Origin of the sequence: Bacteroides sp. AF39-11AC (assembly GCF_003474285.1) — a bacterium.
Classification (GTDB): Bacteria; Bacteroidota; Bacteroidia; order Bacteroidales; family Bacteroidaceae; genus Bacteroides.
In genome coordinates, this window is sequence record NZ_QROH01000001.1 from 230,686 (window position 1) to 346,028 (window position 115,343).

Here is a 115,343-nt window from a genome sequence, read left to right on the forward strand (position 1 = left end):
CTGTGGCCAGTCTGTATGATACACATTGTAGTGAGCTTGCTTCGGTGACAGATAAACGGTTACTTATGCGTTATTCCACCAACCATGATATGGCTTCCGAGAAATCTCCCGTGCAGGCTTATCAAACCAAAGAAGGTGCTTTCTCAGCCTTTGTGGCCTCTATTTCTATGGGGGGCTGCCCAATGATTTATAGTTCGCAGGAACTGGCTTATGACAAGGCCCTCTCTTTCTTTGGCTATCAGGCGATGGACTGGAATTCTAATGCCGATTATCAGGCGGATTATACCAAACTGATGCAGTTGTATCGCAACTCTCCCGCTTTACAGAATGGAGAGATCAAACTTTATCAGACGAGTAAAGCGATATGCTCTTATCGTATTTCCAGTACGGAAAAGATACTGGTACTGATAAACACCAGCGGCAATCAGGAAAGATTGAATCTACCTATGGAGCGGGTAGGGGATAGTGCGAAGAATCTTTGGACCGGAGAAAGCACCGTGTTGCCAAGAACGGTTACGTTGGAACCCTATCAATATTACATCTGGAAAATAGAAGGATAATATGAAGAAATATATATTTATTGTAAGCCTGCTGTGTCTGCTTGCTGCCTGTACAGGTAAGCGGCAGGGCGAAGCGGCGGCGGAAGTTGCGGCATTGCCTGCTGTGGAAGATGTGGTGATGTATCAGGTCAATCCGCGTGTGTTTGCTCCTGAGAAGTCATTCAAGGCGGTGGAACGTCGCTTAGATTCCATTCAGGCATTGGGAATCAACGTGGTGTGGTTTATGCCGATCAATGAAGTGGGGCAGGAGAAATCTGTAAATTCCCCTTATTGTGTGAAGGACTATAAAGGAGTGAATCCGGAGTTCGGTACACTGGATGAGTTTAAGGCCTTGGTTGCCACTTGCCATCAGAAGGGGATGAATGTGATTATCGACTGGGTAGCCAATCATACTTCCTGGGATAATGTCTGGATTGCCAACAAAGAATGGTATACGCAGGATGAGGCCGGAAACATAATCTTTCCTGCCGGAACCGGTTGGAAGGATGTGGCTGACTTAAACTTTGATAATCAGGAGATGCGCCTGGCAATGATTGAAGCCATGAAGTTTTGGGTTACTGAAATCGGTATCGATGGTTTCCGTTGTGATGCGGCGGACTTTGTTCCCTTCGACTTTTGGAAACAGGCGCTCGACTCTTTGCGTGCCATCCCCGACCGCTCGTTGCTGATGCTGGCTGAAGGGAAAAGACGCGACCACTTTGATGCGGGTTTCGATATGAATTATTCCTGGGACTTTCTGGAAACGCTCCGTGATGTATTTATAAAAGATGCTCCGGCTCCGGAACTGTTTGCTACGGATAAGGCGGAGTATGACACTATCCCCGTAGGAAAAGTGAAACTGCGCTTTACCACCAATCATGATGAGTCGGCAAAAATGTCGCCTACTAAAGAATTCGGAGATGTGCGCGGTTCTATGGCAGCTTTCGTGCTGACTACTTATCTGCATGGAGGAGCGTTGATTTATGGTTCACAAGAGGCGGGTTATCCCGAAGCTATCAACTTCTTTACGTATGTTCCGGTGGATTGGACGGGGAACAGTGAACTGTATCAGGAATACTGTCGTCTGATGGCTCTTTACAACGAGTATCCGGCTATCCGTAAAGGGGGATTGAAGACATATCCGCAACCCGATGTGCTACTCTTTGAAAAACAGGATGGTAAAGACCGTGTGTTGGTTGCTGTAAATGTACGTAATCGTGAAGTAAATGTGACGCTTCCGCAAGAGTGGAACGGACATCCAAGTAAAGATATGTATAGCGGAACAGAAGAGAAGCTGGAAGCAGAACTGAGCCTGTGCCCTTATCAGTATCGAATCTTTAAGTATTGATGAGATGATATTAGTGTTTAAAAGTATCATATTAAAACCATAATAGAATATGAAACATTCTCTTTTTATTGCCTTTTTCCTTTGCCTCGGTTCGTTCGCCTCGGCCCAGCAACTCACTTCTCCTGACGGTAACCTGTCACTGGAGTTTATGGAGCAGGCAGACGGCGTTCCGGCATACCGGCTGGACTATAAAGGCAAACCCGTTTTAACTTCCGGTCGTTTAGGTCTCCTGACGGAAGAAGCTGACCTGACCCGTGGATTCAAACAGACAAACCTTGAACGTGCTTCTGTTGATAACTACTGGAATCCCGTCTGGGGTGAGTACAACCGTGTACGGAATCATTATAATGAAATGACCGTCACCTTGGAACAACCGGAAACAGGACGGATCCTGAATATCCGTTTCCGTCTGTTCGATGATGGCCTGGGTTTTCGCTACGAACTGCCTTTGCAACGCAAGATGAACTACCTCACCGTAAAAGATGAAGTAACCGAATTCAATCTCACGGGAAATCATAAAGCCTTTTGCATCCCCGGCGACTACGATACCAACGAGTTTGCCTATACCACCGCCCCTCTATCGGAAATAGCAGTGGGTATGGAGAAAAGAATTGCCAAGAAATCTTATGAATCTAAAGCTGAAGGCGGCCTGACAGTGCAAACCCCGTTAATGATGAAAAGCGAAGACGGCATCTACCTGAATATCCATGAAGCCGCTTTAGTAGATTATGCCGGTATGTTGCTGAATGTAGATGATAAGCAGTTTAAACTGAGTGCCCACCTGACTCCCGATAAATTGGGTAAGAAAGGTTACTTGCAACTGCCCGTACAGTCCCCCTGGCGTACCGTTATTGTTAGCGATGATGCCCGCGACATTCTTGCTTCTCAATTGATTTATAATCTGAACGAACCTTGCCAATATGAAGATACCTCTTGGATTCGTCCGATGAAATTCGTCGGTGTGTGGTGGGAAATGTTCACAGGCGAAGGAAAGACCTGGGCATATAGTGATTTCTATCAGGCCAAACCCGGCATTACGGATTATGCCAAACTGAAACCCAATGGTCATCACCCCGCCAATACCGCCCATGTGAAGGAATATATCGACTTCGCCTCCGCCCATGGCATCGACGGAATACTGGTAGAAGGCTGGAATGAAGGTTGGGAAGACTGGGCTTCCTATCGGAAAGACCGTCAGTTCCTCTTCAACAAAGCCTATCCCGACTTCGACGTCAAAGAACTGCAACGTTATGCCAAAGAAAAAGGCGTGCAAATGGTAATGCATCACGAAACAGCCGCCAACGCTGCCGACTACGAACGCCAATTGGATGAGGCCTTCCAGTTCATGGTAGACAATGGCTATCATGCCGTGAAAACCGGCTACGTAGGCTATATCATTCCCCGCAATGAATATCACTCTTCCCAATGGATGAACAACCATTACATCCATGTAGCCCGTCGCGCTGCTGATTATAAAGTAATGGTTAATAGTCACGAGGCAGTACGCCCCACCGGTTTGTGCCGTACTTATCCCAACTGGCTGGCTCAGGAATCTGCCCGTGGCGGAGAGTTCGAGACAATGGGCGGCAATGATCCCGATCATACCTGTATCCTGCCTTTTACCCGCCTGAAAGGTGGTCCGATGGACTATACCCCGGGTATTTTCGAGACAAGACTGTCTTATTACAACGGTGAGAAACCCGACGAACGCGTGCATACCACTTTAGTGAAGCAAATGGCACTCTACATGACTATGCCTTCTCCTATCCAGATGGTAGCCGACCTGCCTTCCAATTACGCCCGTTTCCCGGATGCCTTCCGCTTTATTGAAGACGTTGCGGTAGACTGGGACAACAGCTGGTATCTGGAAGCCGAACCGGGAGATTACATCACCGTAGCCCGCAAGGCAAAAGGTAAAAACGAATGGTTTGTTGGCGGCATTACCGATGAGAACAGTCGTACGGCAACGATTCCTTTCTCCTGGCTTCCGGAAGGAAAACAATATATCGCTACCATTTACGAAGATGGCAAGGATGCAGATTGGGACACCAATCCCCAGAGCTATCGTATACGTAAGGTAGTAGTGACGCCTAAGAGTGTACTGAAACAGAAATTAGCCGCCAGTGGTGGCGTTGCCATCAGCATCAAAGAGGCTGATAAAGCGGAGATGAAAGGTTTGAAAACCATCCGCTAAGGCATAAAGGCATTAAATGGAGATATACTCTGCATTTAATATTAAAGTTAACAATACGAATAGGGAGGCCGGGAGGTTCCCCTATTTTTTTGTGCCTTTGGGAACTATTCATCTCCCTTTATACAGGATTACTCTCTCCGATAGTGGGGATACCGGAAGAGGCGGGATAGGAGGAGAGGCTTAAAAACAACGAAGGGCTTCCTCACGGAAACCCTTGCGTTTAGTGTGTTAGAAAAAACTTTTTTTTCCTATAGTAGTTGTAAGAGAGAATTTTAAAGTTTGTACAAGCTCTTCTTCGGGTAATCCAATTCAGGATTGCCTTTGTAACCTACCTTGCCACTACCACTGGTGCGTACTTTCAGGAATTCGGTAGCAAAGCATTTGATACTGCCCGAACCTGCTACACTGGCGGAAACGCGCTGGGCTTCATAACCTGCTGTAAGGAGGTCGCCCGAACCGGCTACACTGTAAGAGGCGGTTTGAGTAGTTCCGGTAATGGTAGCTGAACCTGATCCGGCAACGCTTGCTTCCGTGCCTGCGGCGGTTACATTCTTCAATATCATGTCACCCGATCCGGCTACAGAAACTTTCAGATTGTTGCAAGTGATGTTATTTGCATTGATATCACCTGAACCGGCTACGGATACCTTCATGTCATTACATTTAATGCCACTACCCTTGATATCTCCGGAACCTGCAACATTGATTGTCAGATTATCATCGGTTTGAAGTCCATTCTTCAGGAAAATATCTCCTGAACCTGCAACTGAAATACCATTCAGAGTTTCAGCAGATACGCGTACCTCCAATTTTTTATAAGAAACGTTGACGTTCTTCTTGAAACCTATATATAAGGTGTTGTCTTTTACCTTGATATCCAGTAAGTCAATAATATTGTCTGAAGTATAGACTTCCACTTCTGGACGTCCCGATTTCTGGGTAAACGTAACATCCGGACTGCCGGCTACGCTGATTTTCTTGAAGTTGTCTACCTTGATGTCCTTGGTTACGTAAGTATTGCTGGCTACTACTTTCTTATTGCTCCAGTTACCGGAACTGTAGTTCTTGCTTTGTGAACATGCTGTTGTACTGAGGACTAAACAGATACATGTGATAAGACTTGCTAACTTTCTCATAACTTCTTTAGTTTTATAATTATTTATATATATTATTCCTGTTTACCTATTAGACGTAACTTACTTAAAAAAGGTTGCATGTTTCTTTCTCTTTTTTTTCAGAAACTTTTTAGTGAACGTCCGGTCATGTTATATAAGTCAATATTCATGCCAAATCTATAAAGTGCTGATACATAGGATGTCTTCTTTTGAAGCATGTGTTCATTTTCGGACACTTGTCCGTTTTTGGTTGCCCGATTACTTGTATATTCGGATGATATTTCGTTCATTTGTCTGTTTATTCATTGGGAGATTTTATTGTTTTGGAAAATGTATTGGAAGATAATGAACTTGGGCGTTTCCTTATAAAGGTGAATACCCGTGCCCGGCGCCTGACTTTCCGTACGCGGGAAGATGCCGTCTATGTAACCGTTCCGCCCGGAACTACGATGAAAGAGGTGAAGAATGCAATAGAACAGTTGCGTCCCCGTTTGCGGATAGCCCGTAAAAAGCATACCTGTCTTTTGATAGACTTGAACTTCCGGATAGATACGGAGTTCTTCAAGCTAAGTCTTGTAAGCGGACAGCGTGAACGTTTTCTTTCGCGTTCCGAACTGGGCGAGATGCAGATCATTTGTCCTCCGGGAGCCGATTTCTCGGATGAAGGATTACAGGCATGGTTGCGTAAAGTCATTGAAGAAGCCTTGCGGCGTAATGCGAAGATTATTCTTCCACCCCGTCTGTATATGCTTTCGCAAAAGCATAACCTGCCTTATCAAAGTGTAAAAATCAATTCCAGCAGTGGACGTTGGGGCAGCTGCTCGGCACGGCGTAACATAAATCTTTCTTTCTATCTGGTCTTACTTCCGAAGCATCTGATAGACTATGTGCTCTTACATGAATTGTCTCATACCCGCGAAATGAACCATGGAGAGCGTTTCTGGGCACTTCTCGACGAACTGACGGAAGGAAAAGCCCAGGCATTGCGGAAAGAATTGAAGCAATACCGTACAGAAATATAAGAATCGTTTAAATTCCCTTCTTTCTCCTTACCTTCTCCCTACCTACTCCTTATCTACTCCCTACCTTCTCCTTGCTATAGGACAGGGAGAAGGTGGGGAGTGGATGAGAAGTAAATCTGATTCAGTTGTGAAGAAGGTATGGTTTACCTATTTCTGTGACAACTGTTTTACTTCTTCGTTTTCTTTCTCAAAACGATAGGTTCCTCCTCTTTCGCTTAGTTCGAACAAGGAAAGTTTTTCGGTTTTATTATCCACAATAAACAGTGCACTCTGTTCAGCAAAACGTTTCACATCAATGCTGAATGGTTCTTCTGTTATTTTTTTGTTCACCAGTACGCTGTCATTAATCATTAGCGATAAGGAATCTCCTACAAATCCTTTCGTTAATGTAATGGTATATGTTTCAATGAAATTCCGGTCTTCATCTTTCTTTTTATCCAGACGCAGACTCATGTAAACGAAGATGACGACTACAAAAATAACAGCAAAAGCCAGGATGCCGTTGCCTACCATAAACTGTTTGTTAGTATTCAGATGGTGTGCCATAAAATTTGAAGTTTTAAGAAAGGTACAAATGTAACGAATAGATGCTATATTTCAGTACCTGAAGAGTAACTTTCTGGGATAAATTGCCTAATATTGCAGTTGCAAAACTTTAAATGAAGATGCCATGAAAAGGAAAGTGACTCTCCTGTTGCTATTATTCTGTATATTTACCCTGCATGCACAAGGAGTGTATAAAACGGATAAAGACCTTTCTTATGTTTCCGGTGAGGAAACTGATGCTTATCGAAAAGAACGTTGTAAACTGGATGTCTACTATCCGGTGGACAAGAAAGATTTCCCTACCATTGTATGGTTTCATGGTGGCGGACTGGAAGGTGGTGGTAAGCATATTCCACAAGAATTGATGGATAGAGGCTTTGCTGTAGTGGCGGTGAATTATCGCTTGAGCCCCAAAGCCCAAAATCCTGCTTATATTGAAGATGCTGCCGCGGCGGTGGCGTGGACATTCAGCCATATAGAAGAATTCGGTGGTAGTAAAGATAAGATATTTGTTTCCGGTCATTCGGCAGGAGGTTACCTTTCATTAATGCTGGCTATGGATAAAAAGTATATGGAAGCTTATGGTGCGGATGCCGATAAAGTAGCCGCTTATCTTCCTGTTAGCGGGCAGACCGTAACCCATTTCACTATTCGCAAAGAACGGGGATTGCCGAATGGCATTCCTGTTATTGATGAGTATGCCCCTGTGAACCGTGTACGCAAAGATACCCCTCCCGTAATACTGATTACCGGTGACCGTAACCTGGAAATGGCAGATCGTTGGGAAGAAAATGCATTGCTTGCTTCGGTGCTAAAGAATATCGGAAACAAGAAGTCTGCTTTGTACGAACTGCAGGGCTTCAATCACGGCACAGTGCTCGAACCGGCTTGTTTCCTGATTATAAACTATATCCGTGACTACTGTCGAAACATGGCGGACCAGAAATAAGTAAGATAATACCTCTAAACATATTTTATAATGAAAAGATTAACGACTTTGTTAACTGCCTTTTTGTTGTGCACCATTACTTTTGCACAGCAAGCTCTCTGGGGGAATATTCCGGTTGTTTCTCCCGAAATTCATGATAATAATACCGTTACTTTCCGCCTGCAAGCACCCAAAGCGGTGAAAGTACAAGTTACAGGCGATTTCCTTCCCAAGCAAAAGATAAAAACGGCGAATGGGGAGTTTGAAATCCCTGGGATTGCCGAACTTACGGAGGGGAAAACAGGAGTATGGGAATATACAACTCCCGAGCCTTTGCAGCCGGAGCTTTATAGTTACTCTTTCATAGTAGATGGTTTGCGGATGAATGATCCTGCTAATATCTATCTGATTCGTGATGTATCTACCCTGACCAATGTATTTATCATTGGCGGTGATCGCGCTGATCTTTATAAAGTGAACCCGATACCCCACGGAACCGTATCCCGGACATGGTACAATAGTCCGACGCTTGGCATGGAACGCCGTATGACGGTTTATACTCCTGCCGGTTATGAAACCAGCGGAAAACGTTATCCGGTGCTCTACCTCCTTCATGGAATGGGTGGTGACGAAGAAGCATGGATTTCACTTGGCCGCACTGCGCAGATTCTGGATAATCTGATTGCACAAGGCAAGGCAAAACCTATGATTGTAGTTATGCCGAATGGTAATGCTTCACAGGAAGCTGCTCCGGGTGAGACTTCACGTGGATTGCTGCCTCCCACTACGCAGTTGCCCAAAACCATGGAGGGCTCTTACGAACAGGCGTTTCCCGACATCGTGAAGTTTGTAGATAAAAACTATCGTACGATTAAGAGTAAGTCCGGTCGTGCCATTGCCGGCTTGTCTATGGGTGGTTTCCACTCTATGCACATTTCCAAGCAATACCCCGATATGTTCAACTATGTCGGTCTGTTTTCTGCTGCCATTATGCCTAATAAGGATGTATCTTCACCGATTTATGAAGATATTGAAGGTAAATTGAAGGTGCAGTTTGCTAAGAATCCCGCCCTTTACTGGATTGCCATCGGTAAGACGGATTTCCTTTATAAAGCCAATGTGGATTACCGTAAACTGCTGGATGAAAAAGGATATAAATATACTTATTATGAGACGGACGAAGGACATATCTGGAAGAACTGGCGTATTTATCTGACGGAATTTGTCCCGATGTTATTTAAATAAAAAAACAAAACCATGAGTAGAAAATTGATCTTATCTGTAGCCCTTTCAGGGCTAGTGTCAACTGCTATGGCGCAAACCACAGTAGCGCCCGCTATCCCAAGAGACGAGAATATTGAGAAAAAGGTGGAGACACTGCTCAAGAAGATGACCCTCGAAGAGAAAATTGGTCAAATGACGGAACTTACCATTGACGTCATTACCAAACGTGATAACCCGACTAAAGAGTTCCAGATAGATGATGCATTGCTGGATACTGTTATCGGTAAGTATAAAGTAGGCTCTATCCTGAATGTTCCCCAAGGCATTGCCCAATCCAAAGAGAAATGGGAGGAAATTATTAAGAAGATACAGGATAAATCCATGAAAACCATGGGTATTCCTTGTATTTATGGAGTAGACCAGATACATGGAACCACCTATACGTTGGGAGGTACTTTCTTCCCCCAAGGCATCAATATGGCGGCTACTTTCAACCGGGAACTGGTTCGTGAAGGGGCCCGCATTTCCGCTTACGAAACTAAAGCCGGAAGTATTCCCTGGACATATGCTCCCGTGCTCGATCTGGCTCGCGATGCCCGCTGGCCCCGTCATTGGGAAAATTATGGCGAGGATTGCTATGTGAATGCAGAGATGGGACGCGAAGCTGTCCTCGGTTTTCAGGGCAGTGATCCTAATAATATAGGAAAGCAACAGGTAGCAGCTTGTATCAAGCATTATATGGGATACGGTGTTCCGGTATCGGGCAAAGATCGTACACCTTCGTCTATTACTGTGCAGGACATGCGCGAGAAGCATTTTGCTCCGTTCCTCGAAGGTATCAAGGCGGGTGCTTTGTCTGTCATGGTGAACTCTGCCATGAATAATGGACTTCCTTTCCATGCCAACTATGAGCTGTTGACGCAGTGGCTGAAAGAAGACCTGAACTGGGATGGTATGATTGTGACTGACTGGGCGGATATCAACAACCTCTATACCCGCGATAAGATTGTCGGAAGCAAGAAAGAAGCTATTAAAGTGGCTATTAATGCCGGTATAGATATGTCTATGGTTCCTTATGAATGGAGTTTCTGTATCTATCTGAAAGAACTGGTGGAAGAAGGTGAAGTTCCTATGAGCCGTATTGATGATGCTGTGCGCCGCGTGCTGCGTATGAAATATCGTTTGGGCTTGTTCGATACGCCTGCTTACAGGCATCAGGACTTTCCGTTGTTCGGTGGCAAGGAACATGCAACTGCTGCTTTGCGGGCTGCAGAAGAGTCTGTGGTATTGTTGAAAAATACAGAAGGCATCTTACCTTTGGTTTCCGGTAAGAAAATACTGTTGACAGGACCTAATGCGAACTCTATGCGTACGCTCAATGGTGGCTGGTCTTACACCTGGCAAGGTGATAGAGCTGACGAATGTGCTACTGATTACAATACTATTCTTGAATCGTTTACTAACAAGTTCGGTGCTTCCAATATCATCTACGAACCGGGTGTTACTTACAAACAAGGCGGTGCCTGGTGGGAAGAAAACGCTCCTGAGATAGATAAGGCTGTGACTGCTGCGACTAATGCTGATTATATCGTTGCCTGTATCGGTGAGAACTCCTATTGTGAAACTCCGGGTAACCTGTCGAATCTTTTCCTTTCCAAGAACCAGCTTGACTTGGTGAAAGCGTTAGCTACCACTGGAAAGCCGATTATCCTTGTTCTGAATGAAGGCCGTCCACGTATTATCAACGAAATAGAGCCATTGGCAAAAGCTGTAATCAACGCTATGCTTCCGGGTAACTATGGTGGTGACGCTTTGGCAAACCTTGTGGCGGGTGATGCTAATTTCAGTGCTAAGATGCCTTATACCTATCCGAGAGAGATCAACTCATTATTCACTTACGATTATAAACCGTGTGAGGATCTTGAAAAGATGCAGGGGGCTTATGATTATGATGCCGTGATGTCTGTGCAGTGGGCTTTCGGTTATGGTTTGAGTTATACCACCTATGCTTATAGTAACCTCAAAGTAGATAAGCCTTACTTTACAGCTGATGATATACTTACTTTTACGGTTGATGTAAAGAATACAGGTAACCGTATTGGTAAAGAGAGTGTCCTGCTATTCAGCAGTGACCTGATAGCTTCGTTGACTCCCGATGTTCGCCGTCTGCGTGCTTTTGAGAAAGTGGAATTGAGGCCGGGTGAAGTTAAGACCGTAACGCTGAAAGTTAAAGGTTCCGATCTCGCCTTCGTAGGTTATGACGGTAAATGGATTTTGGAAAAAGGTGATTTTTGCATCCAGACGGGTAATCAAACTTTGAATATTACTTGTACGGATACCAGGAAATGGGATACGCCGAATAAATAAAAATATATAAAAGTTCAGGTACGTTTTACCTTCTATGGATAGAGCCAATAGTTCCCTTATTTCGAACTATTGGCTTTTCTTGTATGCAAAAAGATAGTAAAATGCCCGTATCACTTACGCTCCGTTTTTCTAAAAGAGCGGAAATAGTATCTTGCTCTGTCTTTTAAAAGAATATAAATACGGAATATTGAATAATATACATTTGTTATACAGACTTTATACAAGATAACTATGCATCTTATACCTCAAAACTATATATCTAATGCTTGCTATCTATATATCTGACGCTTAAGATCTATATATCTAATACTTGTAATCTGTATATGGAACGCTTGTGATCCATATACAGATTGTAAACCAATAATTTATGGTTGCCGAACTGCATCTGTTTTATTTTTCAGCATTGTCCGTATTTATGTATCCCTCTGTCAGCCTGCCGGATACACTTTTTTACTTGCGTATTTTCGTCCGAATCGCCGGAAGGATGGATATACGGCATTCTCCTTATGCATAAAATACAAAATGTCAGAATCCGCCTTGCCGTTTCGAAGCGGTTTTACAGAAGTCATTTGCATTACTTTCTTCTTTCAGGAGCGTTAAAACATTCTTTTTTTCTCTAATATTTTGTAGTCGAATAGATTATTTATATCTTTGCAACCGCAATGGATGAAAGGTGGAGGGGCAATTAAGCTCCTTTTTTTGTTCTTATATAGTTAATCAATGATAGAAAAGAAAACTGTTTGTCAAATTGTTGACGAGTGGCTGGAGGGAAAAGAGTACTTTCTGGTGGAAGTAACTATCAGCCCGGACGACAAGATTGTGGTGGAAATTGACCACAAAGAAGGGGTTTGGATTGAAGATTGTGTAGAGCTGAGCCGATACATCGAATCCAAGTTGAACCGTGAGGATGAAGATTATGAGTTGGAGGTAGGTTCTGCCGGTATCGGACAGCCATTTAAAGTGTTGCAACAGTACATCAACCACATCGGAAAGGAAGTGGAAGTACTGAGAAAAGACGGACGTAAGCTGTGCGGCGTACTGAAAACAGCCGATGAACAGCATTTCACGGTAACCGTAGAAAAGAAGGTAAAGCCCGAAGGCGCTAAACGCCCCACATTGGTGGAAGAGGACGAAACCCTTGCGTATGATGAAATAAAATATACTAAATACTTAATCAGTTTTAAATAAGACTATGGCCAAAAAAGTAGAAACTGTCAGTTTGATAGATACATTTTCGGAATTTAAGGAACTGAAAAATATCGATAGAACCACGATGGTGAGCGTGCTCGAAGAGTCGTTCCGTAGTGTGATTGCGAAGATGTTCGGCACCGATGAGAATTACGACGTTATCGTGAACCCGGACAAGGGGGACTTCGAAATATGGCGTAACCGTGAAGTGGTGGCGGATGAAGACTTGGAAAATCCGAACTTGCAGATTGCATTATCGGAAGCACAGAAGATTGATGCTTCTTATGAAGTAGGCGAGGAAGTGACGGATGAGGTAATCTTTGCAAACTTTGGACGCCGTGCTATCCTGAACCTTCGTCAGACATTGGCTTCTAAGATTCTGGAACTGGAAAAAGACAGTATCTATAATAAATATATTGATAAGGTGGGCAACATCATTAATGCAGAAGTATACCAGATATGGAAGAAAGAAATGCTGCTGCTGGATGATGAAGGTAACGAGTTGTTGCTGCCTAAGACGGAACAGATTCCGAGCGATTTCTATCGCAAGGGAGAAACGGCACGTGCCGTTGTAGCCCGTGTGGACAACAAGAATAACAACCCGAAGATCATTCTTTCGCGTACGTCGCCGGTATTCCTGCAACGTCTGTTCGAAATGGAAGTGCCCGAAATCAATGATGGACTGATCACCATCAAGAAGATTGCCCGTATCCCTGGTGAGCGCGCCAAGATTGCCGTTGAGTCATACGATGACCGTATTGACCCGGTAGGTGCCTGTGTAGGTGTGAAGGGTAGCCGTATTCATGGTATCGTTCGTGAGTTACGCAACGAGAATATTGATGTAATCAATTACACGTCCAATATTCAGTTGTTTATTCAGCGTGCTCTCAGTCCTGCGAAGATTTCTTCTATTCGTTTGAACGAAGAAGAACGTAAGGCGGAAGTCTTCCTGAGACCGGAAGAAGTATCGCTGGCTATTGGTAAAGGCGGTTTGAATATCAAACTTGCCAGTATGTTGACTGAGTACACTATTGACGTATTCCGTGAGTTGGATCAGGCTGTTGAAGACGAAGACATCTACTTGGATGAGTTTAGGGATGAAATTGACGGTTGGGTGATTGATGCCATCAAAGCGATTGGTATTGATACTGCAAAAGCCGTGCTGAACGCTCCGCGTGAGATGTTGATTGAGAAGACCGACCTGGAAGAAGAAACAGTGGACGAAGTATTGCACATTTTAAGTTCGGAGTTTGAGGAAAGCGAAGGCGAGCCTGAATTTGAGGCTGAAGCTGAGCCTGAGTCTGAGACAGAATAAGTGTCTGTTGACATTCGTTTCTGTTTGCACTAACTTCTTTCTCCACATTATTCATTAATTTTTTAGTATGACGATTAGGTTAAATAAAGTAACAAGAGATTTGAATGTAGGAATTTCGACGGTAGTTGAGTTCTTGCAGAAGAAAGGCTTTGCCGTTGAGGCAAACCCCAACACAAAGATTAACGAGGAGCAATACGCCTTGCTCGTGAAAGAGTTCAGTACAGATAAGAATCTTAGACTTGAATCGGAACGTTTTATTCAGGAACGACAGAATAAAGACCGTAACAAAGCATCGGTATCCATCGATGGCTACGAAACTGAAACTACGGAGAAACCGAAAGTAGAAGAAATTAAAACTGTTGTCCCCGAAGATGCACGTCCGAAGTTTAAACCTGTCGGAAAAATAGACTTGGATAAGTTGAACCGGAAACCGGTAGTAGAGAAAGTGGAAGAAAAGAAAGTAGAAGAACCAGTATCTGTGGTAAAGGAAGAACCGAAACCGCAGCCTAAGCCGGAAGTCAAACCGGAACCGAAGCCCGAACCCAAACCAGAGCCCAGGCCTGAACCCAAACCGGAACCGAAACCGGAACTCAAGCCCGAACCGGCTCCTGTGGTGAAGGAAACACCGAAACCGGAAGTTGTAGAAAAACCAGCTCCCGCTCCAGTAGTGGCAAAAGAAGAAGTGAAAAAGGAAACGCCTGCTCCCGTAGCACCTGCTAAGGAAGAAGTGAAACCTGCAGTTGCAGAAGAAACACCAGCAAAGGAGGAAGATGAAATCTTCACGATCCATAAGCCGGAGTTTGTTTCCAAAATCAATATCATCGGTCAGATTGACTTGGCTACGCTGAACCAGTCTACACGCCCCAAGAAGAAGACCAAAGAGGAGAAACGGAAGGAGCGCGAAGAGAAGGAGAAAATCCGTCAGGATCAGAAGAAGCAGATGAAAGAGGCGATTATCAAAGAAATTCGCCGCGAAGACAATAAAGCGAAGGATGGTAAGGAAAAAGAAGCCGATGCCAATGCCAACAAGAAGAAACGTCTTCGTATTAATAATAATAAGGAGAAGGTTGACATCAACAATGCATCCAACTTCCAGCGTGGAAATGACAATCGTGGTGGTGGAGGCAAAGGCCCTCATGCCGGCGGTGGTCAGCAAGGTGGCGGTGGTGGTAACAATCACCAGGGTGGCAACAAGAACAACAACCGTAACAACAATAACAAGGATCGCTTCAAGAAACCGATCATCAAGCAGGAGGTTAGCGAGGAAGATGTAGCCAAGCAGGTAAAAGAAACGTTGGCACGCCTCACCTCCAAAGGTAAGAGCAAGACTTCAAAATACCGTAAGGACAAGCGCGATATGGCAAACAGCCGTATGCAGGAGCAGGAAGACCGCGAAATGGCGGACAGCAAAGTACTGAAGATAACGGAATTCGTAACCGCCAACGAACTGGCAAGCATGATGGACGTTTCCGTAACGCAGGTCATCGCTACTTGTATGAGTATCGGTATCATGGTGTCTATCAACCAGCGTCTGGATGCTGAAACCATCAATCTGGTGGCGGAAGAGTTCGGTTACAAGACTGAATACGTCAGTGCGGAAGTGGCGCAGGCTATTGTAGAGGAAGAAGATTCTGAAGAGGATCTGGAACCGCGCGCACCGATTGTCACCGTCATGGGTCACGTAGACCACGGTAAGACGTCATTGCTCGACTATATCCGTAAGGCGAACGTTATTGCCGGTGAAGCCGGTGGTATCACGCAGCACATCGGCGCTTACAACGTGAAACTGGAAGACGGACGTGAGATTACGTTCCTCGATACTCCGGGTCACGAGGCATTTACCGCTATGCGTGCCCGTGGTGCGAAGGTGACGGACGTGGTTATCATTATTGTCGCTGCCGATGATAATGTGATGCCGCAGACGAAGGAAGCCATCAACCATGCTATGGCTGCCGGTGTACCTATCGTATTTGCCATTAATAAGATTGATAAGCCGACTGCCAACGCTGACAAGATTAAGGAAGAACTGGCAGCTATGAATTACCTCGTTGAAGAATGGGGCGGTAAATATCAGTCACAAGATATTTCAGCAAAGAAAGGCTTAGGTGTGAACGATTTGCTGGAGAAGGTATTGCTGGAAGCAGAAATGCTTGATTTGAAAGCAAACCCGAACCGCAAGGCTACAGGTTCCATCATTGAGTCTTCATTGGATAAAGGACGTGGTTATGTAGCTACCATGCTGGTATCGAACGGTACATTGCACGTTGGTGACATCGTATTGGCGGGTACAGCGTATGGTAAGGTAAAAGCTATGTTCAACGAGCGTAACCAGCGCCTGAAAGAGGCCGGACCGTCTGAACCGGTATTGATTCTGGGATTGAACGGTGCACCTGCCGCGGGTGACACGTTCCACGTAATCGATACGGAACAGGAAGCACGTGAAATCGCTAACAAGCGCGAACAGTTGCAACGTGAACAGGGGCTGCGTACTCAGAAGATGCTTACTTTGGATGAAGTTGGCCGCCGTCTGGCACTGGGTGACTTCCACGAACTGAATATTATCGTTAAGGGTGACGTGGACGGTTCTGTTGAGGCGTTGAGCGACTCACTGATCAAGTTGTCTACCGAACAGGTACAGGTGAATGTAATCCACAAAGGCGTTGGAGCTATCTCCGAGTCCGATGTTTCACTGGCTGCCGCTTCGGATGCCATCATCATCGGCTTCCAGGTGCGTCCGTCGAATGCCGCTGCAAAGATGGCGGAGAACGAAGGGGTGGATATCCGCAAGTATTCCGTGATCTACGACGCTATCGAAGAGGTGAAGGCCGCTATGGAAGGCATGTTGGCACCGCAGGTGAAGGAGCAGGTAACTGCAACCATCGAGGTACGCGAGGTGTTCAATATCACCAAGGTAGGTCTCGTAGCCGGTGCGTTAGTCAAGACCGGAAAGGTGAAACGCAGCGACAAGGCTCGTTTGATCCGCGACGGTATCGTAATCTTTACCGGTTCTATCAATGCTTTGAAACGTTTCAAGGACGATGTGAAGGAAGTCGGTACCAACTTCGAGTGCGGTATCAGCCTGACGAACTGCAACGATATCAAGGTAGGCGATATAATCGAATCTTACGAAGAAATAGAAGTAAAACAGACTCTGTAATTAAATAAATTGAGAGCTGAGAATTGAGAGTTGAGAGTTATTTGCAGCATAATCGCGCAGCCAACTCTCAACTCTCAATTCTCAGCTCTCAATTTTTTCAACTATGACAATAATAGATATCATCCTGTTGGTGGTGATTGGCGCAGGAGCGGTCATCGGTTTTATAAAAGGCTTCATCAAGCAACTGGCATCTATCCTCGGATTGATTGTCGGATTGCTGGCTGCAAAAGCACTGTATGTGTCGGTAGCGGAGAGAGTCTTTTCTAAGATAACGGACTCCATGACGTTTGCCCAGATATTGGCGTTTGTTGTTATTTGGGTAGTGGTGCCATTGTTGTTCCTGCTGGTGGCGGCTTTGCTGACGAAGGCGATGGAAGCAGTCTCGCTCGGTTGGCTGAATCGATGGCTGGGTGCCGGACTGGGCGCATTGAAGTTTCTGCTGCTGGTGAGTCTGCTTATCTGTGTTGTCGAGTTTATCGACTCGGATAATACGATGATTGATAGAACAATGAAGGAGGAATCCGTGTTATATTATCCTATAGAGTCGTTTGCGGGAATGTTTTTCCCGGCTGCAAAAGAAGTTACAGAACAATATATACTTAATACATAATGCAACCCGAAGAACCCAATAAATATGTAAAGGAACTAACGCAGGAGAAGTACAAGTATGGCTTCACCACCGACGTGCATACGGAAGTCATTGAGCGTGGGCTGAATGAAGATGTTGTACGGCTGATCTCTGCGAAGAAGAACGAGCCGGAATGGCTGTTGGAGTTCCGTCTGAAAGCATATCGTCATTGGTTGACGATGGAGATGCCTACATGGGCGCATCTCCGTATTCCTGAGATAGATTACCAGGCTATTTCCTACTATGCCGACCCGTTGGCAAAGAAGAAAGATGCGCCGAAGAGTATGGACGAAGTAGACCCTGAGTTGATAAAAACCTTCAATAAGCTGGGTATTCCCTTGGAAGAACAGATGGCATTGAGTGGCATGGCAGTGGATGCTGTGATGGACTCCGTATCTGTGAAGACTACGTTCAAGGAAACGTTGATGGAGAAAGGAATCATTTTCTGTTCCATCAGTGAAGCCGTACGTGAACATCCGGATTTGGTGCAGAAGTATCTTGGTTCCGTTGTAGGATACCGTGATAATTTCTTTGCCGCACTGAACTCGGCGGTATTCTCCGACGGTTCGTTTGTATATATTCCGAAAGGGGTACGCTGCCCGATGGAGCTGTCCACGTATTTCCGTATCAATGCGCGTAATACAGGCCAGTTTGAGCGGACGCTGATTGTGGCGGATGATGATTCGTATGTTTCCTATCTGGAAGGTTGTACGGCTCCGATGCGCGATGAGAACCAGTTGCATGCCGCTATCGTGGAGATTGTGGTGCACGAGCGTGCGGAAGTGAAGTACAGTACCGTACAGAACTGGTATCCGGGTGATGCCGAAGGTAAAGGCGGTGTCTATAATTTCGTTACGAAACGTGGTAACTGCAAAGGTGCGAACAGTAAACTTTCCTGGACACAGGTGGAGACAGGTTCGGCTATTACGTGGAAATACCCTTCCTGTATTTTGACGGGAGATAACTCTTCGGCTGAATTCTACAGTGTGGCGGTGACGAATAACTACCAACAGGCAGATACGGGTACGAAGATGATTCATCTGGGTAAGAATACCAGCAGTACCATTGTCAGCAAAGGTATCTCTGCCGGACATAGTGAGAACTCTTACCGTGGTCTGGTGCGTGTAGCTCAAAAGGCGGATAATGCACGTAACTATAGCCAGTGCGACTCTCTGTTGCTGGGTGATAAGTGCGGTGCGCATACCTTCCCGTATATGGATATCCATAATGAGACGGCGGTTGTGGAGCATGAGGCGACTACCAGCAAGATCAATGAAGACCAGATCTTCTATTGCAACCAGCGTGGTATTTCTACGGAGGATGCAGTAGGGCTGATAGTGAACGGTTATGCAAAGGAAGTGCTTAATAAGCTGCCTATGGAGTTTGCGGTAGAGGCCCAGAAGTTGTTGGCTATTTCGCTGGAAGGCAGCGTAGGATAGGAATTGTAATTAGTCATTTGTAATTAGTAATTATAGAAATGTTAGAGATAAAAGACCTGCATGCCAGTGTAAATGGCAAAGAGATATTGAAGGGCATCAACCTGTCGGTAAAAGCAGGTGAGGTGCATGCTATTATGGGGCCGAACGGTTCCGGTAAGAGTACTCTTTCGGCTGTATTGGTAGGTAATCCTGCCTTTGAAGTGACAAAGGGAAGCGTGACTTTCTGCGGTAAGAACCTTTTGGACTTTTCACCGGAAGACCGTAGTCATGAGGGCATCTTCCTCAGTTTCCAATATCCGGTAGAAATTCCGGGTGTGAGTATGGTCAACTTTATGCGTGCAGCGGTGAATGAGCAACGTAAATACAATCATCTGCCTGCTCTCAGTGCAAGCGAGTTCCTGAAGTTGATGCGTGAAAAGCGTGCTATTGTGGAACTGGACAATAAACTGGCTAACCGTTCGGTGAACGAAGGTTTCTCCGGTGGTGAGAAGAAGCGGAATGAAATCTTCCAGATGGCGATGCTGGAACCGAAATTGAGTATTCTGGATGAAACGGATTCCGGGCTGGATATCGATGCTTTGCGTATCGTGGCCGAAGGTGTGAACAAACTAAAAACACCGGAGAACAGCACCATTGTCATCACTCACTACCAACGCTTACTGGATTATATCAAACCTGACGTCGTACATGTGCTTTACAAAGGTCGTATCGTGAAGACTGCGGGACCGGAATTGGCTCTGGAACTGGAAGAGAAGGGGTATGACTGGATTAAGAAGGAACTAGGAGAGTAATTACATTTTTTAGACGCGGATGGCACGGATGACGCGGATTTTTTATTAGTGCATTATGAGTTTGACACAGGCGGATAAAACTGATGCTATTATAAATGCATTTTATGATGTGTATAATGAGCTTGGGTATGGGTTTATTGAAAATGTATATCAGAATGCATTATATAGGGAGCTGTTGAGACGTGATATTCCCTGTGTAGCACATCCGAAAATAAATGTTTATTATAAGGATGAAGTAGTCGGTTATTATGAAGCTGATATAATTGTATATAATTCTGTTATTTTAGAATTAAAAGCGGTCACCCGACTATCTAAAGAACATGAATTGCAATTGGTCAATTATTTGAAAGCAACAGATATAGAAGTGGGATTATTATTAAACTTTGGTCCCAAACCAGAAATTAGTAGAAAGGTTTTTTCCCATTACTATAGAGAACGTCTACAGAATAATAGTGAATCCGCGTCATCCGCGTTATCCGTGTCTAAGAAATAAAATATAAACGTATATGAATGCAGAACAACAATACATAGATCTTTTCTCCCAGACGGAAGCGATGATATGCCAGCACAGCACCGAGGTGATGAATACCCCTCGCGCGACTGCGTTTGCCGACTTTGAACGGCTTGGCTTTCCTACCCGTAAACAGGAGAAATATAAATATACCGATGTCAGCAAGTTCTTTGAACCGGACTATGGGTTGAACCTGAACCGTCTGGATATTCCGGTAAATCCCTATGAAGTATTCAAATGTGACGTACCCAATATGAGTACCTCTCTGTACTTTGTAGTGAATGATGCTTTTTACAATAAAGCATTACCTGCCCCACATCTGCCCGATGGAGTCATCTTTGGTAGTTTGAAGGAGATGGCAGAGAAGCATCCGGAACTGGTAAAGAAGTACTATGGCAAGCTGGCGGACACTTCAAAAGATGGAGTAACAGCATTCAATACCACTTTTGCGCAAGACGGTGTGCTGCTATATGTACCTAAGAACGTTGCTTTGGAACGTCCCATTCAGTTGGTAAACATCCTGCGTGGTGACGTGAACTTCCTGGTGAACCGCCGGGTATTGATTGTATTGGAAGATGGCGCACAGGCACGTATGCTGGTGTGTGATCATGCCATGGATGCCGTGAACTTCCTGGCAACCCAGGTGATAGAAGTATTTGTAGGTGAGAATGCTGTCTTTGACCTTTACGAACTGGAAGAAACGCATACAAGTACCGTACGTATCAGCAATATGTATGTGAGACAGGAAGCCAACAGCAATGTATTGCTGAATGGCATGACCTTGCATAACGGCACTTCCCGCAACACCACCGAAGTATTGCTGGCAGGTGAAGGCGCCGAAATCAACCTTTGCGGTATGGCCATTGCAGATAAGAATCAGCATGTAGACAACAATACAAGCATAGACCATGCCGTGCCTAACTGTACGAGTAATGAACTCTTCAAGTATGTGCTCGATGACCAGTCAGTCGGTGCATTTGCCGGTCTGGTGTTAGTACGTCCGGATGCGCAACATACCAGTTCGCAACAAACGAACCGGAACCTTTGCGCCACACGTGAGGCACGTATGTATACGCAGCCGCAACTGGAAATTTATGCCGATGATGTAAAGTGTAGCCATGGCGCTACCGTTGGCCAGTTGGATGAGAATGCACTTTTCTATATGCGTCAGCGCGGTATTCCGGCACGTGAAGCCCGCTTATTGCTGATGTTTGCCTTCGTGAACGAAGTAATCGATACCATCCGTCTGGATGCATTGAAAGATCGCTTACATCTCTTGGTAGAGAAACGTTTCCGTGGTGAACTGAATAAGTGCCAAGGCTGTGCGATATGCAAGTGAGAATATATTAATACCTAAACAACATGTATGATATTCAAAAGATAAGAGCCGATTTCCCGATACTTTCCCGTGAAGTGTACGGCAAACCATTAGTCTATTTGGATAATGGGGCGACGACACAGAAGCCGCGTTGTGTGGTGGATGCCATAACGGATGAATATTATTCTGTCAATGCCAATGTGCACCGTGGCGTACACTTCCTGTCGCAACAGGCAACGGAACTGCACGAGGCAAGCCGAGAGACGGTGCGGAAGTTCATCAATGCCGGTTCTATAAATGAAATCGTATTTACACGGGGAACCACGGAAAGCATCAATCTGTTAGCCTCCAGTTTCGGTGAGGCATTTCTGCATCCGGGTGACGAAGTGATTGTTTCCGTAATGGAACATCATAGTAATATCGTTCCCTGGCAACTGCTGGCCGAACGGAAGCGTATCAATCTGAAGGTTATTCCGATGAACGACCGCGGTGAACTTCTGATGGATGAATACGAGAAGCTTTTCACTGACCGAACGAAGATTGTGAGCGTAGTACATGTGTCCAATGTTTTGGGTACGGTCAATCCTATCAAGGAAATGATTAAGATTGCCCATAATCATGATGTACCTTTCCTGGTAGATGCGGCACAATCCATTCCTCACATGGCAGTGGACGTGAAAGATCTGGACGCTGATTTCCTTGTATTCTCCGGTCATAAAGTGTATGGGCCTACCGGTGTGGGCGTGCTCTATGGTAAGGAAGAATGGCTGAATAAGTTACCTCCTTATCAAGGCGGCGGTGAGATGATAAAGCATGTATCTTTTGAACGTACTACCTTCAATGAATTGCCGTTTAAGTTCGAAGCCGGTACTCCTGACTATATCGGTACTACGGGACTGGCGAAAGCTCTCGATTATGTTTCTGCCATTGGCATGGATAAGATTGCCGCTTATGAGCATGAATTGACGGAATATGCCACGCAGCGATTGAAAACAATCCCCGGTATGCGTATCTTTGGTGAAGCTGCTGAGAAAGGAAGTGTCATCTCCTTCCTTGTGGGGGATATTCATCACTTCGATATGGGCACATTGCTCGATCGTCTCGGCATTGCCGTACGTACAGGACACCATTGTGCCCAACCGTTGATGCAACGCCTCGGCATAGAAGGAACAGTGCGTGCTTCTTTTGGAATCTATAATACGAAAGAAGAAATAGATGTCTTGGTGGCAGGTATCGAACGCGTCAGCAAGATGTTCTAAGCATAAATATAAAATTTAGGTTTCGTAAGCCTTATCAAAGCTTGCGAAACTTGAGTATAAAATATAAAAAGAAGGTCACTGCAACTTTCCGTCCTGTCTGTGCGTCTAATAGAATGCAAATAACTTAAATAAACAGAGAAAGATCATGTTAGTAACAACAACCCCAATTATCGAGGGTGGACGTATCACCCGCTATTACGGTATAGTTTCAGGCGAGACGATTATCGGTGCCAATGTATTCCGTGACTTTTTTGCCAGTATTCGTGATGTAGTGGGCGGACGCAGCGGCTCTTACGAGGAAGTGCTGCGTGAAGCGAAAGATATTGCCCTTCGTGAAATGCAGGAGCATGCCAAGGCACTTGGAGCCAATGCTGTGATTGGCGTGGATTTGGACTATGAAACAGTAGGTGGAAGCGGCAGTATGCTGATGGTAACTGCTTGCGGCACGGCTGTGACCGTAGAATAATCAATACAGAGGGAGAACCGGAAAGCTCTTCCCCTGCATATCAATGCTTGGGAGAATAATCGCTGATGATTACTTTTCCCTTTTTTTGTTCCAGTTTGGCTATTCCCAGATCATTGAGCGCTTGCAGTACCTCTTCCAAGGAAGTTGTTCGCGGGAAGCGGAAATGAATGCGTTGTTTCAGCAAGTCGGGCGAATGAAAGATGATACTGGTATTATACCATGTGCCGACAGACTTCATTATCTCCGCCAGTTCGGCATCATCGAAGCTGAACTCTCCTTTGGTCCATCCTTCCGTTGCGGTGAGTTGTGCTTCGGATATGGTGAAACCATTATCTTCAGACAATATAGCTTGCTGTCCGGGCAATATGTCTTTCTGCCGTGTTTGTTTCTCGTCGCTGACGCGGACGCGCCCCTGAAATAAAGTGACTGCCGCTACTTTTCCCGGATAGGCATTTACATCGAATACCGTGCCCAATACCTGTGTCTGCATCTTACCGGAAGAAACAATGAAAGGACGTGCACTATCTTTTGCCACTTCGAAACGTGCTTCTCCTGTCAGATGGACTTCACGGGTCCCCTCTGCCGGGAATTGTTTAGGATATTCCAGGCGGGAATTGGCGCTGAGCGTAACCTGTGTACCATCGTCCAAAGTGATTTGCATGGTAGTGGCTGGGGGAGTTGAAAGAGTAATCCTGCCATTGCTCTCTGAGGTGATGATTGCTTCGGGAACATCCAGGGCCGCAAAGATTTCGATATCTTGAATCGTGTCTTTGTTGGTAATACGGGGCACGATAAGCACTACCAGCACTACGATGGCAGCTGCAATGCCGGAAGTCCACATCTGTATGATGCGTCTGCGTTTTTGGGCGTCTTGCCGGGAGGCAAAAGCATTCCATGCCGCGCGGGTTTCTTCTTCCGAAGGTAAGTCTCCGAGCGCTTCTCCGAAGGCATTCAGTAATCTGAGGTCTTCAGTATCCATCTTGAAATCATTTTCTTTTTTCTCTTCCATCATCGGTTTCCTCCTTTCAGGGTCATAGCTTCGCGCAAGGTACGCAAAGCTTTGGATATATGTTTCTTTACAGTGTCGGGACTGATGCCAAGCTGTTCGGCTACTTCCCGATAGGTTTTATGTTCATAATAGCAGAGCCGCAATACCGTGCAGGTTGGTTCCGGTAGGTTGCGGGCAATGCTTTCCGCTTGTTGCAGTAGTCGTTCATGTTCCCGGTAGTCGGTCGCTACATCCATGCGGGTGGCTTCGCGCAATGCTTCCAGGTTGGTAGCTTCTACTTGCAGATGCTTCAGACGGTTAAGGCAGGCGTTACGTGCCGCAGTGTAAAGCCAGGCTCCCCGGTTTTCCGGTTCCAGCTTTTCGAATTGTTTCCACGCCTGCTCCATCACACTACCCACAATATCACGGGCTTCTTCTCCGTCGCCCAATAGTTGGGTGGCGTAGCGCACCAGACGGGGATATAGCTCCGTGAACATCTGTCCGAAAACTTCTCTTTTTGTGTCTTTTTTATGAAACAAGGACATTCTCTGATTCTTTATTTAGTCTGCAAAGGTAAGGATTATCCTTTATTTCCTTTATCAATCTCCTTAAACTGTCGTTGCACCGTTGTGGGAAGGACATTGTACAATTGTACATATTGGGAAAGAGAGATACAGGAAATGGTTAGTGCTCTAGCAATCAGTTGGTTGTATTTACAAACCATTTACATCACACGGTAAAAGCATTTACCGCCATATGTAACGCTCTTTACCCCTTATTGTAACGCTCTTTACCTCGGTATGTAACGCTCTTTACCTCGGCGTGTAAACGGAGTTATCATTTGAGGTAAACAGAATCATCCTTTGGGGTAAACGGAATTTAAAGACGTCCTTTTTCACTTTCTCCGGCACCTTTACCTTTATATTTATTCTTAGTGGCATTGAACTGATAGTTGAGGCGTATGCCGAAACGTTGTTTGTCGGCATAATTTTCAAACTCGTTGTAGGTACGGTCGCCATATACACGAAAGTGATAGGTACCTGTACGAAATATATCATTCGCTACCAACGAGATGCGCAACGCACGGTCTTTCAGGAAAGATTTGGTAAGTTGCGCATCTACAGTTCCTTCTGTTTTTCTGATGGCATAGCTTTGCTTTGCACCCAATGCCAGTCTTCCTTTTATATTGAGAAACCAGCCACGAGGCAAAGTAAAGCTGTTGTTCAGAATGAAATCCGGTTGCGCCTCATTCCAGAGGGGCTGAATATTCAGTGAACGGGCATTGGACTGGAACCAGGACACACTGACCGTAAATTGCGGTTGCCACCAGCCGAACTTCGGGGAGAGTACCACAGCGCCTCCGTATGCATAGGAGTTGGGAATGCTTGCCATCGTCCACAATACTACGCCGGGATGCTTTGCATCGTCGTATGGTTTTGCATAAGTGGTGTACATGTTTCGTACATGGTTGAAGTATAAACTGGTATTGATCCATTTCCAGCCCCCTTCCAATGAGAAGAGGTTATGCTTTTGTGGTTCCAGTTCAGGATTTCCGTTGTGGTATTGGTACTTGCTTTGGTAACTGATGGTACTGGACAGCATACTGTAACTGGGACTAAATTTCTTCATGCGATAAGACAGGCCGATATTCCAGTCCTCCTTTTTATAGAAAATGCCGGCTACGGGAATCAAGTCATGATAGGCAGGACTTTTCTCTACTTTATAGACATCTGATTCGTAGTAATCCGTCTTTTGATATTCGTAGCGTAGTCCTGCCGTAAGGTCGAACTGTCCCAATTCTATGGAATAATCGGCAAAGGCAGAGGCGATGGACTGTTTGATGCGGTTGTCGGCATCGTTGGAGAAACCGCTTTGCTTGAAGATGTCGTGGCGCTCGGTGAAAGTTTCTTCAGTACCGAAAGAGAGTTTGCCTTGCCCAAGCGGTGCTGTAATCACCAGTTTAGCGGCATACAGGCGGTTTTTCACTTCACTGTCGGATGTGGCATCTGTTTCACCATTGTTGTCCACCTTCTGCCCGCCTCCCGAACGACCGTAGAGGTAGTCGGCATTGAAGTCGATGTTCCATTTTCCGAAAGTACCGTTATAATAGCCATTCACGGTATGATTCCAGTTGGTATGCTTGCGACCGTGTGAGTCGGATGTGAGACGATCCACCTCTTCTCCGTCCCGCAGCATCACGGTTTCACCTTGTGCATAAAGTTCCTGATTGCCCAGTCCGGTTTTGGGTACATAGCGTATACCGAAAGACTGATGGTCATCCGGTTCGTAGTTGAAACCTACTTCGCCATTGAAGTTTGCATCATGTGCACGATTGACGTTGTCAGATATACTTTTCCATTCGGAGGAAGTGCTCAGTTGCAGTTGGGTATGACTGGTGGAGTATGTGTCCGACTCATTGAAATGCCCTTTGACAAAGATGTCCAGTCCGCCGGTACGATAATTCAGTGAGGCGCCTTGTTTGCCTTTTGCCGAGTGTCCCTGGGTATAGTCTGCGTAGGCATTGGCACTTAAACCTTGACCGCGCTTGCGGATGGTACGTAGTCGGATAACAGATGATACGTTGGAGGAATAACGTGCTCCGGGTGTGGTTACAATTTCGGCGGAGAGTATTTCGTTAGCCTGAAGTTGATCCAGTTCGGAGGAGTCGCGCACTTTCCGACCGTTGATGTAGATGTCCGGTTTGCCTCGTCCGATAACCGTATAGTTACCGTCCGAGCCGGTGACAAAAGGGAGGTGACCGATCATATCGCTTGCCGAACCCAGCATGGAGAGCGGTGTTCCCGCTACGTTGGCAACGAAAGCGCCATTCTTGCGTTCCACCATCGGGCGGGAGGCGGTTACCGTCACTTCCTTCAGCATTTGCGCGTCCGGTTGCAGGCGAATGTCATTTTCCGGTTGGCAGGGAAGCGTCAAGGATTGATAGCCTATGTAGGTTACTTTCAGCAAATGTTTTTTTTCATTGTTGCCGGGTAGGATAAAGCTACCGTCTTCCGCTGTGACGCATCCTGTAATAAAAGAGGAATCGGTTGTTGCCAGCAGGATGACGTTGGCATACGCTAACGGTTCATTCCGCTCTCCGTATATGGTTCCGCGCACTTGGGTAGTCTTGCCATCTTTTCCCTTACGCTGAATCACGAAGTAATCGGTACGTTCAATGCTGTTGAAAGGCTTTCCTTTCAGTACTGTGCGGATGGCTTCGCCTTGTGTCTGTTTACGGATACTTGCTGTTACGTGATAGTTCTCCGTCTCTTCATAGGCAAAAAGGATATTCTTGCCGCCCATCTTCTCTATCTGTTTCAGTGCGGCAGACAGCTTTTCGTTTTTTAGTTCCAGACTGACCAGTCTGGATGTTTGCTGTGCATTTGCGGTTGAGGTAAAGAGTAGAAGAATATATACTGTGTATATCATCCATGCCTTTCTAAAAGTAAAATCTGTGCGTTTCATTATTCCTTTGTTTTTATTGATTTTACTTATACTACAACATGGGTGCTCAATCGGGTACGGTTTTCGCCTGCAAATTTAATAGAATGAGTTGATTTTCTTTCATTCCTTTGCTTATTTCGTTTCAAATCAATACTTTTAGACTTTCAATCAACCTTTTAATACGAATAACACCATGGACAGTTTGCTTTTCTGGCTGATTCCGGCCGCTTCCGTTTTAGCTCTCTGCTTTGCTTACTATTTCCATAAGCAAATGATGAAAGAGAGTGAGGGTACTCCGCAAATGATAAAGATTGCCGCCGCTGTGCGTAAAGGCGCGATGTCTTATCTGAAACAACAGTATAAGATAGTTGGCTGGGTATTTCTGGGACTTGTGATCCTTTTCTCTATTATGGCTTATGGCTTCGATGTGCAAAACCATTGGGTACCGATTGCTTTCCTGACGGGCGGTTTCTTCTCCGGACTTTCCGGCTTCCTCGGCATGAAGACGGCAACGTATGCTTCGGCACGTACGGCAAATGCTGCCCGTAATTCACTGAATGCGGGATTGCGCGTCGCTTTCCGTAGTGGTGCGGTAATGGGACTGGTGGTAGTGGGCTTGGGCTTGCTCGACATCTCTTTCTGGTATCTGTTATTGAATGCGGTTATTCCGGAAGATGTTCTGACTCCGACTCATAAACTCTGTATTATCACTACCACCATGCTTACTTTCGGAATGGGTGCTTCCACACAAGCGCTCTTTGCCCGTGTAGGTGGAGGTATCTATACGAAAGCTGCCGATGTAGGCGCCGACCTGGTAGGTAAGGTTGAGGCCGGCATTCCCGAAGACGATCCGCGTAATCCTGCAACGATTGCCGATAATGTAGGTGACAACGTAGGCGATGTGGCGGGTATGGGTGCCGATCTCTATGAAAGCTATTGTGGCTCCATACTGGCAACTGCCGCTCTGGGTGCTGCCGCCTTTATTCATACGGGAGATACGGCCATGCAGTTCAAAGCCGTTATTGCTCCGATGCTGATTGCTGCCGTAGGTATCCTTCTCTCTATTATCGGTATCTTCGCAGTACGTACCAAGGAGAATGCGAAGATGAAAGACCTGCTTGCTTCGTTGGCTTTCGGTACGAACCTGAGTTCAGTGCTGATTGTAGTGGCTACTTTCTTTATTCTTTGGTTGTTGCAACTTGATAACTGGATGTGGATATCCTGTGCCGTTATAGTCGGTCTGGTAGTCGGTATCATTATCGGACGTTCTACGGAATACTATACCTCACAATCCTATCGTCCTACTCAGAAGTTGAGCGAAAGCGGAAAGACCGGTCCGGCAACGGTAATCATCTCCGGCATCGGTTTGGGTATGCTGTCTACCGCGGTTCCGGTGATTGCTGTGGTAATAGGTATCATTGCTTCCTACCTGTTTGCATCAGGGTTCGATTTCAATAATGTAGGTATGGGACTTTACGGCATCGGTATTGCTGCCGTAGGTATGCTTTCCACCTTGGGTATCACGCTTGCTACAGATGCTTACGGTCCTATTGCCGACAATGCCGGTGGTAATGCCGAAATGTCCGGTCTGGGTGAAGAAGTTCGCAAACGCACCGATGCTCTCGACTCTTTGGGCAACACCACTGCCGCTACCGGAAAAGGCTTCGCCATTGGTTCGGCTGCACTTACGGGACTTGCCCTGCTTGCTTCTTATATTGAAGAAATCCGTATCGGACTGACTCGTTTGGGAACCACGGAATTAACACTTCCCCATGGGGATGCTGTGGGGCTTCAGGATGCCACCTTCTTCGATTTCATGCATCATTATGATGTGACATTGATGAATCCGAAGGTTCTTTCGGGTATGTTCCTGGGTAGTATGATGGCATTCCTTTTCTGCGGATTGACAATGAACGCTGTTGGCCGTGCCGCCGCCCACATGGTGGATGAAGTGCGCCGCCAGTTCCGTGAAATCAAGGGTATCCTTACCGGTGAAACGGAACCGGACTACGAGCGTTGTGTAGAGATTTCTACAAAAGGAGCACAGCGTGAGATGGTAGTTCCCTCATTGATAGCCATTATTGCTCCGATTGCAACGGGACTTATCTTCGGTGTTCCCGGTGTTCTGGGTTTGCTGATCGGTGGATTGAGCAGCGGTTTCGTCCTTGCCATCTTTATGGCGAATGCGGGCGGTGCATGGGATAATGCAAAGAAATATGTGGAAGAAGGTAACTTTGGCGGTAAGGGTAGCGAAGTACATAAAGCTACTGTGGTAGGCGATACGGTAGGTGACCCGTTCAAAGATACTTCCGGTCCGAGTTTGAATATCCTTATCAAGCTGATGAGTATGGTAGCTATCGTGATGGCCGGACTGACGGTTGCGTGGAGTCTCTTCTAAGAACCCTGTTTATTATTCCCTCTAATAGAAATGCCCGTTTTCCTTAATGGAAACGGGCGTTTCATTTTAATGGGAACGGGAATTACTTCCCGTAATCATCGTACATCATCAATAGATGGGATGAACTCCAACTGAAGTGTGGCGCTTTCAGTCGCTCTCCGGTGTGAGTGCCATAGTTCTCGTGGATGGGCGCTCCTTCTTTCAGCCCGTTGAGGCGGTCGAATACCTGCAAGGTATATTCATCGGCGAGCTTATGGTAACCGTAGTTGCGGAGCCCGCGGATGGCAAAGTAAGTCTGATCCAGCCAGATAGGACCACGCCAATAGCCGCGCGGGTTGTACTTGGGATTATCTGCGGCAATGGTGGGGAAGGGGATATACGTTGAGAACTTCGCTGTGTCCTGAAGCATGGGTAACATCTTGTCTACCTGCTCTTGCGTGGCAATCTGTGTCCACAACGGAGTATAGGCTTCGCATCCCGGTTCTTCAATGAATGAACCGTCTTTCAGGCGGCGGTCAAAGAAGAAATTGAGTTTGGGATCAAAGAAATAATCGGCTACTTTATTACTATAGTCGGGAGCATCGAATGAGACATTCAGTAATCCGGCAAACTTCTTCAGTAACTTACATTCCAATGCCAGGTAGGCATTCAGGTCTACACTTTCCTGGTCCATGCTCCAGGCATCCTCGCCCCCGTCGTTCTTCAGCATCACGGCATCGTCAAAACGGATGGCATTGTCCATACCGCTTTCCCAGGCTGCCGCTTCCAGAGTACCGTCTGTGGCACCGTATTCGCACATACCATTATGATTATGGTCGCGTTTCTGATACCACCACTTATAATAAGAAAGCAGTTGCGGATACATCTCGGAAACGAAAGCTGTGTCGCCTGTATGCGTAAAGATCTCATCTACAGCCCAGCATACAAGGGGTGGCTTGCTGTCGCGTGCATTGTTTTCGGATGGATCGGTGTAGATACAGTCGATAACCATACCGTCCGGTTGCTGATAATCGAACATGGCGCGGATGTTATTCTTTGCCAGTTCAGGATCGAACTTGGCAGTTCCGGCGCTGAAACGCCAGCTGTCCCATGCCCAGAAGCCTACAAAGTAACCGACTGCATGGCTCGGAATGATACCCTCGTGCAACAGACCGCCGCGATGGGTACGCCAGTTGGAGATAAGAGTGGTTACGGCTTTCACGGCGATGCGGTCGTATTCGGGTTTCATGTCGGTACGCAGTATCTTCGTCAGGTATCTTTCCCAACGTTCGGCATTGGCTTGCAATGCTTTTTCGGGATTGTTAAGCAGGTTGGGGAGGTTTTGTAATCCGGCTGTCATTTCCTTTTCGGAGGTGAAGAAGGAAATGGCTACGTTTACGGGGTACTTGGAGGTATGGATAAGGGCGGTGTAGTTATTATCCGTTCCGGTAAGTGCCACATCGGGAGTAAACGTTACAGTTACGCTTTCTCCACTGGGATGGCGGGCTATTACGGAATTCTGCTCTATACTTACGGTTACGTTCTTTCCCCATTGGCTGCCGGTCAGCATCAGTTCTTCCGTCTTGTCGGCTTCTATACGAAGCAAAGCGGTAGAGGCACTTATGAAGTTAAGCTGCTGGGTGATGGTTCCGTTGCCCGAATGGGCGGACATATACAGTTCTCCGGGATAGTAGCAGGTGGAGTCGGGCACAAAGGTGTCCGAAGGTTTCTGACTAAAACCTACCGTAACAGCGGATTGAGCCATCCACTGGCGGCGAAACATATCCAGACTGAACGGGCCGCAGAAACCGTTTACCCAGTTCTCTTTCTCGGGAAGGGTGAAGCCCATCCACGAGCCGGCATCTGTGAACCAGCCGTAGCAGCGGTGCAAAGTATCGGGAGTGTAGGCGATATCCAGTATATTATTGAAGGTATACCGCTTCTCCGCAGTGTTTTTGCTGCCGGAAGTGCAGGCGGTGATGCCTGCAACCAGCAGAGTAATACAAATGGTGTGTATAAACTTATGTCGCATATTCGTTATTATTATGAACTTAATAATTGCTTTTTAGGGGTGATAAATGATAATTTGAGAGGGAATGGGTATGCGGACGACACGGATAAGGCGTTCGTCCGCCTTATCCGTGTCGTCCGCGTACCCATATTAGAACCAACATTTGTGAGCCTGTTCCGCTGCATCATCCTTTGCTCCGAGCGGTTGCAGTGTGAAACTGTATTTCCACTCGTGCGGAGTGATGGTGTATTCGGGATGTACTTGTGCTCCCCAGGTATTGTCACCACCCACACCCATCTGCTGATGGTCGATGTTCAGCCAGACCATATCCTTTTTCAGGATACTTCCTCCATGACGGCGTTCTACCTGCGAGGGACGATATTCGATGTCCTCCATCGGGAAGTTCCAGGCACTTACGCTCAGAGGTTCTTCTCCCGTAACCAGTAAACCCTCTCCGGCAGCATTGCGCAGGGCAACCCAACGCACATCACAGTGATTGGCTGTTTCCTGAGCACGTACATACGGATGGAATTGTTCCCAGACCGTAGCATTATACAGGCCTATCAATGCTCCTGTCTTTCGGTCTGCATAGTTTTCCTGCGGACCGCGTCCCAGCCAGGACATCATTTCATATTCTGCCGGAAGTATCATACGCATACCCAGACGGGGCATTTCACTCAGCGCCTGTTTGCCCGGAGTGAAGTGCATGCTCACCCGGACGGCACCGTCAGGATGAATATCATAGATCGTTTGCAATGTAGAGCCTTGCGCCTCCATCTTATAAGTAGCTGTTACGGTGGCAATCTGCTGTTTCTCCGTAACTTCCAGATTCTCCAGTTTGGCATCCTTTCCGGCGGTCTTCCAGGTGGCACAGCGGTAAAGATGTCCGTTAGGAATATCGTTGTCCGTCAGCGGACGCCAGAAGTTGGGCTGTAAACCCTCTTTAATCAGATTCTTTCCATGGTAGGTCAGTTCTGTCATCTCACCGTTTTGGGCGGAGAAAGCTATTTGGAAGTTATTTCCTTTCAGTGTGATCGCTTCGTTATTCCGGTCCATTGCCAGTGTACCGTTGGCGGGCTGAACCTTTCCGGCTGTTTGAGTGGTGGGGAGTAGCCATTGCTCAATGGCCACTTCATGTCCTTTCGGTATCAGCGGAGCTTCATGCTTGGTGAATGCGCGCAGAGTCAGGAAGTATTCCTTACCGTCGGCAGGCAATGCTTTCAAGGGTAATTCTATATTGGCAAAGCTTCCCGGAGTGATTACGGGGAAGTCCATTTCACCTTCTTGTACCGCTTTTCCGTCGCACTCTACTGCCCAACGCAGGGTATATCCTTCCAAGCCGATGAAATCATGCCGATTGCTGATTTTTATCTTGTTCGGAGTAAAAGCTACCGGTTCGAAGTGAACGTATTGCAGTACTTTCTTCACCTCATAGATGTGCGGATGGAGAGAACGGTCGGCAGCTACCAGTCCGTTGGCACAGAAGTTAGAGTCGTTGACGATGCCTACAAAGCCCATGTCGCCTCCGAATGCCCAGATATCACGGTTGTTTTTATCTTTGATGGCGAATGTCTGGTCTACCCAGTCCCAGATAAATCCGCCCTGTAGCTGGTCATACTTATAAATCAAATCCCAGTAATCCTGGAAGTTTCCTACGCTGTTACCCATCGCATGGGCATACTCACACATAATCAAGGGGCGTTTGTCACGCTGATTGATGTGGCGGCGCAATGACCAGATACGTGCATACATCGGACAGTAAATGTCGCTTTTTGCATCGTAGCCGCCTCCTTCGTATTGTACCGGGCGGGTAGGATCTATTTTCTTAGTATAATCGTACAGCGTTTCAAAATGTTTGCCATACCCGGATTCATTACCCATGGACCAGGTGACGATGGCTGAGTAGTTACGGTCGCGTGCAATCATGCGGCTCATGCGCTCCATGAAGGGGCGTTCCCAGTCCGGATAATTAGCCAGCGTGCCATCCTTATGATCCATCATGCCATGACTTTCGATGTTGGCTTCATCCACCATGTACAGACCGAATTCGGTGCAAAGCTCGTACCAGGCAGAGTAGTTTGGATAGTGACAGTTGCGTACACCGTTCAGGTTGAATTGTTTCATCAACTGAATATCATGTATCATGGAAGCGACGCTGATAGTGCGTCCTTTGTGCGGATCGTGCTCGTGACGGTTTACTCCTTTAAACAGTACTGCTTTCCCGTTGATCATCTGCATTCCGTTGCGCATTTCTACCGTGCGGAAACCAAAAAGGTGAGTGAAAGATTCAAGTGGTTTTCCCTGGGCGTCGAAGGTGCTGACTACTAATGTGTAAGTATTCGGCGTTTCAGCATTCCATGCACGTGCATTCGGGAAGATTTGCTGTTGGCTGAACAGGGTATCGGTAGTGGAAGTGATGGACTGCTTCCGGTTGTAAATCTCCTTGCCGTGATCTAATATCTTAACTTCGACGGTTTCTCCGGCTTTCGGCTGGTGAAGTAATACATCGAGGTTTAATTCTCCATCTTTGTAATCATTGACTAACTCGGCAGTCATCCGGAAGTCACGGACACGGCTTTGCGGACGGGCATAGAGATATACATCCCGTTCAATGCCACTGTATTTCCAGTAGTCCTGCCCTTCAAGATAGGAGCCATCGCTGTAACGGAATACTTTCACGGCAAGTTTATTACTGCCTTTTTTCAACAGCTTCGTAACGTTGAAGTGAGACGGCAGACGGCTGTCTTCGGCATATCCGGCAAGCTCACCGTTCACCCATACATAATAAGCGGATTCCACTCCTTCGAAGTCAAGGAAGATATCCATACCTTCCCAACCATTCGGGACGGTAAACTCACGAATGTAGGCTCCTACCGGATTGTAATTGGCAGGCACATACGGAGGATTGGCAGGAAATGGATAGCGGGTATCTGTATAGATAGGAGCATCGAATCCTTGCAGTTCCCAACTTCCGGGAACTTGTATTTTGCTCCACTTCCGGGTATTGTATCCGGGTTTATGGAAATCTTGAGGGCAAAGATCGTTATTCTTTGAGAACAGGAATTTCCAGGTTCCATCCAGAGAAACTCGTCTTTCTGTCGCAGGATTCACGTCGAAACGCACATCGGCGGGGAGAGAGCGTTGTTTCAAAGCGTTGGCTTCATTCGTAAACGGGATGAAGTGCGCATGCATCGGCTCTCTGTTTATCTCGTTGATTTGTGGGTTCTGCCAGGGTTCGTTATCAGCCAGGGCAGAAACACAAAGCAATGAGGAAAAGAGTAAGGTATAAACTTTGGCTTTCATGATAATTTGCTTTAAGTTCAAAACAATATTAAATTGAACAAAACAGTGTCACAAGGAACGGAACGCTGAAATCCACCACAAATCCGTGGAAGATGGAGACAACTACAAATTGTTGTCCGGCCGTTCGTGTAATGATGGGCAGTGTGGTGTCCATCGTAGTTGCCCCTCCGGCAGAGATAGGAGCGAGGTTGCCGAACCAGCGCACCAGTAACGGTGCCGCCAGTAAGGTCAGAATCTCGCGGCTGATGTTGGCGAGCAGGGCAATTGTTCCTAATTCAGCTCCTTTATATTCGGTAATGAAGATACTGGAGAGTGAATAGTAACCGAAGCCCGAACCTACAGCCAGGCAATCTGTCAGGGAACGGTGTGTCAGTATCAGGCTGACTGCGGCAGAACCTGCCAACGTGCCCAGAATGGTCATGATAGGCAGGAATATCAACCGTGGATTGAGTGAACGGAAGTTTTTCAACGTTTGCGGGTCATTGCCTACACTTAGCCCTACACTGAACATCAGTGCGCAAAGTGCATAAAAGCTGACTTTACTATCTACTACGATGTCGATAGGTATCAGGTGAAAGACTCCGCAGAGCGTACCCAGCACAAAAAAGCCGACTATGATAAGACTTCCTTTCATGCCCGGCCTCCTTTCCGTTTGTATAAGGCCCTCCACAGAGCCCAAGCGGCAATCACACTTCCCAGAGTTCCACCTATGGTGAGTATGACGGCTTCAAGGCCAATGGTGTGCAGTCCTTTGATAATCTGCTCGTTTCCTCCCACTTCAATGCCGAGAATGAAGAGCAGTACCCAGATCAACACTGTGATAACTTTATGTATTTTACTTAAATTCCGTTTCCGTAAGAGGTAGCCCAGCAGCATTCCTGTGAGCATCAGTCCGATAATTGTAAACATATCTATGTCGTTTTTGAGGGCAAAGATAAAGCTTTCAGGATAAACAAGACGGTATTCATAGGTACAAATACCGTCTTGTCATTCATATAAGATTAAGAGAGAATTATATTAATTACTTTCCTCAGTTGTTAAACCGCTTAAGGCACTGTTCGCTTTAATTTCAGATTGAGGAATCGGGTAGAATGAATGTTTTTCAGCACTGAATGTTGTGCGTCCTGCAGCGTGTAAAGCGACATCCAGTTTGCCCCAACGGCGTAGATCATAGAAACGCCATGCTTCAAGTGGAAATTCAATCATACGTTCATGCTCAATCTGTGCCTGTACATTTTCTTGTGATGTACCTTTCATTTCCGGCATATCGCCATGTACTTTACGCACTTCATTGATAATTGGAATGGCTTGTTCAGGGTGTCCTTGTAGATTTAGAACTTCAGCTTTCATTAATAATACGTTGGCATATCGCATTAACGGAAGATTAATGGCAGTATAATTTTCAAGAAGTTCATTGATTGTAGGAGGCAGATATTTTCTGAATGCAGGTTTGTTGTAGGCAATGCCATCATCTCCAGAGAATACGTCGTCATAGTCGTATCCATATACTTTACCTGTTCCGTCATTGAAGTAGTCACATTGGAAAAACATGGTCTGATACATACGTGTATCATATAATCCGGTAGTAGCAATCTCACCTTCTTTCTTGAACTCGTTGATTAGCTGGTCGCTTGGGTACATTTCTTCCCATCCACTTAACTCATAAGTTGCTATAAACTTATGAACTTGGTGTTTATAATAAGCGCCACCATCACTGTTCATTGTAAATTGAAGTTCGAAGACAGATTCTTTGCAGTTCTTGTTACTTCCGTCGAACATGCTGATAAATTTTTTCTCCAGTTCATATCCTTTGACTTCACTGAATGCTGCTAAAGCCTCGCGAAGGTATTCATCTTTTTTAGCTGTTTCCTCATAGGCTCTTGTAAGGTAAGCAAATCCCAGATAGGCATAGGCAGCCCCACAAGTAGCACGTCCAGCATTCTCGCTGGGGTGGCTTGAAGGTAATTTCGTTGCTCTTTTCAAGTCTTCGATAATGAAATCCCAAGCAGCTTCACGGGAAGAAAGTGGCTTATTTAGATTGCTGGCATCTACATACTTATCACTGATGATGATTTCTTTCCAGTTCAGAATGAGTTTCAAATGATAATAAGCACGAAGGAAATAGGCCTCATTGAGGATTTGTTGACGCATATCTTCTGTGATTTTTCCTTCTGGAACTTCCGGAACCTTAGTAATAACCTGGTTTGCATAGTTAGCTCCTTTGTAGTTGTTACTCCAGTAAAGCGAAATCTGCGAACTGCCTTGGTTAAAGGTAAAGTTATAATATTCCAGCATATAAGCCCAGTTGTAAACATCAGGACCAACTTTCAGAATATCTTCCCGGAATGATTCAACTGGAAACTTAACTTCAGACATCTGCCAACTGCTTATGGAGTATTCGAGTTGTGAGTAGGCTGCACTCAGTCCGGATAAAGCGTCTGCCTCATCTCTCCAAAATTTGTCGGAGGTCAATTGGTCGGGAGACTCTACCGACAAGAAATCATCGCATGCACTGAATAAAGTTGTGAATGCCAATGCTGCTATATATATATATTTCTTCATAATGATCTGTTTTTAAGAATTTAGAATGTTAATTGTAATCCTATTACATAAGATTTGGTGAATGGATATGTTAGATTATCCACACCGGTATTCAATACGGAAGAACGTGAGAATTCAGGGTCAATGCCGCTATAATCGGTAATAGTAAATAAGTTTTCACCACTAACATATATTCTCAACTTCTCTATCTGTATCTTTTTCAACAGAGATGTGGGTAGATTGTAACCCAGTTGTAATTGACGACAACGAACAAAGTTTCCGTTTTCCAGGAAGCGGGTTGATTCGCGTGAATTTCTATTCGGGTCTCCTAACACTGCGCGCGGCATAGAAGTACTGTGATTGCTATCTGTCCATGCATTCAATGTTGTTTTGAAGAAGTTGGATGGACTGCTCATTCCTTCAAAATAGAAACGATTGGCATTGTACAATTTATGTCCCCATCCACTACCCAAAAGCATAGAGAAATCAAATCCTTTGTAGCTGATTCCAAGGTTTAAATTAGCTTCTAATTTGGGGATACCGGAACCGCTGTAGATTTTATCATCTTCATCAATTTCTCCATTGCCATCTATATCTCTGAAGCGTACATCACCTGGTACAGCATCTGGCTGAATAACTTTTCCTTCAGCATTTTTATAGTTATTAATTTCATCTTGACTTTGGAAAATACCATCCATTTGGTAGAGATAGTAGGCTCCGATAGGTTTACCAACCGTTGCTTTAGTTACATAGTGATCGTCATAGTTGACACCATCTCCATTGATTTCCTGATTGGCATCAGCCAGTGAAACCACGCGATTGCGAGTTGTGGAAAGGTTTAGTCCTACGTTATATTCAACTTCTTTACCGATTTTGTCGTTCCAGTTCAATTCCAACTCAAAACCGGTATTTTTGATTTTGCCTACATTCATTGTTGGGCTCCATAAACCAGAGGAAGGGGGCAGCACTTTAGTGATAAGTAGGTCACTGGTTTGGTTGTGGTAATAATTCAAAGCACCGGTCAGTTTGTTGCTGAACATACCAAAATCAACGCCGATATTTTTTGTGTCAGTGGTTTCCCATTGTAATTCATTATTGGCTAACTCCGGTGCAATACTGCCTGCCCATGGGCTGGCACCGGTTCCTTGCACATATCCGTAAGCCATCCAGTTTTCTGTATAGATTAGAGATTGGAAGCCATAGTATCCTAAAGCGTTTTCATTACCAAGGCGTCCCCAACTGGCACGTAGTTTAAGATTATTGATGAACGAATCTTTTGGAAAAAATTCCTCTTCACTGATTCTCCACCCCAAAGCAACAGAAGGGAAACATCCCCAACGGTTGTCTTTACCGAATTTGGAAGAACCGTCATAACGCATGGTTGCCTGCAGTAAATACTTGCCTGCGTAAGAATAGTTTATACGACCAAAGAAAGAGGCACGGTTATAAGTGTATTTGGTACCACTACCATCGAATGTTCCTCCGATTCCACCGTTGATTGTAGTAAATGAAGGATCCAGGAAACCAGCTGCTTCTTCACGCGTAATCAATTGGCCGTCTTTAACTTCATAGACCGTTTTCTTTCCTTCAATGATAATTTTATTCCAAGTCTGCTTTTCAGTGGTGATAGAACTACCCACCATTGCGTTGACACTGTGCTTACCAAACTCTTTATTAAAACTCAATACGTTATCGATCACCTGCTGTTCCCAATAGGAAGAATATTCGCTGTTGATAGGGTATTTAGTTGGCATCTTAGGATCAGCAATGTAATCAGGTTTGTGTGAAGTATTGCGTTCATGTACACCACGATACGAATAGCTGGTTTTGAAGTTCAGCCATGGAGTGAAGTTAATGGTTACTGCAATATTAGCATTGGTATCAAAAGACTTGTTGACTGCATCAATATAATGATTATCAGCAATCACATTGCGATTGTTAGGCAAGGTATTAAAGTTGGTCAGACCAAAACCATATTCATTGTTTTCATCATAGATAGGCACCAATGGAGAAATCATGTACATCTCTTTGAGTGAATACTGAGGCATACGTCCTTTGGTATATTTGAATGCAAAGTTGGCGTCAAAGTCAAAAATACTTTTTGTCATGTATAGTTTGGAACGTGCACTTTCTTGACGATAACTGTTGCCAATAAAAATTCCTTTTTCATCGGAGTGATTGTACGAAATGGAGTAACGCGCATTGTCCGATCCGCCACGTACACTTATCATATAGTTCTGAGCTAATCCATTTTGTAATACTGCATCTTGCCAGTCGGTATCTATAGAACTTGGGGTTGTGATATATGCAGGATAATTAGCTTGTTCCGGCGCATATTTGTTATAGTTGTCATACATCTGTTTGTGTACTTGAATGTATTCGCTACTATTTAAGACATCCATTGTCTTTGCTACTTTCGTAAAGTTCAAATAAGAGGAAAAGTCAATTTTCATATCTCCTTTTTTACCATTCTTTGTAGTAACGATGATAACGCCATTAGCTGCCACGGAGCCATATATAGCTGCTGCCGCACCGTCTTTTAGAACTTCCATTGACTCTATGTCTTGTGGACTTACTGTAGATATATCACCTGGGAATCCGTCAATTACGTACAAAGGTTCGTTGTTGCCAAACGATTTGATACCACGAATTTTTACTTGTACGCCAGCACCTGCATAACCTCCAGCCTTTTGAATGTTTACGCCTGCTATTTTTCCTTGTAAAGCTTCTGCAGGGTTAGTGGTGGCGCGGCTTGACAGCTGGTCTACATCAACAGATGAAATAGCACCTGTCATATCGCTTTTCTTCATTGTACCATAACCTATAACAACCACCTCGTCCAGCATTTCGGCATCATCTTTCAAAGTTACTTTCAATACTTTCTGGCCTTTCAGCAGAACTTCTTGAGCTACATAACCCACATAAGAGATTACCATTGTCGCATTAGGAGCAACAGTCAGTGAAAAATTACCGTCGATGTCGGTAATACAACCATTAGTTGTACCTTTTTCCAAAACACTGGCACCAATGAGGGTTTCTCCTTTGGTATCAGTTACTGTACCGGTTAATTGGATAGTTTGCGCTAAAGAATATAGCGGTACCAAACATGTGATGAGCAAAGTGAGTAAGAAAACTCTTTGCAATTGGACATACTTTTTACTCATGTGTGTAATAATTTAAAGTTAATATATGTATCGTTGTTATTAATAGTTTGTTACTGTATATGAGATATCTCCATACAATTCTTTATTAAATTTGAAATCTTGTGGATTCCACTCTAATTTGGGCGCAAAAGTTTTTGTAAGTACAATAGTATCATTTACGCTATTGTTGACATATAATGTTGTAGTGGCTTTAATTAAAGTATTATAATGTATTCCAACACTCCCATATAAACTTACATGTTTAGCATTGGGTATAAATAATATACGTGGAACAGTGACAGGCTCTGGACCTATTTGTTTAGGCTTTTCTATCTGAAATTTATCATAAAAATTAGTGATTTCATAATAATTCTCATAAATGAGATTACCTTTTCCACTTGTGATAGAAAATTTAAATCCTTCAGCAAGGCTGCCATGCGGGTAATTTTCAACTTCTTCAGGCAATGGATTTGTTGAATAACATTTTAGATTGCAATTATATGAGCTTAAATAATCTATAATGTCGGGATTCATTATATAGTCATATTTATAATTTGTTCCTTGTAATTGATCTCCTTGCATTTTCCATAGATGAAATATTGTAGGTTTATATTCTCCCCATGAAAGTAATTTTGCTGTTGTCATAAAATATATTGTAGGCTGTTCACTCAAATTCCATACCCCTAATGTAATACCCAATGCAGATTTAGAGAGGTTAAGATTAGCTGGGACAAGCCCGCCTGTAACTTCAGTGTTGATTGTTCCTGATATTTCTGCTGTTCCATTGGTTGTGAACTGCAAGTCGTAATTTAGAGCCTGTTCTTTGTTGAAACGTCCAATAAATGAACTAAATAGCTGATTTATTCCTCCTTTAACAATAGCCGATACTCCTCCTTTTACAATGTCACCAGCGGCATTTAAAACTTTTGTTGCGAATTTCTTATCTTGAGCTTCTTTTTTCAGAAAGGATAGTGCTTCATCTCCAGCGGCTTTTGCCAAGCCCTTTATTGGTCCGCTGGTAGGATTGGACGATGTTGTGGTAACAATTGTTCCTTTAGAAGAAGAACCAAAACTTCCGGTTAATTTAATGTCTGAGCTTGTTCGACTTACAGGATTAACTGTTAATTCTCCATTAGTAAACTGAGGATCATAGGCTAACTCTACTTGAAAACAGTTCCAACCTTGTACAAACCCTTTGGCATCAGTTGATGTTATGTTAGTACAATATAGATCTTGCGTTTGATAAATTCCATTGATAGGGTCAGCAATTTCTCCTGTAAAAGCAAATAATCTTTGAGGTACATCTATGTGTAGATGCCAAATACCATAGTTGGATTGCGCAGCACCATTACTTAAATAGTAAAAGACTTTGAGTACTCCTGTGTATTTGTTATAGAAAAACATATAATTATTATTGCTTCCCCAATTACCATTAACTGTATATTTTAATAGCATCCATCCATTTTCGGCTTTAATGTCGTGTCTAACTTGTGCAGGAATATTGGATGATACTATCGTATTGGCCCACGGTACTGCAACAGAATCTTGTCCTATTACTCCGGAAGATAGTCTCACTTTTTCCCATTTTTCCCAATTAGGGATAGTAGTACTTCTTGTTTTAGCGAAAAGAGAATAAGGATAGATTCCATCTGTGATGGGTTCTATCACTTCGAAAACATGAGTGGATGTCTCAGCTGTTTTCAGGACTTCATCATTGCAACTATAGAATAAGACTGCAATGACAAGCATCAATAAAATTTTAGTGTTCATTTGAATTGGTTTTAAGGTTAATGAAAATGTTTTTCAGCTGCAAATAAATGATTATAAACAGTGAAAAAACAATTATTTAACCCTACAAATGACCTACAATAACCTTTTCTTGTGGATTATTTAATCTACAGTTGGAATCATAAAGTGTTGTTGAATAGTATTTTAGCTTATTTGCGGCTATCTACAAATAGCTATATGGAGAATATGGTTAGAAAATCTTTAAATATCTTGTAAATATTCGGTTAAATCCATTTTAGATGGAAGATTCAAAGCTTTGCGCAATCGGTAACGATTCATGTTGATGGTCTTGGGATTGGTGCCAGTGATCATGGAGATCTCTTTGGTAGATAAGTTCACGCGCAATAAGGTTGCCAGGTATTTTTCACCTTGCGTTAGTTCGGGGTGTTTTAGAATAAGTCTTTCAATGAATTCTTTATTCTTTTCCTCAATATTTAGCAGTAATGTATTATTGGTTTTATCTCCGCTTTGATATTGACTGATAAAAGCATTTACTTTCTTTAAGTGGGGAACAAGCGCTTGATTATCCATTCTATATCCTTCCTTAATCATCTCTCGTATTTTATCCAGCAATTCATTACGGCTTCTGAGGAATACGGCAAAGCTGGTTACTTCCTGTTGACTGTTGTCCAAGGCACTCTGTACATTTTGCAATTCCAATTCCTGTTGGTGCAGTTTCAATTCGGATATTTCTCGTTGTGACAGTTCCAACTGATAACGGGCTTCTACCAGCTGAAGACCTTTTCTGCGTTTATACCATTTATATAAGAATATACTGAAGGCTAAGCCAAGAACAAGTATACTGCCCAAAAGCCATAGGTTGCGCTTTAGTAGTTCTATCTTATAAGTTTGCTCTTGCATTTCGGTAGCATATTTCTGATCCTGATATCTTTTATAAGAGATTTCCTGCTCGATATTGCGTAGTTTGTTGCTACTTTGTAGCTCCTTGCTTAAAGCATACATTTGACTGAGCCGTTTATAGGCTTGGTCATAATCACCTATGGCAGCATATACCCAGGATGAATATTCGTAATAATCACAAATCAATTCCTTGGCACCAATGTTGCGGGCGTACTCATAGGCCTTTTGCAGAGCTTCCAGAGCTTTGGAGTATTGCTCACCAAAATAATATTGTTTGCCCATATTGTTGTAATTCTCTCCCAACGACCATTGTGCATCCAGATTTTTATTGATAGCTATGGCTTCCTGGATGAGAGATAGTTTCTTTTCCGTATCTCCCTGATATAGACATAAATTATTCAGGTTGGTAGCAATTTCTTTTAAGTTTCGTTGGGCGCGGTTGATAGTCAGTGCCCGTTGAAGGAATCTTTCAGCTACCAGAAATTCATCGAGTAGGTAATGCATGACTCCACGCTCATTATAACATCCTGCCACCGAAGCCGAATCTCCTAAAGACTTGAAAATAGAGGTTGCTTTATCATTCAGTTCTATTCCTTTGTTATAATCGCCCAACTTGCTATATACACGTCCCATGAGTGAATAGAGCTGGGCCGTTTGTCGTTTGTTTGCCGGATTGATATATCTCTGTGTATCATATAAATTTTTGATACTTAAATCGAAGTTTCCCAGCAGTTGTTCTGCCTGGCAATGGAGTATCATAGCTTGCGCACGGGTTTCATTGGGTGCATCTTCAGGAAATAAGGCAGCAGCCTGGGCTGCATAGTATGATGCTTGCTTGGGATTACTGAACAGGGCATTTTGAGCTTGCTCCAGTAAAGTCTGGGCTTGTTTGTTATCTTGAGCCTGTAAGGGGATCGTGGTTAATAGGAAAACTGTAGATAGTAGATACAGTGCTTGCTTCATAGTATATTGTTGTTTCTGCAAATGTAATTATTTTCCTTTAAAAGTCCGGTTTGCTTTCAAAAAGATTTATCTTTGTGGCTCTAAATTAATGCTATATGCTATTGCCTTATTTGAATGAAGATCTGATTGAAGCCGGTTGTGATGAAGCCGGTCGTGGTTGCCTGGCAGGTGCTGTGTATGCTGCTGCTGTGATTCTTCCCAAAGATTTCAAGAATGAACTACTGAATGATTCCAAACAGTTGACGGAACACCAGCGTTATGCTTTGCGCGAAGTGATTGAGAAAGAAGCACTGGCGTGGGCGGTAGGTATCGTATCTCCCGAAGAAATCGATAAGATTAATATTCTGAACGCTTCTTTCCTTGCCATGCATCGTGCCGTAGATCAATTGCAGATGCGTCCGCAGCATCTGCTTATAGATGGCAACCGTTTCAAGAAATATCAGGATCTTCCGCATACCACGGTGATTAAAGGCGACGGCAAATACCTTTCCATTGCAGCGGCTTCTGTGCTTGCCAAAACCTATCGTGATGATTATATGAACCGTCTTCACGAAGAATTTCCATATTATGACTGGGACCATAACAAAGGCTACCCCACGAAGAAACATCGTGCGGCCATCTCTGAACGTGGAACTACGCCTTATCACCGCATGACATTCAATCTGTTGGGTGACGGGCAGTTAGCGCTTGATTTCAAGTGATTATTCTATCGCTTCATCCAGATCGATAAACAGGAATTGGTTTTTATCGTTAAGTAACAGCAACTTATTACCAATCACCTGTCCCTTCTTGAAATCTGTTTGAAGATGGGCTACAGGCATTCCCATTTCATGGATGAACCAATAGTCTCCACGATTGCCGATACATAAATAATCTTTTAGTTGGATACTGGGACTGTAAATCCGTTCCCGTTCGTAGGTTTTGCCAATATTCAAGTCCTTGTCTACTTCATAGATGGCTCCCTGATCATTATATACCAGGCAATGTTCCCCATTGTAGGCGAGCGACTGGAAAGCTGTTGTATCTTTGTTGGCTGCATAGAATGTACCGGGCAGCATCGCTTCCAGCTTTCCGTATTGCTTGGTGTCCCAAGGTACAATATTTACGACGGAATCCATCAGTTCCTGATAAGCCATTCCATCATCGAATAGCATATAGAGTGCATCATCAGTTCGCAGGGCATCTTCAATCATATCTTTCTTTACGCTTAGTTGGTTGAAGAAGATTTCTTCTCCGTTTAGCAAGTTATAACAAGCTATAAATGGACGTCCGTATTTCCTGCGAGTTGTGCCTTCGCGTAATCCGTAGCCGTAATTCAACATGAATAACTTGCCATCTTGTACGAAAAGCCGGGAGCGGGAAGCTTTCACATCAGGAAACTCTGTTTGCCACACTACGTTGAAAGCTGTGTCCATACAGGAGATGTGTTGACGGTCTGCCCAGTAATAAAGTGAATCTTGGGACAGTATATTGGAAGTCAACCCCGTGATTGTATTATTGGCAATGGGAACATAGCTGTAATAATAGGCACCACCGGTTGCTACGCCACTGGCTACTCCGACTGCTACAGCGGCTAATCCTTGCAACAATGCCGCCTTTGTATCATGAGCTCCCGGTTTTCCCGGATAGGTCAGTAACTCTCCGGTCATGAAATCCAGCTTATGCAATGCATCCGCTACAATCAGGCGTTTATTTTGTTCCAGATCAAGAACTTCGTTCCAACCGTATTGATGAGGTATTTTGTTTTCCCACAAATCGTTACCGAATTTCAAGTTGACAGCGCGGAGTTTGTTGGAGGTAGGGGAGTTATAACCTAAGACCAATCCCAATGAATCGTCCACATATACCGGAAATAAATTAGCTTCCCATCTCTTTGCCCCTGTTTCTCTACTGAGCAATGATATCTTGCTGCCGATTTCAGTTATCAAGACCCCTTCCGAAAGACAGGTTATCCGTGATTTGCTGAAGTCAATCGGCTGTTTCCATAGGAGCTGACTGCTCTTTGTGTCATAGAAACCTATTTCTCCTTTATTCTTCAGATACTTGCCGCTTTTAGTGGTTTCCCTGAAACTGACGCAGAGATAATCGCCTTTATCACTCATGGAGAAAGTTTCCACCCGCTGCGGAAAAGTGTAGCACTGTGCTTTTAAGTCCGTTCCGTCCGCTTTTTTTCCTACAATGATGGTTTCGGATTGAGCATAAGAGATTGATGCCATGAGGAGCAGGCATACAAGCATTAGGTTCCTGTGTATTTTCATGTTCATTGACTTATTTGGCGCAAACATACATATTATTTGCGAAATCTGACCAAAAAGAGGAAAGTATTATTCTTATATTGAAGAATGGTTATATCTGATTCCAATTGATACGCAAGTGAAGTGAAGGAAATATACGAAGCTGAAAGACAAAACTGACGTTGCATTAGGTAAAGTGTCTTTCTTAGTACACAAAGAAAGACACTGCTATGAATTGTTGCAAACATTTTGAAGAATGTTGATGATGCTGACGACTTCTGGATGGACAGCTTCATGAAACTTAGAACCACTTAATCTTCCTGAACCAGATAAATGTTCCTGCCGATAATATTACGGATATCAGGATAATGAATATGAAGGCATAGGGGAAACCTTCCAGGTGAATATCCACATTCATGCCGTAGAAACTGGCTATCAATGTTGGTATCATGAGCGTGATGGAAAGGCTTGTCATACGTTTCATGATGGCATTGACGTTGTTGGAGATAATAGAAGCAAAAGCATCCATTGTTCCCGTAAGGATGTCACTGTAGATATTTACAGTATTATATGCCTGCTTTAGTTCAATGATTACATCTTCCAATAGCTCCATATCCAGATAATCAGTGTCCTGAAAGATATTTTTCAGGCGGCCGATCATCACTTCGTTCCCACGAATGGAGGTATTGAAGTAGACAAGAGTCTTCTGTAACTTCATCAGACGGAGCAAGTCTTCATTGCGGATACTCTTTTCCAGTTCTTTTTCCGCATTGGCTACATCATTGTTTATCTGTTTCAGATACTTCAGAAACCAGACGGCGGAAGAGTAAATCATCCGCAGAATCAAGTCCAGCTTATTGTTCACTACGATACCTTTGCGACGTGTATGTTGGATAAAATCTGAGATGAGTTCAGTCTTGTGGTAACATACCGATACGATAATTTCATTATTGGTAATGATACCTATTGGCACGGTGATAAAGGGAATGCCATGCTGACTGCTCTGCATCGGGATACGCAGGATGGTGAGCAACCAGTTGCCTTCTGTTTCCGTACGCGGGCGTTCGTCCGCATCGGCGATATCTTCCAAAAAAGATTCCGGAACTTTCAACTCTTGGGTGAGGAAATCAAAATCATTGTCATCGGGGCATTCAACGTTTACCCAGCTATTGGGCATCCATTGCTGCTTTTCTATAAAGCCGGCTTCAGAATAAAGATACGTTCTCATCGTAATGGCCTCCTTTCTTTTAGGTACGAACAGAAGCATTGCGAGCAACGTCTTCCGGTTCGCTTTAATTATAAATACTGTTGCACGTTCCTGGGTTTGAATCGTCCATATTTCTTGTTTTTTGTTTTTTAAAGCGCGACAAAAGTACATAAATCATTTGAAACAGTACGCTTTAACCGTGCTTTTTTGTACCTTTGCAGCCGGAAAAATCGTTCTCTCTGATAAAGAACGTTTTTGCTGAGGTGAAAGATTGTACATTTAAAATCAATTAATATTATGAGTAAGAAAGCCCTTTTAATGATTCTTGATGGCTGGGGTATCGGCGATCAGGGTAAAGATGACGTGATTTTCAATACACCTACTCCGTACTGGGACAGTCTGCTGGCAACATATCCTCACTCACAGCTTCAGGCAAGCGGTGAAAATGTAGGTTTGCCCGACGGTCAGATGGGTAACTCGGAAGTAGGACACCTTAATATTGGCGCCGGACGTATCGTATACCAGGATCTGGTAAAGATCAACCGTGCATGTGCCGACAATAGCATTCTGAAGAATCCGGGAATCGTCTCCGCCTTTACTTATGCCAAAGAAAACGGCAAGAATGTTCACTTCATGGGATTGACTTCCAACGGTGGTGTGCACAGCTCCTTCGACCACTTATTCAAACTTTGCGATATTGCCAAAGAATATGGTGTGGATAATACTTTTGTTCACTGCTTCATGGATGGCCGTGATACCGACCCGAAGAGCGGCAAGGGCTTTATTGAACAACTGACCGCTCATTGTGAAAAGTCGGCAGGCAAGATTGCTTCTATTGTTGGTCGTTTCTATGCAATGGACCGTGACAAGCGTTGGGAACGTGTGAAAGTGGCTTATGACTTGCTGGTAAACGGCGAAGGTAAAGTTGCCACCGATATGGTTCAGGCTATGCAGGAATCTTATGACGAAGGTGTGACGGACGAATTCATCAAGCCGATTGTAAATGGTAACTTCGACGGAACCATTAAGGAAGGTGATGTAGTTATCTTCTTCAACTATCGTAACGACCGTGCGAAAGAGTTGACCGTAGTGCTGACTCAACAAGATATGCCGGAACAGGGCATGCACATCATTCCGGGCTTGCAATACTACTGCATGACTCCGTATGATGCATCTTTCAAAGGCGTACATGTTCTTTTCGATAAGGAAAATGTTCAGAATACATTGGGAGAATATCTGGCAGCTCAAGGCAAGACTCAATTGCACATTGCTGAAACGGAAAAGTATGCTCACGTAACTTTCTTCTTCAACGGTGGTCGTGAAACTCCGTATGACGCTGAAGAACGCATCCTGGTTCCTTCTCCGAAAGTAGCTACTTATGATCTGAAACCGGAAATGAGTGCTTACGAAGTAAAGGATAAATTGGTGGAAGCTATCAACACTCAGAAGTTCGATTTCATTGTTGTGAACTATGCTAACGGTGATATGGTAGGACATACCGGTATTTATGGCGCTATCGAGAAAGCTGTAAAAGCTATCGACGAATGTGTGAAAGATACGGTAGAGGCTGCTAAAGCCAACGATTATGAAGTAATCATCATCGCTGACCACGGCAATGCGGATCATGCACTGAACGAAGACGGCACTCCGAATACGGCTCATTCATTGAATCCGGTTCCTTTTGTTTATGTAACAGAGAATAAAGGTGCTAAGGTTGAGAATGGTGTTTTAGCGGATGTTGCTCCTTCTATTTTGCACATTCTGGGTATGGCACAGCCGGTTGAAATGAATGGTAAAGTACTGATCAAGTAAATAGTTATAACTATATAAGTAAAGGCGGGGGGGGACTCCGCCTTTATCTTTTCTAATCTTAGATTGAAGATGATACAGATAGGTGATGTAGTGGTGAGTTTTGATGTGCTACGTGAGAAGTTCCTTTGTGATCTGAGTGCTTGTAAGGGTGCCTGTTGCATTGAAGGCGATGCTGGTGCTCCCGTAGAATTGGATGAGATTGAAAAACTGGAAGAAGTACTTCCGGTAATTTGGGATGAACTCTCGCCTGAAGCGCGTGTTGTATTAGAGAAGCAAGGAGTTGCTTATACCGATTGCGAAGGTGATCTGGTTACTTCTATTGTTAATAATAAAGATTGTGTCTTTACTTGCTATGATGAGAAAGGATGTTGTTATTGTGCCATAGAAAAGGCTTACCGGGACGGAAAGACAGACTTCTACAAACCAGTTTCCTGCCATTTGTATCCGATCAGGGTCGGGAATTACGGAGTTTATAAGACAGTGAACTATAATCGTTGGGATGTGTGCAAAGCCGCCGTATTGCTGGGGCAGAAAGAGAATCTGCCGGTATACAAGTTTCTGAAGGAACCATTGATACGTAAGTTCGGTGAAGACTGGTATGCTGAGCTGGAATTGGTGGCAGAAGAGATGAAGAAACAGAATATGTTGTAGATATCATATAGAATCCGCCTCATGAAGCGAAGTAAATCGTCTCGTGAGCTGAAAAAATCCGTCCTGTGAGGTGAAAATATCTATCCCGCGGGACGGATTTTTCTATCTCGTGAGATGAAAAGAAAAACGCCGGGCAACAGGATTTTCCTGTCCGCCCGGCGTTTCTTCGTTGTAAGATGTGAGGTTGGTTAATAAAAACGTGTTATCCAGTGACTAATCACTAATGGTTAATCATTAGTCATTGTTTTTTCTTATGCATCGATATTTGCATACGTTGCATTCTTTTCGATAAATTCACGGCGCGGTCCTACGTCTTCGCCCATCAGCATGGAGAATATGTAATCTGCTTCGGCAGCATTTTCAATGCTTACCTGCTTCAACATACGGTGTTCCGGATTCATAGTCGTACTCCACAACTGTTCCGGGTTCATTTCACCCAAACCTTTGTATCGTTGTGTGTGTACGGCACTTTCTGATCCGCCTCCATAGGTATCGATAAACTTCTGGCGTTGTTGATCCGTCCAGCAATATTCCTCCACTTTACCTTTCTTACAGAGATAGAGGGGTGGGGTAGCAATATACAGATATCCGTTCTGAATAATTTGCGGGAAGTAACGGAAGAAGAGTGTCATGATCAGTGTGTCGATGTGAGAACCATCGACGTCGGCATCGGTCATGATGATAACCTTCTTGTAACGCAACTTATCGATATTTGCTTCCTTGCTGTCTTCAGTGTTTACGCCGAAACGAATACCCAGTGCCTGGATGATATTGTTTACTTCGTCACTTTCGAACGCCTTGTGCCACATGGCCTTTTCCACGTTCAGGATTTTACCACGAAGCGGGAGAATAGCCTGGAACCTACGGTCGCGGCCTTGTTTTGCAGAACCACCTGCCGAGTCACCCTCGACGAGGAACAATTCGCATTCGTCCGCATCCTTGCTTGAACAGTCAGCCAGTTTACCGGGCATACCGCCACCGGACATCGGTGATTTGCGTTGTACGGATTCGCGTGCCTTACGTGCGGCAACACGTGCCTGGGCAGCCAGAATCACTTTGTCTACCACCATCTTCGCTTCTTTCGGATGCTCTTCCAGATAGTAGTTCAGAGCTTCACCTACAGCTTGGTCTACAGCTCCCATCACTTCGCTGTTTCCGAGCTTCGTCTTGGTCTGGCCTTCAAACTGTGGTTCCTGTACCTTGATAGAGATAACAGCCGTCAGACCTTCGCGGAAGTCGTCGCCTGCAATTTCCACTTTAGCTTTCTCCAACATCTTGTTGTCATCGGCATATTTCTTCAGCGTACGGGTCAGTGCGCGGCGGAAACCTGCAAGGTGTGTACCACCTTCGATGGTATTGATGTTGTTTACATAAGAATGGATATTTTCGTTATAAGACGTATTGTACATGATAGCTACTTCCACTGGTGTACCTTGTTTCTCTGTGTTGATGTAGATAACATCATTCACCAGGTGCTCGCGGGAAGAGTCGATGTAGCGAACGAATTCCTTCAGACCTTCTTCTGAATAGAATACTTCCATCTTTGCATTATTCTCTTCATCTTTTACGCGAAGGTCAGTCAAAGTAATCTTGATACCGGCATTCAGGTAAGCTAACTCGCGCATGCGGGTGGCGAGGATTTCGTAATTGTAAACCGTTTCTGTGAAGATAGTATTGTCCGGCCAGAATTGCTGACGCGTACCTGTAATATCACTTGTGCCGATTTCTTTCACCGGATACAACGGATGACCGCATTCATATTCCTGTTGGTAGATCTTTCCGTTACGGAAAACCTGTGTAGTCATGTGTGTAGACAGAGCGTTTACACAGGATACACCTACACCGTGCAAACCGCCGGATACTTTGTAAGAACCCTTATCGAATTTACCACCGGCATGCAGTACGGTCATAACTACTTCCAGGGCTGACTTCTGTTCCTTTTCGTGGAAGTCAACCGGAATACCACGTCCGTTGTCCTGTACAGTGATAGAGTTGTCTTCGTTGATGGTTACTTCAATGTGGTCGCAATAGCCGGCGAGAGCTTCGTCGATAGAGTTATCCACAACTTCATAAACCAGGTGGTGAAGTCCTTTCGTACTAATGTCACCAATATACATTGCAGGGCGCTTTCTAACGGCTTCCAAACCTTCCAGAACCTGGATGTTTTCGGCTGAATAGTTCCCGCTATTGGAGTTAATCTGTTCTTCAGTCATAATCTAATTTCCTTATTCAAATAACAGAGCAAATATAGTGAAAATTCGTGAGATACGAAACTAAACCGAGTGATAAATTTCATTCGTTTACAGCTTTTTAGCTTCTTCCGGAAGGTGTTTGGAGTAGGGGAGATAAATATGTCGTATGCAGAAAAGGTCGGACTAAAAAGTCCGACCTTTCGATATTTCTTTTGTGTAATATTAATTAGCTTATCCTAGCTTATTAATATAAAGAGCCAACTTAGATTTCAAGTTGCTTGCTTTGTTCTTGTGGATTACATTGGTTTTAGCCAATTTGTCCAACATCTTAGTTATACCCGGATACATTGCAGTAGCTTCTGCTTTGTCGGTTGTAGAACGAAGCTTTCTAACAGCATTTCTCATGGTTTTACCATAATATCTGTTATGAAGTCTTCTGGTCTCTTCTTGTCTGATTCTTTTCAGTGATGATTTGTGATTTGCCATCTCGACTAATCTTTTTTTAATTCGTTTATTTTTTTAATTGTAGCCCGTGGGGGAATCGAACCCCCCTTTCAAGAATGAAAATCTTGCGTCCTAACCGATAGACGAACGGGCCATCCTTTGGTGAGCATTTCTGCTCTTGCAGAGAGATTATCTCTCGTTTGCGGTTGCAAATGTAGGGACTATTTTTGAATTGGCAAAATAATCATGAGAAAAAAATAAAGGAATATGTCGGACTTATTCTAGTGTTTGTGGTTTATTGTCTGAATATCAGCAGAATAAAAGCTTTCGTTTTTTTACTTGTCTGCCTGCATTTTTTTATTTATCCGCGTTTTATCCCTGCTGTTTCCGTCTTTTTTCGTAGTTTTGTTACCGGATTGAAACCAAAATAGTAAGTGCGGATGTTACAGAAAACGCTGGGGATTGTGCTGCATACCCTGAAATATAACGATACTTCCCTTATTGCAGACATTTATACAGAGGTGGTCGGGCGTGCTTCGTTCATCGTAAAGATTCCCCGTTCGCGAAAGGCTGCGGTGAAACCGGTATTGTTCCAACCATTGGCTTTGGTGGAATTGGAAGCTGATTTCCGTCCGAATGCCAGTATATATAAGATAACGGAAGCGAAGTCTTTCTATCCGTTTTCTTCTATTCCTTATGATCCGTATAAGTCTTCCATTGCACTTTTCCTGGCGGAATTTCTCTATCGGGCAGTGCGTGAGGAGGCTGAAAACCATCCGTTGTTTGCTTACTTGCAGCATTCTATTATTTGGCTGGATGAATGCCGTGATAATTTTGCGAACTTCCATTTGGTATTTCTGATGCGCTTATCCCGCTTCTTGGGATTGTATCCTAATCTGGAAGATTATCATAAAGGCGATTATTTTGATATGCTGAATGCTTGTTTTACTCCTCTGCGACCGCAACTCCATTCTTCTTATATACTTCCGGAGGAAGCCTCACGGTTGATAATGCTGATGCGCATGAATTATGAAACAATGCATCTCTTTGCCATGAACCGCGCCGAACGTACTCGCTGCCTTACAATAATGAATGAATATTATCGCCTCCACTTGCCTGACTTTCCTGTATTAAAGTCTCTTGAGGTGTTGAAGGAGCTCTTTGATACGGATTAATAAATCCTTTGACGCGGAACAATGAGCCCTTTCCTGCATATCTTACTGACCCTTGATGCAAAAGATGTGTTAGGGATATGGGGAAGCCCCCTGGACATGGTGCGTTTTATCTTCTGTGAAAGGTAGGATACTTGTTATTGAAGCGGAAGCCGATACCCATCATCAGATAATTCGGGTCACTGAAGTTCTTCAGGTTATACCCGATATGCAGATAAGAACTGCGGGTCATCTCCACTTTGAGTGTCAATACCTGGTAGATACCTTTATGGTCACCGCCACCGTGCAGCACATTGGCTCCGATGCCCACACCTACTGTGAAGTAAGGCATTACATATTCTGCACGTCCGGAAATACCTAAAGCTAACTGTTTTTCCAATGAAGGTTTGTAGCATTCATTGCCGTTTCCAGGGATAGTGTAGACATTGGAACTGGCATCATATACGCCATCCAGTGATACACCTGTGCGGAATTTATATCCGATGTTATACATAGGTGCGAAATTGAAACCAAGCACAGTATAGGCATCTGGTGAAGCAATTTGTCCGCTTCCTACCCATACTCCTTTCCGTCTCCATGAACCGAACAGGGTTAAGTCGTAGCTGAGGTATCGTGAGAACTTTGGAATAGGAGCTTTATATAGAGGCTTGGTGAGTGCATCTTTAGGTCTGTTGAAGTTGTAGATAACCCCTACTTTTAGGCCCATTGTATTGAGGCCGGCATTGGGAAATTTAGTATTACCGTTGGAGAAATGGGTACCCGTAACTCCGGCAACCAAGTCGATTTCCCGTGAAACCATCCAGTTGAATTGTATGCCCGCATTGATATAGGCATTTGCTTTTGAACCGATCACACTGTTGTGAGGGTTGGTGTAGTCGTCATAGGGTTTCCATCCCAATGATAAGCCGAAGTTCCATTCGTAATTGAGTGATAGCCGCGAAGTAATACGGGCAATACGTGCTCCCTGATAGAGGTAAATGGCAATCGGATTTCCTAATTCTTCTTTGCTTCCGAAATCGTAATAGCCTAAGCCTATACCTTGGTAGGCACTACCATAAATCCGGTCGGCGCAAGTATTGGGCTTAAATTGGAATGAATATTTCAAGTGGGCTGAATAACCCCATTCGTAAGGCTTCCATTGTGAGTTATCTCCTGCCAGAAAAGAACTGGTCTGGAAAATGTATCCCGGGCGGTATTCTACTCCCAGTCTGTGAATAAAGCGTTTGGCGAAGTAACCTGTATCCGGCTTGTATCCCGGTATGCTATCTTGCGCCCGGTTCTTTGCATGAGCAACGTCAGACAAGAAAAACATTGTCCCCACAAGGACTATTAATTTCCATATCTTTATATTGCTTTTCATGATATTGTGCCAGAATTCTAGTTTTATTATTATGCGGGGATATTCCCTTAAAATGCGTGGCAAATATAACGATAGTATTTGAATTAAAAATTATGATACTCAATAAAATGCAAAAAGAAGCCGTGTTTTTGGGAGATAGAAGTTGATTCGTCTTCTTCTATCTCCCGAAAACACGGCCAATGACGGTGACAAAGCGGGAGATTATCCCAGCAATTCTTTTACTTTGGCGGAGATGGCACGTCCTTCGGCAAGTCCGGCAAGCTTCTTGGAAGCAACCCCCATTACCTTACCCATATCTTTACCACTGGTAGCACCTGTTTCGGCAATAATTTCTTTCAAGGCAGCTTCCAACTCTTCGGCTGACATTTGTTTGGGCAGATAGACCTCAATCACCTTTACCTGTGCCAGTTCTTCGTCTGCCAAGTCCTGGCGACCTTGCTGGATGTATATTTCAGCTGCATCTTTGCCTTGTTTCATGAGCTTCTGCATAATTTTCAATGCAGCATCGTCAGTCAGAGTATCGTTAGCTCCCGGAGCTGTTTTTGCTTCCAGGAATACTTTCTTGATGTTTCTCAGTGTTTCGAGAGCCACTTTGTCTTTGGCTTTCATTGCGGTTTTAATGTCTTCGCTGACTCTTTCAAATAAATCCATAATACTATTTATTATTTTACTATTTACATTTAATCTGTAGCTTAGAAAGTAATCACACCTCCCAAGTCTTCACCTCCCTGTGCTTTTTCCGTAGCTATCTGCCCTTCGGTAGCGGCTTTGGTTTTGATGGTACTCAAAGTACTCTTATCGCGCAGATACGTCGGTGAACTTTCTACCATACTGATAATGTCGGCATTGTCCAGGTCTTCCGGGTTGAAGATATAGATATGGCGACGTTTGCGGATATTTTTGCTACCGATGCCACTGGCACTTTCACCATAGGCTTTGCGGATACGTTCTTTATTCTTTTCTTTTTCTTCTTCAAGCTGAAGCTGGCGTTCTTCCTCTTCCTGGCTGCGCTTTTCGAGTACGCTGTCCATACCGGGAACATCTTCCACACCGAAACCGGTGGCAAGTACGGTAATCTTGACTCTGCCTTCCAGTGTGTTGTCCATAGCTACACCCCAGATCACCTCTACACCTTCGCGGAATTTGCTCATGAACTCGTGAATCTCGTTCATTTCTTCCATCATCAGCTCGGAACTTTCGCAGAAGGATACATTCAGCATCACCTTCTTGGCATTGAAGATGTCATTGTTGTTCAGTAGCGGAGAGTGCAGGGCATCGTCGATAGCTTTGGTCACACGACTTTCACCTTCGCCGAAACCTGTACTCATGATAGCCACACCACCATCTTTGAGGATGGTTTTCACATCTGCAAAGTCAAGGTTCACCGTTCCGCGCATGGTGATAATCTCGGCAATACTTTTGGCGGCGATAGACAATGTATCGTCTGCCTTGCCGAAAGCATTCATGAACGTAAGGTCGGAATATATCTCGCGCAGGCGTTCGTTATTGATAACCAGCAGGGCATCTACATGTTGGGCGATACGCTCCACACCGTCCAGTGCCTGAATAATCTTCTTTTCACCTTCGAAGATGAAAGGTATGGTGACGATACCGACCGTAAGGATGTCCATTTCTTTGGCTATGCGGGCTATGACGGGAGCAGCGCCCGTACCTGTTCCGCCACCCATTCCGGCAGTAATGAATACCATTTTTGTACCGTCGTTCAGTAGCGCTTTGATTTCTTCACTACTTTCTTCGGCAGCTTCGCGGGCACGTTCGGGACGGTTTCCGGCACCTAGTCCCTCGGTGATAGAACGTCCCAGTTGCAATTTCACGGGGACGGGAGACTCTTTCAACGCTTGGTTGTCTGTGTTGCACAGAACGAACGTCACGTCGTGTATGCCTTCCCGGTACATGTGGTTCACAGCGTTACCACCACCACCACCTACACCAATCACTTTGATGATCTTCGGTGAGTCTGTCGGGAAATCGAATTGTACTATATCGTCCATAGTTCCTTATTTTATTAAGTTTATTTCAAATCGTCATCCGAGAAAATTTCATTGGAAAGCTTGTTGAAAGTCTTTTCAAACCAGCTGGGACCTTCTTTCTTCTTTTTCTTTTTCTCTTCTTTCTCTTTACGCTCTTTCTCCTTACGTTCCCGTTCGCGACGTTCTTTCTCTTCCTTGTCACGTTGAGCCTTGGCAGCGCGGGCGGCGGCTTCCTGTTCTTTCAGGGCTTCATCATCGCCGAACATATCGACGGGTTGTTTCGGAACAGCCGTCGTCGTAACAGCGGGTTTCACTTCTTGCAGACAGCAGTTCTCATTTCCTGCAGCAAGCAGTCCGAGCAGGGTATTCTGCATACAGTCTTTCTTCAGCACATCGTTGAAGCCGTGGATGTTGTTATGAACAAATTTGGTGGTCTTCACTTTCTCAACCTTGCTACGTTTACGGAACGCTTCTTCCAGGTTTTTCAGGTTGGCACCTCCACCAGTGAAGATGATACCGGATAATAGCTTATCCTCGTATCCTGACAGTTGAAGTTGGTTCCATACATTGGCAAGGATTTCTTCGGCGCGTGCATCGATGATATCATTTAATACGTTAAGTTCGATGTTGCGACCGTCTTCCAAAGTACAGACTGCGGGTGTTTCTGTTTCCTCTTCTTCGTAGAGCATATCACCGTACTTCTTTTTCAGTTGTTCAGCTTCAGCCTCTTCCATTTGCAGGGCAGTGATGTCACGGGTAATATTGTTTCCACCCAGTGGCAATACACTGAGGAAGCGGAGCATGTTATTTTTATAAACCGATACAGTCGTTGTATCCGCACCGAAATCCACCAATGCACAACCCGAACGCATCTCACTTTCCGTCAGCACGGCATTCGCCAATGCTATCGGAGCGATGAGCAGGTCGGCTATTTCTATCTTAGCCTGTTCAAAGCTGTGCTCCAGATTCTTCTTAAGTGAAGCACGGGCCACAATATTCAGGAAGTTTCCTGTGATACGCTTGCCTGCCACACCTACCGGGTCGGCTTGAAGGTTATTGTCTATTTTATATTCCTGCGGGGCGACATCCAGCACACTCATGTCCATCAGGGGGACTTCGAGGTTTTCGTCGCTGATAGCGTCTACCAACTCTTGTGAGATAATCCCTTCCTCTTCCAGCACACGGCTTACCGCATTCTTTACCGTGCGCAAAGACTGTCCGCCAATGCCTACGTATACTTTGGCAATGGAGTTGTTCAACTGGCTTTCCAGCTTGTTGATGATGGAAGTCAGAGCCTGTGCGGTCTTATCAATGTTGTAGATGACTCCTTTATGGATAAAAGAAGCGGCATCTTCACGCGCATAAGCCAGCACTTGTATGCTTCCGTCACTGTTCTTCTTTCCTGCGATACCGGAAATCTTGGAAGAACTCAACTCGATAGCGGCGATAAATTCTGTTGTTGCCATATCTTTTCTATTAATTATATTTTCATTTACCATTTACCATTTACAATGTACCATTTACCATTAAGATTGCACCACTACCCTACATAGCAAATTGTACATTGTAAATGGTAAATTGTACATCACTTCTCTCGCTTTGTACAGATAATCTGGTTACTAAATTCAACGCTAATACGGGAATATTTGTTCCATCCTACCTGATTTAAACCTCTTTCATAAAAAGCTTTCATCCGTTCGAGTTTACGCTCAAAACCATCCAGCTTTCCAAGATAGATAATATGGTCGCCTACGCGAGGCACCAATTCCACGTCCTTGTCCGACAGCACATGTATCTGTTCAATCTGTGCTTCCCAGAACTTATTATTCTGCAAAAATACACCAAACTTATATAAATCCCTCATGGCAAACGACTTTTCTACTCTTCCGGTCACTATGGCAAGGTGTGCAACACACTTTGCATCGGGTGGCATCACAGTACCTTTATTGTCCAGATAGTAGTTCTCCCCGTTTGCACTTATCACTCGCAGGATTGGGATACGTTGACTGACTTCTACGCAAAGTTTACCACTGGGAGTCTTGTAGCATTCCACTTCATCAATAAGCGGATGTTTGGCAAGTTCCCGTTCCAGCGTTTTACTACGGATGCGATCTATTGGTTTACCAACAGGATAAATCCCTTTCTTCTCCAGTATGTCCGCCACTTCCTTTTTGGTGATGAAACCCGCATAGACGGTATCTTTGATAACCAATTCCATGTCATTGCACACCTGTCCGGCAGGCTTCCGGTTGAAAGCCGAGAGAGCTACCACCAGATAGGCGATGACGAGCAGTAGGACGATAGACAATAGAATTCGTTTTAACATGGGCTATTTATTTAATAGTTTTGTGATTTCAGGGACGTAGTTGTCTATATCTCCGGCACCCAAAGTTATCAGAACTTCAATCTGCTTTTGAGATAAGAGTTCCAGTATATCCTCTTTTTTACACATGCATTTTTCAATGCCCGGTCGCAGGTTATCGTATATCAATTGGCTGGTGACACCGGGAATCGGTTGCTCACGTGCCGGGTAGATATCTACGAGAATGACTTCGTCAAGTAGTGACAGGCTGTCGGCAAATTCCTTATAGAAATCGCGCGTGCGGGTATAGAGATGTGGCTGGAAGATAGCTGTAATCTTCTTGTCCTGATACAGATCACGAATGGATTTTACACTCTGTGCTATTTCGGCTGGATGATGGGCATAGTCGCTCAGGAATACGACCTTGTCATTCTTGATCTTGAAATCGAAACGACGGTCTACTCCCCGGAAACTTGCCATACCTTGTTTGATCTCTTCGTCTGTCGCACCGTTGAGGTGGGCGAGTGCCATGGCTGCTACGCCATTCTCTATATTGATGCTGACGGGAACACCCAGTTGGATATCATTAATACGCGTGTCGGGTGCAACAAAATCGATAAAGATTTCACCATTTCCGATACGGATATTCTCTGCGTGGAAATCTCCTTCGGTACGGGCGTAACTATAGACTTTTACACCGGTCTGCACATCAGGTTTCAAAGTGATGTCCTTGTGTATAATGAGTGCACCACCCGGCTGGATAAGCGTCGTATAATGACGAAAACTTTCCAGGTAGGCTTCTTCTGTGCCATAAATATCCAGATGGTCGGGGTCTGTGGCAGTTATTACGCTCATGTAAGGTGATAACCAGTGGAATGAGCGGTCAAATTCATCTGCCTCGATCACAGTGTATGGACTGGACTGTGATAATAATAGGTTAGTACCATAATTCTTGGAGATACCTCCGAGGAATGCAGTACAACCGATGTGTGATTGGTAAAGCAGATGTGCTGCCATTGTACTGGTAGTTGTTTTACCATGTGTACCGGCTACACACAAGCCTTTGCTACTATGTGTGATCGTTCCTAAAACCTGTGCCCGTTTCTGAATCTCGAAACCATTGTTACGGAAATATACTAACTCGGCATGCTCTTGCGGAACAGCCGGAGTATACACTACCAAAGTGCTCTCTGCATTCTTGCAGGCTTCAGGAATCAGATCCAAATTCTCTTCGTAATGTATCTGTGCTCCTTCTGCAATCAGGTGTTCGGTTAGTTCGCTTGAGGTACGGTCGTAGCCGGCAACGAGCTTTCCCTTTGATAAGAAGTAGCGTATCAGGGCGCTCATACCGATGCCACCGGCACCAACGAAATATACGGATTTTATATTTTCTATATTCATGTATTTTAGTGTTTAGCGGTTAGTGATTAGTGATTAGCGCTGTGTGTACGGGGCTAATCACTAAACACTAATCGTTATTTATCAGTTTCAATACTTCTTTTGCAATAATGGTTGCCGAATCCGGCAAAGCCAGTTTTGCAATGTTTTCGCTCAATGTTTTCAGCTTCTCGACATCTGTGACAGTTTCAAGGGCCACAGGAACCAGATGCTTCATAGCATCTACATCTTTCACATAAATGGCGGCTTTCTTATCTACCAGTGCCAGTGCATTTTTAGTCTGATGGTCTTCTGCCACATTGGGTGAAGGCACCAGAATGACCGGTTTGTTCAGCAGGCAGAATTCTGAGATAGAACCGGCACCTGCACGGGAAATAACCAGATCGGCAGCTGCATATGCACTTGCCATGTCTTTGATGAAATCCGTTACATACAGATTCGGGATAGCAGGAATACGTGGATTACGTATAGCTTCGCCCGTTGCGGTGGTAATGGCATCCTTGACTTGCTGGATATATATTTTTCCTGTCTGCCAGATGAACTGAATGTCGCCGTTTGCTTTTATCGTATCCAATGCAGCAATGAGGGTCTGATTGATGGTACGTGCCCCCAAACTTCCACCCAGTATCAATATTGTTTTCTTCTCCGGATTAAAGCCGAAAGAGGCTACAGCTTCTTCGCGGCTCTGTTTATTTGCTAACAGGTTCTGACGTACGGGATTCCCTGTCATGATAATCTTATCTGAGGGGAAGAATTTCTCCATTCCATCATATGCTATGCAGATTTTACATGCTTTCTGTGCAAGCAATTTGTTTGTCACTCCTGCATAAGAATTCTGCTCTTGTATCAAAGTAGGAACTCCCATCATGCCCGCTACTTTTAATGTAGGACCACTGGCATATCCGCCTACACCTACTGCTACCTGCGGGTTAAATTCTTTCAGGATACGGCGTGCTTTCCACTGGCTACGCAACAACTTGATAATTACTGCAAAGTTCTTCCATAAGCGCTTACGGTCGAATCCTGCTACAGGCAGACCGATAATTTTATATCCTGCATCGGGCACGCGTTGCATCTCCATTCGTCCTTCTGCACCTACAAAGAGGATCTCTGCATCAGGGCGTAGTTCCTTGATGGCGTTGGCGATAGATACTGCAGGAAATATATGTCCTCCTGTACCTCCACCACTGATGATGACGCGCGGTCCGTTATTTTTTGTTTCCATATATCTTATTTTTATTCAAATTCAGCATCACTGTTCAATACCTTCGCCGTCGGGTCAGCAGCTGTTTGTGCATCGCTATTTGTCTCTTCGGCAGGTGCTTCTACTTGCATGGGTATTAAAGCATCGTGTTCCTTCTGTTCTTCCAGTCTGGCGGTATAGCGGCTCACACTCAGTATCATGCCGATATAAGCACAGTTGATAAGTGTAGAAGTGCCACCTTTACTGATAAGCGGAAGCGGCTGTCCGGTTACCGGGGCCAATCCTACTGCTACCATCATATTGAATATAGCTTGCGATACGAGTAGTAGTGCAATCCCTATTATAAGGAAGGCAGGGAACGTTCGTTCACACTTCTTCGCAATACGCCCGACTCGTATCAGCAGGCAGACGTAAAGGAATACGACGAAAGCTCCACCTATCAATCCCAATTCTTCGATAATGATAGCAAAGATAAAGTCAGAGAAAGCCTGGCTCAGGAAGTCGCGTTGTACCGAGTTACCCGGTCCTTTACCTACAACGTGACTCGTAGCTACAGCAATACGTGCATGTGCAATCTGGGCATCTTTGTCTATATCGAATTTAGCAGCAGGTACCTCATTGTCATTTGTAAACTTCTCGATACGGGCACGCCATGTGTCGAAGCGGTGCAGGAATGGCAAATCACTATTCTTGGTTAGTACAAGGAACGTTATACCTATAATTGCTACTCCAGCCAGACCGCCTGCCAGTATTAATAATTTCTTCATTGCCACTCGCCCGATGAACATCATCAGATAAACCACTCCGAAAAGCAGTGCTGCCGTCGAGAGGTTTTCCGGGGCAATCAGCAGACAAATGACACCTGTGATAATCATGATACGCTTAAAAGCTTTCGGACTGGCTCCATCTTCGTCCTGCCCTTTCGAAAGAATAAAGGCGGTAACTATGATAACAGCCATTTTGGCTACTTCCGAAGGTTGGAACTGAACCCCCATGAAGGTCATCCAGCGTGCAGCACCGTTAATGCGTTCCATCATCATAACGAGGGCCAGCAGTACCACGGATAGTGGAAGCAGGAATACAGGAAATACCTGAAACCATTTGTAGGGGATATTGTGCATAAACACCACTACTACGGCACCCACCATCAAGATGATGCTGTGCTGTGTAATCGGCCCCCAGTGGTCACCGCTTTTATACGTCAGGGTAGACGCAGCACTGAACACTTCTACGATAGAAATGAGGCAAAGGAAAAGGAATATAATCCAGATTACCTTATCACCTTTGAATATGCTTTTTAATAAATCCAATGCTTCGCAAATTAAAAATTAATAATTAAAGGTCTCTTACGCATGCCTTGAATTGATCGCCCCGGTCTTCATAGCTGTTGAAAAGATCGAAACTGGCACAACAAGGACTGAGTAATACGGTTTCACCCTTTTGGGCCAGACGGAATGCTGCGTCTACAGCATCCTTCATGCCGGTTTGTACATCGGCTACGGGCAATCCCATGCGATCAAAGAAGTCATGTAGCTTCTCATTGTGCAATCCCAGATAAACTAAGGCTGAACACTTCTCACGTACTAAATCTTCTATTTCCGTATAGTCATTACCTTTATCTTTTCCTCCCAGGATAAGCACGGTTTTCGTCTTCATACTTTGCAGGGCGTACCAACAGGAATTTACGTTTGTGGCTTTAGAGTCATTGATGAACTCCACACCACGTACAGTTGCAACTTTTTCCAGGCGATGTTCCACCCCTTTAAAGTCAGACAATGCCCGACGAATATATTCTTTCTCTATTCCGGCAAGATTGGCTGAGATACCTGCGGCGAGAGAATTGTATAAATTATGTGTACCTTGCAGGGCCAGTTTTTCTTGCTCCATGTTGAAGTCAATGGGTTCATTGATTTCAACTTCGCCGTCTTCCACATAAGCTATAGCTCCATCTTCTTTTACTGCAGAGAACGGATAAAGGTGGGCTCGCAGTCCATGCTTGTCCAGTTCCCGCTTGATGATGGGGTCATCATTCCAGAAGATGAAAGCATCTTCAGGTGTCTGGTTCTGTGTGATGCGGAATTTGGCATCCACATAATTCTGCATACAATGGTCGTAACGGTCCAGATGATCGGGTGTGATGTTCATCAGTACGGCAATATTGGCACGAAACTTATACATATTATCCAGTTGGAAAGAGCTGAGCTCAATCACATAATAATCATGTTGGTCTGTGGCTACCTGCAAGGCAAGGCTCTTACCTATGTTACCAGCCAATCCCACATTCAGACCTGCACTTTTGAAAATGTGGTAAATAAGTGAGGTGGTAGTGGTCTTGCCATTTGAACCGGTAATACAGATCATTTTTGCATTGGTATAGCGTCCCGCAAACTCTATCTCAGAGATAACAGGTGTACCTTGCTCTTTCAGTTTCAGTATCATCGGAGCGTCGTTGGGAATACCAGGGCTTTTCACCACTTCATCCGCACTCAAAATCAGTTCCTCCGTATGCTGTCCTTCTTCCCAGGCAATACTGTACTTATCCAGCACTTCCTTATATTTATCTTTGATGGCGGACATGTCGGATACGAATGTGTCGAAACCCTTCACTTTGGCGAGTACGGCAGCACCTGCACCGCTCTCTCCGGCTCCTAATACTACAATTCTACTCATATATTCTTTAGTTATGAACTACCAGCTATCAGTAGTGGCTGGAGTTGGTAGTTGCTACAAGTTTGTTATTTATCAGCAACCAGTAGCGAGCACTTGTAGCTTGTAGCTCGCGGCTGGTAGCTCTATTATCTTATCTTTAATGTTATAATCGTTATCGCTGCCAATACAATCGTCACAATCCAGAAGCGGACTGTTATCTTTGATTCATGGAACAGCTTGGTCGGCGTTGTGAACTTCACTGTACACCCCGGTTCTATCAGACTCATGGAAGTACGGAAATGGTCGTGAATGGGAGTTCGCTTGAACAACCTTTGCTTAACGCCCCTTCTCTTTCCGGCTTTGTAATAGAATCGTTGCAGGATAACGGACAAGTTCTCTACCAGAAACACTCCACAAAGAATAGGTATCAGTAACTCTTTGTGTATGATAATGGCAAACACGGCAATGATACCACCGATTGTCAAACTACCCGTATCGCCCATGAATACCTGTGCAGGATATGCATTGTACCACAGGAAACCGATCAATGCACCGATAAAGGCACAAATGAAAATTACCAGTTCCTCCGATCCGGGGATATACATGATGTTAAGGTAACTGGCATACGTAATGTGGCTCGATACATAGGCTAAAATACCTAATGCCAAGCCTATGATTGCCGAGTTTCCCGCTGCCATGCCGTCCATTCCGTCATTCAGATTGGCGCCATTGCTGACAGCTGTTACTACGAATATAGTAATGATTACGAATAAAACCCAACCGGCAGTTTGTGCATGCTCACCTAAGAAACCCACAAAGTCTGCGTAATCCAGGTTGTTGCTCTTAAAGAACGGAATCGTAGTCTGCGTAGACTTAATGTCTTGCCCCGCATGGATGACTTCCATTTCCTGTCCTGGTTTCTTTACTTCAATATTCTCGCGGATAACTGCCTGTGGACTCAGGTAAAGTGTCAGCCCTACAATCAGTCCCAAACCTACCTGGCCGATAATTTTGAATTTTCCGTGCAAACCTTCCTTGTCTTTCTTGAAGATTTTGATGTAGTCATCGGCAAAGCCCAACGATCCTAACCATACTGTGGTAATCAGCATCAATATCATATAGACATTGCTTAGTTTACCCAGCAATAGACATGGAATGAGAATGGCCACAATAATAATGACGCCTCCCATACTTGGTACACCCACTTTGTTCACTCCGAACGGGTCGATGCTGGCATCACGTTGGGTCTCTGTGATTTGTTTCCGTTTCAGCAAGTCTATAAAACGGTCACCCCAGATACTCGAGATGAGCAATGCGAGAATGATTGCCATCAGAGCCCGGAATGATGTATAGCCAAACATGCCCGCACCGGGAATGTTATATTTGTCCAGCCATTGAAATAAGTAATATAACATATGATTAGTGATTAGTGGTTAGTGATTAGTGATTAGTGTCTTGCATTGTGATAATGCAGTTGCTAATCACTCATCACTAACCGTTAAAAACTTTATTTAGTTCTTCTTTATCATCAAAATGATGTTTAATCCCTTTGACTTCCTGATAGTTCTCATGACCCTTTCCGGCTACGAGAATAACATCACCGGGCTGCGCCAGCATGCATGCTGTTTTGATAGCTTCGCGCCGGTCGGCAATGCTGATGGTTTTCTGCATGTCATCTTTGTCCAATCCGGCAAGCATATCATTGATAATATCTTGCGGCTCTTCAAAGCGGGGATTGTCTGAAGTGATGATAACACGATCACTTGCTTTGGCCGCCTCTTTTGCCATGATGGGGCGTTTACCTTTGTCTCGGTTGCCGCCTGCACCGACTACAGTAATAATTTTTCCTTTTCCTTCGAGTACACCATGAATGGCATTCAAAACATTGATGAGGGCATCCGGTGTGTGTGCATAGTCCACAATGGCAGTGATGCCTTTAGGTGAACGTACAGCCTCGAAGCGTCCGGTCACAGGCTTCAGGGTGCTGAGTGCAACGAGTACGTCTTCTTCTTTCTTTCCAAGCAATACGGCTGCACCGAATACTGCCAGCAAGTTTGAAGCATTGAAACGACCAATGAAATGTACAGCCAATTCATGGTTGTTGAAGTCGAGCAACATCCCTTCAAAATGAGATTCCAATATTTTACCCTTGAAGTCGCTGAGGCTACGCAAGGAATAGGTATATACTTTGGAACGTGTGTTTTGGGTCATGACGAGTCCGTTCTTGTCATCCAGATTAGTCAGACTGAAAGCACTTTTCGGCATATCATCGAAAAACTTCTTCTTAGCCTTGAGGTAGTTCTCCACAGTCTTGTGGTAATCCAGGTGGTCACGTGTCAGATTGGTAAAGATCCCCCCCGCAAAGTGTAGACCACTAATGCGTTTCTGAGCAATGGAATGTGAACTTACTTCCATGAAGACATATTTGCACCCGGAGTCCGCCATCTGCCCCAGCAACTGATTTAGGGTGATGGGGTCGGGGGTGGTATGTTCAGTTGGGATTGCCTGATCATCTATATAGTTACAGACTGTAGAGATCAGTCCTACCTTGTAACCGAAATAGCGGAACGTATTATATAATAAGGTAGCGATGGTGGTTTTCCCGTTTGTTCCGGTTACGCCTACCAATTCCATTTTGGAGGTTGGGTCGTCGTAAAAAGTAGTGGCTATTTTACCAACAGCATCTTCACTGTCTTTCACCTGGATGTAGGTGATATCTTCTTTCTTTTCTTCAGGCACATCTTCGCAAAGCACCGCAACGGCACCTTTCTCTATGGCAGCGGGAATGTAAGCATGCCCGTCAGTCTGGGTACCGCGCATGGCCATGAACAGATGTCCGGCTTGCACCAGGCGGGAGTCGATATTTACCCCCGTTATTTCCGTCTCCGTACTTCCAATAACTTGTATCGGTTGTATTGCTTTCAGTAATTCACTTAATATCATACCTTATTATATATAATGTATATTCCTGTAATTTAATGAAGCGTCAAAGCTACTGTTTGACCTTTCACAATGCGGTTACCACCCGGTATCGATTGATTCTTTACCTTTCCTATACCGCTTATTCTGACTTTCAGTCCTTTGCTTTCCAATAGGTAAACAGCATCTTTCGCTCCCATTCCTATAACGTTGGGAACTGTATTTGAACTTGCTTCCTCTCTGGCCTGCAGTATGACTGCATTGGGAGACTCCTGTGTATGTCCCCATGCTTCTTTCCCTTTCTTGGGAGAGAATTGTTTTTGTACCGGAACATTCAGCCCGTTCAGCACTTGCAATGCTTCATTCATTTCTCCTGCTTTTACCGAAGGAATGACATTGCTTGTGCTATCTATTGCACTGCGGATATCAAACCGCAGATTTTTTGCATACACTCTTTCGGCAATCTTTCCGAATACGCTACCAGCCATCAGACCACCTGAGGCAGGAAGTCCTGGTTTCTGGATAGAAACAATACAACTGTACTTCGGTGCTTCTGCCGGGAAGTAACCGCAGAAACTTACCAAATAATTCACCCGTCCTGACTTGTAACCTGCCACACCCTGGGATACCTGTGCCGTACCCGTTTTTCCGGCTACGGAGAATTGCTTGCTTCCGGCAGGTTTTGCCAATCCTTGTGATACCACTTTTTCCAGAATATCGCGGATTTGTGTCAAGGTACGGTCGGAACATATCTTCGGATTGATTACCTCCGTCGGATATTCTTTTATCACTTCACCGTCTTTTACAGCGGCCTTTACAAACTTAGGACGTACCATCGTGCCATTATTGGCAATAGCATTATAGAAAGTAAGGATGTTGAGCGGTGGAACCTGAGTTTCGTAACCGATGCTCATCCATGGTAAGGTCGTCTTGGCGAAATATCTATCTTTCGGACCTTTTATATTCGGCTTTCCCTCACCTGAAATCTGTAGATTTAGCGGTTGGTCAATACTCATTCGCTTCAGTCCGTCTACATATTTTTGAGGATTATCCTTGTAGTGCTTGTCAATGAGGTACGAAACACCGACGTTGGAAGAAACTTCCAGGATGCGGGTTACATTGATCTTCCCGTAGCCACCGCGATGCCAGTTATGATCCCTCATCTTGCTACCGTACATCATCATTACACCGTTTCCGGTATCTACTTCCGTCTCCGGAGTAATCTTTCCGTCTTCAAGAGCCACCATGATAGAAGCCGTCTTGAATGTAGAACCTGGTTCCATCATATCACTAATGGCATTATTGCGCATTTCATAATAGTTACCATCGCCTGCTTTCATCATATTGACGATAGCTTTAACTTCACCTGTTTCCACCTCCATCAGTATAGCTACACCTACGGTAGCATTGATGTCTTTCAACATATCCACCAATGCTTTCTCGCAGATATCCTGCATGCCTACATCGAGCGTGGAGATAATGTCACAGCCATCTACAGGAGCTATGTCTACGATGTTCAGGTATTTATTCATTACTTTCTGGCGGTGTGTGATACCGTCACGTCCTTTCAACAAAGTGTCAAAAGCCAGTTCGATGCCATTCTTTGCACCCTGTGCAGTATCAGCATAAAGGTCCCCCAGTGTACGGGCTGCCAAGGATCCGAATGGCTTTTTACGCTGATTATATACTTGTTCGTGGAAACCGCCTTTGTATTTGTTCAGATTGAAAACAGGCAGACGTTTGGCTTCTTTGTACTGGATGTATGAAATACGTTTCGGATAAATCAGGTAGTTGCGGCTACCTTTCTTACGCCCTTTCTGCAAGTGTGATTTGAACTCAGCTGTACTCTTATCAGGGAATATCTTATGCAACCCTTCACATATTTCATTCATGTGGTTCACCAACATAGTGTCCTTGGTTTCTCCTCCTGCCTTGAAGTCCATGTATATACGATATTCGGGCAGGGAACTTGCCATCAGTTTGCCGTCGGATGAAAGAATGTTACCACGATTAGGCTTTACCGTCACGTTTTCTTTCACGAAACGGTCGGCTACATCCTGCCAGTACTGTCGCTCCGCAAACATGATGACTGCGGCTTTAACGACAATAGCTATTCCCAGCAATCCCATTACGAGGACTACAAAGAAGTAGCGGGTCATGATATTTTTCTTATTTACTGCCAAATCTGTCTACAATTTAATGATTCTATAACTATTTAATCAAATACGGCGGATGAGTGGATGTCTGCAAGTCACTCTCTTTACTTGCAATATACTCTTCGATACGTGACTGCCGGCTCCGCTCCATTAATTCCGAACTACGGGTAAGAGCATCGTATTTGATGTCAATCAGTTCTTTTTTCAATTTATCAATCTCTATCATTTGCTGCTGGCAAGCATAACGATTGTGTATATAGAATATAATCAGCAGCATTATCATTACGAGCAACTTCGTCTGACGGCGAAAAAAATCCGTAGCCAGAATGTCACCGCCGATAATGTTCTTCAGAGATGTACGATTTTTGGCTTTCTTCGCTTTCTCTGTTTTTTCGTTTACCTGTTTTTCTTCCATATCCTTCATTATCTTACCATCACTTTTTCTCTGCTATTCTCAGTTTTGCACTTCTCGATCTCGGATTCCGTTCTATTTCCGCATCGTCCGGTACAATTACTTTATTGTTAACCAACCGGAATGGAGTCTGTACATTTCCGAAGAAATCCTTTTCCATTTTACCTTCCACATTTCCGGTTCTCATAATATTCTTTACCATCCGGTCTTCCAGAGAATGGTAGGTAATTACTACCAATCGTCCGCCCGGTTTCAAAGCCTCGGTTGCTGCATATAGCATCTCTTTCAGAGCTTCCATTTCCTGATTGACTTCGATGCGTAATGCTTGGAATACTTTGGCTAACTCTTTCTTTTCCCGTTCGCGGCCAAAAAGCGGTTTGATGACTTCCAGAAATTCACCGATGGTTGTAATCTTCTGTCCGGCACGTGCTTTCACAATTACAGATGCCAGTTTGCGACTGTTCTTTAATTCACCGTATAGGTAAAAGAGGTCAGCCAACCGTTCCTCATTATATGTATTGATGATATCGGCAGCTGTATCTCCTGCGCGCTTGTTCATGCGCATGTCCAATGCACCGTCAAAGCGGAACGAGAATCCCCTTTCGCTATCATCGAAGTGATGGGAGGACACACCCAAATCGGCAAGTATTGAATCTACTTCCTCAATGTCATGATAACGCAGGAAGTTGTGCAGATATCGGAAGTTACTGCGTACAAAAGTGAAGTGGGGATTGTCCACAATGTTTTGTTCGGCATCTTCATCCTGGTCGAATCCAAGCAACTGCCCGCCATCTCCCAGACGTGACAGAATTTCCCGTGAATGCCCTCCGCCACCGAAGGTGACGTCTACATACGTTCCATCCGGCCGGATATTCATTCCGTCTACACTCGGCATCAACAACACCGGTACATGATATGTCAACTCTTCATTTCCCATTCATCACTAATCACTAATCGTTAATCACTCGTTTTCCTCTTCTTCCCAATTCTCTTCGTCTCCCAGAATTTCCTGCAAAGCTTCGCTAAACTCTTCCGGGTTCATAAAGGGTTGTTCTGTTTTCTCTTTCGCCCAGATTTCTATCGTATTGTCCACACCGATGAAACGTACATCGCTCTGTATGCCGGCCATTTGCAGGTAGCGTTTGGGTAGTAGGATGCGTCCATTCCCATCGGGAACCATGATTTCCGCATCGCTCACAAATTGCCGGAAGATTTCTTGGTGTTTTGCGTTCCATTTGTTCAGGCGTTTCCTTAGTTGGTTTTGCGTCTTGAACCAAACGCTTTCTGGATAGAGTACCAGGCAGTCCTGGAACACGTCTTTGCGCAGCACGAGTTTCTCTTCGGAAGCAGATTGCAGTTGCCTCCGAAAACCGGCGGGGATAAATACACGTCCCTTAGCGTCGGTCTTCGCTTCTATATTGCCCAAAAAACGTATCATGCTACCTTATTATAATAAGCGACGGTAAAAGTACACATTTCCCCACAATTCCCCACGAGTTTTAACTAAAAACTTTTAGAGAAGTTTTCAACACCCTGTTCATTGTTTATTTCATTGATAATGAACAGGGTGATGAAAGCCCTTCTTGGTGGGGGATTAACGTAGTTTTATAGTCTCAGTTTTGTATCCGGACCAAACTTGGGACATACTTGCTCCGTACCAACTCCGTACTTTCTCCGTGTAGAGGTACCTCTGAGTGGAGAATGTACGGAGCAAGTATGGTGCAGATACGTTCCGGGTATGGAGCAGACGTGGTCATTTACAACTCAAAGCGTACCTCTTAAGATAAAGGCATAGGGCGTAGAGTGCCCTTTGGGGAAATTGATAAATATGGATTGTGTGGAGTATTGCCGGAAGAAGATGCACCTAAAATGAAATATTGGAAGGCATTACACTTGTACCGATGGGAGCAGCCCGTTTGCGTATTTCTGCTTTTCCTGTAATTGAATAGGATAAGTCTCAGGTGTCGTGGCTGGTTATTTAGTAATGAATGGACAATTAGACAAAATTGGATTAAAAAATAGTGATTATTGGGATACTTATCTTCTGCTTTTGCCCTATTTTTGTATCGGATGTTGTAAACAGTTGTTATTGCATCAAATTATGTACACCTAAAATAATACTATCTTCATGAGCAAAATCATTCATTTAATTCTAATTGTTTTATTGTCAGTTCCCTGCTGTGCATTGCAGGCGTCTCACCAACCAGAGTTTTCCACTGCCGGTTTCTTCGAATTACCCAATTCCGGACGTGAAGTGTTTTCCATGAATCCGGCCTGGCGTTTTTATAAAGGAAGCGTTGCTGGTGCTGAAGCTATAAGTTTTGATGATACGGAATGGGCTGTAGTCTCCCTGCCTAATGGGATTGAATACCTGCCTACGGAAGCCAGTGGTTGTATCAATTACCAAGGTGAAGTTTGGTATCGTAAGCACTTCACTCCCGCAGATGCATTGAAAGGAAAGAAGTTGTTCCTGCATTTCGAGGCCATCATGGGGAAGAGCAAGGTGTTTGTGAACGGCCGGTTGATGAAAGAACATTTTGGTGGCTACTTGCCGGTGGTAGTAGATGTGACCGATGCCCTGAAATGGGGAGAGGATAATGTGATTGCCGTATGGGCGGACAATAGTGATGATCCGTCTTATCCTCCCGGAAAGGCACAGGATGTTCTTGATTTTACCTACTTCGGTGGTATCTACCGTGATTGCTGGCTGATAGCTCATAATCCTGTTTTTGTCACCGACCCTAACTTTGAGGACGAGGTCGCAGGCGGCGGCCTGTTTGTGGCTTATGATAAGGTATCGGATGCTTCGGCTGAAGTACTATTGAAAGCTCATGTACGTAATGATAGTCGTAAAACTTTTACAGGAGTTGTGGAATATGAATTGCAGCAACCGGATGGTACACAGGTGGCGTTCCTGAATGATAAAATACAGGTACGTCCGGGTAAGGCTGTTACTTCAAAAGATAAAATCACGGTAAAGAATCCATTGTTGTGGAGTCCGGAGACTCCTACCTTATATAATCTGATTGTACGTATTCGCGACCACGAAGGAAAAGTGGTGGATGGTTACCGTCGTCGTATTGGCATCCGCAGTGTGGAATTTAAGGGTAAGGATGGTTTCTGGCTGAATGGCAAACCCTATGAAGAACCGTTGATCGGTGCCAATCGCCACCAGGACTTTGCCATAGTAGGTAATGCAGTCCCCAACAGTATTCACTGGCGTGATGCAAAGAAACTGCGTGATGCCGGACTAAAGGTGATCCGTAATGCCCATTGTCCGCAAGACCCGGCGTTCATGGATGCATGCGATGAACTCGGTCTGTTTGTAATTGTCAACACTCCGGGCTGGCAGTTCTGGAATGATGCTCCTGAATTTGCGCAGCGTGTATATAGTGATATACGTAACTTGGTACGCCGTGACCGTAACCATGCCTGTGTCTGGTTGTGGGAGCCTATCCTGAATGAAACCTGGTATCCGGATGATTTTGCCAAGAAGACCCGTGAACTGGTCGATCAGGAATATCCTTACCCTTATTGTTATTCTGGTTGCGACAGCGGAGCGCGTGGCAAAGAATATTTCCCGGTACTTTTCACTCATCCGTCTTTTGATGGGAAAGCATGGGGCGATCCGAATGCCGATCCTAAAATCACCTATTTTACCCGCGAGTGGGGCGACAATGTGGATGATTGGAGTTCGCATAACTCACCCAGTCGTGTGGCACGCAACTGGGGAGAGCAACCTATGCTCATCCAGGCCCGGCATTATGCCAATCCCACATATACCTATACTTGCTATGACGCCCTTTATCGTACTCCCCGGCAACACGTGGGCGGATGTCTCTGGCACTCGTTCGACCATCAGCGTGGTTACCATCCCGATCCGTTTTATGGTGGATTGATGGATGTATTCCGTCAGCCCAAGTATTCGTACTATATGTTCAAGGCACAGCGTTCGCCCGAGAAACAGGAACGCCTTTTCGAGACTGGCCCGATGGTTTATATAGCCCATGAAATGACTCCATTCTCAAGTAAGGATGTCACTGTTTATTCGAATTGCGAGGAAGTACGGCTAACTTTCATGAAAGACGGGAAAGTATCTACTTACAACAAGCCGCTGACAGAAGCCGGTATGCCTTCACCTGTTATCACTTTCCCGGATGTTTACGACTTCCAGATGGACAAAGCCATGTCCCGGAAGAAAAAGCAAGAGGATGTGCTTTTGCTGGCCGAAGGGTTGATAGATGGTAAAGTAGTTGCCACTCATGAGGTGCATCCGGCACGCCGTCCGGAGAAGCTATTGCTCTGGATAGATAATGAAGGGGTTGACCTGAAAGCCGATGGTTCCGACTTTGTAACAGTGGTGGCGGCTGTTGCTGATAAGAATGGAAATATCAAGCGCCTGAATAATTATTATGTGAAGTTCCATGTGGAAGGTGAAGGGCGGCTTTTAGGAGATGCTTCCATATTGGCAAACCCCGCGCCTGTAAAGTGGGGCACCGCTCCGGTACTGATACAATCGACTTTGAAACCGGGCAAGATAAAAGTGACAGCCAGTGTGTTGTTTGAAGGTTCGCAGATGCCCACAGGTGCTGTACTGGAATTGGAAAGTGTGCCGACAGATCATTCGTTGCTATATTCAGGGAAAGAAGCGGCACTTATTTCAAAGCTTCCTGTTGCCGGATTGGGAGGAACAGTTGCAAAATCGGCCGCTGAGTTGGAGCAGGAACGGTTGCAGAAAGAGCGGAATGCGCAAAAGCTGAAAGAAGTCGAGAAGCAACAAGAGGATTTCGGAGAGAAGAGTAAGTGACGAGTTATAAGCAAAATTTGAATTAATTAAAAACATATTCAATATGAAATATCTAGGAATAACCTTAGGGACAGGCCTGTTGGCAACTGTTTCTTTATGTGGCAATGCGGCAAACAAAGATTCCAAACCTAATATAATCTTTATCTTGTGCGATGACATGGGATATGGAGATTTAGGGTGTTACGGACAGAAATATATTCAGACGCCTAACATAGACCGTATGGCGCAGGAAGGTATGTTGTTTACCCAAGCTTATGCCGGTAGTCCGGTTAGTGCACCTTCCCGTGCTTCTTTGATGACCGGGCAGCATACCGGGCATACCCATGTGCGTGGAAATAAAGAATATTGGAAGAATGTTCCTACTGTGACATACGGCATCAATGAAGATTTCTCTGTCGTAGGGCAGGAACCGTATGATGAAGGCCACATTATCCTGCCCGAAATCATGAAGAAGAACGGCTATACTACAGGTGTATTCGGTAAATGGGCAGGCGGCTACGAGGGCTCCTGTTCCACACCGGATAAACGGGGGATAGATGAATTCTATGGTTATATTTGTCAGTTCCAGGCACATTTGTACTATCCCAATTTCCTGAACAGATACAGCAAGGAGGAAGGAGATTCCGGAGTCGTACGTGTTGTTATGGAGGACAATATCAATTATCCTATGTTTGGTGATGATTACAAAAAGCGTTCGCAATATTCTGCCGACCTTATTCATCAGAAAGCTATGGAATGGATTGATAAGCAGGATGGTAAACAACCTTTTTACGGCTTCTTCACTTATACGCTTCCGCATGCCGAACTGGCGCAGCCCAACGACTCCATTCTGAAAGGCTATAAAAAGCAATTCTTCAGAGATAAAACCTGGGGAGGGTATAAAGGTGGGCGCTACAATGCCGCGGAGCATACCCATGCCGAGTTTGCCGGTATGATTACCCGCCTCGACTGTTATGTAGGCGAAGTCTTGAAGAAACTGAAAGAGAAAGGGCTCGATGATAACACGATTGTTATCTTTAGCAGTGATAACGGCCCTCACGAAGAGGGTGGAGCGGATCCCGAATTTTTCGGACGGGATGGTAAGTTGCGCGGTCTGAAACGGCAATGCCATGAGGGCGGTATACGAATCCCCTTTATCGTGCGTTGGCCCGGGCGTATATCAGCCGGTACGGTGAATGATCACCAATTGGCTTTCTACGATGTGATGCCTACATTCTGTGAGTTGATGGAGGATAAAGCGTTCCCGAAGAAATACATAAATAAGAAGATAAAGGATGATTGCTTTGACGGTATTTCCTTTGCTCCTACCTTGTTTGGGGATGACAGCAAGCAGCAAAAGCATGATTTCCTTTATTGGGAGTTCCATGAAACAGACCAGATTGGTGTCCGTGTGGGAGACTGGAAATTGTTGGTTAAGAAAGGGACACCTTATCTGTATGATCTCGCAAATGATGTGCATGAAGATCATGATATTGCAGCTGCTCATCCCGATATTGTGAAGCAGATGAAAGAGATTATAAGGCGGGAGCACAGAGATAGTGAGATGTTTTCTGTTACGTTGCCTGAATAATATTATTCCTGTGATATATCTCTGGGCAATACTTTGAATTTCTTTTTGAAACAACTGCTAAAATATTTAGGATCATTATATCCTACAGTATAAGCCAAATCGGAAATACGCATGCCGGGGTTGTCAGAAAGAATCTTATAAGCTGCTTGTAAGCGTATATCAGGACACATGATGCTAATTATATGACTTTTCATCGTATTCGGAACTTTCGTACCTTTTAAAAGCTCATTGTATTATGACATATTCAAGCCGCTTTCTTCCTTTCATGTATCTTCTTTAAGCAGGTATAGTTAATCCTGTTTGTTTCATGCCTTGAAACAACTTGTTTCATTGCTTGAAACAAAGTGTTTCACACCGAGAAACAAACTGTTTCAAGGCATGAAACAAACGGTTCCCTGTGGCGAAACAGACGGTTTCACCTTGGGAACCGATTCTTCAGGAGCGTTCTTCCTTATATTGCGTTGGGGAGCAGCCCATGTATTGCTTGAATACCGTGCTGAAATAGCGTGCTGTAGAGAAGCCTGTCTGGTCGGCTATTTCGTTGATGCTAAGTGAAGTGTGGTTAAGCAACCAGGTAGCCCGTTCTATTCGCAGCTTCGTGATATAATCGTTGGAACCCATTCCTGCCAATGCCTTCAGCTTATTGTAAAGTCCTGCGCGACTGATGCCCAGTTCCGTACAAAGGAACGATACTCCCAACTGTGGATTATCCAGATTCTCGGAAATCAGTTTGTTCAACCGGTTCAGGAACTTTTCGTCTGCCGAACTGAACGTACTTTCCTGAGGCTGGGGCAGCGGTCCGGCTTCCGTATAACGCAGCCGTATCCGTTCGCGATTCTCCAATTGGCTTTGAATCACGGTATAGAGGATATCCACCTCAAAGGGCTTGGTCAGATAAGCGTCCGCACCATTCTTATAGCCAAAAAGCTGGCTTTCCTCATCATTGCGTGCCGTAAGCAGGATAACGGGGATATGGCTGATTGCAAGGTCTTCTTTGATATGTTTACATAACTCATACCCATTCATGCGGGGCATCTGAATGTCACTGACTATAATATCAGGCGAAGACTCATGACAGATACGCAAGGCTTCTTCACCATCATAAGCCACCCGGATTTCTTTGAATTTACCTTTAAGGGCAGAAGACAGATAGTCCGTCAGATCCTTGTTGTCGTCCACAATAAGCAATGTGCAGCTTTGGGTGTCTTCCTTCTTTTGCATGTCGTCAGGAATGCTTTCAACTTCCTGGGTGGGAGCCAGCAGCTCATTCAGATATGCCTGTGGTTGCAGAGTCATCTTGCCCGGTTGTATATCCCGTGGCAGTTCGAACCAGAAGGTGGAACCGGACATATTCCCATGGTCATAGGCACCTATGCTTCCGCCATGCTGCTCGGCAAGAATCTTAGAGTAGGAGAGGCCGATACCTGTTCCGGGGCGGCTGTTGTTGCCTTGATAGAAGCGGATAAACAAGTTGTTTATATCCACATCTTTTAATCCGGGACCTTCGTCGGAGACAGAGATGCGTACACGGCTCTTGTCATCTGACAGGCTGGTGGCTACTTGAATCAGACTGTTCTCAGGGCTGTACTTCAGTGCATTGATCAGCAGATTTATTAATATGGTAGTGCATTTCTCTTTATCAAAGCAAAGAGTGTCTACTGCCGGTTCGGGACTATATAGGATGGAGATGCCTTTTAACTGGGCTTCCGGTCTGAAATCTGCTACAAGCTGTTCTATCCATGGGGCTAATTCCACAGTTTCTGCGTGCAGGGTACTTTGTCCTACCTCCATTTTGCGTACGTCCAGCACCATATTCAGGAGGTTCTTCATGCGCCCGGACTGTTTGCTGATACTTTGGATAACCGGATATTTGTCGTCTTCCGGAGATAGTGATTTCAGTAATTGCTTTAACGGGGCATGTATCAGGGTGAGTGGAGTGCGCAGTTCATGGTTGATATTGATAAGGAAACGTACTTTCTCTTCATATACCTGTTGTTCGTGTTCCTTCATAGCCCATTTCAGCTTGTTTTCTTTGCGACGCAACAGGGAGAAGAATGCCAGTATGATGCCTGAAACTATCAATATGAAACATACACTGATAAACCAGATGGATTTATACCACGGCGGTAATACTACGAGTTCCAGAATCTGATAATCTTCACTCCATCCTCCTGTACGGGTACTACAGGAAGCCATTACTTGGTAGGTTCGTGCAGATAGTCCGCTTAATGTCAGTTCCGGCTGGTATGAGTAAATAACTTGTCCCTCCATGCCGCGTAGGGTATAACGATACATTGGTTTGCGGAAGATATCTTTATCGTGGGCAATGATTTTAATGGTGATGGGCTTGCTCTGCTCTTCCACTTTTAATCTCCGTCCGGTGCTCATTTGGGTATTCATACGTTCTCCGCCTACCGATACATCCGCCAGTTCAAGAATGGGAGGAGCGGTAGGTTCGTCAGGGAGTTGTTTATTGATGCAAAGCATACCGTTGACACCTCCCATATAAATGTCACCCTGTGTTGAGAGTATACGGGGTTTTTCCAGATATTCGTTCAAGATGATTCCGTCTGATTCTCCGTAAAGAATAAATTCTCCCCTTTGAATCAGGTGGGCGAATAGTTTGCTGTCCGCTCCTATCCAGACGCGTCCTCGCTGATCGCAAATTAGCGAATTAATTTCATAAATCAGACTATTGGGAATATTGATGCATTGTTTTTTTTCCATGGAATAGTAACTGAGCCCGTAATTACTTCCAATCCAGAAAAGCCCGTTTTCATCGGTAGATATAGAATTGAATATGGTATCACCTTTGCAGCTGTATAATGTTTCTAACTGATTCTTTCTGGAATCTATCTGGTAAATCCGTTTGAAATCATGTAGATAGGAAACGAAACCATTCTGACATATAGGCAGGAGACTGCCGACGATGTCCTGACCAGGTTTGTCGAGGGAAACAGGTGTGAAATCTTTCCGGGCTAAATGATAGCTATAAGGTATTTCTGATAGTAACAATATGGTTTCCGGTGTGTTCCGGAATATATTAACTGTTTTTCCCCGTTTGCATAAAAGGGCGTCTATGCTATCGTTGATGATAATAAGTGGTTGGTAACTTTCGGTTTGTTTATCGAAAAAGAATAACCCTTTACTGAATAAAGAAACCAGAAGATGCCTTTGGTCTATACCTGTGATGGAAGATACTTTATCTCCCCAAGTGGAGAGTACATGGTGGAATTTTTTTGTGCCAGGATTAAAGCGGTTGATTCCACCGCCGTCTGTTCCAATCCATATATCTTCTTTTTCATCCTGATAGATGCTGAGTGTTGACTTCTCACTGAGCCCGTATTCAAATCCGGGTAATGCGTCCGAATAAATTTTCATTCCCGCTTCTTTGATGTGTATCAAACCGGCACGCACACTACCTGCCCACATATTATTATTGGAGTCGGTGTATAAATAAAGAATCGAATTGGCAGGTAGCGAATACGGATCTCCAGGAACCCGTACAAGAACCGACATGGTATTATCTTCTGGATTCAGGATATAAATGCCGGAACCATCTGTACCTATCCATATCTGCCCGTCACGTTCGGCTAAAGAAAGTACAACATTCGTCTGCAATTGGGAGTTTGTGGTATCATAAGAGTGAAGAAGCTTGCCGTTCCGGTCGTAGCATTTCACACCCTGATGGTAGGGAGCTACCCATATATTTCCATCTTTGTCGATGAGAGTAGCTATCAGTTCGTTACTTTCGAAAGGTACGGGATGGGTTCGTCCCGTTGGAAAATCAATGAGTAGTGCACGACTCCATCGGTTGGTGCACATCAGGGTCTGATCGTCCCATTTCTGGAGGCTGGTAATGTTATACTTATTATTGGTAAGGGCACACAGGAATCTGATTTGGTGATTGGCATAGTCATACTTATATAATTTGCCGTTTCCACCGAATAATACACCATCTTCCCAAGGACAAATAGAGGTCGCTATTACCGGATTATTATCTTCATCGCGTGCCTGCCGGAATTCATCTTCCTGATAATTGTAGTAGAAAAGCCCTTTGGGAGTAATGGCCCAAATGGTATTTTCTTTGTCTTCAATGATGTGAGTGATATTATCGTGGAGGTATTTCCTGAGTTCATAGCCATCAAAACGTCCAATACCGGCTCTTGTTCCAATCCAGACATACCCTTTCTCATGGCTCACTACCAGACAGCGAACCGAAGAAGACAGACCGTTCTGTGTACTTATCTGTTGGAAAGCATACTGGGTATTTCCTGCCACCTTGTATGAAAGGGACAGTAACAGGGATAATAGTAATGTGGTTAACAAGGTTTTTCTCATGGGTATTGTGGATAGGTTGGAGCAAAAATACTCTTTTGTTGCGAACCGCACAATACTATTTGCATGAAATTACTTGGAAATAAGCTCCAAATTTATCTACTTCGCCTCCAGTTTTGACTATTATTTGTTTTTGCTGTCCGGATAGTCAATTTTAGACCTGGAAATAGTGAATCTTGTACAGGTGCTCTTTTGCTGTCGTTTTATATTTGCATCACAAATCAATGTTAACGATAGTTTATAACTAATTTAAATTTAATTCTATGAGACAGAAATTATTGAATGTATTTCTGGTATGCCTGCTCTGTTTGACATCTACTGCCGCTGCTTTGGCACAGCAAACGATTAAGGTGACAGGTAAAGTGATTGACAGCACTAATGAAGGTGTACCTGGTGTCAATGTACAAGTAAAAGGAGGGTCTTTAGGAACCATAACCGATGTGGATGGTAACTATAAGATCGATGTTCCCAACTCTAAATCCGTATTAGTATTTTCTTTTATCGGTTATGAAACTCAGGAAGTTTCTGTGGGAAATAAGACCGTAATAAATGTATCATTGAAAGATGATACGCAAGTGTTGGATGAAGTAGTGGTAGTGGCCTACGGTACAGCCCGTAAAGGTGATGTAACCGGTGCGTTAACCAGCCTGCGTCCTGATCCGAACGATGCGGCTAAGGCTACTTCTCTTGATAACTTATTGTCCGGTAAAGTGGCAGGTTTGGTCGTTAATTCAACCTCTTCGGCCGTCGGTTCCGCTTCTTCGGTTACTATCCGTGGTGCCAGCTCACTCCGTGGTGACAACCAGCCGCTGTATGTCATAGATAATGTACCGCAAGCTTCAACAGGTGAATTTGCTTCTTCAGGAATCAGCGGTGACTTCCAGATTAATCAAGATCCGTTGTCATCTTTGAACCCTGGCGATATTGAAGATATTACTGTTTTGAAAGATGCTTCTTCAACCGCTATCTACGGTTCGCGTGGTGCCAATGGTGTAATTCTGATTACCACTAAGAAAGGTAAGGCTGGAAAAGCTAAAGTCAATGCTTCGGCTACGTTTACGATTGCCAATACTACGAATCTGTTGGATATGATTAACTTGGAAGAGCATGCTAATTATGCAAATAGCAGAATTCAGGATGGCCTTGTTCCATTTCATATTGTAGGCGACCAGGTAAGATATGTATTCAATGGTTCTTACGACAAATATGATGCTAATAATCCCGAAACTTACAACGTTGTAACCTACCGCAACTGGCAGAAGGAAATCTATACTTCGGCATTCTCACAGAATTATTCTCTGTCTTTGAATGGTGGATCGGATAAGATTACCTATTATATATCTGCCAATTTCAAGGACATCAACGGTACGGTAAAGCAGACTTCTTTGAAGCAGGGTGACTTACGTGCCAACCTGAGCGCAGAAGTATCAAAAGCTGTAAAGATTGACCTGTCTTTGAGTGGTGCGCTTCGTCAAAATGATATGATGGCAGGTGGTAATACATTGGGAGGTTCTACCGGTGCTATTTCACGTACGGCATTGGACTATGCTCCATTTGAAATGCCGGAAGGTGACCCCAGCTTTAATAATGAGAATAAGACAACTGTTTTCAGTTGGTTGAATGATTATGTAGACGTAACAGATGATAAAACTTTCAAAGCCAGTCTGGACCTGACCTGGAAAATTAACAAGTTCTTCCGTTATAACCTTCGTACCGGTGGTAACCTGAATATCAACGAGCGCAAGCGTTGGTACGGTTTGCAACTTTACCAAGGTATGAACAACCAAGGTTTGCTGGCCTTGTCAGATTTGAATAAGAATAATGTTTCCGTTGAGAATATCTTGAATTACAGTACGAAGCTCAAGTCCTTCGCAACTTTGGATGCTACGGCCGGTGTTACTTACGAAGATTATAACTTCCTGAACAAAAATACTACTGCCAATCAATTCACTTTCTTTGAAATGCGTGAGAATGGTCTTCACATGGCAGGTAATGTAAACAATGCCCAGCCTATCCAGAAAGATTACCAGTTGGTTTCCTATCTGGGACGTGCTAATCTTTCCATTCTCGACAAGTACTTGATTACTGCTTCTTTCCGTGCTGACGGTTCCAGTAAATTTGCTAAAGGTAATCGTTGGGGATACTTCCCGTCTGCATCGTTGGCATGGCGTATGGAACAGGAAGAGTTTATGAAAAATATCTCTTGGTTGAGCCAGTTGAAGATTCGTGTGAGCTATGGTGTTACCGGTAATCAAAGTATTGATCCGTATTCTACCTTCTCTATGTATGGTTCTAATTCCAATCTTTATTATGCTGATGGTTCCGGCAATGCCCAGACAGCCTTTACGGTAACCAACTTGTCAAATAACAGCTTGAAATGGGAAAAGACAGCTTCATGGAATGCCGGTTTAGACTTCGGTTTGTTTAACTCACGTCTGAGTGGTACTCTCGACGTGTATCAGAAGAAGACTACTGATTTGCTTATTTCCAGAACTCTGCCGGGTTCTGCCGGATTTGCTTCCACTTATTATAATCAGGGATCAATGAAGAATAATGGTGTTGAACTCTCTCTGAACGCACAGATTATTGATAAGAAAGATTGGAAGTGGAGCGTAAGCGGTAACATCGGTTTCAACAAGAGCGAGATTGCCGAGTTGGGACTTCTGCCATCTGACTTTGGTTTCCTGGGTGAGAAAGTAGGATATTATGGTAATTCGATAGGCGACCACTTCGGTGTAGGTCACGTCTTTCTGGAAGGTGAAGCTCCGGGTTTATTCTTCGGATATGTTACACAGGGTATCGTACAACCGGAAGATATAACAGAACAAGGTGTGAAATATACCAAAAAGGACGGCACAGTTGGTTATTACCAGACATTCAATAAGGTTACTCCGGTAGCTGGTGATATTAAATTTGTAGATAGTGATGGAGACGGTGATGTAAATGTAAACGACCGTGATATTATCGGTGATCCGAATCCTGATTTTACATACGGTTTCTCTACAAGTATTTCTTGGAAAAACCTAAGTCTGTCGGCTGCATTTACCGGTGTACAGGGTAAAGATGTTCTGAATACCAACAACCGCTATATTAACACGCCGGGGACTAGATCCAATAATCTCACCCGTAAAGCTTATCAGAATATGTGGACAGAAAGTAATCATTCCAACCTGTATCCGAGTTCCACATTCGTTATACAGAATTATGTTATGGACCGCTATGTGGAAGATGCCAGTTATCTGCGTTGTGCTGACATTACTCTGAACTATGTATTGCCGAAAATGTGGATGAGTAAGATTGGTTTCCAGAATGCTTCGGTTTATGCTTCCGTTAAGAACGCATTTATTATTACCAACTATAGTGGCTACGACCCTGATGTAAACTTTTTCGGTTTCGACGGTCTTCGTCCAGGCGTAGACATGAGTTCTTATCCAACTCCGCGTTCGTTTATATTCGGCTTAAACTTGACTTTCTAATATTAAAAACATGAAGAATATGAAAAGATATAAATATTATATACTGTCTTTGGCTGTATTGTGCAGCTTTTCAGCCTGTGACTCTTTACTGAATGAAGATCCCTTGTACTCTCAGAATAGCAATATTGTTTTCCAGACCGAAGATAATGCAGAATTAGCCCTGTTGGGGTGCTATGGTTATATGTCTGCCCCTAATGCTTACGGACAGATGTGGCAGGAAGCTCCTATTGTAGCTTCGGGTCTTGCATGGGCACAACGTCCTGAGGATTTGAACTCGCTGAATACATTGGCTGCCAATAATTTGGTATCCTTGGCTTGGGGAGGTATGTACAAGGCGATAGCCGAAATAAATGCTTTCCTGGAAAGTATTGATAAGAGCGGTCTGAGTGCAGCAGTCAAGACTCAAAAGGGTGGTGAAGCTAAATTTTTGAGAGCATTGGCTTACTATAATTTGGTTTCCACTTTTGGTGATGTTCCTTTGAAAACGGTTGCTTCTTCTTCCGAAGGTATTTCTATTGCCCGTTCACCCCGTGAAGAGGTGTTCGCACAAATCATACAGGATCTGACGGATGCTTTGTCTATTTCTGAAAAATCAGCAGTGGGACGCGCTAATTCCTGGGCTGTAAAGGCTTTCCTGGGTAAAGTGTATTATAAGATGGCTGTTCTGGGTATAGATGCTGCCGCCAATTGGCAGAATGCAAAAAATATGTTTGATGCAGTATACGCAAGTCATGTTTATTCGTTGGAACCTAAGTATGCCAATTTGTTTGGTGAATATGTGTCAACCTCTAAGGAGTCTATCTTCCAGATGAACTATTCAACCGGAAATGCGAACGGTTGCTACAATCGTGGTAGTAACCGCTTTGCTCCTCAGGCTTCTACCAGTGGTATCAACTGGAGTACGTATCGTGTAGCTAAGTTCGCTTATGATATGCATGAAGGTACTTACCCGGGAGATCCCCGTATTGATGTTAACTTCTTGACAAAGTGGAGAGCTCGCAATGGTAATAATCAAGCTAATCCGAAACCACAGGTGGGGACTGCGCTTTGTGCTAACGATTCTGTATGTGCATACCCTTATTGGAAAATCAAATATACTGATGTTACAGTGCCCGGATCGAATAATGTGAATCTGGAGGTTATTGCCAAGATGCCTTATGCAGACTTTCCTAATCCGAAGAACCCGAGCCTTAATGTTTGTGACAACTATGAGACTACGCACGGAGCATCTCCATATAATTCTACAGTGGCAAAAGCGGTAAATGACTTTGCAAAGGTGGGTAATGCTGAGAAGTGGCCCTACTTCGGTAAGTTGTATGACCAGACACAGACAGGTACGATGGCTCACAAAAACCTAATGGTATATCGTTACGCCGAGATGTTGTTACTGATGGCTGATGTCTACAATGAACTGGGTGATACTCCGAAAGCTATCAGCCTGGCCAATGAAGTACTGGCCCGTGCCCGCAAATCCGGAGCCGTTTCTTCTGCACAACCTGCAGACTGGTCAGCATCACTTACCAAAGAACAGGTTACGGAAAAATTGTATTTTGAGCGGATCATCGAGCTTTGCGGCGAACCCAGCATTTACGATATGGTACGTATCCGTGGTACGGTATACTTCAAAAAGTTCCTGGAACTGAATACTACTCATGAACTGACCATATTGGGAGAAAAGAATTATACTTCAAGTGTAAACAACTTTGCAGATCGTCTCCTGAACAATGGTAGCCTGACGGATGACTTCCTGAAAAAGAATTTGCTTCTGCCGATTCCTACCAGTGAAATAGATGCTAATCCGGGCCTCACGAATAACGATAATAACTTTGGTTATTAATCATCCGGAATCTATAGAGTTTACAATAGGTTATTAGATTTTCCCGGATGCGGGGTGGGAGTTGTCTTCCACCCTCGCATTCCACATTCGGATTTTTAAATATTTAATTAGATTCGATTATGAACACGATACAATCAGGATTGCTTTTTTCTCTGACTGGTGCCGCTGCTGTGGCATCCATGACTTCATGTACTTCACAAAAGAAAGCTGAGGAACAAAAGCAATATAATATAGTATACATCATGACGGATGATCATACGGCCCAGATGATGAGCTGTTATGACCACCGCTACATGGAGACGCCGAACCTGGACCGCATCGCTGCCGACGGAGTACGCTTCACGAACAGCTTTGTGGCTAACTCTCTGAGTGGTCCCAGCCGTGCCTGTATGATTACGGGCAAGCACAGTTGTGCCAATAAATTCTACGACAACACCACTTGCGTATTCGACGCTTCGCAGCAAACCTTCCCCAAACTTCTGCAACAGGCAGGTTACCAAACTGCGCTTATCGGCAAATGGCATCTGGAAAGTCTACCTACCGGTTTTGACTATTGGGAGATCGTGCCCGGACAAGGTGATTACTATAATCCTGATTTTATCACTCAGGACAATGATACGATACAGAAGCACGGTTATGTGACTAATATCATCACCGATGATGCTATCGACTGGATGGAAAATCAGCGGGATACAAATAGGCCGTTCTGTATTTTAATTCATCATAAAGCGATTCATCGTAACTGGTTGGCAGATACCTGCAACCTTGCACTTTATGAAGACAAGACCTTCCCGCTGCCGGACAATTTCTTCGACGATTACGAAGGACGTCCTGCCGCTGCCGCACAGGAAATGAGTATTGTGAAGGATATGGATATGATCTATGACCTCAAAATGCTACATCCGGACAAAGAAACCCGGTTGAAGTCTCTTTATGAAAAATATATCGGCCGGATGGATGAGGGTCAGCGTGCTGCATGGGATAAGTTCTATGGTCCTATCATCGATGATTTCTATAAAAAGAATCCGCAGGGTAAAGAACTTGCCAACTGGAAGTTCCAGCGCTATATCCGCGATTACATGAAGACTGTGAAATCTCTGGATGATAATGTAGGCCGTGTGCTGGATTATCTGAAAGAGAAAGGATTGCTGGATAACACATTAGTTGTTTATACTTCCGATCAAGGTTTCTATATGGGTGAGCACGGATGGTTCGACAAGCGTTTCATGTATGAAGAATCCATGCATACACCGCTGATTATGCGTTTGCCGAAAGGTTTCGACCGTAAAGGAGACATCGAAGAGTTGGTACAGAACATTGACTATGCACCCACATTCCTGGAACTGGCTGGCGTGAAGGTGCCCAAAGATATTCAGGGACTTTCCCTGGTTCCATTACTGAAACGCGAAAAACCTGAAAACTGGCGGAAATCTCTGTACTATCATTTCTATGAATATCCTGCTGAACACATGGTGAAGCGTCATTACGGGGTACGTACAGAACGTTACAAGCTGATTCATTTCTATAATGACATCGATGAATGGGAATTGTACGATTTACAGGCCGATCCGACCGAAATGCGTAATATCTATGGACAACCGGGTACGGAAGACATTGTGAAGGAACTGAAAACCGAGCTTACGGCATTGCAGGAACAATACAATGATCCGGTACGCTTTTCCCCAGAGAGAGATAAAGAATAATTCATATTATCAAACGCTATGACCCTATGAAATATATATATACAGTACTGCTTTGTCTGTTCCTGGCAGTAACAAACATTCAGGCTGATAACTTGACACAACCCTTTTCATTAGTTCCCTGCCCGGTGAGTTTAGTACCGGGCACGGGTAACTTCCACTTCTCTGCTAAGACGAGTTTCGCAGTAGAGAATGAAGGACAAGCTGAGCAGGTGCGCCAGTTCACCGGACTTCTTACCCGTGCGGCAGGTTTTACTCCCCGCATAAAGGTAGATAGTCGGAAAGGTGATGTCTGTCTGGTGACGGACGCTACCTTAAAAAGTGAAGCTTACAAACTGGAGATAACGGCTAAGAAGATAACCATTCGTGCCTCCGATTTGCAAGGTTTTTATTATGCTTTTCAAAGCATCCGTCAATTACTTCCCTCTGCGATTGAAAGTGAACAAGTGACGGAGAACGTCGATTGGATTGTTCCGGCACTGACTATCATCGACCAACCCCGTTTCGGCTATCGGGGACTATTGGTAGATGTGGCACGTTTTTTCTCCCCCAAGGAAAATTTGTTGCGCATTATCGATTGCATGGCGATGCTGAAGTTGAACAAGTTACATCTGCATCTGGTAGATGACAATGGCTGGCGTATTGAGATCAAGAAATACCCCTTGCTTACAGAAATAGGATCATGCCGTGTAGACCGTCCGGGCAAGACATTCCCCGAACGCCGTAATCCCCGTCAGGGTGAACCTACTGTGGAAAAAGGATTTTATACGCAGGATGAAATCCGCGAGATCGTACGCTATGCTCAGGAACGGCATATCGAAGTGATCCCGGAAATAGAAATGCCGGCACATAGTAATGCTGCATTGGCTGCTTACCCTTTGCTGTCCTGTCCGGTAGTGGATAAATTTATCGGTGTATTACCCGGTTTAGGCGGGAATCATGCGGATGTTATCTTTTGTGCAGGAAACGACAGTGTATTTACTTTCTTGCAAGATATTCTGGATGAAGTACTCGAATTGTTTCCCTCAAAATATATCCATTTAGGTGGTGATGAGGCGAGAAAGACACATTGGGAAGAATGTCCGTTGTGCCAGGCACGAATGAAAGCGGAGAATTTGGAGAATACAGAAGAATTGCAAGGTTATTTCATGGCACGGGTAGCACGGTATGTGCAGAATAAGGGACGTGAAGTGATAGGATGGGATGAACTGACGAATGCCAGAATCCCCGAAGGGAGCATTATCCTTGGATGGCAAGGTTACGGACAAGCTGCACTGAAAGCTGCCGAATTGGGTCACCGCTTTATCATGACTCCTGCCCGGATATTGTATCTCATCCGCTATCAAGGTCCTCAATGGTTCGAACCTATTACGTATTTTGGAAATAACACCCTGAAAGATGTCTATGACTATGAACCTGTGCAGAAAGACTGGACACCGCAGGCTGCATCTCTGCTAATGGGTGTTCAGGCGTGTATGTGGACAGAGTTCTGTAACTCCCCGGCAGATGTGGACTACCTGCTTTTCCCTCGCTTGTCGGCATTGGCGGAAGTTGCCTGGACGAAGCCTGTACGCAAGAACTGGGTCTCTTATCTGAAAGCTATGGACCACTTTAATGAACACTTGGCTGCAAAAGGCATTGTCTATGCCCGTTCCATGTATAATATACAGCAGACTGTAACTCCGAAAGAGGGTCGTCTGCAAGTAGAATTGGATTGTATTCGCCCTGATGCACAGGTGCGTTATACAATGGATGGTAGTGTACCGACTGCACAATCCTCCCTTTATACAAAACCGTTGATGCTTACAGAGGCCAAAACAATTAAGGCAGCAACCTTTGCCGGAAACGAGCAATTGGGACAAATGCTGGAGTTGCCTGTCATCTGGAATAAAGCGACGGCAAAGCCTGTTAAGAGTGCCGGTACAGGAGATCTTTATATGCTGACAAACGGGATACGGGGAAGTCAGAAATATACCGATCTGGAATGGTGCTCCTGGATGAAAAGCGATACGGTTACTTTCACCCTCGACCTGAAGAAACCGGAATTTGTGAATAAACTAACATTAGGCTCTATTACGAATTATGGCATGGCAGTGCATAAACCTGCTGAAATAGAAGTTTGGATTTCGGGTGATGACAAGGAGTATCGCAAAGTGGGTGAGTGCAGCTACACAAAGAACGAAATCTTCCGTGAAGGTGTATTTAGAGAAGATATCCCGTTTGAAATAGGGACAGAGGCACGTTATGTTCGTGTAGTAGCCCGTGGAGCAGGAGACTGTCCTTTCACGCATGTACGTCCGGGACAGGAAGCGAGGATATACTTTGATGAGATAATAATAGAATAGAAAATTAGAAGAATGAGATATAGTACCATGAAAAAGACCCTGTTGAGCTTGTGTCTGACTTGCCTGCTTACCACCCCTGCTATAGCACAGACTGTACAGCCGGAATGGCAGAGCCAGTATGCTATCGGAAAAAACAAACTGGCACCACATACTTATATATGGCCTTATGCGAATGCTGATGCCGTGGGTGAAGGCAATTATGAGCAATCACCTTACTATATGAGTCTGAACGGTAAGTGGAAATTTCATTGGGTGAAGAATCCCGATCATCGTCCGAAAGACTTTTATAAACCTTCGTTCTACACGGGCGGATGGGCAGATATCAATGTCCCCGGTAACTGGGAGCGTCAGGGATATGGTACGGCTATTTATGTGAACGAAACTTATGAATTTGATGATCCTTTGTTCAACTTCAAAAAGAATCCGCCGCTGGTACCTTATGCAGAGAACGAAGTAGGTTCTTATCGCCGTACGTTCACGGTTCCTGCTGACTGGAAAGACCGTCGCATCGTGATTTGCTGTGAAGGTGTGATCTCTTTCTATTATATCTGGGTGAACGGACATATGCTGGGCTATAACCAAGGTTCAAAAACTCCTGCCGAATGGGATATCACGGACTATGTACAGGAAGGAGAAAATACCGTGGCGCTTGAAGTGTATCGCTGGAGCGCCGGTTCTTATCTGGAGTGTCAGGATATGTGGCGGTTGAGTGGTATTGAACGGGATGTCTATCTTTACAGTACTCCACGCCAGTTTATAGCTGATTATAAAGTGACTTCTTCTTTGGATAAGAAAGAGTATAAGGAAGGAATTTTCGGCCTTGATGTAACAGTTGAAGGAAGTGCGACTGGTGTGTCTGCTTTGGCATATAGTCTGGAAGATACTGCTGGAAAGATAATATTACAAAATGAAATACCGGTCAAGAGCCGTGGCTTGAGTAATTTTATTACCTTTGACGAACAGTCCCTTCCTGATGTAAAACGTTGGAGTGCAGAATATCCGAATCTTTATACGTTGATATTGACATTGAAAGATGATGCAGGGCATGTAACACATCTGACCGGTTGCAAAGTCGGTTTCCGTACTTCCGAAATCAAGGATGGCCGTTTCTGTATCAACGGGGTACCTGTATTGATAAAAGGTGCTAACCGACATGAACATTCTCAGTTGGGACGTACTGTCAGCAAAGAACTGATGGAAGAAGACATTCGCCTGATGAAGCAACATAACCTGAATACTGTGCGCAACTCGCATTATCCGACACATCCGTACTGGTATCAACTTTGTGACCGCTACGGCCTTTATGTGATAGATGAAGCAAACATCGAATCGCATGGCATGGGGTATGGCCCGGCTTCATTGGCAAAGGATAGCACTTGGTTACCTGCCCACATGGATCGCACCCGGCGCATGTACGAGCGCAGCAAGAATCATCCAGCCATTGTTATCTGGTCATTAGGCAACGAAGCGGGCAATGGCGTCAACTTTGAACGGACGTATGACTATATGAAGTCCATCGAAACCACCCGCCCCATTCAATACGAGCGTGCCGAACAGAATTACAATACGGATATCTACTGCCGCATGTATCGCAGTGTGGAAGAACTGCTGGCCTATGCCCGCCAGACAGAACCGAAAGTTTACCGTCCTTTCATCATGACCGAATACCTGCACGCCATGGGCAATAGCTGTGGCGGGCTGAAAGAATATATGGACGTCTTCGAAACAGAACCTATTGTGCAGGGCGGCTGTATCTGGGATTGGGTAGATCAGTCGTTCCGTGAAATTGATGCGGGCGGACGTTGGTATTGGACTTACGGCGGTGATTATGGTCCGAAGAATGTACCCAGTTTCGGGAACTTCTGCTGCAATGGTCTGGTGAATGCTGTCCGTGAACCTCATCCACATTTGCTGGAGGTGAAGAAAGCATATCAATATATAAAGACTACATTGATTGATAAGAGCAACTTGACTTTAAGTATAAAGAATTGGTACGATTTCACCAATCTCAATGCTTACACCCTGCACTGGCAGGTGGTAGGTGATCATGGGAAAGTGATTGTTGACGGCACCCGTCAGGTGGATGCCGCTCCACATGCCACGGTGGAAGTTGCACTCGGTGCTGTACGTTTGCCTTCTGATGTTCGTGAAGCTTATCTGAACTTAAGTTGGACTCCTGTGGATGCAGCTCCATTTATTAATACGGATTACGAAGTAGCCTACGATCAGTTTGTTCTTTCGGGTAATAAAAACTACCGGACTCCGGAAACCAAACTTTCGGGTAAGGTGGAAATGAATATAGATCCGGAAACCGGGGCGCTTCGCTCTTATATTTATAATGGTAAAGAATTACTGGTTTCTCCCGTTACATTAAGCCTCTATCGTCCGGTGACGGATAATGATAACCGTGAAAAAGTAGGAGGAGCCAAAGCCTGGAAGAAAGCCGGACTGGATCAGTTGACACAACGTGCTCTTTCAGTGAAGACCGCTACCCATGGCGGACGTGCCGAAGTGGAATTATTGAATGTCCGTGGTGAAAAAGTGGGAACTGCTTCTTTCATCTATACATTGAAGAAAAACGGCGAATTGGATATACAGACACACTTCGTACCCGATACTACCGCTGTCACTTCGCTGGCGCGTGTAGGGCTTACTTTTGAAATGCCCGATACATACAGTCAGGTGTCTTATCTGGGGCGTGGAGAGCATGAAACTTATATGGATCGAAAACAATCCGGTAAAATAGGTATCTATCGCACTGATGTGGAGCGTATGTTCCACTATTATGTTCGTCCGCAGGCAACGGGTAACCGTACGGATGTCCGTTGGATGCAGCTTGCTGATGAGGCAGGTGAAGGGCTGGTATTCCGTTCCGATGCTTCATTCCAGTTTAGTGTGATTCCTTTTACGGATGAGAATCTGGATGCGGCAACGCATATCAATCAATTACGGCGCGAAGGAGTGGTAACTGTTCACCTGGATGCAGCGCAGGCGGGAGTCGGTACGGCTACCTGTGGCCCCGGAGTGTTGTCGCAGTATCGTGTACCTGTGCAGGATTACACGTTCCGGTTTACAGTCCGTCCTTTGAAATAGATAGAAACCTATAACATAAGATAGCATGAAAAACCTGATTCTAACTACAGTTCTTAGTCTTGCAGTCTTTTCCGGATTGCAGGCACAAGAAACTTATTATGAGAAGCACGTTGTTTTTCCCGCTGGTGCTACAGCTGCGGAAAAGGTAGAAATGGCTTCCCGTCTTGTACCCACTCCACAGCAATTGGAGTGGCAACGTATGGAACTGACCGCCTTCCTGCATTTCGGCGTAAATACTTTCACCGGGCGAGAGTGGGGGGATGGTACCGAAGACCCTGCCATTTTTAACCCTACCTCGCTGGATTGCGAGCAATGGGTACGGACTCTCAAGGAAGCCGGTTTCAAGATGGCTATTATCACTGCTAAGCATCACGATGGTTTTTGCCTCTGGCCTACAAAGACTACCCGCCATTCCGTAGCCTCTTCTTCTTGGAAAGATGGAAAGGGAGATGTTGTGCGTGAGCTGCGTGATGCTTGCCAGAAGTATGGCATCAAATTTGGCGTTTACCTTTCCCCTTGGGATCGTAATGCCTCTTGCTATGGTGATTCTCCTGCCTACAACCAGTTCTTCATCGAGCAACTGACCGAATTACTAACCAATTATGGTGAAGTACATGAAGTGTGGTTCGACGGTGCCAACGGTGAAGGTCCTAACGGCAAAAAACAAATCTATGACTGGGATGCCATATTGAAAACCATTCGCCGACTACAACCCAAAGCCGTTACTGCTATCATGGGTGATGATGTTCGTTGGGTAGGTAATGAAAAAGGTATCGGTCGTGAAACAGAATGGAGCGCTACAGTTTTGACTCCGGGCATCTATCCTCGTTCCGGCGAACAGAATAAGGAGTTGGGTATCTTCGGCAAGGCTAAGGACTTAGGCGGACGTGATATAGTGGCTCGTGCTACCGAACTTTTCTGGTATCCTTCTGAGGTAGATGTTTCCATCCGTCCGGGTTGGTTTTATCATGCCGATCAGGACAAGCAAGTGAAGTCTTTAAGCCATCTGACGGATATCTATTTCAAATCAGTAGGCTATAATTCCGTTCTATTATTGAATATTCCGCCCGATCTTCGTGGGTTGATCAATGAAAATGATGTGCAGCGGCTGAAGGAATTTTCCGGTTATTTGAAGAATACTTTTGCCCGTAATTATGTGCTGAAAGGAAACGAAGCATGGCATGGAACTTCCGGTACGGTCCGCCAATATGATATACAGAAAGATGCACTTGTAAATGCTTTTATGATTCAGGAAGATATCTCCAAAGGGCAACGTATCGAAAGTTTTCTTGTAGAAGCTTATAAAGATGGTTCCTGGATTCATATGGCGGAAGGTACAACAGTGGGATATAAGCGTCTTATACGTTTCTCTGATACTCGTCCGGAGCGCATTCGTGTAACCATTCGCTCTGCCCGTGGTGTGGCTGATGTTGCTGCGGTCGGTCTTTTCTATGCAGAACCTCTTGCAGATAAGGATGAAGAAGTACAACTCAGCGATGTACCTGTCGATGGATGGCAGGTGGTTGGTGGCAATGCAGATTCCCGTAAGGCTATTGATGGGGACCGGAAAACGGTTTGGCGTGCTTCCGCACTTACGCCATTGGTTGTTGATATGGGGGATAAAATTGAAGTAAGTGGCTTTAGCTATGCTCCTTCTCCTGGAGATGATTTAGTAGGAACTGTCTATAAATATGCTTTCTATGTCAGCCTTGACGGGCATTCATGGACTAAATGTGAGACAAGTGGCGAGTTCAGCAATATCATGCACAATCCTGTGCCTTATTTTGTCCGGTTTGGCAAAACCTATCCTGCCCGTTACTTCAAGCTGGAACCAGTGTCGGAGATAAATAATAAAAATATTGTAACGGTCGGTGAGGTCGGTATCCTGACAAAATAGTGTTATGAAGAATTCAATACTCTCTATAGCCGCTATGGCATTACTTTCAGGTAATGCCATAGCTCAGCAAAAGCCTAATATCATTCTTTTTCTGGTGGATGACATGGGATGGCAAGATACTTCCTTACCGTTTTGGAATGATACCACCGAACTGAATCATATTTATGAAACGCCTAATATGGAGCGTCTGGCAAAGAAAGGTGTCAGGTTTACACACGCTTATGCATGCCCCATCAGTTCCCCTTCACGTGTCAGCTTATTTACGGGAGCAAACGCCGCCCAGCATAAAGTAACGAACTGGACGTTGAAGAAAGATACACCGACTGACCGGAAAAATGAAACGCTGGATTTTGAAGCATGGAATTATAATGGTCTGTGTCCTGAACCCGGGTTGGAACATTCTTTTTATGCGAAGTGTTTGCCACAATTGCTTCGTGAAAACGGATATACTACCATGATGGTAGGTAAAGCTCATTTCGGCTCGATAGATACGCCTGCTGCCAATCCACTGGCAATCGGCTTCGATTATAACATAGCCGGTCATGCAGCCGGTGCCATGGGTAGCTATCTGGGAGAAGAAGGATATGGTGCTTCCGGTAAACCGGAATGGGCAGCGATATGGGCTGTGCCCGATTTGGAAAAGTATCATGGAACAGATACTTTCCTTACTGAGGCTTTGACGTTGGAAGCAAAAGGACTTATGGATAAGGCTCTTGACCAGCCTAAACCTTTTTTCCTCTATATGAGTCATTATGCCGTGCATGCGCCTTTCGGAACAGATAAGCGTTTCTATCAGAAGTATATGGATAAAGGGCTTCCGCATAAAGAGGCGCAGTATGCTGCCTTGGTGGAAGGCATGGACAAGAGCTTGGGAGATTTGATGGACTATGTAGACCGGAAAGGCATTGCAGATCATACAGTTATTATTTTTATGTCGGATAATGGTGGCTATACAATAGGCCGCGCGGATAAAAATGCTCCATTGAGTGAAGGAAAAGGTTCCTTGAAAGAAGGGGGAATCCGCGAACCGATGATCGTCTATTATCCGAATGTAACATCCCCCTCAACCATGAATGATACACCGGTCATTATCGAAGATTTCTTTCCGACTCTGTTGGAAATAGCTGGAGTACATGATTATCAGACACCACAGCAGATTGACGGGCAGAGCTTTATGGCGCAGGTGACAGGACAGACTGGAGAAAAAGAACGTGCTTTATTTTTCCATTATCCAAATAATTGGGGTGAGAGAATACAAACGATTGGTGCTCCGCAAAGTGCCGTTGTGAAAGGTGACTGGAAATTAATTCATTATTATGACACCGGTAACAGCTGTCTGTATAACTTAAACGATGATATTTCCGAAAAGCATGATTTGTCTGCACGCTATCCGGATAAAGTGAAGGAGTTAGCCAAAGTTTTGAGTGACTATCTGCGAGCTCAACATGCCACTATGCCTATTCTGAAAACTACCGGCAAGTTTGTTCCCTATCCCGATGGAGAAGACGTAGAGAGGATATTGCCGAAAGATGATGAAACGTTGGTATATGACAATCCGGGGGATGCGCTGCACTTGAAGAAGGGCGATGTGCATCCTAAAATGAAAGGATGGTCTTTTTATACGGCCCATGAGTTTAATGATAAAGATACGAAAAAGGGACTGCCACTTGGCTTTGTAGAACATAGAGGCTTGCATATGTCACGTACGGCAAAGGTCGATAACCGGAAATGCTCAAAAGTAGAGGATGGGGTTTTACGCATCTGGAGTGTAGAGGAGAAAGATTCGATAGACAACCGTTTCGGTAAGAAGGTGAAGTATTCTCACGGTTGCTATCGCACCTCACTTCCCGGCAGTAAGGAGTTCTGGTGTAACTTTACTGAAAATATGCGTATTGAGATACGTTTCAAACGTACTCCTTATGTAGGTTTCAATGATGCCCTCTGGTTTATGGGAAACAATAATCGTCCCTGGCCGAAGAATGGTGAGATCGATCTTTTGGAGAATCCCAAGAAGACATTGAACGATTGTGCTCATTTCACGCTTCATTCCGAAAACCACTATGCCGGTGTTGTAGGCGGTGGCGGTAGTGTCACTTCTTCCATCAATCTTGCCGATATGTCTCAATGGAATATCTATTGGCTGGAATGGTATCCTGACCGCATTGTAGGAGGTGTCAACGGACAAGCCTATTTTGAACATCACAAAGGGGCTGATGGCAATACCGACTGGCCTTGGAGTGACCCGCTGGGCTTCTTCCTGATTTTCAGTACGGGTATCTCTACGAACCCGAATGCCTGGCCTGGTGCTATCATTCCTTCCGAATGGAAAAAAGATGCCAAACCTGCCATGTATATCGACTGGATACGCGTTTATACGAATAAGGACTATAAAGGCGAAAATCCTCCTACCCCTAAATTTTACTAATCAAATACCTGCCCGGGCTACACTTGCTCCGTACCAACTCCGTACTTTCTCCGTGTAGAGGTACTTCTGAGTGGAGAATGTACGGAGCAAGTACGGCTTTGGTATGGTTCGGGTATGGAGTAGACCCCTAAAAAAGATAGGGCAGACCGGATTACTCCTGCCTGCCCATTGTCTCTCTAACACAACCAAAATTCTATGTGATGTATTGATTCTGCTTATTATTATTATTTATTCTTAAACAAAATCTTTCAGTTCTTGTTGTAACTTCTGTCGGGTGAAGAAGATACGGCTTTTTACTGTACCTAATGGTAAGCCCAGCTTCTCTGCAATTTCGCGGTATTTGAAACCGGATACGTGCATTGAGAAGGGAATCTTATATTCACGGGGCAGAGCATTTACTATACGGTGCATCTCTTTCAGGTCATAAGCGCTTTCCGTGCAATCGAATCCCGATTCCTGCGGTAAGTTGAGATGATAGAGATTATCTGTTTGGTCTACGAAAGTCTGATCGCGAACTACTTTGCGGTAGTTGTTGATAAAGATGTTACGCATGATGGTATACATCCATCCTTTGAAGTTCGTATCAGGTGCATATTTATCTTCGTTATCTAACGCCTTTAATGAGGTTTCCTGGAGTAGGTCGTTTGCTTCTTCGTGGTCCGAGGTTAATTTGTATGCAAAGCGTAATAAATCGTCTTGTACCCCGAGCAATTCTTTTTGGAATGTAATACTGTTATTCATAATCAATTCTCCTTTTCAATAGTTATTCTTTTGTTTTGCCTTTTGACTTTGCAATTTTACAAAAGATGCATCACTTTAACGGACGGAATTCTCGCAATAAATGGGGGGAAAACTATCAATTGATAGTTTTCAGGTGATATATTGATAGTTTTTGGGTGTTTTGATGGCGTTCATACAAGAGGCCTCTGACCTCTGTATGAACACTCTTTTATATCAAAACGTTATCGGTTTAGGTTGAATAAGGTAATACCTGGTTTTATCTTGCAAATCAGGTTATCTGAAGTCTTTCAGTTCTTGCTGCAACTTTTGGCGTGTAAAGAATATGCGGCTCTTTACTGTGCCTAAGGGTAATCCCAGCTTTTCTGCAATTTCGCGGTATTTGAAACCGGATACATGCATGGAGAATGGAATCTTATATTCGCGTGGCAAGGCATTTACTATGCGGTGCATCTCTTTCAGGTCATAAGCGCTTTCGGTGTTTGCAAATCCGGATTCCTGTGGCAGATTAAGATGATAAAGATTATCTGTCTGGTCTACGAAGGTCTGGTCGCGAACCACCTTGCGATAGTTATTAATAAAGATATTGCGCATGATGGTGTACATCCAGCCTTTGAAATTAGTGTCTGGTACATATTTATCTTCATTGTCTAATGCCTTTAATGAGGTTTCCTGAAGCAAATCATTTGCTTCTTCACGGTCGGAGGTTAATTTGTATGCGAAACGTAATAAATCGTTTTGTACTCCGAGCAAATCTTTTTGGAATGTAATACTGTTCATATCGTTCTCCTTTTTTATATAATTATTCGTTTGTTTGACTTTTGATGTTGCAATTTTACGAAAGTTATCTAACTCCGACGGACGCATTTCAAGCAATCTTTAGGGCAAAATCTATCAATTGATAGTTTTTGGGCGTCTTTTGTTTGTTTTTGGGTGCAGTTTTAGACAATTTTATTGCGTATAATTAAAAAGATGAGTTAATTTTGCGCAATCATTTCATCTTAAAAAGAATGGCTGACGACTCTTTATTTTTGATTGATATTGATAAAGTACTCCGGGAAAAGGCTCCGAAGTACTATAAGTACATCCCCAGATTCGTAGTTTCTTATCTGAAAAGAATTGTTCATCAGGAAGAACTGAATGTTTTCCTGCGCGACTCTAAGGATAAAGTAGGCGTAGACTTTTTAAAAGCCTGTCTGGAATTTCTGGATGCCAATATCGTGGTGAAGGGAGAAGAAAACCTACCGAAAGAAGGACTCTATACCTTTGTCTCCAATCATCCATTGGGAGGTCAGGATGGTGTGGCCTTGGGGTATGTACTGGGCTCTTTTTATAATGGTAAGGTGAAGTATATGGTAAATGACTTGCTGATGAACCTGCAAGGATTAGCCCCTCTCTGTATACCTATTAATAAGACCGGAAAACAGGCAAAAGACTTTCCGAGAATGGTAGAAGCAGGCTTTGCATCCGATGATCAATTGATTATGTTCCCGGCTGGGTTGTGTTCCCGTCGTCAGAATGGAGTGATCCGTGACTTGGATTGGAAGAAGACCTTTATTGTAAAGAGCGTGCAGACACATCGTGATGTTGTCCCTATTCATTTCGAGGGCCGGAATTCGAACTTTTTTTATAATTTGGCTAACATCTGTAAATTCTTGGGCATCAAGGTTAATATTGCTATGCTCTATCTTGCGGATGAGATGCTGAAGAACCGTCATAAAACGTTTACCGTTACAATTGGGAAGCCTATTTCTTGGCAGACTTTTGATAAATCGAAGACTCCTGCCGAGTGGGCGGCTTACGTAAAAGATATCGTTTATAAATTATAGAACTTAGTTTTAATAAGAGAACTACTAACAAAAAAATATGGAAGAGATTATTGAACCTATAAGTAAGGAACTTCTGAAAGCGGAATTGACCGAAGATAAGCGTCTGCGTACGACCAACAAGAGCCATAATCAGATTTATATCATTACAGCTCAGGATTCTCCGAATATAATGCAGGAAATCGGACGTTTGCGTGAGATTGCTTTTCGTGCGGCAGGCGGGGGAACAGGAAAACCGCTGGATATCGATGAATATGATATCATGGAAAATCCTTATAAACAGCTGATTGTTTGGAATCCGGAGGCAGAAGAAATATTGGGCGGTTACCGTTATCTCCTTGGTACGGATGTTCAATATGACGAACATGGTGCTCCTATTCTGGCTACAGCTCATATGTTCAATTTCTCTGAAAAGTTCCTGAAGGAGTATCTTCCTACTACAATCGAGTTAGGTCGTTCGTTTGTTACGGTAGAGTATCAGTCCACCCGTGCTGGTAGCAAAGGCTTGTTTGCATTAGATAATTTGTGGGACGGACTGGGAGCACTGACAGTGGTTATGCCGAATGTGAAATATTTCTTCGGTAAAGTTACTATGTATCCAAGCTATCACCGCCAGGGACGCGACATGATTCTTTATTTTCTGAAAAAGCATTTTGCGGATAAGGATAGTCTGATTACTCCGATGAAACCGTTGGAAATGGAAGCTAAAGAGGCTGATCTGGCTGCTTTGTTTTGTAAGAAGACATTTAAGGAAGACTATAAGATACTGAATTGTGAGATACGTAAGTTGGGTTATAATATCCCGCCGTTGGTGAATGCATATATGAGCCTGAGCCCAACCATGCGTATGTTTGGTACCGCTATTAACTATGGTTTCGGTGATGTGGAAGAAACCGGTATCCTGATTGCTGTGGACGAAATTCTTGCAGAGAAGCGTATCCGCCATATCCAATCGTTCATAGAAAATGAACCGGAGTCTTGCAAACTGACCTCCGGGGCGAATAAAGTATTCTTTCCGAGTAGATAATAGTTGTGCCTGAGGCACAACTTATACTGCTGGCAGACTGTTGCCGTTGATCTTTCTGTAGAGGTCGAGAGCAAAGACATCTGTCATACCGGAGATATAATCCAATACCGCCTGTATTCTTTCATAGAGTATGGGCGCTTTTATATTATACTGGCCGGATACCCGGTTGATGAGTAGCTGTGAGTAAGCCTTTTCAGGTGAACGAACGGCATCTATCATTAAGTCAAGCAGGGTACTGATGATGCGGAAACCGGCAAGTTCAATATCCAATACGTCGCGTGAGCGATAAATCTTCTTTAGAGAAATGTCGGCACAATGATTGTAAGCACTGGCAGGCAGTTCGGATATATGTTTGATGAGACTTCCCTCAAATTCTCCTTCCAATATTCTTTCTTCATTGTTCAGAAAGGCTTGGGTACATTCCTGGATAAGCAATCCAATGACACAGGAACGCAGATATGCAATCTGTTCATTGACGTCACTGACAATGTCGAGCGTTTTGAGCATATGTGTTTTGCGCTCTTCCGGGAAATAGGAAAGGAGTAAATCTTGTGTTTCTCCGGTGGTGAGTATCTTTAGTTTATGGGCATCTTCAATGTCCATCATCTGGTAACAGATGTCGTCTGCCGCTTCTACCAGATAGACGAGTGGATGGCGGGCATATTTCAGTGGGTCATCATTCAATCTTTTCATACCCAGTTCTTCGGCTATCCGTCGGAAACTTTCTTCTTCCGTAGTGAAGAAACCGAATTTAGACTTTTTGCCGGCTAAACTCGATGAAAAGGGGTATTTTACGATACTTGCCAGAGTGGAGTAGGTAAGAACGAAACCACCTTTACGCCGTCCTTCGAACTGATGGGTGAGTAAGCGGAAGGCATTGGCGTTTCCTTCAAAATGTGTCAAGTCTTCCCATTGTGCGGCAGGCAGATGCTCTTTCAGTGCCATACCTTTTCCTTCGGAGAAGAAAGTGGAGATGGCTCGCTCTCCGGAATGTCCGAAGGGAGGGTTACCTAAATCGTGTGCCAGGCAGGCAGCTGATACGATGGAACCTATTTCTGGAAGATAAGAATTTTGCAGTTCGGGCTGACGGGCAAGGATTGCCTTGGCTACATCAGTCCCTAATGAGCGCCCTACACAGGATACTTCCAAGCTATGTGTCAGGCGGTTGTGTACGAAAATACTACCCGGAAGGGGAAAAACTTGGGTTTTGTTCTGCAAGCGGCGGAAAGGAGCTGAAAAAACGAGACGGTCATAGTCACGCTGGAACTCAGAGCGGTTTTCGTGGCGCTCTTGGTGAAACTCTTCCAGTCCGAAACGCTTGGCAGATATGAGGGTATTCCAATTCATCATGGTTACTTTGTTATTATTTAACTGCAAATGTATCATTATTTTGCTTCAAATTCCGTATTTTCGCCCGTTAATATAGTAAACGACTTGAATATGAACGTACAAATCATTAATAAATCGAAACATCCGCTTCCGGCTTATGCCACCGAACTGTCCGCAGGAATGGACATCCGTGCTAATCTTTCAGAACCTATTTCGTTAGCTCCGATGCAGCGTTGCCTGGTACCTACGGGATTGTATATTGCCCTGCCGCCGGGGTTCGAAGCACAAGTACGTCCTCGCAGTGGTTTGGCTATAAAGAAAGGTATTACTGTGTTGAACTCTCCGGGAACGATTGATGCCGATTATCGTGGGGAAGTTTGCATCATCCTTGTAAACCTGTCATCGGAGACTTTTGTGATAGAAGATGGGGAACGTGTAGCCCAGATGGTAATAGCACGCCACGAACAAGCCACCTGGCAGGAAGTGGAAGTGTTGGATGAAACGGTGCGCGGTGCCGGTGGTTTCGGCCATACGGGAGTGTAACAATTGATAATTGCAACTGATAATGAAGATTAGATTTAATATACTATCGCTTTTCTTGTTGTGTGCGTTACTTGTATCGTGTGGTACTTCCCGTCAGGGAGGTAAGAAGCAACGGAAAGGGATGAAGACGCAGGTTGTGCTTACACCCGAACAACAGCGTAAATACGATTACTTCTTTCTGGAAGCTTCCCGCCTGAAGATGCAAAATGATTATGGAGCTGCTTTCGATTTGTTGCAGCACTGTCTGACCATTAATCCGAATGCGTCATCGGCTCTATATGAAATATCGCAATATTACATGTTCCTCAAACAAGTTCCCCAGGGACAGGCAGCTTTAGAAAAAGCTGTGGAGAATGATCCGGATAATTACTGGTATAGTCAGGGACTGGCAAACCTGTATCAGCAGCAGAACGAGATGCAAAAGGCTACTGACTTGCTGGAAAGCATGGTCGCCCGCTTCCCGGATAAGATGGATGCTCTGTACAGCTTGCTGGAAATATATAATCGTTTGGAAGAGTATGATAATGTGATTACTACTCTGAATCGTCTGGAAGAAAAGATGGGTAAGAACGAGCAACTCAGTATGGAGAAATTCCGCATCTACTTGCAGATGAAAGATAATCAGAGTGCTTTCCGTGAGATTGAAAGTCTGGTGGAAGAATATCCGATGGATATGCGTTATCAGGTAGTGCTGGGTGATGTCTATATGCAGAATGGCAAAAAGGATGAGGCTTACAACATGTACAAGAAAGTACTTGCTACCGAACCGGATAATGCCATGGCCATGTACTCATTGGCATCCTACTATGAGCAGACCGGACAGAAAGAGCTCTATGAACAGCAATTGGATACCCTTTTGCTGAACAAGAAAGTACCTTCCGATACTAAATTAAATGTGATGCGCCAGTTTGTGGTTGAGAATGAACGGGCAGGCAAGGATAGTACTCGCGTGATTAGCCTTTTCGACCGTATCTTGGAACAGGATCAGGACGATGCACAAATGCCTATGCTCTATGCCCAATATCTCCTTTCCAAAGGGATGAATAAAGAGACAATGCCTGTGCTGGAACAGGTGTTGAACATAGACCCTACCAACACTGCCGCCCGTATGACGCTTCTGGGTGAGGCGATTCGTAAGGAAGATTATAAAGAAGTGATCCGGCTTTGTGAGGCAGGTGTTGAATCCAATCCGGATATGTTGGAATTCTATTTCTATCTTGCTATAGCTTATAATCAGGCAGAACGGGCAGACGATGCACTTGCCGTTTGCCAGAAGGCATTGGAAAACATTACGGAAAAGAGCAAGAAAGAAGTCGTTTCCGATTTTTATGCCATCATGGGTGATATTTATCATACGAAAAAGATGAATGCAGAAGCCTATGCCGCTTATGATTCTGCATTGGTTTACAATTCGGCGAATATCGGAGCCATGAATAACTATGCCTATTATCTTTCTCTGGAACGTCGTGATCTGGATAAAGCGGAGGAAATGAGTTATAAAACCGTGAAGGCTGAGCCGAATAATTCTACTTACCTGGATACTTATGCCTGGATTTTATTTGAGAAAGGCAATTATGCTGAAGCACGCCTTTATATAGATGATGCTATGAAAAATGAAGGTGATAAGAGTGACACCATTGTAGAGCATTGCGGTGATATCTACTATATGACCGGTGATGTGGACGGCGCCTTGAAGTATTGGAAACAGGCTCGGGAAATGGGCAGTGAGTCCAAAACTTTGAAAAAGAAGATTGAGAAAAAGAAATATATACCAGAATGAGAGTGTTACACTGCAAATACAGCACAGCAGGACGTATTCGTATCCTGCCCTTTTGGCTTCTCCTAAGTTTAGTGGTAGGTCTTTCCGGCTGTAAGACTTCCCAGAAAATGACTTCATCAACAGGAGAACCTCGCTATTTGTCTTCTAAGGTACAACTGACTATTCCTAATAAAGGGGGTACAGTTACAGTGAATGGTACAATGAAGCTTGTGAGCGGAGAACGTATGCAACTTTCTTTTTTGATGCCTATTCTTCGCAGTGAAATAGCTCGATTGGAAATCACTCCCAACGATGTACTGGTAGTAGATCGTATGGGAAAACGTTATGTTCAGGCTACCCGCAAAGAATTGAAGGACATTCTGCCCAGGAAGGTAGACTTTGCCTATCTGGAAAAGATTCTTTTTGATGCTGCCAAACCCGGTGGTAAGGCCACTTTGACGGGCAAAGAACTGGGTATCCCTTCTTTAGAGAAAGGTAAAATTGTCCTTACCGACTTCTCGAACAAAGAGATATCGTTGACACCTACTCAGGTGTCTTCCAGATATACTAAAGTTGAATGGACTGAACTTTTAGAGATGCTGGCGAAGTTATGAGACATTTTCTTTGTATCTTCATAGGTTGTTTCTGTCTGGCTCTGCCGCTTTGTGCCCAATCCAATAAGATTATTAAGGAGTTGGAAAATAAGCGGGGCGCTTTGCAAAAGCAGATAGCTGAATCGGAAACGCTCTTGAACACTACAAAGAAAGACGTAGGCAGCCAGTTGAACGGGCTTGCCGCCCTTACCGGACAGATAGAGGAGCGGAAACGGTATATTCTTACCATCAATAATGATATGGAGACTATAGACCGTGAACTATCTAAATTGGAACGGCAATTGGTCCGCCTTGAAAACGATTTGAAGGATAAGAAAAAGAAGTATGAGGCTTCCGTCCAATATCTGTATAAGAATCGTTCCGTTCAGGAAAAGCTTCTTTTTATTCTTTCTGCTAAAACGCTGTCGCAGACGTATCGTCGTATGCGCTATGTGCGCGAATATGCCGACTATCAGCGTCTGCAAGGTGAAGAGATTCTGAAAAAACAAGAACAAGTCAATCAAAAGAAAACAGAACTGCAACAGGTAAAGAAAGCGAAGGCCAGTTTACTGAAAGAGCGTGAAGTAGAAAAAGAAAAGTTGGAAGCTCAGGAAAAGGAAAAGAAGACTTTGGTGTCCAACCTGCAGAAGAAACAACGCGGTTTGCAAAATGAACTCAATAAAAAGCGTAAGGAAGCTAACCAGTTGAATGCACGTATCGATCGTTTGATAGCCGAAGAAATAGAGAAAGCCCGTAAACGTGCAGCTGAAGAAGCCCGTAAGGAAGCTGCTGCCCGTAAAAAAGCTGCTGCCAAAGAAACGAAACCGACGGCAACTTCTTCTTCCGAAAAGACTACAACAAAGAAAGCGGCGCCTCTTGAAACCTATATGATGGATAAGGCAGACCGGGAACTCTCCGGTAGCTTTATTAGCAACCGTGGCAAGTTGCCAATGCCTATTACAGGACCCTATATTATTACCAGCCGCTATGGACAGTATTCCGTAGAAGGACTTCGTAATGTAAAACTGGATAATAAGGGTATTGACATTCAGGGTAAGCCCGGTGCGCAGGCACGTGCTATCTTTAATGGAAAGGTGGCTGCTGTCTTCCAGTTGAACGGTCTTTTCAATATCTTGATTCGTCATGGAAACTACATATCTGTCTACTGTAACTTATCTTCAGCCTCAGTGAAGACGGGCGATACTGTAACTACCCGGCAAAATATCGGGCAGATATTCTCGGACGGTGCTGACAATGGGCGTACGGTGCTTCACTTCCAGTTGCGTAAGGAGAAGGAAAAACTGAATCCGGAACCGTGGCTGAGCCGCTGATGCTCTATACCTGCCTTTTCTTGTTTATACTGGAATGGATTCCTTTATAAATAACACTCCATTATACTCGTGTGTTATGTCTGTGATCGTGAACTCATAATAGTAGTTGAACGGTTCGACACCATAATTCTTGAACCCCCATATGGTAACTCTATTTACACGCCGAGGTAAAGACCGTTACACGCCGAGGTAAAGCTCGTTACATACCGAGGTAAAGGTCGTTACAATAAGGAGTAAAGGTCGTTACATGCCGAAGTAAATGCTTTTACATCTTGCAGTAAACCACTGGTAAATGCTATTATTTGATTACCAGTTAGTTAAAGACTGTAAGGTGACGCCATCCAGTAGTTCCAGATATAACCCGATAGCCTCTTCTATTTCCTGAATGAAAATAAACTCATCTGCGGTGTGGGAACGGCTACTCTTTCCCGGGCCCATTTTGAGAGAAGGGAATGACATCAGTGCCTGATCGGAGAGGGTAGGAGAACCAAAAGGCACACGTCCCATTGCTACGGCACGCTGTACTATCGGATGTTGTTCTTCTACGTGAGAAGAACTTAAGCGGAACGAACGTGCTTTGGCTTCGCAAGAAATATGTTTTTGTATTTCGGTAAATAGTTCCTGATTGCTATAACATTCGTTACTGCGGATATCTACCACAAAAGTGCAGCGGTCGGGAATGACATTATGCTGTGTACCTGCATTTATTTGTGTTACACTCATTTTTACAGGACCTAACAGCGGAGATACTTTTTCAAAGCGATAGTCGCGAAACCAAGCGATGTCTTCTAATACCTTATATATGGCATTATCTCCTTCGTTTCGTGCAGCATGTCCGGCTTTACCGTAAGCAGTTACATCCAGTACCATTAATCCCTTTTCAGCAATGGCGGGCTGCATCTCGGTAGGTTCGCCTACAATGGCAAAGTGGATCGGGGGAAGTTCCGGTAATACACACTCGATACCACCTTTTCCGGACACTTCTTCTTCACAGGAAGCTAGATAAATGAGATTGTACTTCTGTGTAGTGCGGCAAAGTTGCAGAAAGACTTGCAATAGGCTGACAACGCTTGCACCGGCATCATTACTTCCCAGCCCGTATAGTTTTCCGTTGCTTTCCTGGGTTGGTGTAAACGGATCTTTTCGCCAACCGTTCACGGCTTTCACGGTGTCAATATGTGAGTTTAGTAACAATGTGGGTTTATTTAAATCGAACATCGGGCTGAGGCACCAGATATTATTACCTTTTCGCCCGGTTGCCATGCCTTGCAGCTCAATATAATTCTGTAGATAATCTGCCGCTTTTTCTTCATCGCGGCTGATGGAAGGAATCGCAATCAGAGACTTAAGAACTCCGGTTGCCTCAGAAACCATTGTAGGTATATCGTAAGTCATATCTCAATCAGTTAAATTATTGTGATGCAAACTTACGGATAAATACTGAAATATGCTTAATAGACAGAATAAAAATGCCTCTTCGGCTGTTGGTGTTTATGAATAAAAGGGTACGGAAGAAGGAGAGAAGGGAAAAGAAAAGGGTGCTCGCTGGCACCCTTTTCTGATTATCTTATATTTGTTTAGAACATATAGGAGAAGGAAATCATTAGGTTACGGTTTTTCCAATCACTATTGTCTATTGTTTCAAGTAATCCCCAATCATAGCTAATAGCGACTTGATATCTCTGATTGAATTCAACACCTGTTTTAAGTCCTAAGCCTAAATCAAAACGTTTCATTTTATCCTTTCCGAATATGTTTTCAGAACCTTCACCTTTTAAATCACTGGGATCTATTCCCCATTCTCCCCAATCTATGTTTCCGCCAGCACTACTAAGGTCAGCTTTGGCTTTAATTTTACCGAATACGCCGATAGCAGCATAAGGACCTGCATTTCCAAAGACAGCAAAGTTTTCATTTATGACATATTTGTATCCCATATGAACCGGAATTTCCAGATAATACGGATTAAGCTTGAGACTTACCAATGAGCCATAGTTAGCTTTACTACCTTTTGATGTCAATAATCCGCCAAATTCAAGGTAAACTCCTTCAGCAACTTGTGGCAATGCCATTTCTGCCTTTACTCCTACGTGGAACCCTGTTCTGCTATTCATAAAGCTGTTGGAGTATTTACTACTGTTCATACCTGCCGTGACGCCCCATCTAAGGTTTTCCTGTGCGTTTACACTCCCTAAACCTATCGCCAGTATGGCGACTAATGCTAGAATCTTTTTCATGTCAGTTAAGTTATTGTATTGATATTTAAAAAACTATCGGTTGCAAATATATACATATATTTGTATCTCTTTGGAAAAAAGAACAGAAATATGGAGTGATCACTTCCTTTTTATGGTAAGATCGTACTAATATTACAGAAGTATATACTAAACATTTAATTCTCAAGATAGAAATAGTTTCATTTGAAACCACTATCTTTGCCAGGTATTTACCAATATATGAATAATATGACTTATCATCATTTATCTGTCCTCGTACATCGACGGGCAGAGAAGTATGGCGACAAGGTGGCTCTGAAATACAGGGATTACGAAACGTCGCAGTGGATACCCATTACCTGGAATCAATTCTCACAAACAGTTCGACAAGTTGCGAATGCACTCATAGAGTTAGGAGTGCAGGAGGAAGAAAACATAGGAATCTTTTCTCAGAACAAGCCCGAATGTCTTTATGTGGATTTCGGGGCATTTGCTAACCGTGCAGTGACCATACCTCTGTATGCTACCAGTTCACCTGCACAGGCACAGTACATTATCAATGATGCTCAGATACGTTATATCTTCGTAGGCGAGCAATTCCAGTATGATGCGGCTTTCAGTGTCTTTGGCTTTTGTCAATCGTTGCAGCAATTGATCATCTTCGACCGGGCTGTTGTACGCGACCCTCGTGACATGACTTCCATCTATTTCGACGAGTTCCTGGAAACAGGAAAAGGTTTGCCGAACAACGATATAGTGGAAGAACGTACTTCCCGTGCATCGGATGATGACCTTGCGAACATTCTTTATACATCCGGTACTACTGGTGAACCGAAGGGGGTAATGTTGCATCACTCTAACTATATGGAGGCTTTCCGTATCCATGATATCCGTTTGGTAGACATGAGTGACCAAGATATCTCCATGAACTTCCTTCCCTTGACACATGTCTTCGAGAAAGCATGGACATATCTTTGTATTCATAAAGGCGTGCAGATTTGTATCAACCTCCGTCCGGTGGATATCCAGACTACCATTAAAGAAATCCGTCCGACATTGATGTGCAGTGTTCCCCGTTTCTGGGAAAAAGTGTATGCCGGTGTGCAGGAGAAGATTGCTCAGGAAACAGGCTTGAAGAAAGCTATGATGTTGGATGCCATCAAGGTAGGTAAGATACATAACATCGATTATCTGCGTAAGGGTAAAACTCCGCCGTTGATGAATCAACTGAAATATAAGTTCTACGAAAAGACGGTTTATGCTTTACTGAAAAAGACGATTGGTATTGAGAACGGTAATTTCTTCCCTACTGCGGGAGCTGCCGTACCCGATGAAATCTGTGAATTTGTTCATTCGGTAGGCATCAATATGTTGGTTGGTTATGGTCTGACCGAATCGACGGCTACTGTTTCCTGTTTCCTTAATCAAGGTTATGAAATAGGTTCCGTAGGTACCGTGATGCCTGATGTGGAAGTGAAGATCGGTGAAGAGAATGAAATTCTCCTGCGTGGAAAGACTATCACGAAAGGTTATTATAAAAAAGCGGAAGCTACTGCTGCTGCTATTGATAAGGATGGATGGTTCCATACCGGTGATGCCGGTTATCTGAAAGGTGATCAGCTGTATCTGACTGAACGTATCAAGGATTTGTTCAAGACTTCCAATGGTAAATATATCAGCCCGCAAGCTTTGGAGACGAAACTGGCTATTGATCGTTACATTGATCAGATTGCCATTATTGCCGATCAGCGTAAATTTGTGTCTGCCCTTATTGTTCCGGTCTATGGCTTCGTGAAAGATTATGCCAAGGAGAAAGGGATTGAATATAAGGATATGGAAGAACTGCTGCAGCATCCTAAGGTGATCGGTTTGTTCCGTGCTCGCATAGATACCTTGCAACAGCAGTTTGCACACTATGAGCAAGTGAAGCGTTTTACTCTTTTACCCGAACCTTTCAGTATGGAACGTGGTGAGCTGACTAATACCTTGAAGCTGAAGCGTCCTGTAGTAGCAAAGAATTACAAGGAGCTGATAGATAAGATGTACGAAGAATAAAGAAATAATAAACCTACCTATTGAAAATAGAAACCTCCCGGTTAAGAGTCAGGGCTTTTAATCGGGAGCTTTTTATATATCCGTGTGCCTAAAAAGTGCACGCATATTACTTGTTTGTCCTCTCCCGCCTATCCTGTACCGCGTATATTTGCATCATCACTTTATATTAATTTATGCAAGATGTATAACTTATCTATTACTACAGGAAAAATAGCGGATGGCATTTCCGCATTGTTGATGCTTTGTTGCATGCTCATAGTACAGTCGTGCACCATTCCCGTACAAACTACAATTTCTTTATCATCCGACAATGGAGACGGTACTTATACCAATCCGGTGATTAATGCCGATTATCCCGATCCTGATATTATACGGGTGGGTGAAGACTTTTATATGGTCAGTTCCTCATTCGTTGCTATGCCGGGTATTCCTATCTGCCATTCTAAGGATCTCATTAACTGGCGTATTATAGGGCATGCTTACGATAGCATCACCTTCCGCCCTCAATACCGGATGGAGAATGAACAGACAGCGTATAGTCGTTTGTGTTGGGCTCCTTCCATCAAATATCATGATGGTATCTATTATATAGGAGTTAATATTGCCGATGATGGTTTTGTGATGTTTAAGAGTGATAAACCGGAAGGTCCGTATTCGATGCATAAGTTTGATAAGCGTTTGTATGATCCGGGATTTTTCATCGATGATGACGGTAAGAAATATGTCACACATGGAAAGACAAAGATATACCTGACACGGTTGAAAGATGATGGAACCGGTGTACTTGATCCTGATGATGAGGGTACCTTGATTATTACGGCTTCTAAAGGATATGAATATCTTTTTGAAGGATGCCACACTTATAAAAGAAATGGTTGGTATTATATCTTCAATCCGGCGTTGGGATACAATGGAGTACAGATGATCAGTCGTTCCCGTAATCTTTACGGTCCGTATGAAACCAAGGTTCTGATTGATGATGATATCAATTATGCCGATGCCGGTGTGCATCAGGGCGGATATGTGGAGACACTTGAAGGCGAGTCATGGGCCTATACTTTCCAGGACAGGGATTATGTGGGTAGATGTGTGATGCTGTATCCGATGAGATGGGAAGAGGACTGGCCGGTAGTAGGCCCGGAAGGCAAACCGGGAAAAGGAGTGGTAACTTATAGGAAACCGGCAGTCAAGGCTAAACAGGAGATTACATTTCCTCAACATTCGGATGATTTCAGTACTTCAAAACTGGCTCATGTCTGGGAATTCAATCATGTACCCCGGAAAGATAAATGGAGCTTGACGGATCGTCCCGGTTATTTCAGGATTTATGCGCAGTATGCAAAGGGATTTGAATGGGCACGTAATTCTCTGACACAGAAAGTCTCAGGACCATATAGTACCGGAACTGTTTCGTTAGATTTATCCGGACTTCGTGAGGGTGATTTTGCCGGAAATGGCATTATGGGAAGAGTCATGTACCAACTGGGAGTACGGAAGAAGGTGGATGGCTGTTGGCTTGAACTGAGGCAGGGTGGGAGAGAAGGAGAGATCGTTGTCGATAGTCTTCCTGTCAAAATCGATAAAATATACCTGCGCACTGAAGTAACAAAACAAGGTTCTTTACTGTTTTATTATAGTTTGGATAATCTTGAATATAACCGTTTCGGTCCGGAAGGAGTTTCCAACTTCTGGGGATTCCTGGGTATCCGTCATGCTCTATGCTGTTATAACCTGAATAAAGAGGCTACTGGTGGTTATGCTGATTTTGATTATTTTGAATTAGAAAGTAATCGCAGAGGGAACCACTACGATGCATTTACTGAGATCGACTTTTCTCAGTATGATGATCGTGAAGGGATGAAATTAGTACGCCCGATAGCAAAACGCCCCATGCAGTTTATTTCCGGGATACGGGATGGAAGCTGGCTCGTATTCAATAATATGTACTTTAAACAGAGCCCTCAAAAAGTAACTATTGAGCTTCAGGCAGAAACTCCCGGAACAGTGATTGAGATAAGGGAGGGAAGCGTCGATGGCAAATTGATTGCCACTTGTCCGATAAATCAGAGCCAGATTCTGGGAGAATGGGAGAAGCAGACCTTTGAGGTCAGTGAAGCGGTAAAAGATAAGTCCAAAATTTACTTCTTGTTCCGTGGACAGAGCCAGGGGTTGGCTATAAGGAACTTTATCTTTTACTGATTCAGATTATCCTCCTCGTTATTGATGGAGTTTTTATACTCGCTTGGAGTAACTCCCATGTGCTTTTTAAAGCATCTGCTGAAGTACTTCGGATCGCTGAAGCCAGTCATATAAGCAATTTGGGAGAAGTTGTATACATCACTTCTGATCAGCTGGGCAGCTCTTTTTACGCGAATTTCCCTGATAAAATCTACCGGAGGCATTCCTACAATGGATTTAAGCTTCCGGTAGAAAATACTCCGGCTCAGCAGTAGCTTATTGGCGAAATCGTCGATCACTAAATCCGGATTATCCATTTGCTCTTCCAGGAAATCCATCACTTCTTTCATGAATAGCTTATCATGCGGCATTACTTCGGGTTCCGAAGGAATCCAGTCTTTGGAGTTATTGGTTTCGTTGCTTGCTGATAACTGCTTCAAAAATATTTCCTGTAATTGTTTACGCTTGGTAAACAGGGAAGCAATGCGGGCTTTGAGATACGAAGAGCTGAATGGTTTCGTAATGTAATCGTCGATACCTTGTTCCAAGGCAGTGATGCGGTCGTCCAGTGATGCCTTGGCTGATAGAAGAATGATCGGGATATAACAAATATCTTTATTTTCCTTGATACATTTAATCATTTCCACTCCATCCATGACGGGCATCATCACATCACTGATTATCATATCAGGTATAGCCTCTGATGCGAGTCTCAGACCTTCTTCGCCGTTTGCTGCTTCCAGGATAGTGTATTTCTTTGATAATATATTTCTAAGCAGGCTTCTCAGTTCACGATTATCTTCTACGATCAGAATGGATAGTAGTTCTTCTTCCGAATCTTTTTCCAGTTCTACTATACCATTGTTTGCAGGTGTTGGAATATCTACTGTATTCTCTGAACTATCAGCAAGGATTAATTCGGCTTGTATATCTTTCTCGAATACTTCACGTTCCAAAGGTAAGGTCACACTGAATTCGCTGCCTTTTCCCGGTTGGCTTTTAACCTCTATGTTTCCGTGATGCATATCTACCAATTCTTTGACAAGTGATAAGCCAATTCCTGATGAAGGTTGCAGAATGTTGTTGTTCTTGCTAAGTGTTTCAAAGCGTTTGAAAAGAGAACCTATCTTATCAGGAGCAATGCCGATACCTTCATCAATAATGGAGATCCAGATATGCTGATCCGTTTTCTGTACTACAATCTTTACCGTTTTTCCGGGCAGTGTATATTTGAATGCATTGGATAGCAGGTTGAATACTATTTTTTCCACTTTGTCCCTGTCTATCCATATATATACTTCTTCTTGGTTAGCTTTGAATGTGAAGTCTATCTGTTTTTCTTCGGCAATCAGGCGGAAGTTTTCTGTAATTTTCATCAGGAAG

The 115,343-nt window shown here is 44.3% G+C and carries 80 protein-coding genes, 1 tRNA gene and 1 pseudogene (2 of these 82 only partly in view); 40 read left to right on the forward strand and 42 right to left on the reverse strand.

Features of this window, described 5'->3' with window-relative positions; genetic code table 11:
• The 3 genes in view from DW036_RS00745 to DW036_RS00755 are tightly spaced (at most 49 nt apart) and all read left to right on the forward strand, a layout consistent with a single transcriptional unit that may run on beyond the window.
• A protein-coding gene (locus tag DW036_RS00745) for an alpha-amylase family glycosyl hydrolase (protein WP_118460530.1) crosses the window boundary here: on the forward strand, nucleotides 1–560 show its end. 784 nt of this gene lie to the left of the window's left edge; 560 of the gene's 1,344 nt are visible here — the last part of the coding sequence; its start codon lies beyond the left edge, outside the window; the stop codon is at nucleotides 558–560.
• A 1-nt stretch (nucleotide 561) separates the two neighbouring features.
• The gene (locus DW036_RS00750) at nucleotides 562–1,887 is read left to right on the forward strand and encodes an alpha-amylase family glycosyl hydrolase (protein ID WP_118460532.1); all 1,326 of its coding nucleotides are present in this window, start codon (nucleotides 562–564) and stop codon (nucleotides 1,885–1,887) included.
• Between the two features lie 49 nt (nucleotides 1,888–1,936).
• Nucleotides 1,937–4,081, forward strand: coding sequence for a glycoside hydrolase family 97 protein (locus tag DW036_RS00755; RefSeq protein ID WP_118460534.1), 2,145 nt, complete (start codon nucleotides 1,937–1,939; stop codon nucleotides 4,079–4,081).
• A gap of 272 nt (nucleotides 4,082–4,353) precedes the next feature.
• Here the strand turns inward: DW036_RS00755 and DW036_RS00760 are convergent, their stop codons facing one another.
• Both DW036_RS00760 and DW036_RS25455 read right to left on the reverse strand, forming a co-directional pair.
• On the reverse strand, nucleotides 4,354–5,217 hold the full coding sequence (locus tag DW036_RS00760) for a head GIN domain-containing protein (protein WP_187374536.1): 864 nt from the start codon (nucleotides 5,215–5,217) through the stop codon (nucleotides 4,354–4,356).
• 98 nt (nucleotides 5,218–5,315) lie between these two features.
• Nucleotides 5,316–5,486, reverse strand: a complete 171-nt coding sequence (locus tag DW036_RS25455; RefSeq protein ID WP_158585933.1) for a hypothetical protein — start codon at nucleotides 5,484–5,486, stop codon at nucleotides 5,316–5,318.
• A gap of 27 nt (nucleotides 5,487–5,513) precedes the next feature.
• On the opposite strand from DW036_RS25455, the gene DW036_RS00765 reads away from it, so the two are divergent.
• On the forward strand, nucleotides 5,514–6,218 hold the full coding sequence (locus tag DW036_RS00765) for a SprT family zinc-dependent metalloprotease (RefSeq protein WP_118461136.1): 705 nt from the start codon (nucleotides 5,514–5,516) through the stop codon (nucleotides 6,216–6,218).
• A 147-nt stretch (nucleotides 6,219–6,365) separates the two neighbouring features.
• On the opposite strand, the gene DW036_RS00770 is transcribed toward DW036_RS00765, so the two are convergent.
• Nucleotides 6,366–6,764, reverse strand: a complete 399-nt coding sequence (locus DW036_RS00770; RefSeq protein ID WP_022392274.1) for a hypothetical protein — start codon at nucleotides 6,762–6,764, stop codon at nucleotides 6,366–6,368.
• A gap of 124 nt (nucleotides 6,765–6,888) precedes the next feature.
• Here DW036_RS00770 and DW036_RS00775 point away from each other — a divergent pair, with 124 nt between their 5' ends.
• From DW036_RS00775 to DW036_RS00835, 13 genes are all read left to right on the forward strand, one after another.
• The gene (locus tag DW036_RS00775; RefSeq protein WP_118460538.1) at nucleotides 6,889–7,713 is read left to right on the forward strand and encodes an alpha/beta hydrolase; all 825 of its coding nucleotides are present in this window, start codon (nucleotides 6,889–6,891) and stop codon (nucleotides 7,711–7,713) included.
• Nucleotides 7,714–7,743: 30 nt separating this feature from the next.
• Nucleotides 7,744–8,937, forward strand: coding sequence for an esterase (locus DW036_RS00780; protein ID WP_118460540.1), 1,194 nt, complete (start codon nucleotides 7,744–7,746; stop codon nucleotides 8,935–8,937).
• A gap of 12 nt (nucleotides 8,938–8,949) precedes the next feature.
• Nucleotides 8,950–11,283, forward strand: coding sequence for a glycoside hydrolase family 3 N-terminal domain-containing protein (locus DW036_RS00785; protein ID WP_118460542.1), 2,334 nt, complete (start codon nucleotides 8,950–8,952; stop codon nucleotides 11,281–11,283).
• A gap of 720 nt (nucleotides 11,284–12,003) precedes the next feature.
• On the forward strand, nucleotides 12,004–12,471 hold the full coding sequence (rimP, locus tag DW036_RS00790; RefSeq protein ID WP_007661583.1) for a ribosome assembly cofactor RimP: 468 nt from the start codon (nucleotides 12,004–12,006) through the stop codon (nucleotides 12,469–12,471).
• 4 nt (nucleotides 12,472–12,475) lie between these two features.
• Nucleotides 12,476–13,786: a transcription termination factor NusA gene (nusA, locus tag DW036_RS00795; protein WP_118460544.1), complete on the forward strand. Its 1,311-nt coding sequence runs from the start codon at nucleotides 12,476–12,478 to the stop codon at nucleotides 13,784–13,786.
• Nucleotides 13,787–13,853: 67 nt separating this feature from the next.
• Nucleotides 13,854–16,943: a translation initiation factor IF-2 gene (gene infB / locus DW036_RS00800; protein WP_118460546.1), complete on the forward strand. Its 3,090-nt coding sequence runs from the start codon at nucleotides 13,854–13,856 to the stop codon at nucleotides 16,941–16,943.
• Nucleotides 16,944–17,046: 103 nt separating this feature from the next.
• Nucleotides 17,047–17,553, forward strand: a complete 507-nt coding sequence (locus tag DW036_RS00805) for a CvpA family protein (protein WP_118460548.1) — start codon at nucleotides 17,047–17,049, stop codon at nucleotides 17,551–17,553.
• Nucleotides 17,553–19,010 (forward strand): Fe-S cluster assembly protein SufB, encoded by a 1,458-nt coding sequence (gene sufB, locus DW036_RS00810; protein ID WP_007210913.1) that lies wholly within the window; start codon nucleotides 17,553–17,555, stop codon nucleotides 19,008–19,010. Before DW036_RS00805 ends, sufB begins: the two co-directional genes overlap by 1 nt.
• Nucleotides 19,011–19,048: 38 nt before the next feature.
• Nucleotides 19,049–19,801, forward strand: a complete 753-nt coding sequence (gene sufC, locus DW036_RS00815; RefSeq protein WP_007210912.1) for a Fe-S cluster assembly ATPase SufC — start codon at nucleotides 19,049–19,051, stop codon at nucleotides 19,799–19,801.
• Between the two features lie 55 nt (nucleotides 19,802–19,856).
• A complete protein-coding gene (locus DW036_RS00820) occupies nucleotides 19,857–20,294 on the forward strand; it encodes a GxxExxY protein (RefSeq protein WP_007216870.1) in 438 nt (145 codons plus the stop codon).
• Nucleotides 20,295–20,307: 13 nt separating this feature from the next.
• On the forward strand, nucleotides 20,308–21,651 hold the full coding sequence (sufD, locus tag DW036_RS00825; RefSeq protein WP_118460550.1) for a Fe-S cluster assembly protein SufD: 1,344 nt from the start codon (nucleotides 20,308–20,310) through the stop codon (nucleotides 21,649–21,651).
• A gap of 23 nt (nucleotides 21,652–21,674) precedes the next feature.
• The gene (locus DW036_RS00830) at nucleotides 21,675–22,889 is read left to right on the forward strand and encodes an aminotransferase class V-fold PLP-dependent enzyme (RefSeq protein WP_118460552.1); all 1,215 of its coding nucleotides are present in this window, start codon (nucleotides 21,675–21,677) and stop codon (nucleotides 22,887–22,889) included.
• A gap of 145 nt (nucleotides 22,890–23,034) precedes the next feature.
• The gene (locus DW036_RS00835) at nucleotides 23,035–23,355 is read left to right on the forward strand and encodes a heavy metal-binding domain-containing protein (RefSeq protein ID WP_118460554.1); all 321 of its coding nucleotides are present in this window, start codon (nucleotides 23,035–23,037) and stop codon (nucleotides 23,353–23,355) included.
• Between the two features lie 40 nt (nucleotides 23,356–23,395).
• Here DW036_RS00835 and DW036_RS00840 read toward each other — a convergent pair whose 3' ends face one another.
• The 3 genes from DW036_RS00840 to DW036_RS00850 form a co-directional block, all read right to left on the reverse strand.
• The gene (locus tag DW036_RS00840) at nucleotides 23,396–24,367 is read right to left on the reverse strand and encodes a FecR family protein (RefSeq protein ID WP_118460556.1); all 972 of its coding nucleotides are present in this window, start codon (nucleotides 24,365–24,367) and stop codon (nucleotides 23,396–23,398) included.
• Entirely contained in the window at nucleotides 24,364–24,888 is a 525-nt protein-coding gene (locus tag DW036_RS00845; RefSeq protein WP_007210903.1) for an RNA polymerase sigma-70 factor, read from the reverse strand. The genes DW036_RS00840 and DW036_RS00845 overlap by 4 nt, the downstream gene beginning before the upstream one ends.
• Nucleotides 24,889–25,222: 334 nt before the next feature.
• Entirely contained in the window at nucleotides 25,223–27,808 is a 2,586-nt protein-coding gene (locus DW036_RS00850) for an outer membrane beta-barrel protein (protein WP_118460558.1), read from the reverse strand.
• A 172-nt stretch (nucleotides 27,809–27,980) separates the two neighbouring features.
• Here DW036_RS00850 and DW036_RS00855 point away from each other — a divergent pair, with 172 nt between their 5' ends.
• On the forward strand, nucleotides 27,981–30,185 hold the full coding sequence (locus DW036_RS00855) for a sodium-translocating pyrophosphatase (protein WP_118460560.1): 2,205 nt from the start codon (nucleotides 27,981–27,983) through the stop codon (nucleotides 30,183–30,185).
• 82 nt (nucleotides 30,186–30,267) lie between these two features.
• Here DW036_RS00855 and DW036_RS00860 read toward each other — a convergent pair whose 3' ends face one another.
• The 8 genes from DW036_RS00860 to DW036_RS00895 all read right to left on the reverse strand — a co-directional run bounded on the left by DW036_RS00860 (nucleotide 30,268) and on the right by DW036_RS00895 (nucleotide 44,774).
• Nucleotides 30,268–32,196: a trehalase family glycosidase gene (locus DW036_RS00860; protein ID WP_118460562.1), complete on the reverse strand. Its 1,929-nt coding sequence runs from the start codon at nucleotides 32,194–32,196 to the stop codon at nucleotides 30,268–30,270.
• Between the two features lie 129 nt (nucleotides 32,197–32,325).
• Nucleotides 32,326–35,478 carry a glycoside hydrolase family 2 TIM barrel-domain containing protein gene (locus DW036_RS00865; protein ID WP_118460564.1) on the reverse strand — a complete coding sequence of 1,051 codons (3,153 nt, stop codon included), beginning with the start codon at nucleotides 35,476–35,478 and terminating at the stop codon, nucleotides 32,326–32,328.
• A gap of 28 nt (nucleotides 35,479–35,506) precedes the next feature.
• A complete protein-coding gene (locus tag DW036_RS00870) occupies nucleotides 35,507–36,112 on the reverse strand; it encodes a lysine exporter LysO family protein (RefSeq protein WP_007210896.1) in 606 nt (201 codons plus the stop codon).
• Nucleotides 36,109–36,387 carry a LysO family transporter gene (locus tag DW036_RS00875; protein WP_118460566.1) on the reverse strand — a complete coding sequence of 93 codons (279 nt, stop codon included), beginning with the start codon at nucleotides 36,385–36,387 and terminating at the stop codon, nucleotides 36,109–36,111. The genes DW036_RS00870 and DW036_RS00875 overlap by 4 nt, the downstream gene beginning before the upstream one ends.
• A gap of 108 nt (nucleotides 36,388–36,495) precedes the next feature.
• A complete protein-coding gene (locus DW036_RS00880; protein WP_118460568.1) occupies nucleotides 36,496–38,040 on the reverse strand; it encodes a RagB/SusD family nutrient uptake outer membrane protein in 1,545 nt (514 codons plus the stop codon).
• Nucleotides 38,041–38,060: 20 nt separating this feature from the next.
• Nucleotides 38,061–41,183, reverse strand: coding sequence for a TonB-dependent receptor (locus DW036_RS00885; RefSeq protein WP_118460570.1), 3,123 nt, complete (start codon nucleotides 41,181–41,183; stop codon nucleotides 38,061–38,063).
• A 39-nt stretch (nucleotides 41,184–41,222) separates the two neighbouring features.
• Entirely contained in the window at nucleotides 41,223–42,932 is a 1,710-nt protein-coding gene (locus DW036_RS00890; RefSeq protein WP_118460572.1) for a hypothetical protein, read from the reverse strand.
• A 219-nt stretch (nucleotides 42,933–43,151) separates the two neighbouring features.
• Nucleotides 43,152–44,774, reverse strand: a complete 1,623-nt coding sequence (locus tag DW036_RS00895) for a tetratricopeptide repeat protein (RefSeq protein WP_118461138.1) — start codon at nucleotides 44,772–44,774, stop codon at nucleotides 43,152–43,154.
• Between the two features lie 95 nt (nucleotides 44,775–44,869).
• Between DW036_RS00895 and DW036_RS00900 the strand changes: the two genes are divergently transcribed.
• Nucleotides 44,870–45,475, forward strand: a complete 606-nt coding sequence (locus DW036_RS00900; RefSeq protein ID WP_118460574.1) for a ribonuclease HII — start codon at nucleotides 44,870–44,872, stop codon at nucleotides 45,473–45,475.
• Here DW036_RS00900 and DW036_RS00905 read toward each other — a convergent pair whose 3' ends face one another.
• Both DW036_RS00905 and DW036_RS00910 read right to left on the reverse strand, forming a co-directional pair.
• Nucleotides 45,476–47,032 carry a PQQ-like beta-propeller repeat protein gene (locus tag DW036_RS00905; protein WP_233560201.1) on the reverse strand — a complete coding sequence of 519 codons (1,557 nt, stop codon included), beginning with the start codon at nucleotides 47,030–47,032 and terminating at the stop codon, nucleotides 45,476–45,478. It abuts the gene before it with no gap.
• A gap of 277 nt (nucleotides 47,033–47,309) precedes the next feature.
• Entirely contained in the window at nucleotides 47,310–48,236 is a 927-nt protein-coding gene (locus tag DW036_RS00910) for a magnesium transporter CorA family protein (protein WP_118461140.1), read from the reverse strand.
• Between the two features lie 276 nt (nucleotides 48,237–48,512).
• Between DW036_RS00910 and gpmI the strand changes: the two genes are divergently transcribed.
• On the forward strand, nucleotides 48,513–50,027 hold the full coding sequence (gene gpmI, locus DW036_RS00915) for a 2,3-bisphosphoglycerate-independent phosphoglycerate mutase (RefSeq protein WP_118460578.1): 1,515 nt from the start codon (nucleotides 48,513–48,515) through the stop codon (nucleotides 50,025–50,027).
• 69 nt (nucleotides 50,028–50,096) lie between these two features.
• Nucleotides 50,097–50,678 (forward strand): DUF3109 family protein, encoded by a 582-nt coding sequence (locus tag DW036_RS00920; protein ID WP_118460580.1) that lies wholly within the window; start codon nucleotides 50,097–50,099, stop codon nucleotides 50,676–50,678.
• Nucleotides 50,679–50,929: 251 nt separating this feature from the next.
• On the opposite strand, the gene gyrB is transcribed toward DW036_RS00920, so the two are convergent.
• The 3 genes from gyrB to DW036_RS00935 form a co-directional block, all read right to left on the reverse strand.
• Nucleotides 50,930–52,891 carry a DNA topoisomerase (ATP-hydrolyzing) subunit B gene (gyrB, locus tag DW036_RS00925; RefSeq protein ID WP_118460582.1) on the reverse strand — a complete coding sequence of 654 codons (1,962 nt, stop codon included), beginning with the start codon at nucleotides 52,889–52,891 and terminating at the stop codon, nucleotides 50,930–50,932.
• Nucleotides 52,892–53,101: 210 nt separating this feature from the next.
• Nucleotides 53,102–53,356: a 30S ribosomal protein S20 gene (gene rpsT, locus DW036_RS00930; RefSeq protein ID WP_007660764.1), complete on the reverse strand. Its 255-nt coding sequence runs from the start codon at nucleotides 53,354–53,356 to the stop codon at nucleotides 53,102–53,104.
• Between the two features lie 40 nt (nucleotides 53,357–53,396).
• Nucleotides 53,397–53,468: transfer RNA gene (locus tag DW036_RS00935), tRNA-Glu, on the reverse strand.
• 286 nt (nucleotides 53,469–53,754) lie between these two features.
• Between DW036_RS00935 and recO the strand changes: the two genes are divergently transcribed.
• Entirely contained in the window at nucleotides 53,755–54,489 is a 735-nt protein-coding gene (recO, locus tag DW036_RS00940) for a DNA repair protein RecO (protein WP_118460584.1), read from the forward strand.
• A 106-nt stretch (nucleotides 54,490–54,595) separates the two neighbouring features.
• On the opposite strand, the gene DW036_RS00945 is transcribed toward recO, so the two are convergent.
• The 15 genes from DW036_RS00945 to mraZ form a co-directional block, all read right to left on the reverse strand.
• Nucleotides 54,596–55,846, reverse strand: coding sequence for an acyloxyacyl hydrolase (locus DW036_RS00945; RefSeq protein ID WP_118460586.1), 1,251 nt, complete (start codon nucleotides 55,844–55,846; stop codon nucleotides 54,596–54,598).
• A gap of 201 nt (nucleotides 55,847–56,047) precedes the next feature.
• On the reverse strand, nucleotides 56,048–56,497 hold the full coding sequence (locus tag DW036_RS00950; protein ID WP_021968176.1) for a GatB/YqeY domain-containing protein: 450 nt from the start codon (nucleotides 56,495–56,497) through the stop codon (nucleotides 56,048–56,050).
• A 41-nt stretch (nucleotides 56,498–56,538) separates the two neighbouring features.
• Nucleotides 56,539–57,858, reverse strand: coding sequence for a cell division protein FtsZ (ftsZ, locus tag DW036_RS00955; RefSeq protein WP_118460588.1), 1,320 nt, complete (start codon nucleotides 57,856–57,858; stop codon nucleotides 56,539–56,541).
• A gap of 20 nt (nucleotides 57,859–57,878) precedes the next feature.
• On the reverse strand, nucleotides 57,879–59,303 hold the full coding sequence (ftsA, locus tag DW036_RS00960) for a cell division protein FtsA (RefSeq protein ID WP_118460590.1): 1,425 nt from the start codon (nucleotides 59,301–59,303) through the stop codon (nucleotides 57,879–57,881).
• A gap of 119 nt (nucleotides 59,304–59,422) precedes the next feature.
• On the reverse strand, nucleotides 59,423–60,163 hold the full coding sequence (locus DW036_RS00965; RefSeq protein ID WP_118460592.1) for a cell division protein FtsQ/DivIB: 741 nt from the start codon (nucleotides 60,161–60,163) through the stop codon (nucleotides 59,423–59,425).
• A 3-nt stretch (nucleotides 60,164–60,166) separates the two neighbouring features.
• Nucleotides 60,167–61,540, reverse strand: a complete 1,374-nt coding sequence (gene murC / locus DW036_RS00970) for a UDP-N-acetylmuramate--L-alanine ligase (RefSeq protein ID WP_118460594.1) — start codon at nucleotides 61,538–61,540, stop codon at nucleotides 60,167–60,169.
• A 67-nt stretch (nucleotides 61,541–61,607) separates the two neighbouring features.
• Nucleotides 61,608–62,762, reverse strand: coding sequence for an undecaprenyldiphospho-muramoylpentapeptide beta-N-acetylglucosaminyltransferase (murG, locus tag DW036_RS00975; RefSeq protein WP_118460596.1), 1,155 nt, complete (start codon nucleotides 62,760–62,762; stop codon nucleotides 61,608–61,610).
• A gap of 11 nt (nucleotides 62,763–62,773) precedes the next feature.
• Nucleotides 62,774–64,051, reverse strand: a complete 1,278-nt coding sequence (locus DW036_RS00980; RefSeq protein ID WP_118460598.1) for an FtsW/RodA/SpoVE family cell cycle protein — start codon at nucleotides 64,049–64,051, stop codon at nucleotides 62,774–62,776.
• Between the two features lie 25 nt (nucleotides 64,052–64,076).
• Complete coding sequence (gene murD, locus DW036_RS00985) at nucleotides 64,077–65,411, reverse strand: UDP-N-acetylmuramoyl-L-alanine--D-glutamate ligase (protein WP_118460600.1); 1,335 nt, start codon at nucleotides 65,409–65,411, stop codon at nucleotides 64,077–64,079.
• Nucleotides 65,412–65,536: 125 nt separating this feature from the next.
• Complete coding sequence (mraY, locus tag DW036_RS00990; protein WP_118460601.1) at nucleotides 65,537–66,805, reverse strand: phospho-N-acetylmuramoyl-pentapeptide-transferase; 1,269 nt, start codon at nucleotides 66,803–66,805, stop codon at nucleotides 65,537–65,539.
• 76 nt (nucleotides 66,806–66,881) lie between these two features.
• A complete protein-coding gene (locus tag DW036_RS00995; protein ID WP_118460603.1) occupies nucleotides 66,882–68,333 on the reverse strand; it encodes a UDP-N-acetylmuramoyl-L-alanyl-D-glutamate--2,6-diaminopimelate ligase in 1,452 nt (483 codons plus the stop codon).
• Nucleotides 68,334–68,365: 32 nt separating this feature from the next.
• Complete coding sequence (locus DW036_RS01000) at nucleotides 68,366–70,468, reverse strand: penicillin-binding protein (protein ID WP_118461142.1); 2,103 nt, start codon at nucleotides 70,466–70,468, stop codon at nucleotides 68,366–68,368.
• Between the two features lie 52 nt (nucleotides 70,469–70,520).
• On the reverse strand, nucleotides 70,521–70,880 hold the full coding sequence (locus DW036_RS01005) for an FtsL-like putative cell division protein (protein ID WP_021968182.1): 360 nt from the start codon (nucleotides 70,878–70,880) through the stop codon (nucleotides 70,521–70,523).
• 19 nt (nucleotides 70,881–70,899) lie between these two features.
• Nucleotides 70,900–71,814: a 16S rRNA (cytosine(1402)-N(4))-methyltransferase RsmH gene (rsmH, locus tag DW036_RS01010; protein WP_118460605.1), complete on the reverse strand. Its 915-nt coding sequence runs from the start codon at nucleotides 71,812–71,814 to the stop codon at nucleotides 70,900–70,902.
• 24 nt (nucleotides 71,815–71,838) lie between these two features.
• Nucleotides 71,839–72,315: a division/cell wall cluster transcriptional repressor MraZ gene (gene mraZ / locus DW036_RS01015; protein WP_118460607.1), complete on the reverse strand. Its 477-nt coding sequence runs from the start codon at nucleotides 72,313–72,315 to the stop codon at nucleotides 71,839–71,841.
• Nucleotides 72,316–72,633: 318 nt separating this feature from the next.
• On the opposite strand from mraZ, the pseudogene DW036_RS25865 reads away from it, so the two are divergent.
• The 3 genes and pseudogenes from DW036_RS25865 to DW036_RS01025 all read left to right on the forward strand — a co-directional run.
• A pseudogene (locus DW036_RS25865) lies at nucleotides 72,634–72,826 on the forward strand (hypothetical protein); the annotation flags it as partial.
• Nucleotides 72,827–73,005: 179 nt separating this feature from the next.
• Nucleotides 73,006–75,684 carry a glycoside hydrolase family 2 TIM barrel-domain containing protein gene (locus tag DW036_RS01020; RefSeq protein ID WP_118460608.1) on the forward strand — a complete coding sequence of 893 codons (2,679 nt, stop codon included), beginning with the start codon at nucleotides 73,006–73,008 and terminating at the stop codon, nucleotides 75,682–75,684.
• Nucleotides 75,685–75,727: 43 nt separating this feature from the next.
• Complete coding sequence (locus DW036_RS01025) at nucleotides 75,728–77,254, forward strand: arylsulfatase (protein WP_118460610.1); 1,527 nt, start codon at nucleotides 75,728–75,730, stop codon at nucleotides 77,252–77,254.
• 2 nt (nucleotides 77,255–77,256) lie between these two features.
• Here the strand turns inward: DW036_RS01025 and DW036_RS01030 are convergent, their stop codons facing one another.
• Nucleotides 77,257–77,448: a helix-turn-helix domain-containing protein gene (locus DW036_RS01030; RefSeq protein ID WP_118460612.1), complete on the reverse strand. Its 192-nt coding sequence runs from the start codon at nucleotides 77,446–77,448 to the stop codon at nucleotides 77,257–77,259.
• A gap of 241 nt (nucleotides 77,449–77,689) precedes the next feature.
• On the reverse strand, nucleotides 77,690–81,595 hold the full coding sequence (locus DW036_RS01040) for a response regulator (protein WP_187374537.1): 3,906 nt from the start codon (nucleotides 81,593–81,595) through the stop codon (nucleotides 77,690–77,692).
• 260 nt (nucleotides 81,596–81,855) lie between these two features.
• Here DW036_RS01040 and DW036_RS01045 point away from each other — a divergent pair, with 260 nt between their 5' ends.
• From DW036_RS01045 to DW036_RS01075, 7 genes are all read left to right on the forward strand, one after another.
• Nucleotides 81,856–85,068 carry a TonB-dependent receptor gene (locus DW036_RS01045; protein WP_118460618.1) on the forward strand — a complete coding sequence of 1,071 codons (3,213 nt, stop codon included), beginning with the start codon at nucleotides 81,856–81,858 and terminating at the stop codon, nucleotides 85,066–85,068.
• Between the two features lie 19 nt (nucleotides 85,069–85,087).
• The gene (locus DW036_RS01050) at nucleotides 85,088–86,905 is read left to right on the forward strand and encodes a RagB/SusD family nutrient uptake outer membrane protein (protein WP_118461144.1); all 1,818 of its coding nucleotides are present in this window, start codon (nucleotides 85,088–85,090) and stop codon (nucleotides 86,903–86,905) included.
• 119 nt (nucleotides 86,906–87,024) lie between these two features.
• A complete protein-coding gene (locus DW036_RS01055; RefSeq protein WP_187374538.1) occupies nucleotides 87,025–88,608 on the forward strand; it encodes a sulfatase in 1,584 nt (527 codons plus the stop codon).
• Nucleotides 88,609–88,634: 26 nt separating this feature from the next.
• The gene (locus DW036_RS01060) at nucleotides 88,635–90,950 is read left to right on the forward strand and encodes a glycoside hydrolase family 20 protein (RefSeq protein ID WP_118460622.1); all 2,316 of its coding nucleotides are present in this window, start codon (nucleotides 88,635–88,637) and stop codon (nucleotides 90,948–90,950) included.
• A 27-nt stretch (nucleotides 90,951–90,977) separates the two neighbouring features.
• On the forward strand, nucleotides 90,978–94,043 hold the full coding sequence (locus tag DW036_RS01065) for a glycoside hydrolase family 2 TIM barrel-domain containing protein (protein ID WP_118460624.1): 3,066 nt from the start codon (nucleotides 90,978–90,980) through the stop codon (nucleotides 94,041–94,043).
• Nucleotides 94,044–94,068: 25 nt separating this feature from the next.
• On the forward strand, nucleotides 94,069–95,940 hold the full coding sequence (locus tag DW036_RS01070; RefSeq protein WP_118460626.1) for an alpha-L-fucosidase: 1,872 nt from the start codon (nucleotides 94,069–94,071) through the stop codon (nucleotides 95,938–95,940).
• Nucleotides 95,941–95,944: 4 nt separating this feature from the next.
• Nucleotides 95,945–98,365 carry a sulfatase-like hydrolase/transferase gene (locus DW036_RS01075; RefSeq protein ID WP_118460628.1) on the forward strand — a complete coding sequence of 807 codons (2,421 nt, stop codon included), beginning with the start codon at nucleotides 95,945–95,947 and terminating at the stop codon, nucleotides 98,363–98,365.
• 234 nt (nucleotides 98,366–98,599) lie between these two features.
• On the opposite strand, the gene DW036_RS01080 is transcribed toward DW036_RS01075, so the two are convergent.
• Nucleotides 98,600–99,106 (reverse strand): RNA polymerase sigma factor, encoded by a 507-nt coding sequence (locus tag DW036_RS01080; RefSeq protein WP_022393711.1) that lies wholly within the window; start codon nucleotides 99,104–99,106, stop codon nucleotides 98,600–98,602.
• A 273-nt stretch (nucleotides 99,107–99,379) separates the two neighbouring features.
• A complete protein-coding gene (locus DW036_RS01085; RefSeq protein ID WP_118461145.1) occupies nucleotides 99,380–99,883 on the reverse strand; it encodes an RNA polymerase sigma factor in 504 nt (167 codons plus the stop codon).
• Between the two features lie 230 nt (nucleotides 99,884–100,113).
• On the opposite strand from DW036_RS01085, the gene DW036_RS01090 reads away from it, so the two are divergent.
• Both DW036_RS01090 and DW036_RS01095 read left to right on the forward strand, forming a co-directional pair.
• The gene (locus DW036_RS01090; protein ID WP_118221626.1) at nucleotides 100,114–100,932 is read left to right on the forward strand and encodes a 1-acyl-sn-glycerol-3-phosphate acyltransferase; all 819 of its coding nucleotides are present in this window, start codon (nucleotides 100,114–100,116) and stop codon (nucleotides 100,930–100,932) included.
• Between the two features lie 37 nt (nucleotides 100,933–100,969).
• On the forward strand, nucleotides 100,970–101,956 hold the full coding sequence (locus DW036_RS01095) for a GNAT family N-acetyltransferase (RefSeq protein WP_118460630.1): 987 nt from the start codon (nucleotides 100,970–100,972) through the stop codon (nucleotides 101,954–101,956).
• A gap of 21 nt (nucleotides 101,957–101,977) precedes the next feature.
• Here the strand turns inward: DW036_RS01095 and DW036_RS01100 are convergent, their stop codons facing one another.
• Complete coding sequence (locus DW036_RS01100; RefSeq protein ID WP_118461147.1) at nucleotides 101,978–103,306, reverse strand: deoxyguanosinetriphosphate triphosphohydrolase; 1,329 nt, start codon at nucleotides 103,304–103,306, stop codon at nucleotides 101,978–101,980.
• A gap of 90 nt (nucleotides 103,307–103,396) precedes the next feature.
• On the opposite strand from DW036_RS01100, the gene dut reads away from it, so the two are divergent.
• Genes dut through DW036_RS01120 form a run of 4 tightly spaced genes read left to right on the forward strand, consistent with a single transcriptional unit; the run spans nucleotide 103,397 to nucleotide 107,511 of the window.
• Nucleotides 103,397–103,828 carry a dUTP diphosphatase gene (gene dut / locus DW036_RS01105; protein ID WP_021968203.1) on the forward strand — a complete coding sequence of 144 codons (432 nt, stop codon included), beginning with the start codon at nucleotides 103,397–103,399 and terminating at the stop codon, nucleotides 103,826–103,828.
• A gap of 22 nt (nucleotides 103,829–103,850) precedes the next feature.
• Complete coding sequence (locus DW036_RS01110) at nucleotides 103,851–105,608, forward strand: lipopolysaccharide assembly protein LapB (RefSeq protein WP_118460631.1); 1,758 nt, start codon at nucleotides 103,851–103,853, stop codon at nucleotides 105,606–105,608.
• Nucleotides 105,605–106,201: a DUF4292 domain-containing protein gene (locus DW036_RS01115; RefSeq protein WP_118460633.1), complete on the forward strand. Its 597-nt coding sequence runs from the start codon at nucleotides 105,605–105,607 to the stop codon at nucleotides 106,199–106,201. The genes DW036_RS01110 and DW036_RS01115 overlap by 4 nt, the downstream gene beginning before the upstream one ends.
• Nucleotides 106,198–107,511 (forward strand): murein hydrolase activator EnvC, encoded by a 1,314-nt coding sequence (locus DW036_RS01120; protein ID WP_118460635.1) that lies wholly within the window; start codon nucleotides 106,198–106,200, stop codon nucleotides 107,509–107,511. The genes DW036_RS01115 and DW036_RS01120 overlap by 4 nt, the downstream gene beginning before the upstream one ends.
• Nucleotides 107,512–107,817: 306 nt before the next feature.
• Here the strand turns inward: DW036_RS01120 and DW036_RS01125 are convergent, their stop codons facing one another.
• Nucleotides 107,818–108,906: a M20 family metallo-hydrolase gene (locus DW036_RS01125; protein WP_118460637.1), complete on the reverse strand. Its 1,089-nt coding sequence runs from the start codon at nucleotides 108,904–108,906 to the stop codon at nucleotides 107,818–107,820.
• 182 nt (nucleotides 108,907–109,088) lie between these two features.
• Nucleotides 109,089–109,748 (reverse strand): porin family protein, encoded by a 660-nt coding sequence (locus DW036_RS01130; protein WP_118460639.1) that lies wholly within the window; start codon nucleotides 109,746–109,748, stop codon nucleotides 109,089–109,091.
• A gap of 228 nt (nucleotides 109,749–109,976) precedes the next feature.
• On the opposite strand from DW036_RS01130, the gene DW036_RS01135 reads away from it, so the two are divergent.
• A complete protein-coding gene (locus DW036_RS01135; RefSeq protein WP_118461149.1) occupies nucleotides 109,977–111,782 on the forward strand; it encodes a long-chain fatty acid--CoA ligase in 1,806 nt (601 codons plus the stop codon).
• Nucleotides 111,783–111,962: 180 nt separating this feature from the next.
• Complete coding sequence (locus DW036_RS01140) at nucleotides 111,963–113,981, forward strand: family 43 glycosylhydrolase (RefSeq protein WP_118460641.1); 2,019 nt, start codon at nucleotides 111,963–111,965, stop codon at nucleotides 113,979–113,981.
• Here the strand turns inward: DW036_RS01140 and DW036_RS01145 are convergent.
• Nucleotides 113,975–115,343: the 3' portion of a hybrid sensor histidine kinase/response regulator transcription factor gene (locus tag DW036_RS01145; protein WP_187374539.1), read on the reverse strand. It continues 2,990 nt past the right edge of the window; the window shows 1,369 of its 4,359 coding nt (coding positions 2,991–4,359); its start codon lies off the right edge, out of view; it ends in the stop codon at nucleotides 113,975–113,977. The genes DW036_RS01140 and DW036_RS01145 overlap by 7 nt on opposite strands.

What these genes read in the sequence shown, in the direction of transcription:
- DW036_RS00750 (WP_118460532.1), top strand. Translation starts at nt 562, where the DNA reads ATGAAGAAATATATATTTATTGTAAGCCTGCTGTGTCTGCTTGCTGCC.
- DW036_RS00755 (WP_118460534.1), top strand. Translation starts at nt 1,937, where the DNA reads ATGAAACATTCTCTTTTTATTGCCTTTTTCCTTTGCCTCGGTTCGTTC.
- DW036_RS00760 (WP_187374536.1), bottom strand. Translation starts at nt 5,217, where the DNA reads ATGAGAAAGTTAGCAAGTCTTATCACATGTATCTGTTTAGTCCTCAGT.
- DW036_RS25455 (WP_158585933.1), bottom strand. Translation starts at nt 5,486, where the DNA reads ATGAACGAAATATCATCCGAATATACAAGTAATCGGGCAACCAAAAAC.
- DW036_RS00770 (WP_022392274.1), bottom strand. Translation starts at nt 6,764, where the DNA reads ATGGCACACCATCTGAATACTAACAAACAGTTTATGGTAGGCAACGGC.
- DW036_RS00775 (WP_118460538.1), top strand. Translation starts at nt 6,889, where the DNA reads ATGAAAAGGAAAGTGACTCTCCTGTTGCTATTATTCTGTATATTTACC.
- DW036_RS00780 (WP_118460540.1), top strand. Translation starts at nt 7,744, where the DNA reads ATGAAAAGATTAACGACTTTGTTAACTGCCTTTTTGTTGTGCACCATT.
- DW036_RS00785 (WP_118460542.1), top strand. Translation starts at nt 8,950, where the DNA reads ATGAGTAGAAAATTGATCTTATCTGTAGCCCTTTCAGGGCTAGTGTCA.
- rimP (WP_007661583.1), top strand. Translation starts at nt 12,004, where the DNA reads ATGATAGAAAAGAAAACTGTTTGTCAAATTGTTGACGAGTGGCTGGAG.
- nusA (WP_118460544.1), top strand. Translation starts at nt 12,476, where the DNA reads ATGGCCAAAAAAGTAGAAACTGTCAGTTTGATAGATACATTTTCGGAA.
- infB (WP_118460546.1), top strand. Translation starts at nt 13,854, where the DNA reads ATGACGATTAGGTTAAATAAAGTAACAAGAGATTTGAATGTAGGAATT.
- DW036_RS00805 (WP_118460548.1), top strand. Translation starts at nt 17,047, where the DNA reads ATGACAATAATAGATATCATCCTGTTGGTGGTGATTGGCGCAGGAGCG.
- sufB (WP_007210913.1), top strand. Translation starts at nt 17,553, where the DNA reads ATGCAACCCGAAGAACCCAATAAATATGTAAAGGAACTAACGCAGGAG.
- sufC (WP_007210912.1), top strand. Translation starts at nt 19,049, where the DNA reads ATGTTAGAGATAAAAGACCTGCATGCCAGTGTAAATGGCAAAGAGATA.
- DW036_RS00820 (WP_007216870.1), top strand. Translation starts at nt 19,857, where the DNA reads ATGAGTTTGACACAGGCGGATAAAACTGATGCTATTATAAATGCATTT.
- sufD (WP_118460550.1), top strand. Translation starts at nt 20,308, where the DNA reads ATGAATGCAGAACAACAATACATAGATCTTTTCTCCCAGACGGAAGCG.
- DW036_RS00830 (WP_118460552.1), top strand. Translation starts at nt 21,675, where the DNA reads ATGTATGATATTCAAAAGATAAGAGCCGATTTCCCGATACTTTCCCGT.
- DW036_RS00835 (WP_118460554.1), top strand. Translation starts at nt 23,035, where the DNA reads ATGTTAGTAACAACAACCCCAATTATCGAGGGTGGACGTATCACCCGC.
- DW036_RS00840 (WP_118460556.1), bottom strand. Translation starts at nt 24,367, where the DNA reads ATGATGGAAGAGAAAAAAGAAAATGATTTCAAGATGGATACTGAAGAC.
- DW036_RS00845 (WP_007210903.1), bottom strand. Translation starts at nt 24,888, where the DNA reads ATGTCCTTGTTTCATAAAAAAGACACAAAAAGAGAAGTTTTCGGACAG.
- DW036_RS00850 (WP_118460558.1), bottom strand. Translation starts at nt 27,808, where the DNA reads ATGAAACGCACAGATTTTACTTTTAGAAAGGCATGGATGATATACACA.
- DW036_RS00855 (WP_118460560.1), top strand. Translation starts at nt 27,981, where the DNA reads ATGGACAGTTTGCTTTTCTGGCTGATTCCGGCCGCTTCCGTTTTAGCT.
- DW036_RS00860 (WP_118460562.1), bottom strand. Translation starts at nt 32,196, where the DNA reads ATGCGACATAAGTTTATACACACCATTTGTATTACTCTGCTGGTTGCA.
- DW036_RS00865 (WP_118460564.1), bottom strand. Translation starts at nt 35,478, where the DNA reads ATGAAAGCCAAAGTTTATACCTTACTCTTTTCCTCATTGCTTTGTGTT.
- DW036_RS00870 (WP_007210896.1), bottom strand. Translation starts at nt 36,112, where the DNA reads ATGAAAGGAAGTCTTATCATAGTCGGCTTTTTTGTGCTGGGTACGCTC.
- DW036_RS00875 (WP_118460566.1), bottom strand. Translation starts at nt 36,387, where the DNA reads ATGTTTACAATTATCGGACTGATGCTCACAGGAATGCTGCTGGGCTAC.
- DW036_RS00880 (WP_118460568.1), bottom strand. Translation starts at nt 38,040, where the DNA reads ATGAAGAAATATATATATATAGCAGCATTGGCATTCACAACTTTATTC.
- DW036_RS00885 (WP_118460570.1), bottom strand. Translation starts at nt 41,183, where the DNA reads ATGAGTAAAAAGTATGTCCAATTGCAAAGAGTTTTCTTACTCACTTTG.
- DW036_RS00890 (WP_118460572.1), bottom strand. Translation starts at nt 42,932, where the DNA reads ATGAACACTAAAATTTTATTGATGCTTGTCATTGCAGTCTTATTCTAT.
- DW036_RS00895 (WP_118461138.1), bottom strand. Translation starts at nt 44,774, where the DNA reads ATGAAGCAAGCACTGTATCTACTATCTACAGTTTTCCTATTAACCACG.
- DW036_RS00900 (WP_118460574.1), top strand. Translation starts at nt 44,870, where the DNA reads ATGCTATTGCCTTATTTGAATGAAGATCTGATTGAAGCCGGTTGTGAT.
- DW036_RS00905 (WP_233560201.1), bottom strand. Translation starts at nt 47,032, where the DNA reads ATGAAAATACACAGGAACCTAATGCTTGTATGCCTGCTCCTCATGGCA.
- DW036_RS00910 (WP_118461140.1), bottom strand. Translation starts at nt 48,236, where the DNA reads ATGAGAACGTATCTTTATTCTGAAGCCGGCTTTATAGAAAAGCAGCAA.
- gpmI (WP_118460578.1), top strand. Translation starts at nt 48,513, where the DNA reads ATGAGTAAGAAAGCCCTTTTAATGATTCTTGATGGCTGGGGTATCGGC.
- DW036_RS00920 (WP_118460580.1), top strand. Translation starts at nt 50,097, where the DNA reads ATGATACAGATAGGTGATGTAGTGGTGAGTTTTGATGTGCTACGTGAG.
- gyrB (WP_118460582.1), bottom strand. Translation starts at nt 52,891, where the DNA reads ATGACTGAAGAACAGATTAACTCCAATAGCGGGAACTATTCAGCCGAA.
- rpsT (WP_007660764.1), bottom strand. Translation starts at nt 53,356, where the DNA reads ATGGCAAATCACAAATCATCACTGAAAAGAATCAGACAAGAAGAGACC.
- recO (WP_118460584.1), top strand. Translation starts at nt 53,755, where the DNA reads ATGTTACAGAAAACGCTGGGGATTGTGCTGCATACCCTGAAATATAAC.
- DW036_RS00945 (WP_118460586.1), bottom strand. Translation starts at nt 55,846, where the DNA reads ATGAAAAGCAATATAAAGATATGGAAATTAATAGTCCTTGTGGGGACA.
- DW036_RS00950 (WP_021968176.1), bottom strand. Translation starts at nt 56,497, where the DNA reads ATGGATTTATTTGAAAGAGTCAGCGAAGACATTAAAACCGCAATGAAA.
- ftsZ (WP_118460588.1), bottom strand. Translation starts at nt 57,858, where the DNA reads ATGGACGATATAGTACAATTCGATTTCCCGACAGACTCACCGAAGATC.
- ftsA (WP_118460590.1), bottom strand. Translation starts at nt 59,303, where the DNA reads ATGGCAACAACAGAATTTATCGCCGCTATCGAGTTGAGTTCTTCCAAG.
- DW036_RS00965 (WP_118460592.1), bottom strand. Translation starts at nt 60,163, where the DNA reads ATGTTAAAACGAATTCTATTGTCTATCGTCCTACTGCTCGTCATCGCC.
- murC (WP_118460594.1), bottom strand. Translation starts at nt 61,540, where the DNA reads ATGAATATAGAAAATATAAAATCCGTATATTTCGTTGGTGCCGGTGGC.
- murG (WP_118460596.1), bottom strand. Translation starts at nt 62,762, where the DNA reads ATGGAAACAAAAAATAACGGACCGCGCGTCATCATCAGTGGTGGAGGT.
- murD (WP_118460600.1), bottom strand. Translation starts at nt 65,411, where the DNA reads ATGAGTAGAATTGTAGTATTAGGAGCCGGAGAGAGCGGTGCAGGTGCT.
- mraY (WP_118460601.1), bottom strand. Translation starts at nt 66,805, where the DNA reads ATGTTATATTACTTATTTCAATGGCTGGACAAATATAACATTCCCGGT.
- DW036_RS00995 (WP_118460603.1), bottom strand. Translation starts at nt 68,333, where the DNA reads ATGATATTAAGTGAATTACTGAAAGCAATACAACCGATACAAGTTATT.
- DW036_RS01000 (WP_118461142.1), bottom strand. Translation starts at nt 70,468, where the DNA reads ATGACCCGCTACTTCTTTGTAGTCCTCGTAATGGGATTGCTGGGAATA.
- DW036_RS01005 (WP_021968182.1), bottom strand. Translation starts at nt 70,880, where the DNA reads ATGGAAGAAAAACAGGTAAACGAAAAAACAGAGAAAGCGAAGAAAGCC.
- rsmH (WP_118460605.1), bottom strand. Translation starts at nt 71,814, where the DNA reads ATGGGAAATGAAGAGTTGACATATCATGTACCGGTGTTGTTGATGCCG.
- mraZ (WP_118460607.1), bottom strand. Translation starts at nt 72,315, where the DNA reads ATGATACGTTTTTTGGGCAATATAGAAGCGAAGACCGACGCTAAGGGA.
- DW036_RS01020 (WP_118460608.1), top strand. Translation starts at nt 73,006, where the DNA reads ATGAGCAAAATCATTCATTTAATTCTAATTGTTTTATTGTCAGTTCCC.
- DW036_RS01025 (WP_118460610.1), top strand. Translation starts at nt 75,728, where the DNA reads ATGAAATATCTAGGAATAACCTTAGGGACAGGCCTGTTGGCAACTGTT.
- DW036_RS01030 (WP_118460612.1), bottom strand. Translation starts at nt 77,448, where the DNA reads ATGAAAAGTCATATAATTAGCATCATGTGTCCTGATATACGCTTACAA.
- DW036_RS01040 (WP_187374537.1), bottom strand. Translation starts at nt 81,595, where the DNA reads ATGAGAAAAACCTTGTTAACCACATTACTATTATCCCTGTTACTGTCC.
- DW036_RS01045 (WP_118460618.1), top strand. Translation starts at nt 81,856, where the DNA reads ATGAGACAGAAATTATTGAATGTATTTCTGGTATGCCTGCTCTGTTTG.
- DW036_RS01050 (WP_118461144.1), top strand. Translation starts at nt 85,088, where the DNA reads ATGAAAAGATATAAATATTATATACTGTCTTTGGCTGTATTGTGCAGC.
- DW036_RS01055 (WP_187374538.1), top strand. Translation starts at nt 87,025, where the DNA reads ATGAACACGATACAATCAGGATTGCTTTTTTCTCTGACTGGTGCCGCT.
- DW036_RS01060 (WP_118460622.1), top strand. Translation starts at nt 88,635, where the DNA reads ATGAAATATATATATACAGTACTGCTTTGTCTGTTCCTGGCAGTAACA.
- DW036_RS01065 (WP_118460624.1), top strand. Translation starts at nt 90,978, where the DNA reads ATGAAAAAGACCCTGTTGAGCTTGTGTCTGACTTGCCTGCTTACCACC.
- DW036_RS01070 (WP_118460626.1), top strand. Translation starts at nt 94,069, where the DNA reads ATGAAAAACCTGATTCTAACTACAGTTCTTAGTCTTGCAGTCTTTTCC.
- DW036_RS01075 (WP_118460628.1), top strand. Translation starts at nt 95,945, where the DNA reads ATGAAGAATTCAATACTCTCTATAGCCGCTATGGCATTACTTTCAGGT.
- DW036_RS01080 (WP_022393711.1), bottom strand. Translation starts at nt 99,106, where the DNA reads ATGAATAACAGTATTACATTCCAAAAAGAATTGCTCGGGGTACAAGAC.
- DW036_RS01085 (WP_118461145.1), bottom strand. Translation starts at nt 99,883, where the DNA reads ATGAACAGTATTACATTCCAAAAAGATTTGCTCGGAGTACAAAACGAT.
- DW036_RS01090 (WP_118221626.1), top strand. Translation starts at nt 100,114, where the DNA reads ATGGCTGACGACTCTTTATTTTTGATTGATATTGATAAAGTACTCCGG.
- DW036_RS01095 (WP_118460630.1), top strand. Translation starts at nt 100,970, where the DNA reads ATGGAAGAGATTATTGAACCTATAAGTAAGGAACTTCTGAAAGCGGAA.
- DW036_RS01100 (WP_118461147.1), bottom strand. Translation starts at nt 103,306, where the DNA reads ATGATGAATTGGAATACCCTCATATCTGCCAAGCGTTTCGGACTGGAA.
- dut (WP_021968203.1), top strand. Translation starts at nt 103,397, where the DNA reads ATGAACGTACAAATCATTAATAAATCGAAACATCCGCTTCCGGCTTAT.
- DW036_RS01110 (WP_118460631.1), top strand. Translation starts at nt 103,851, where the DNA reads ATGAAGATTAGATTTAATATACTATCGCTTTTCTTGTTGTGTGCGTTA.
- DW036_RS01115 (WP_118460633.1), top strand. Translation starts at nt 105,605, where the DNA reads ATGAGAGTGTTACACTGCAAATACAGCACAGCAGGACGTATTCGTATC.
- DW036_RS01120 (WP_118460635.1), top strand. Translation starts at nt 106,198, where the DNA reads ATGAGACATTTTCTTTGTATCTTCATAGGTTGTTTCTGTCTGGCTCTG.
- DW036_RS01125 (WP_118460637.1), bottom strand. Translation starts at nt 108,906, where the DNA reads ATGACTTACGATATACCTACAATGGTTTCTGAGGCAACCGGAGTTCTT.
- DW036_RS01130 (WP_118460639.1), bottom strand. Translation starts at nt 109,748, where the DNA reads ATGAAAAAGATTCTAGCATTAGTCGCCATACTGGCGATAGGTTTAGGG.
- DW036_RS01135 (WP_118461149.1), top strand. Translation starts at nt 109,977, where the DNA reads ATGACTTATCATCATTTATCTGTCCTCGTACATCGACGGGCAGAGAAG.
- DW036_RS01140 (WP_118460641.1), top strand. Translation starts at nt 111,963, where the DNA reads ATGTATAACTTATCTATTACTACAGGAAAAATAGCGGATGGCATTTCC.